Source organism: Sporosarcina sp. YIM B06819 (assembly GCF_033485175.1).
GTDB lineage: Bacteria > Bacillota > Bacilli > Bacillales_A > Planococcaceae > Sporosarcina.
In genome coordinates this window covers 1-84,439 of the sequence record NZ_JAWLIQ010000017.1, presented here as the reverse complement: position 1 = coordinate 84,439, position 84,439 = coordinate 1, and the positions used below count along the sequence as shown (strand labels likewise).

Sequence of the window (84,439 nt, the reverse complement as noted above, 5' to 3'; positions counted from 1 at the left end):
CTGAGGACTTAACAACATAACCAGCTTACCTCGCAACGTTTCCGATGGACTAGACAACACTTTCAGCGAACTAAGCAACGTTCTGAGGACTTAACAACGTAACCAGCTTACCTCGCAACGTTTCCGATGAACTTAACAACACTCGCCCCGAACTAAGCAACGCCAAAAGGACTTAACAACGTAACCAGCCTACCTAGCAACGTTTCCGATGAACTAGACAACACTCGCCCCAAACTAAGCAACGCGCAGAGGGCCTAACAACATAATTTGCGCTCAAAGAAAAAACCGCCTCAAAATTCGAGGCGGTTTTCGAGTGGCTTGTGGTTAGTGGTTGTTACGATTGTTGTTCTTGTTGAGATTTTCATCGATGATCACTTCATTTGGTGTAGTCGTATTGCCATCATTAATAATTTCTCCGTTTGGCGTAGTCGTGTTGCCTTCAATGATTACTCCATTGGGTGTAGTATTATTGTCTTTAATGACGCCGTTACGCACACCGTTCCCGTTCATATCTCGATTGTTATCGAGACCATCCATATTTGGTCCTGTCTGCCCATTATTAACTTTAGGCGTCAAGTCCCTCGTACGGTCCTCCACTTTTTCCATTGGCGTTTCGTTGTTCTTCGGTACTGTACCGTTGTTTGCACAAGCAGTCAGCACAAATCCCGACATCAACACGAGTGGTATCGCTTTTTTGAACATGAAATGATTTCCTCCTCTCCACAAGCCTTTTACCATACAAATCAGTATGATACTTTATAGCTTGACCAGAAAAGGAGTAACTATCCCTTTTTCTTTCTTACATTTCTAAATGATTTTTAAGCAACGTTTCAACGTATACAGCTTCAGCTTTACAATCATACTCATAATGCGTATTCAGCTGTTCCTGCATCATTTGAATTGCCACAATCTGTTCTTCGGACGGTGGTTCACCGAGGACGCGTGCGATGACTTCATTGATACGTTTTGCGAGGTCCTCATGAAAATCTGGATCGAGTTTCATGTCATCTGGAATTTTGGAATACCAAAGTGCTTTTGTCGTAATGTATTCACGCCAGCTGGCAATAAAATCATCGATGCTAAATTTTTCTTCAGACCATTCAATATCACTCATATATTGTTCAAAAGTCTGTGTGATGGACCTCGTAATGCTACTTTTTAAATTTGGAGAAAGATCTTTAAACATACTGACTTGTACCCTCCTACTTCGAAGTGCTTTGCCATTTTTTGCAATGACACTATACTGACATTGTAACTAAGTTCCAATGCGTTCGCAAACTTAATCTACTTTGGAAACGGCTGGTCCTAGTGCCAATGTAATCTCTGCTTCGCAAGCAATTTCTCCGTCAACCGTTGCCATTGCTTTTGCTTTGACGATAGTCCCCCGAAGTCTTGTAATTTCCACTTCAAGGCGCAATGTATCACCCGGTGTCACTTGGCGTTTAAAACGACAATTATCGATACCTGCGAAAAAGCCTAGTCGCCCTTTATTTTCTTCTTTTTGCAGTAGTGCGACTGCGCCGACTTGTGCAAGCGCTTCAACGATTAACACACCTGGCATTACTGGATAGCCCGGAAAATGCCCGTTAAAGAATTCTTCGTTGATTGTTACATTTTTTATTCCGACTGCACGTTTTCCTTCTTCAACCTCAAGAATACGGTCTACCATGAGAAATGGATAACGGTGTGGCAAGATTGCTTGGATTTGCTCTGTTGTTAGCATGGTCATCCCCCTGATGTTTTATTTATGTATCAAACGAAAAAGTCAATTCGACTCTTTCCCACTAATGATGTCGATAATGTGGGTCCATGTCTCTTTTTTGAGAACATCGGTAGGCTCCCCATCACCAATATAGCCATAGCCAATGATAGCCCCGAGTATAGCCGCCCCCACGAGTAACAGTAGGACGAGTATTACACGAAGCCAGATGGGCAGGAGGCGAATTTGTACCCACAACTGTTTCGGCGGTGTAGCTTGTCCAATTTCGGTGCTCCGCTTGCTATGTTCGCTGCGTGAAGACCGTGTTCGGGTGGTCGTTTTTACTGACTCATCCTCTTGTCGCTTCAAACTACTTCGTTTTTCATCTGTCATATCCCTAGTACTCCCTACCGAAATCTCATCGAATGCCGTTAATCAGACCTAACATCTGGTCTGCCATTGTAACTGAGCGCGCGTTGAATTGATAAGAGCGCTGAACAGTGATGAGATCCGTCATTTCTTTCTCATAGTTAACGTTAGATGCTTCAAGCATACCGCCTTCTAAACTCACTTGGTTTCTTGTGGCACCACGCAGATCAGTCATCACTTCTTGCTGTGTGACACCAAGGTCCGCTAAGTTTGCAGGCAGTCCAAAGTTTGTACCGGATAGACGTTGTAGCAAATTAGGACGTTGCGCCACTGTAATGCCTAATTCTACTCTCTCCACCGTTCCATTAGCATGTGTCAATGCTAGCATTCCACCCGCATCAACTGTGAAATTTGTAACATCATCTGCAAATGTAATTGGTAATCCTTCGCTGTTGGCAACGGGATAGCCTTCACTATTGACGAGCATACCTTGACCATTTGCCACAGGTGAAATGTAGAAATTTCCTTGTCGCGTATACACAGTCTGTTCTCCGCCATCACTTGGCATCAAAATCGTAAAGTATTGTTTGGGTTCTGTCAGTGCAAAATCAAGTTGACGATCTGTCGTTTGCAATGAACCCACTTTCCAATTCATTTGCGCTTGTCCAAGAACAGCTCCGGAGCCATAACGAATTCCAAGCGGTGATTGGCGCGGTGCTGTATCCGCCTTGTCATTATTGAATTGCTGATAGAGCAATTCATGGAATTTCGCATTGCTCGATTTGTAGCCATGGGTAGCTGAATTCGCAAGGTTGTTCCCAATTATGTCTAGTTGCTGTTGCAATTGATTTAATGTATTGGTAGCTGTTGACATTGTGCGTAGCATGCATTTCGGCTCCCTTCAAATCATTTATGATTAGATCAAACACGCCGAGGCATGTTTGCGTCCAGATTCTGCACAATCAAGTTAAATGCGCCCGATTTCAGTAACTGCTTTTTCCATGCTTCGGTCATAGGCTTGAAGGATTTTTTGATTGGCCTCAAATGCACGATACGCCGTCATCATATCCGTCATCGTTTGTGCAGCATCAACGTTCGAACCTTCCAGATACCCCTGTTGCATCGAATACGTCACGCCTGCAACTGCATTGGCATTCTGAAGGTTTTCGCCGCCTTCTGTCTTAAACATCCCGTTTCCTTGTTTTAGAAGCGCATCAGGACGTTGTGCGAATGAAATACCAAGTGTCGCCACAGCATTTTCCCCGTTCATGATAACGCCCTCTTGTGTAATCTCAATATCATCATTTTGTAAGGCAATTCGCTGCCCATTATTATCGAGTACATAATACCCCTGCGGATTCGTCAAATAGCCACTTGGATCAAGCGTAAAATTACCATTTTTCGTGTAATGTTCGCCACCATTGGCATCTTCAAGTCTGAAAAAGATTGCGCCTTGTGTGCCTGTTTCATTATCCACTGGTAGGAGGCCGTCAATGAGCGCCACGTCCGTCGTAAGCTCAGTTTCACGTAATTGACCTTGCGCAAACAATGGTAGCGTCTCCTGCATGTAAACACCTGTTGAAACTGCCCCAACTGGCGATAGACCTTTCAATTGAAAACCGTCTTTCGTAGGAATACGTGTCGTGTTAATGCTTGACATGTACATTTCCGGAAATGACCGTATCGATGACTGTTCCGCCTTGAAGCCTGGCGTATTGGCATTTGCAAGGTTGTTCGCTAACATTTCAGTTCTGCGCTGTTGTGCAATCATCCCAGAGCCTACTGTATAAAATCCACGGAACATGTTCCCGCCTCCTGTTTCAATAATTCACGGTTGGAATCTATTAACGACTAGCGATTTTGTCGATATTGTCCAATAAAATACCTGTCCCAATTGCGACACAATTCAATGGGTTCTCTGAAATAAATACCGGTACTTTTAGCTCTTCAGCAAGGAGTTGGTCAATGCCATGTAACAAAGCACCGCCGCCTGTTAAGAAGACGCCACGATCGATAATGTCGGCGGACAATTCAGGTGGTGTTTTTTCCAACACTGTTTTTGCTGCATGAACAATCATATAGATCGATTCTTTTAGTGCTTCACCGATTTCATCGGAATGCACCGTAATCGTACGCGGAAGGCCTGTCACCATGTCGCGCCCTCTTATATCCATTTGTTCTTTGCGGCCACCTAGGAACACCGTACCGACATTGAATTTGATATTTTCCGAAGTGCGTTCCCCAATAAGCAAATTATAATGTCGTTTAATATATTGTGTAATATCATTATCAAATGTATCCCCTGCCACTTTAATGGACTGCGAGGTTACGATGTCTCCCATCGATAAGACAGCGACATCTGTTGTACCACCGCCAATATCAATTACCATGTTGCCGCTTGGTTGGAAAATATCCATTCCTGCGCCAATTGCCGCCACTTTCGGCTCTTCTTCAAGGTATATCTTCTTGCCGCCTGATTTCTCGGCTGCTTGTCGGATGGCTTTCTGTTCAACACTCGTAATGTTTGTCGGACAGCAGATAAGAATCCGCGGTTTCGATAAAAATCCTTTAACGTCCAATTTATTAATAAAGTGACTGAGCATAGCTTCCGTCACATCAAAATCTGCGATAACACCATCTTTTAATGGTCTAATAGCCACAATATTACCTGGCGTCCTGCCGACCATTTGTTTTGCTTCTTCACCAACCGCTAGCACTTTGTTCGTGTGCTTATCAATGGCTACTACTGACGGTTCGTTAAGAACAATCCCTTTTCCTTTTACATGAATCAAGACGTTGGCTGTACCGAGGTCGATCCCAATATCTTTCGCAAACATTGTTTCTGTTTCCCCTTCCACCTGGATCATCGAATATTACCGTATATGTATACTCTCCTAACTAAATATTTTACCATAGTTCTACAATAATGAATATACTTTAGAACCATTCAGGACATAATAAAAGGCGGATCGCAATTTACGTTGCGAAACCGCCCGGCGTTGCTAACTGCTTCCAATCTTCTTAACTTCATTCATCCATTTGACTCTTGTCGCTTCGCCACCTCGTAAATGTCTGACAGACTTATGATAGGCAAGTATTTTTGCGACTTCTTCCGCCAATGCCACATCGACATTCGGTAAACGTTCCGTCAGATCTTTATGGACCGTGCTTTTCGAATAGCCCGTCGCTTTTGCTAGCGCCCGTACAGTAAGTCCTGTCTCCAGCAACATTTTTCCGAGGCGCACGCATCGCCTCCGTATTTGCTCGTGCACGCCCTCTTCCTTTCCTGTCGGCTCTGAATCTTCCTTTATTCTATGCGGTCATTTGGTGGGATATGCGTGTGGGCAAGGGGGAGAACTCTCTTGCGTGCAAGAACAACAGCGCAAGGCACACGAAGTCTAAACGCAACAAAAAAGTGCCAGCTGCTGACACAATTCACAAACCATGAATTGGATCAGTAACTGGCATTGAATGGCTAAGTGCGCCTTGTTAGAATGCAAGTTTAGAACGTGGATTGATGGCTACACCATTTTCCTGTACTTCAAAAAGTAGGTGGATACCTGCTGTTGAATTCCATCCGTTTTCTGAAGCTGTGGCGAGTGCTTGTCCTTGGCTTACTTCGTCACCTTGTTTAACTTGAATTCCTGTGACGGAACGATAGATTGTTGTTAATCCATCTGCGTGGGACAGGGTAATTTCATCACCCTTGAATGGGTCCGTCACGACCGATTCTACTTTACCGCTTAGTGCCGCTACAACTTCAAAGGGCTCACCTTGCACAGAAATCGACACGCCAGTATTTGCCACATATGTCTGATTGAAAACGAGCAACGCATTTTCACGAGATGCTTCGTCCCTCTCTGTGTCATAATAATCCTGCACGATGACTACATCATCTAAGACTTCTTCAGCAAATGGATACTTGAGCGTTTCCTTTACTGCGTTCGTCTGCACGATTGGCGGATCCTTTACATCATTGTTTGCAACGTCTGTCAGCCCCGGGGAATCTTCCGTCATGAATGCATTATAACCCCAGATCATGCCGACGAAGACGATTGCGATACCCGAATAGACTACTGGCCAAAACCAACTTTTTGCCTTTGCACTTTTGTTCTTCTGAGAAGGGGCTTTCGGTTTTTCTTCTCGCATTGTCATCACCTCACTCGCTATTATTTGCAAGTGAAGGAGTTTTTAAACATTCGGAATCAAGTAAAGTAAATTTTTTTATTTCTGTTCCTGTGTAGTAGTGTAAAAGAATGTCCTCAGCCGTCCATCCTTTCTGGGCAAATGCCTCTGCCCCATACTGGCTCATACCAACACCATGACCATAACCGGTTGTTGTTACATGAACAATCTGATTGGTGACATCAAATGCGATATCAAAGTCTGTTGATGCGAGTCCTAACAAATCACGCATTTCCCGGCCACTCGCTTCGAATCCCGAAGTCACAGCCTTCTGAACACGCCCTGTAGGGTTTCTAACGAGCTGTAATGATTTGAATTGCTCGGCATCCCATTCGCTGCCTATCAAGTTATTCCATTCCGCAAGCGCCATTGTTGATTTCCGTTCGACTGTTGCTGCTACGTCCTCCTCCCCAGGACTGTCAACGCTTTGTAAATAAGGGATATCACTACCGCTAAAGTTTTGCGCTGTTTCAGTCTTACCATTCGATGTGGAAAAAAACATGGCCGATATCATTTTATTTTCGTACATAAGGGTATCACCCGCGGTCGCTTTCACTGCTGTACGTACTTTCTTTTCATTGCGTTTGAATTCTTTCTTCCATCGCTCTTTACGCTGCGCTTCACTGGCATATACTTGGGCAGAAACATCTGCAGCAATGGGCCTGTTGCCATTATCCGTCGTCCGGAGCGCATAGGTACGAGCGGCAATGGCCTGCGCTTTCAACGCTTCCTCCTGAAATGTAATTGGCATTTCAGCCGCGACCACTCCAACAACGTACTCTTCCAGTGGAATCGGCTTGTCCATACCCGCAACCGTAATCATTACTGGGCAAAGTTCGACCTTTGTTTCCTCCACCTTGCTACTCATGTCCGGCGTCTGTTTCAAGAAAACGGGAATAAAAAACAATAGTAGGATGAATAAAGCAGCTAGTAGTTTGTCCATGGTTGAGTATATGAAGTCCGTTTGGATTTATGCCTCTATTTTTTGAAACAACAAAAAAGCTGTAGATAGTGCTCCACAGCCTTTTTGTAATGATAAATTAGACGAGTTGTGCTGATTTTTCAGTTTGCGTTTCTGGTGAAACTCGGACGATGTCTGCTCCAAGTGCTGCAAGCTTACCGTGGAAGTTTACATATCCGCGGTCGAGATGCGATAGTTCCGTTACGCGTGTAACGCCTTCTGCCATAAGACCTGCCAGAATAAGCGCAGCTGCTGCGCGAAGATCTGTCGCTGCTACTTCAGCACCTTGCAGTTTAGACGGTCCTGAGATAATAACTGATCTACCTTCAATTTTAACTAATCCGTTCATGCGACGAAATTCTTCTACATGCATGAAGCGATTTTCAAAAACCGTTTCAGTTAGGACACCTGTACCTGACGCTGTCAGCATAAGTGCCATCATTTGTGACTGCATATCCGTTGGGAAGCCTGGATGCGGCATCGTCTTCAAATCAACTGATTTCAAAGGCAAATGCGCTGTCACACGAACTCCCTCATCCAACTCAGTAATGACAACGCCCATTTCGCCTAATTTTGAAATTAGCGCAGCATTGTGTTCAGGAACAGCATTGTCAATAATGACATCGCCACCTGTAATTGCTGCTGCCACCATAAATGTACCCGTTTCAATACGGTCGGGTATAATATGATGCGTTGTACCATATAACTTCACTACACCTTCAATTCGAATCGAGTCCGTACCAGCTCCAACAACTTTTCCACCCATTTCATTGATGAAGTTCGCAAGGTCTACAATTTCAGGTTCTTTTGCAGCGTTTTCAATAATCGTTGTCCCTTTTGCTAATGCTGCCGCCGTTATAATATTTTCAGTTGCGCCAACACTTGGGAAGTCAAGGTAGATTTTTGCGCCTTTTAAGCCGCCTACCGCTTTGGCTTCAACATGTCCATGGCCAAATGAAATTTCTGCCCCCATTGCCTCGAAGCCTTTTAAATGCTGGTCGATTGGACGAGATCCAATTGCACAACCACCAGGAAGTGCGACTCTTGCATAACCGTTACGTGCTAAAAGCGGTCCCATCACAAGGATGGATGCACGCATTTTTCGTACATATTCAAACTGTGCTTCTGCAGAAAGTGTACCTGTCGAATCGATAATCACTTCGTCGTTCTCAGGGAAATGCTCCACTTTTGCATTCAAGCTTTTCAGTACTTCATTGATCGTTCCAACGTCTGAAAGATTTGGCACATCCCGTATAACGTTTGTACCTTCTGATGCAAGCAATGCAGCAGCTAGTATTGGTAATACTGCATTTTTTGCGCCTTCTACCCGGACATTCCCTCTCAGTACACGTCCACCGTTGATAATAATTTTATCCAAAATAAGTCCCTCCGACTCCTGTGTTGTAGCCAAACATATTATAGACTTCTATCTAAAACTTGCTTATCATAAATTCAACATAAAAACATATCTAATTCTACATTGCCTCAGCTTAATAAACAAGCTGCGTCCGGGCTATTTCTGAATGCCCTGCTAAGTAGTCTATACTATGTACACTTTTTACGTTTTGTGTCATAAAACTAAGGGTCAACTTCATGCCATCGCCCCATATATGGCGGCATAGTAAACACATTTTTATCATATCCGCGGCGATAGCATGTATCGTAATTACCCTTTATCCGAAAAGTTCGATTTTTTATTACAAATTAAAAATTAACTAAATATAAATGGAAGCCTTCCTGACCAATAGGATATCTCCAAAAAGAAATTTGATACGGCCGAACCGACTGCAATACTCAATAAAATAAATAATAATTGGGCTTGCATCACTCGATTTTTCTTGATAATTTTTTCTGGCATAATCGCTTGTAGCGCATAAAAGGAAATACCTATGAAGAAAATATGCGACACGATTGCAAGTAAAGGCTGGAATGCCATCATACTAGTCATATGTAAACCTCCGTAGACGCGATGAAAAGACGGACAGAAGAAAACTTTTCCCCTTGTCCGCCATCATCAACTACTCATTTTTTTCTTGTTTCGTACACGTTGATACGATTGATGGCACGCTTCAATTCAAGTTCCGCCAATTTGTAGTTACTTTCATCTTTTTCAGCACGCAATGTGTCTTCCGCCCGTTTTGCTGCTGCTTGCGCACGAGCAAGGTCAATCGTAGAAGCCATTTCTGCACTTTGTGCTAAAACAGTGACAACATCTGGACGGACTTCAAGAAAGCCGCCGTGTACAGCAACATGTTCCGTCACGCCATCCTTTATCAGGCGAAGTGCACCAATTTTAAGAGGCGCTACCATCGCAACGTGGCCGGGAAGAATCCCAATTTCGCCTGCTTCGGTGACTGCGACGATTGTATTCGCATCGGCTTCACAAACAGGGCCATCGGGAGTGACGATATTGACTTTAATTGTCTTCATTTTTTCCCCTCCTGGTAGCTTAATCAAATTCGCCTTGGCGAATTTGGCGCAGATTGTTATCAAGACCTGCTCGATAACAATCTGTCGCATCCGCCGGAGGCTTTAATTTAGCAGGAAATCTGCTGAATTAAATTAAACCTCAACGCCCATTTGTTTCGCTTTTTCGATAACTTCTTCAATGCGTCCAACAAGTCGGAATGCATCTTCTGGAAGGTGGTCGTAGCGGCCTTCAAGGATTTCGCTGAAGCCTTTAACTGTCTCAGCTACAGGTACGTATGAACCTTTTTGTCCTGTGAATTGCTCTGCTACGTGGAAGTTCTGCGACAAGAAGAATTGGATACGACGCGCGCGTCCTACAACCAATTTATCTTCTTCGCCAAGCTCATCCATACCAAGGATTGCAATGATATCCTGAAGTTCACGGTAACGCTGAAGCGTTTGTTGTACTTGACGTGCAACTTCGTAATGCTCTTCGCCAATGATGCTTGGGCTAAGTGCGCGTGAAGATGAAGCAAGTGGGTCAACCGCAGGGTAAATACCCATTTCAGAAAGTTTACGCTCAAGGTTCGTCGTTGCATCAAGGTGAGCAAACGTCGTTGCTGGAGCTGGATCCGTATAGTCATCCGCAGGAACGTAGATTGCTTGAATAGATGTAACAGAACCGACGTTTGTCGATGTGATACGCTCTTGAAGCTGACCCATTTCCGTTGCAAGTGTCGGTTGGTAACCAACCGCTGATGGCATACGGCCTAGTAATGCAGATACTTCAGATCCCGCTTGAGTAAAGCGGAAGATGTTATCGATGAACAGAAGAACGTCCGCGCCTTTTTCGTCACGGAAATATTCTGCCATTGTCAAACCTGTTAATGCAACACGCATACGCGCGCCAGGTGGCTCGTTCATTTGACCGAATACCATTGCCGTTTTGTTGATAACGCCAGAATCTGTCATTTCGTAGAACAAGTCATTTCCTTCACGTGTACGCTCTCCAACACCAGCGAATACCGAAATACCACCGTGTTCTTGTGCAATGTTATTGATCAATTCTTGGATTAGAACTGTTTTACCTACACCCGCACCACCGAAGAGGCCGATTTTACCACCTTTGATGTATGGAGCAAGTAAGTCAACAACTTTAATACCCGTTTCTAGAATTTCAACTTCCGTTGAAAGGTTTTCAAATACTGGAGCTGAACGGTGAATTGGGTCACGACGATCCGCTGCTGGAATTTCCTCACCAAGGTCAATAATTTCTCCTAGTACGTTAAATACGCGTCCTAGTGTAACGTCACCTACTGGCACTGAAATTGCAGAACCCATATCATCTACTACTGAACCACGTTGTAGACCATCTGTTGATGACATTGCAATTGTACGTACAGTATCGTCCCCAAGGTGAAGCGCGACTTCAAGTGTCAACGTTTCAGGCTCAGTGTTTGGACGAGTAATCTGGACCTTCAATGCGTTATAGATCGATGGAAGTTGACCGTTTTCGAACTTAACGTCAACAACCGGACCCATTACTTGAAGTACATGTCCTTTATTCATACTTTTCCCTCCTGTCTTACTGTTGCCGTGCAATTTCTTCCTTTATTCGAGAGCTGCGACGCCGCCGACGATTTCTGTAATTTGTTGAGTAATCGCGGCTTGTCGAGCACGGTTGAATGAAAGTGTTAAAGAATCTATTAAATCAGCTGCATTATCAGATGCAGTTTTCATCGCTGTCATACTAGAAGCATGTTCACTTGCTTTACCATCAATCAATGCACCGAAAATGAGGCTTTCCGCATATTGCGGAAGAAGTACTTCAAGAATTGCTTCGCCTGAAGGCTCAAACTCATATGAAGTAGTCGTTGCCGGTGTCGATATGATGTCAGTGAGCGGAAGCAATTTCTTTTCCGTCACTTCATTTGAGATGGCGGAGATGAAGTGGTTGTAATACAAGTACACTTCATCGTACGCGCCTTCTGTGAACATGCCAACAGCACGCTTAGCGACGTCTTTTATTTCATCGAATGAAGGATGATCACTAATTCCCTCGACGCTTTCGACAATATTGAAATCAAGACGTTGGAAAAATTCAAGACCTTTCCGTCCGATTGCAACAATCATCACTTCGTCTTTCGACGCGTGACGTGTTTCGATTGCGCGTTTAACCGTACGCAGGATGTTGGCATTATAACCTCCAACGAGCCCGCGGTCCGATGTAATGACGATATAACCCGTCTTTTTAACCGGACGTGTTACGAGCATTGGATGACCAGAGTCTTTTGTTCCCGCAGCAATTGCCCCTACAACTTCCTGAATTTTTTCCATGTACGGAACAAACGCTGTTGCGTTGCTTTCGGCACGGGCCAATTTGGAAGCAGAGACCATTTGCATCGCTTTGGTAATTTGACTTGTTTTCTTCGTCGACTTAATACGGTTTTCTATATCGCGTAATGATGCCACTGACATTTCACCACCTTATCGTTTTTTAGATCAAGAATCGTTTTGGCGTTGTTGTCAAAACCGTTTCCTTACTTATTCTGCTGCAACAAAGATTTTCTTGAACGCAGTAATTGCTGCTACCATTACGTCGTCCGCTGGAAGATCTTTTGTTTTGCGAATATGATCAAATACCTCAGTGTGGTTCGTTTCAAGCCAGCTTAGAATCTCACTTTCGAAACGTAAGATATCTTTTACTGCGATGTTATCTAAGTGTCCACGCGTTAACGCGTAAAGCACAACAACTTGTTGTTCCACTTTGAATGGTTTGTTCAAATCTTGCTTCAAGATTTCAACAGTACGCACTCCGCGGTCTAGTTTCGCTTGTGTTGCAGCGTCAAGGTTAGAACCGAATTGAGAGAACGCTTCAAGTTCACGGAATGCTGCAAGGTCAAGACGCAGTGTTCCCGCAACTTTTTTCATTGCTTTAATTTGTGCTGAACCACCTACACGGGATACGGAAAGACCAGGGTTAATGGCTGGACGTACACCTGAGAAGAATAGGTCAGACTGAAGGAAAATTTGACCATCCGTAATCGAAATTACGTTTGTTGGAATATAAGCGGAGATATCCCCTGCTTGTGTTTCAACGAATGGCAATGCTGTAATAGAACCTGCGCCAAGTGTATCATTCAACTTCGCTGCACGCTCAAGTAGGCGGGAGTGAAGATAGAAGACATCACCAGGATAAGCTTCACGGCCCGGAGGACGGCGAAGTAACAAAGAAAGTTCGCGGTATGCCGCTGCTTGTTTAGAAAGGTCATCATAAACAATCAGAACGTGCTTACCTTCGAACATGAATTCCTCAGCCATTGTTATTCCCGCATAAGGTGCAAGGAATAGTAGTGGAGATGGTTGTGAAGCAGAAGCCGTTACGACGATTGTATAATCAAGTGCACCGTTTTTACGTAATGTTTCAACAACACCACGAACTGTAGATTCTTTTTGACCGATTGCTACATAGATACAAATCATATCTTGGTCAGCTTGGTTAAGAATTGTATCGATGGCAACAGTTGTTTTACCTGTTTGACGGTCACCGATGATCAATTCACGCTGTCCACGACCGATTGGAACAAGTGCATCAATCGCTTTAATGCCTGTTTGCAGTGGCTCATGAACGGATTTACGCGCCATTACGCCTTGTGCAGGACTTTCAATTGGACGTGATTTTGTCGTTGCAATCGGACCTAGTCCATCAACTGGTTGCCCTAGTGGATTGACAACGCGTCCAATCATTTCTTTACCGACTGGTACTTCCATAATACGACCTGTACGACGTACTTCATCGCCTTCTTTGATGTCTGTGTATGGGCCAAGGATAACGATACCTACGTTATTCGCTTCCAAGTTTTGCGCCATACCTAAAACACCAGTAGAGAACTCAAGAAGTTCTCCGGCCATGACGTTGTCGAGGCCATGAGCTAGTGCGATACCGTCACCGATTTTGATAACTGTACCTACTTCGCTCACTTTCAATTCAGACTGATAATTTTCAATCTGCTGTTTTATGAGAACGCTGATTTCTTCAGCTTTGATGCTCATGCATGTCACCCCTCAAATTTCAGTTTTATGATCCGATAAGATCCCGTTTCAGACGCTCAAGCTTCGCGCTTACGCTGCTGTCGTAAATCTGGTTACCAATTTGGAGACGGATGCCCCCAAGTAGTGTTGGATCGATGATGTTATTCAGTTTCAAGGACTGTTTGCCGACTTTCTGTGCAAACGCATTAGAAATAGATTGGCTTTGTTCATCCGAAAGCGGTTGTGTTGAAAACACTGTCGCTTCAGCGATACTTGCTGAATCATTTGCAAATGTGTTGAACTCATCGACAAAGTGAATCACTTCGTTGATGCGTTTCCCGTCAAGCAGGACGTACAGTGCATTCAAAGTGAACTGATTCGCTCCCTTGAATAAGTCCGCAAGCAGTTCTTTCTTTTTTGCCAATGGCAATTTAGGAGACTCAAGCAATTGCCCAAGTCCTTCATTCTCTTGGAAAACCTTTTTCAATTCTTGAAGTTCTTCTTGAATTGTAGTTGTTTGTCCATTTTGTTGTGCAAGTTCAAACAATGCAAGTGCATAGCGTTTTGCTGCAACCGATTTGCTCATCGGCCCTCGCCTGCCTTCGCAATCGTCTCTTCAATCAATGCGCGGTTATCTTCTTCGGAAATTTCTTTCCCAAGAACTTTAGACGCTGCAAGGATGGAAAGGGATACGAATTCTTCGCGGACTGCCGCAACGGCTTTGTCCTTTTCTGTCGCAATTTCAAGCACTGCTGCTTCTTTCATGCGGTTCGCTTCAGCACGAGCCGTGTTGATCAATTCATCACGGTGTGATTCAGCTTGTTTCTGAGCATTTTCAACAATCGATTGTGCATTATCACGCGCTTCTTTCAACAACTCGCGTTGTTCTTCAAGAAGTTTATGTGATTCTAAACGACTTTTTTCAGCTGCCTCGATTTCGTTTGAAATCATTTGAGCTCGTTGATCCATGATGCCCATAAGTGGTCCCCATGCAAACTTCTTCAGAAGTAACATAAGTATCGTGAAAAATGAAACCGTGACGATAATATCGCCTAGGTTTAAGTTCTTATTTAATTGTGCCAATCCACTAGTAGCTCCACTATCTGCTGCTAATAAGGCGAAGGTATCCAAAAACACGATTGTTTCACTCCCTTCAAGAGCTTATATCTCTTTAAATATGGATATTTTGTTTATCTGCATAAAGGTTATCTACATAAAGGAATGGCGAAGGACTACATAGTACGTTCTTCGCCATTAGATTCAATTCTCGCAGAGAAATGAATGTCATTACTGTCATTACTCTGTATCGTACTACTTATTTGTTCATTACGATGAACGCGATAACTGCTGCGAAAATCGGAACAACTTCAACAAGTGCAACCCCAACGAACATGTTTGTTTGAAGAATACCGCGTGCTTCTGGTTGACGTGCGATTCCTTCTTGTGTGCGTGATACAACTAGACCTGCTCCTAGACCTGCTCCTAGTGCTCCTAAACCGATTGCGATTGCTGCTGCTAATAGACCAACTGAACCTACCATTATTGTTTCCTCCTAATATTCCTGTTTTTTTTGTTTTGTCGTCCGGTTATCCGGACATTATATGCTTAGTGATCTGTTGACACTTTGTGTGACATATAGACCATCGACAACATAACGAAGATAAATGACTGGATCCCCCCGACGAAAATCGAGAAGCCCATCCAAGCAAGAGATGGTACGACCGCTCCAAATAACCCGAGCATACCTGATGTTGCAAGTCCAGCCAGGAGTCCTAGAAGAACTTCACCAGCATAGATGTTACCATAAAGACGCAGACCGAGTGTCAGCGTGTTTGCAAATTCCTCGACGACTTTAAGCGGTGCAAGGAAAGGGAGTGGCTTAAGGTAGCCTTTTCCGTATTCTTTCAGACCTGTCATCTTAATTCCGTAATAGTGTGTGAGAACAATGACCATACTAGCGAGTGTCAATGTAACTACAGGGTCAGCAGTTGGTGATTTCCACCAAAGGTCCCCTTTCCAGATAACCGCCAATGGAAGTCCTAATACGTTCGCTACAAAGAGGAACATGATAAGGGTGATTCCCAACACATGGAATCGTCCACCCGTTTTCCAGTCCATATTACTTTTAATAATCCCTTTGACGAAGTCCATGACCCATTCAAAGAAATTTTGCATTCCTGTCGGTTTTATCTGCAAGCTACGTGTAGCGAAAAACGCGATTAGGAAAACAATCAGACATGTGATGAATAGCATTAAGACGTTTGATAGGTTGAATGTCATTTCGAATGCTGTTCCTTTGAAAGCCGTGACTAACGGATTTCCATGTTCCATTTTTCGTTCACCTCCCTTTTGCATCCAGAATTAAGTCAAGTTTTTTCGTGTCGCTCCACATTCCCGAAAAAGCTTATTGATGTCTTACGTGGTATATGATCCTCTCCGTTAGTAGGAGAATGTAAGGTATCGCAAAACCGATAACCGTACCGATCAGGTCGAAATGTTCTGGCACCGCGGTTGCAATAGCAGCTGCGGCGACACCAGATGCGAAACGCAACGCAGTCCCAAGCGATAAACTGTGCTTACCTTCCACAAACTTCTGGTCAGCCTTCTCCATTTTACGGACAAGAATCCAAAAATTATACAATCCAAACAGAGATCCTAGTATTAAACCTGCGAAAACTGTCTTAAAATCAGTAAATCCCCAACCTAAAACGAACAATGCTAGACAAAAAAAGAGAGCCTTCTTTTGCTTTTTATAAATTTCTTGCAAGGTTTGCATGGTAGGTTATTCTCCTGACTCATATTTTGGGATTGTACGGTGCATTGCAACTACGTTTAAGTGCAGTTACAGTCTGAACACATGGAAATGCGAGGGGGGTTCTCATTTCACAGTCTAGCTAAATACGAGCAAAGACTTCGAAAAGGTTAGAACCTATAAGTTGTGCGATTAGCGTCGAATGGTAGGGGATTCGGCAACGAATGCAATGAACCTAATGCACTATGACAATTAGGAGCATCCCTACATTTTCAGCGTAACAAGATAGGATTGATAGCAATATCTTAACATTGACAGATCTAGCACTGTTTTAATTGTATAAAATACCCCTATCATTATTACCCTTTGTAAGCATACAATAGGCGAAAATTGATGTCAATTGATTCCCGTGAAATTCTTCACAAAGTGTTCGTTTTGTCAAACAATCGACAAATTTGACCTGTTAGTGTAATTCGTTCGCCTTTTTTGGAGGGTAATTAGGGAGTTCCCTGATAGTTTGGTTGCTTTCACTGACAGTCCCCCCGCTTCTCATAAAAAAAGACGACCAAGGTTTCTTGGCCGCCTGAATGTTTATGCTTCAATAGATGTTAAATACTCTTTCAGTGCTTTGACGATTCGTTCAGAAGCATGTCCGTCACCGTATGGATTTGATGCTTTTGCCATTTTGCTGTATTCCGCCTCATCAGTAAGTAGCGTATCTGTCAACGCGAAGATGGTATCTTCATCCGTGCCAGCTAATTTCAATGTACCGGCTTCGATTCCTTCTGGACGTTCAGTCGTATCGCGAAGGACAATGACTGGCTTCCCTAATGATGGTGCTTCTTCTTGGATGCCGCCTGAATCGGTCAAAATAATATGTGAGCGTGCTGCAAAGTTGTGGAAATCAACCACTTCAAGTGGCTCTATCAAATGAACGCGGTTATTACCGCCTAACAGCTCGTCTGCTACTTCGCGGACCGCTGGGTTCATATGAACAGGATAGATTACTTGAATATCATCGTATTTTGTCAACAGGCGATTAATAGCCCGGAACATGTTGCGCATCGGTTCACCCAAGTTTTCACGGCGATGTGCCGTCAATAAGATGAGCCTGTCCGTCCCGATTTTGTCAAGGACAGGATGCGAATAGTGTTCACGTACAGTTGTCTGAAGTGCATCAATCGCTGTATTGCCCGTTACATAAATGCGATCTTGCGGTTTCCCTTCATCCACTAAATTGCGTGCTGACTTTTCTGTTGGCGAAAAATGAAGATCTGCGATGACGCCTGTTAGCTGTCGGTTCATTTCTTCCGGATAGGGGGAGTATTTATCCCATGTACGGAGCCCTGCTTCGACATGTCCAACTGCAATTCGATTGTAGAAAGCAGCTAAGCTACCGATGAAAGTCGTCGATGTATCTCCGTGGACGAGCACAATATCCGGCTTGGCTTCTTTCATAATTCGGTCAAGCCCTTCCAGTCCACGTGTCGCTACATCTACAAGTGTTTGTCGATCTTTCATGATATTCAAATCATAATCAGGTGTGATGCCGAACGTTTCCAGCACTTGGTCAAGCATTTCGCGATGTTGAGCCGTCACTGTCACAATCGGTTCAATATCATCCGAATGCTTTTGCAGTTCCAGTACAAGCGGTGCCATCTTGATAGCTTCTGGTCGCGTGCCGAAAATCGTCATCACTTTCCATCTCTTCTTCAAAACATTCACGCCTTCCCTATCATTTTGTGCCAAATAATCGGTCGCCTGCATCGCCAAGTCCTGGTACGATGTAGCCTTTTTCATCGAGTTTTTCATCTAGCGCAGCGATGTAAACATCCACATCTGGGTGTGCTTCAGTCATTGCTTTCACGCCTTCTGGAGCAGCAATGAGGCACATGAATTTAATGTTTTTTGCACCGCGACTCTTTAATGAATCAACCGCTGCAATTGCAGAACCCCCTGTCGCCAGCATCGGATCGACGAGAATGAAATCACGTACTGATACATCAGAAGGTAGTTTTACATAATATTCGACTGGCTGTAATGTTTCAGGATCACGGTACAATCCGATATGTCCGACTTTCGCTGCTGGAATCAAGTTAAGGATTCCATCTACCATTCCAATACCCGCACGTAAAATAGGTACGATACCTAGTTTCTTTCCTGCAAGTACATTCGATTTCGCCTTACAAACTGGCGTCTCGACCTCAACTTCTTGAAGAGGCAGTTCACGTGTAATTTCATAAGCCATAAGTGTTGCCACTTCATCGACGAGTTCACGAAATTCCTTCGTTCCTGTGTTACTATCACGTATGTACGTCAATTTGTGTTGGATAAGTGGGTGATCAAAAACATGTACTTTTGGCATGTATATTCGCTCCTTTTCAAAATGTCCTGTTCATTATAACAGAAGTGAACGGATTCAAGCACACCTAACACCCAACTATTCATTAACTTCCTTTTCACTGAGTAATCGGTCAACTTCAGATAAAGGCATTGGCTTATAATAGTAAAATCCTTGCCCTACTTTACAACCAAGCGTTCGTAGCATTTCCCCTTGCCACTCCTCTTCAATTCCCTCAGCGACTGTCGATAGCTTTAAATTTTCAGCCAGTTGGATAATCGTCGTTACCACCCCAAGCGTAGCGGGTTCACCTATCGCATTAATGAAACTGCGGTCAATCTTCAGCTCACTTAAAGGCAATTTCGGTAAATAGCTCAGTGAAGAAAAACCTACGCCAAAATCGTCTACGGATATTTCAAATCCAGCCCCGTTCAGCTTATCAAAAATTTCTTTCGCTTTTTCCAGGTCGAACAACCCAATGCTTTCTGTCAATTCGAGCGTAATATATTCCGGAGAAAGATCATATTTTTGGGTGTATTCTTTAAGCATTTCGACAAAGGTCGGAGTAAAAAAATGCTGGGCAGAAATGTTAACAGCTACCGGATACATCACTTCTCCAGATTGTTGTCTTGTCCTTTGCCATTCCATTACTTTTGACAATATACAGGTTTCCAGTTCAATAATTTTTCCTGTACTTTCAGCTGCTGGAATGAACAGATCCGGCGGTACCTGGCCGAGGATAGGGGAGAACCAACGGGCTAGCGCTTCGAAAGAAATGATGCTACCATCTTTCAAATCAACCTGCGGCTGAAGAAAGACTTCCATCTCATCGGCCAACAGCGCCTTTGATAATTCATTGAAAATCCTCATCTCTTCCATCGTTTCCTTATACTGCAAATCTTTATAAAATGAAATGATATTACCCGGTTTATTTTTCGCATCCGATAGCGCTCTATCCGCATGTCGTATTAAGTCTTCGCCACTACAATTATCTCCTGATATTGCAACCCCAATTTTCAGCGTAATAAACATTTCCTGTCCCGAAATAATAAAGGGTTTTTTAACGAGATTTTTTAGTTCGATAATAAAGTATTCCTCACCTTCAAGTAAAGGAACATTTGTGAAAATAAGTGCCGCACTAGCAAAACGACCTACAAAGTTGGGTTTCCCTTTTCCTACCCGCTCAATACGCCGGCTGAGCTGAATGAATAATTCATCGGCGGCTTCTCTGCCATACAGGTCAACAATTTTGGCAAATTCACCCGGCTCCAGAATGGCAACAAAATGCTTTCCTTCGTCCTCGATATTCTTTTTCAATTTGTTCAAAAAGGCATGTCGATTCGGCAGTCCCGTTTCTGGATCTGTAAAGGCAAGTCTATAATACTCAGCCTGCTGACTATAATGGATCTTTGTCATTTGAATAATCGGGATTACGTTTTCCAAAAATCTTCTTTGCGTCTCTGTCTGCTTTGTAGATTTCTTGTTGAACAGCGTAACGAGTCCACTGATAGCACCTTCGCCGTCCACTATCGGAAGAGACCAATGCGATTGAAAATCACTAAAAAGACAGGCTTCTTGCTTTTCCCGTATGACCAATTCGTTTAATAAGGGGGGACTTTTTGATAAACTTGCTAATAGCTCATCCATCAACTGCGGCGGCACTGCATCTGCTGCTCCAATATGCCAGTCTTCTTTTTTTCCCTTGAATAGGATGGAGCATACTGTACCTTGCCAAAAGAAGGATTTGATGACATTCGCTATTTTTTGAAAAAGAATTCCCGCTTCTTCTCCCGCATTAATCCCTACAAAAATATCCTCCTGTAATTCAAGCAAAATGTTATCTTTTTTCCGTTCCGTCACGTCAAGGCTGAATACTATCGTGAATAAATTAGCACCTCGCTCATCGATGATCGGTTGGATAACTAGTTCGTTCCAAAATGGCGTTCCATCTTTTTTGTAGTTGAGCACTTCTGCATTCGCGGACATCCCATCCAATATATCCTGATCAATTTTTTGTATTAACGCCATATCCGTATCTTCACCATGAATAAATTCCAAGTCACTACCCATAATCTCTGAACTACTATAGCCCGTCATTTCCATGAAAAATTCATTGGCAAAAACGACTTGATTACCACAGTTATTGGGATCCTTTACGACAAAGCCCGTCCGAAATCGACTACCAAACCTTTTTAGCCAATTCAAAATGATTATTTTCTCGTTATCAGCTTTTCGAAGATTGCTCATGAATATCCTCTCCCTATAACTGAAACTTTTTAGGCCACTAAAGAAGGAGCTAATTCAATCCTACCTTGTAGGTCCCAGTCTCCGACGGATGTTACGAAAAAATAAGCCGCCATCATTAGATAGCGGCTTATTCTATTACATTACTTATGCGTAGAGTGGAAACTTGTCTGTCAGTGCTGTAACACGTTGACGCGCTTCTTGTTTGACAGCTTCATCTTCGTGGTTTTTAAGAAGTTTTGCAATGATTGATGCAACTTCTATCATTTCTTCTTCCTTAAAACCTCTAGTTGTTGCTGCTGGCGTACCGATACGAATACCTGATGTGACAAATGGGCTCTCTGTATCGTACGGAATTGTGTTTTTATTGACCGTAATACCAACTTCGTCCAGTACATGTTCAGCAATTTTACCCGTGATGCCAAGTGAACGTAGGTTCAATAGCACTAGGTGGTTGTCAGTACCGCCAGAAACGATATCGACACCTTCTGCTACAAGTGCTTCACCAAATGCTTTGGCATTCTTTTTCACTTGTTGAATATATGTCTTGAATTCTGGTTTTAAAGCTTCGCCAAACGCTACTGCTTTCGCAGCGATTACGTGCATCAATGGACCACCTTGTACACCTGGGAAAATCGATTTGTCGAGTTTACGTCCGAATTCTTCAGCGAATTCTTCGTTCACAAGAATCAATCCACCGCGTGGTCCGCGCAATGTCTTATGTGTTGTAGATGTAACAAAGTGTGCGTGTGGCACCGGGTTTGGATGTTCGCCCACTGCGACAAGTCCTGCGATATGCGCCATATCTACGAATAGATACGCTCCAACTTCATCTGCAATTTCACGGAATTTAGCAAAATCAATTTCGCGTGGATATGCACTTGCACCTGCAACAATCATTTTCGGCTTATGCTCAAGCGCTTTTTGACGAACATCTTCATAATCGATGCGCTCGTCTTCTTTGCCAACACCATAATCGACAAAGTTGTATAATTCGCCAGAGAAGTTGACTGGGCTACCATGTGTCAAGTGGCCACCATGGGAAAGATTCATGCCTAGAACTGTGTCGCCTGGTTTAAGGACTGCGAAGTAGACAGCCATATTCGCTTGTGCACCAGAGTGCGGCTGAACGTTTGCATATGCTGCACCGAAAATTTCTTTCAGGCGGTCGCGTGCAATATTTTCAACGACATCAACATGTTCACAGCCGCCGTAGTAACGCTTGCCCGGATAGCCTTCTGCATATTTGTTCGTCAAATACGATCCTTGTGCTTCCATAACTGCTTCCGTTACAAAGTTTTCAGATGCAATCAGTTCGATATTAGCATTTTGGCGCTTTTTCTCCGCCATTATCGCTTCAAATACTGCTTCGTCTTCACGTTTTACATTCGTCAAATCCATTTTGTCATTCCCCTTCTTCATCTAATTTATCAATTACGCCTTGGCGTAATTGCGTCTGGAGACTATATCCTCATTCAGTGGGTGTTTGAACATTCACTGAATGAGAATATATTGCACGCTCTCCACCAATAAGTTTCGGTCGTGTTGTAGCAACTGTAACGATCGCCTCTCCGATTTTTTTGATGGATGTTCGGAGTGGGACAGCGACAGGCTTCAAATGCATGCCAATCAATGTTTGTCCAATATCAATTCCCGCATTTGCACGAATGGCTTCTACGATGACCGGCCTGTCCATTTGATGATAGGCATAGGTAGACATGGAGCCACCTGCATGTTGCGCCGGTATGACTGATACGGGGTCAAGATTGAATTTCTCAGCTGCCTGGTACTCGATCGTCAGCGCCCGATTAATATGTTCGCATCCCTGAAAAGCAAGGAACAGCTTGTATTTCTCTGCAAAATCTTTTAAAGGCCCGTACAGCGCCTCTCCGATTTCGAGTGCACCTGATGTCCCGATTCTACTACCAGCAATTTCCGAAGTCGAACAACCAATAACGAATAGTGTGCCAGCAACAGGACGGTCCTGTTCGGCCATTTCCGCTAGTAGCTGTTCAAGTTGAAGCCTCCATAAATTCAAAGCATCCACTGTTTTCCACCCGCCTTCTTATCGGCATTATTGGTCATTTTCCAGTTCCATCAATTTCCCAATTCGGCGTTCGTGACGCCCACCTTCAAATGAAGTGTTCAGCCACGTTGCGACAATTTCTCTCGCATGACCCGCACCGATTACACGCTCACCCATTGCCAGGACATTTGTATCGTTATGTTCCCTTGTTGCTTTTGCACTGAAAACATCATGAACAAGCGCACAGCGGATGCCCTTTACCTTGTTTGCAGCGATAGACATGCCAATCCCTGTTCCGCAAATCAATATACCACGGTCAAAGTTCCCCGAAGCTACTCCATTGGCAACAGGTGCCGCAAAGTCTGGATAATCGACAGATTCGTCCGAGTTTGGTCCAAAGTCAACAAATTCTACGCCTAGTTCAGCTAACAGGTTGATAATTTCATGACGTAGATTGTTTCCACCATGATCTGAAGAAATAGCGATCTTCACTTGCTTCCCTCTTTTCATAATTTACTCACAACTCATTCTACCATTTTTCCGCAAAAAAAACACAGCCCGACTTTAACTTTATTCCGCAACCGGATGAAAAAAGTTAAAAAACAGGGCTGTGAATTGGTTATTTCGTTAAATCAAATTGTCGAATCACTTCATAAAGTTGCTCGGATTGCTTCTTCAGTTCACTCGCCATTGCATCTGCTTGCTCAATGGATCGCACTTGCTCTTCAGTGGCCGCTCCAACCTCCTGCGCCCCGGCCGAGGTCTCTTCAGCAATCGCCGCCACTTCTTGCGATTGATGTGCAGTCATTTCAATATTGGTTAACTGATGTTCGACAAGCTTCGTGATTTCAACGACAGCTTCAGCCATCCCATTCACTTTGGATGCCATCGCTTCGACATTTTCACTCGTCTCATTCGCAAGGTTTGCTTCCTTCGCAGCTGACTCGACCTGTTGTTCCATATCTTTTACAACTTTCGTCACGTCCGTCTGAATGGTCCCGACAAGATTCGATATTCCTTGAACAGCTCTAGCACTTTCATCAGCCAATACACGAACTTCTTCCGCAACGATTGCAAAACCTTTGCCATGCTCGCCCGCGCGTGCCGCCTCAATTGATGCATTAAGGGCTAACAAATTTGTTTGCGCCGCGATATTGCCGACTAGCTGAACGATTTCTCCTATTTTTAGTGCATTTTGATCGAGTTGTCTAATCGTACCGAGTGATAGTTCACTTTGCATCGACATATTACGGATACCATCGACCAATATACGGAAAACTTCTGTCGTCCGCGCAAGTTCCTCCAACATCTCTTTTGAACGAGTCGATGAATCTTCCGCACGACTACTCACTTCAACAGCTAGGGCTCGAACATCTTCTATCGCTTCAGCAGTCTCTTGGATTGCCACTGCTGATGCCTCTGCACCAACGGAAATTTCGACGATGGTCGATGCAACTGCATCTGCTTGTTTTGCAGCCACACCTGTTTCATTGGATAAGTTATCCACTGTACTCGCCGTTTTTTCAAAGTTCGTTTCAATTTGCCCTACAATTGTGCGCAGATTGAGGACCATTTGCTGGAAGGCTTCTGCGACAGAACGAATTTCATCTGATGAATTAGGGAGCTCAATGTCTGTCCCAATTTCCCCTTTGGCAACTCTAATGGCTGCTACCTCAAGGTTTTGTAGATGTTTTGTTAAAATCGTACTGAAAGCAAATGCCAGAACACCTGACCAAAATACGCCTGCTGCATAGGTTAGCACTGCAAACCAGAATACGTTAAAGTTCGGGAAAAATTGCGGTTGTATTACATTTATAAAAATTCCGCTCGTTGTATACGTGACCATCGCTAAGACTGTTACGAATAAAACAATTTTTTTACGTAAGCCAAATTTCTTCTGTCCAATTTCTCTCATGCTTGTCCCTCCATCAATTTCCGCTCTAACTTATCCAAAATTTGCGACAACTCATCGAATGTCTGTCGGTACGTTGCAAGATCGCCTCCGAATGGGTCCTGCACATCCCCACCCGATCCAAACTCCACAAAACCTTTTAATGTAAATGTTTTCTCTTCCACGGCTGGATATCGATAGAGAAGCTCCATCTTATGTGCTTCCGTCATCGTCAACACCACATCCGCCCATTCTAAGCCTTCGATTGAAACAGCACTTGACCACGGGGTATGGGGCATATCCGCTTCCTCAATAAGTATTTTCGCGTTTAGTGAAATCGGAATCCCATCTTGGGCATGTATACCCGCCGAGCGAACTGTCAAATCTCCTAGTTCCTTATCGCGCAGAATCGCTTCCGCCATTGGACTTCTGCACGTATTTCCTGTGCAAATCAAATAAATGTTCATCATTCCCACCTACTCTCTATAAGAATAACCGAGTTTTGTGAATAAAGAAATAGATACTTTTAACGAAAGCATGACATTACACCCATAACCAATAGAGCAAATCCTGCAAATCGCCTTATTTTTTTTCCACCACTCAGGCCCATTCGCCCCTTAAATATTAGAGCTGTATAAGAAAGGAAAAACGTTAATATCCCTGATGCAAGGATAAAAAGGGTTTTATCCAACTGAAGCATACCAAATGAGACACTTACCGAAAAGGAATCGATACTTACCGCAAACGCAATTAAAGAGGGATGTAATTGTTTCCCCGTAGAACCCGGCTCATCATCTTGCAACAGCATATGTATGCCAATCAAAGCAAGTAAAGCACCTGATAGTAGACTACTCCAGCCTGCAAAAAAATGTGCCGAAAGCTCCCCGGTCATAAATCCGAGAAAAGGGAATACCATATTAAGAAAAGATGTCCAAAGCGCCAGTTTAAACTTGCCATTCCTCACCTGTAGGAAAGCAAAGACGACTACGACGTCAATACTTGTAATGCAAGCTGCAATTAATTCTACCAAACTAAAACCTCCCCAAATGCCGCATCTGTCCATCTTATGCGGCTTCTGGGAAGGTCATTCATATTCGGTTCGGGATTCTATTTAATCCATATAGCGTTTGCCGTCGGCAGCTTTTGTTAGCCGATTCATCACGGCAGCACCGACTCCAGTCAAATCTGTTTCAACTGCTAGAATGATATCCGCCTTTGTTAAATCGCATTGGCGTATCGCTCGATATAAATGCGTGGCCATTGCATCATTGTTATTTCTTGGACCAACTGCAAAATACCAGTCGGCCTCCGGAATATCTAACTCATTCGGTCCAATGATCGCCACTCGCTTGCCTTCATTATGAAGCGTCTCGACCGCTTCACGAATCGTTGTCGCATCAGGCGCAATAACAAAAAGGGGTGCTTCCGGTGCATAATGCATATATTTCATGCCTGGTGAGCGAGGTGCTTGTTCTCCCGGACTCTTACTGCCAGCATATACCGGGCCAATGATAGCTTCGATCATCTCTTGCGTTGTACCACCTGGTCGTAAAATTGTCGGTGGGCTCGTGGTCATATCGAGTACTGTTGACTCAACTCCAATACCCGTCTGTCCCCCATCTAAAATGAGCGGAATGAGCCCTTTAAGATCTTCGTAAACATGATCCGCTTCAGTAGGGCTCGGTTTTCCGCTACGGTTGGCACTCGGTGCAGCAAGCGGTCCACCCAACGCTCGAAGAAGTTCAAGCGCGACAGGATGATCCGGCATACGAATGCCGACCGTTTCAACTCCAGGCGTCACTTTCGATGCAATGACACCGGGAATTTTATCGAAAACAAGCGTAAGAGGTCCTGGCCAATAGGCGGTTATCAATTTTTCTGCATCCTTTGTAATGCCTGTCGCATAATTGGCGACATCCTGCTTGTTACCAATATGAACGATAAGCGGATTGTCGGACGGTCTCCCTTTTGCTTTAAAAATTTCCTGAACGGCTTGTTCATCTGTCGCAAGTGCCCCGAGGCCATAGACCGTCTCCGTCGGAAAGGCAACAACACCGCCACTTTTCAATATATCCACAGCATGTTTATATTTTTCTATGTTATCCATACTTTTATCCACCGAGATTAGTATTGTTTCCACAGTTTAAACCTCCTTTATCCACAATTTTTAGAAGTTACCCACAGTGAATGTTGGTAACTTTAAGAAAATAGCCCCTTTATCCACTCCCAGATGAAAAAAGTTACTTTTTCTTCCTCTTTTTCTTGTTTATCTGGAAAGCAGATTTTCGGGAACAGTGCACACCACCAGTTATCCCCACGCCCGCTGCCGATTGTTAATATATAGGCATCGTAGGTGGCTTGGGGGTGAATCACTAGCCCCGAGCGTTTTGCCGGGAATAGTGCTTCTTTACGTTCTAGTGAAATGGTTTGTCCATTCGCCAACGAGTTAGCTGTTTCAAGAATTTCACTTTCAAGTGCAGCTAAGTTATCCGCAAGTTCTTCTTTTGATAGAGACGAAGTTACCGCCTCGTTAATAAGCGGCTCAATTTGTTGTTGGATGTCCATTTTCATTTGCTGATCCACAGGCGCATTGGAATGAGCGAGCATTCGGAAGCGGATGGCATCATCTTCCGCCGGCCCCGCTGTGAATAACGTCATAATTGATTGAATAATGATTAACACAATGATGAACTCGATGTAAGGCATCACCTTATCGAATATAGTTGTCTTTCTTATAATCTCGTAGTCTGTTAGCATGTCTATCCCCTCCTACACCGCATTATTACCGGTTAGGAGGTTGTTTATTCACAAGTCTTACAAAATATTATTCTATCTTTACCATTAATGTCTTGCACTGTTTCCACATACGCAGTTGGAAATGCATCTTGGAATAACTTATGCACAGCCGGACCTTGCAGATAACCGATTTCAACAGCAATGAGGAATGGGTTGTTCATAAGTGGCGGCAAGTCTTCGGCAAGTTTACGATAGAAATAAAGTCCTTCTTCTTTTGCGAATAAAGCACTGTGTGGCTCATGGTCCAAGACGGTGCCCGACATCATTTCTGCTTCCGCGTGTGCGATATAGGGAGGATTCGATAAAACAATATCCCATTTTCTTTGCGCGATAGGCGCAGTCATATCGCCTTGTCGGAAATCGATGTCAGCATCATTCATCACAGCATTATGCCTAGCAATCTCCAACGCACCTTCACTAATATCTGTCGCGGTAACGTGGGATTCTGGCCATTCTTTTTTGAATGACACTGCAATTGCCCCACTACCCGTACCAATATCTGCAACTGCAATCGATTTGTTCGGGAACATTTTCCGACCACGTTCTAGCGCTCCGTAAACGAGTTCTTCCGTTTCTGGACGGGGGATCAGGACGTTGTCATCCACTTTAAACGTATAGCCATAAAAACTTTCTTCGCCAATAACGTATTGGACAGGCTTTCCTTCGAGCAGCTCGGTAGCTTTAGCCCAAAAATCTTGGTGCTGCTTCTCAGTTAGCGGTTCTCGGACATCCGAAAACAAAGTGGCTCTGGACTTTTTTGTGATAAATTCCATCAGCATTTGTGCTGTATGCGGTTCCAGCCCCTTTTTTTCTAATAAAGAAGAAGCCCGTTGGAGAGCTTCATAGATTTTTTCAGTCATGGCGATCCAAACTTTCAAGGCGATAAGCCTGTTCTTCCATAATAAGCGCATCGATGACATCATCAAGCTTGCCTTCGATGATTTGGTCTAATTTCTGGATTGTCAAACCAATGCGATGATCCGTCACCCGGTTTTGCGAAAAATTATACGTACGAATCCGCTCAGAACGATCACCTGTCCCGACTGCTGATTTTCGGCTCGCAGCATATTCTGCTTGCGCTTCTTGTTGTGCTGCATCATAGACACGGGCTTTTAATACTTTCATCGCTTTTTCACGGTTTTTAATTTGTGATTTTTCATCTTGCATGGATACGGTGATTCCCGTCGGTAGGTGCGTAATACGAACAGCAGAGTCTGTCGTGTTAACATGCTGACCACCTGCACCACCGGAACGGTACGTATCGATTTTCAAATCTTCTCGGAGAATTTCAATATCGACATCTTCAGCTTCCGGTAAGACTGCGACTGTCGCAGTTGATGTATGCGTTCTACCGCCTGACTCAGTTTCCGGGACTCGCTGAACTCGGTGCGCGCCATTTTCAAATTTGAGTTTTGAATATGCACCGTTGCCGTTTATCGTGAAAATAATTTCTTTAAAACCACCGAGTTCCGTTGGGGATGAATCGATTACTTCCGTTCTCCAGTGGTTCATTTCCGCATAACGGCTATACATGCGGAATAGACTCCCGGCAAATAAGGCGGCTTCGTCGCCACCGGCTGCCCCACGGATTTCCATGATGACGTTTTTATTGTCGTTCGGATCTTTTGGCACAAGTAATATTTTCAGTCGCCCCTCAAATGACTCAATCTTCTCATCGAGCTCAGCCACTTCCATTTTCACAAGTTCTTTCATGTCATCATCGAGCGGGTCATTTAGCATTTCTTTCGCATTTTTATGTTCGGCTATTGCGTTTTTGTACTCACGGTAGGTTTCAACCGTTTCTTGCAAGCCAGATTGCTCTTTCGAATAATCACGAAGTTTCGTGATGTCACTTACTACCGCAGGATCACTGAGTAATTCAGTTAAATGATCGTAGCGATTTTCTACTGCTTGAAGCCTTTCAAACATTGCGTGCACCTCATTTTCAGGACTGTTTTGTACGTTCATTGTACGGGAAACCGTAGGGTAAATACAGTTATTTCTCTAGGATTGGGATTCTTGCTGATTTAGATGAAGTTCGCAACGTTTAGGCGGAACTTGACAACACTTCGCCAGAACTATGCAACGCACTAGCGGAACTTGACAACGTTCTGATCGAACTTAGCAACATACATGAAAGTTCGCAACGTTTGCGAGGAACTAAACAACGCTTTGGCGGAACTATGCAACGCACTGGCGGAACTTGACAACGTTCTGATCGAACTTAGCTACGTACATGAAAGTTCGCAACGTTTACAAGGAACTAAACAACACTTCGGCGGAACTATGCAACGCTCTGGCGGAACTTGACAACGTTCTGATCGAACTTAGCAACGTACATGAAAGTTCGCAACGTTTACAAGGAACTAAACGACGCTTCGGCGGAACTATGCAACGCTCTGGCGGAACTTGACAACGTTCTGATCGAACTTAGCAACGTACACGAAAGTTCGCAACGTTTGCGAGGAACTAAACAACGCTTCGCCAGAACTATGCAACGCTCTGGCGGAACTTGACAACGTTTTGATCGAACTTAGCAACATACATGAAAGTTCGCAACGTTTGCGAGGAACTAAACAACGCTTTGGCGGAACTATGCAACGCTCTGGCGGAACTTGACAACGTTCTGATCAAACTTAGCAACGTACACGAAAGTTCGCAACGTTTGCGAGGAACTAAACAACGCTTCGGCAGAACTATGCAACGCTTTGGCGGAACTTGACAACGTTCTGATCGAACTTAGCAACATACATGAAAGTTCGCAACGTTTGCGAGGAACTAAACGACGCTTCGGCAGAACTATGCAACGCTTTGGCGGAACTTGACAACGTTCTAATCGAACTTAGCAACGTACATGAAAGTTCGCAACGTTTGCGAGGAACTAAACGACGCTTCGGCAGAACTATGCAACGCTCAGATGAAACTAAACAACTTTCTGGCCGAACTTAACAACGCCCCATTCCCACAAATAAAACCCGTCCACATTCCACGGACGGGTATCGAATGATTATCCTTTTACTTCTACCATAACTGAAACACCCTTTGGTACTTCGTGATGCTTGCGGCATCTTGGTTCGTACGCTTCGGCGGCACCTACCAGAATGATCGGGTCGTCATAGCCAGCAGGTGTACCGTTAATGAGCCGCTGCGTTCTGCTGGAAGGTGAGCCGCATACTGTGCAGACGGCTTGCAGTTTTGTCACGTGTTCGGCGATGGCCATCAGGCGCGGCATAGGGCCAAATGGTTCGCCACGAAAGTCTTGGTCTAGGCCAGCAACAATGACACGGAATCCACGATTTGCCAACTCCATTACTGTGTCTACGATATGATCATCGAAAAATTGAGCTTCATCAATGGCTATAACATCATATTCTTCTGTAATGAATTCTTCAATCTGTGATGACCTTGCAATCGGAATCGCAATTACCGTTGTTCCATCATGGCTAACAACAGCTTCTTCACTATATCGGTCGTCTATTTCCGGCTTAAATACTGCTATTTTCTGTTTGGCAAACTGCGTCCGTCTAATACGGCGAATCAATTCCTCCGATTTCCCCGAAAACATGCTACCGCAAATTACTTCAATCCATCCACCTTGCATCGTTACATACATATGTAGTCTCCTTTCGATACTTCTTTATATGGTCATTTACCAATTACGCCTTGGCGTAATTGCGTTCGAATTTTTTCGAGCTTGGAGCCAACAGGGGGGAAGGATTGAACTACATCCTTCCTTGTTGCGAATCGAACAGCAAAGGGTTCGATTTTCCGCACTTCTGTATTCTTTGCAGAAATTAAGGCACTTTTAGGACGTCGCATGCTTAGACTGCCTTCTTAAGCTTCCTTAAAAATCCGTGACATCCGCCGGAGGCATTTATCTTCATTCAGCAGGGGTCTTCTGCTGAATAAAGATAAATAGTTGTTGGAAGGTTTATCATACCCGAAAACATCTTCAATTTAACGTCTGTTTTTTCTTAGCTAACTATGCTATACAGCCCATTTTCCCGACTTTTCGACAATAGAAATACCCGCCCGATGCAAATGCACCTGACGGGTATTGTGAAGAGCTTACTCTTCGTCGCGACCTTCTTCTTTGAGGCCATATTTTTTGTTGAAGCGATCGACACGGCCGTCCGCTGCAGCAAATTTCTGACGTCCAGTGTAGAATGGGTGGCATTCCGAACAAACTTCCACTCGGATGTCCCCTTTTACAGAACCTGTATTGAATGTATTGCCACATGAACAAGTTACAACTGAAACTTCATAAGCTGGATGAATTCCTGTTTTCATTACGCTCTCTCCTTTGCCCTGAACCATCTGGTACAGAGTTATAATATAAGACTGATGCCTTACACGGTCCGTATGTGTCAACCGCATATGCAACAGATAGTATCTAACATACCTGAATTATTATAGCAAATTCTTTTTTCAAGCGCAACATTTATCTGCAACCAGATAAAACCTCTTGTTACAACAAGCCCTTACCGTTGCGTTGGGCTTTCATTTCTTCATTTAGCTTATCGAAAAATTCTTCGTTCGTTTTTGTCAAACGCAGCTTCTTTAAGAAACGTTCTGAAAAATCATGTGCATCGGAAAATGTTTTGCGGATTGCCCACAGTTTTTCAAGCTGAGCGGCAGGAATGAGTAACTCCTCTTTCCGTGTCCCTGATCGGCGAATATCGAGCGCTGGGAATATCCGGCGTTCCGCCAGATGACGGTCAAGGTGAAGTTCCATGTTGCCCGTCCCTTTAAACTCTTCGTAGATGACTTCGTCCATGCGAGAACCTGTGTCGATTAAAGCTGTCGCAAGAATCGTCAAACTACCGCCTTCTTCAAGATTACGTGCCGCACCAAAAAATCGTTTTGGACGATGGAATGCAGCCGGGTCAATCCCGCCAGACAATGTACGTCCACTTGTCGGGATCACAAGGTTATAAGCACGCGCAAGTCGAGTGATGGAGTCCATCAAGATAATAACATCCCGTTTATGCTCCACCAGTCGCATCGCTCTTTCTAATACTAGTTCCGCCACTTTGACATGGTTTTCCGGTAATTCATCGAACGTCGAACTGACCACATCTGCTTTAACAGATCGTTCAATATCCGTCACTTCTTCCGGCCTTTCATCAATTAAAAGGACTATCAGTTCTGCATCCGGATGATTCATCGTTATGGAATTGGCAATTTCCTTCAACAGTAATGTTTTACCTGCTTTTGGCGGAGCAGCAATGAGCCCACGCTGACCAAAACCAACTGGTGAGATAAGATCCATAATACGTGTCGATAGCTTCATAGGATCTGCTTCAAGCTTGATATGACGGTCTGGATAGAGCGGTGTAAGTGCTGGGAAATGCACGCGTTCACGCGCCACTTCTGGATCTTCGCCGTTGACGGCCTCTACTTGTAGCAGACCATAATAGCGCTCAGACTCTTTTGGAGGTCTAACTTTCCCCGACACTTTATCGCCATTTCGCAAATCAAATCGACGAATTTGCGAAGCGGATATATAAATATCTTCTGAACTCGGAGAGTAGTTGATAGGACGAAGGAAGCCGTAGCCTTCCGATTGGATAATTTCGAGTACACCTTCCATGAAGAAGAAGCCTTCCTGCTCGGCTCTTGATTTCAGGATTGCAAAGATGAGTTCTTTTTTCGTTAGTTTTGCATAATAAGCAATTTTGTACTGTTTAGCGAGGGCATATAATTCTTTTAACGTCATATTCTCCAACGTTGAGATTGTTAACATTGTCATCTTTCGGCACCACTCTTTACGTTAATGGGTATTTTTTTTGAGGCAAAGGGAAGATGCCCGGCGCACGGCCGGGCGATGAGGTCTAATCAATTACACCTTATGGTATTTTTACTGATTCAAGTCAGTCTTGCATAACGAGCAGAGGTTTTTTCTCCATGCTATGTCGACCTTCAACAAATCGAATTGTACCCGATTTCGAACGCATGACAAGTGAGTGTGTCTCACAATAGCCACCTTTAAACTGCACGCCACGGAGAAGTTCTCCGTCTGTCACGCCAGTTGCAGCGAAGATTGCGTCGTCTCCTTTGACAAGGTCATCCATGTACAAAATTTGAGAAACATCGATACCCATCTTTTCACAACGCTCACGTTGTGCATCATCTTCAGGTATGAGTCGACCTTGAATTTCACCACCAAGACATTTTAGTCCAGCTGCTGCAATCACGCCTTCTGGTGCACCACCAATACCAAACATAATGTCTACACCTGTCTCATCGAATGCTGTATTGATAGCAGCTGCGACATCGCCGTCTGTAATGAGCTTAATACGCGCACCTGCCGCACGAATTTCTTCAATAATTCCAGCATGGCGATCTCTGCTCAATACGGTGGCAACAATATCCCCAATGTCTTTGTTTTTTGCTTTCGCAACAGCATGAAGATTCTCTGTTACTGTCGCATCCAGACTGATTTTACCAACCGCTTCCGGACCAACTGCTATTTTATCCATGTACATATCCGGTGCATGAAGCAAATTGCCTTTATCTGCGATGGCGATAACTGCAAGCGCATTCCAGCCACCAGCTGCAACAATGTTTGTCCCTTCGAGCGGGTCAACAGCGACATCCACCTCTGGGCCTTGACCTGTTCCTAGTTCTTCACCAATATAAAGCATTGGTGCTTCGTCCATCTCACCTTCACCAATCACAACAACCCCTTGCATCGGAATTGTATCAAATACATTACGCATCGCTGTTGTTGCAGCATCGTCTGCCTCGTTTTTCAAACCGCGTCCCATCCAACGTGACGCCGATACCGCTGCCGCTTCCGTGACACGAACTAATTCCATTGATAAACTGCGTTCCATTGGTTGCGTCCCCCCGTTTTACGGTTATCCCGTAATTTTTAGCACTCTAAATGAGTATAACACAAATATCTATTGTGTTACCCTATTCATTCGCTAACGACGACTTCTTCCGGAATCGTTACTTTACGGATGTCAGCGCCAAGGCCCTGGAGTTTTTCAATCAGTGAACTGTATCCACGTTCGATATGTTGAATTTCTTGTACTTCCGTTACACCATCAGCAATGAGCCCCGCAATAACAAGTGCAGCACCCGCACGTAGATCTGATGCGCGTACCGTAGCTGCCTGCAACGGTGTCGGGCCAGCAAGGATAGCCGAGCGACCTTCAACCCGACCATCGGCATTCATCCTAAAAAGCTCGTCAATTTGCTTAAACCTAGCCGAGTACACGGTGTCTGTAATGATTGAAGAACCGACCGCTTGTGTCAATAACACGGAAAATGGTTGTTGCAAATCCGTTGGAAAGCCCGGATAGACAAGCGTTTTTACATCGACCGCCTGCAAATTCCTTGATTTAGGAATAAAAATCTGTTCCGCCCCTTCGACGACGTTGACACCCATTTCGCGGAGTTTCGCTGTCAATGCTTCGACATGGAATGGGATCACATTATCGATTGTAATTCCATCCCCCGCAACAGCCGCCATGATCATAAATGTCCCCGCTTCGATTCTGTCAGGGATAATCGTGTGCTTCGTGCCGTGAAGTTTGTCCACTCCATCAATTCGAATGACATTCGTCCCAGCACCTTTAATTTTGGCACCCATATTGGACAGTAATGTAGCGACATCAATAATTTCAGGCTCTTTCGCTGCATTTTCAATGGTTGTGCGTCCTTTTGCCAGTACTGCCGCAAGCATAATGTTAATGGTCGCGCCAACACTAACGACATCCAAATAGATTTTCGCACCACGAAGTTCCTCCGCACGCAAATAAATGGCACCATGTTCGTTTGTCACTTTCGCACCAAGCGCTTCGAAGCCTTTAATATGCTGATCAATCGGTCGTGGTCCTAAATGGCAACCGCCTGGCAAACCGATGACTGCATTTTTGAATCTTCCCAGCATTGCGCCCATCATATAGTATGACGCTCGTAGCTTCTTCACATTGCCATTTGGAAGTGGCATGGATATCATTTCTGTTGGATCTATCGTCATCGTTCCATCAGCAAACTCGACTTTTCCGCCAATATCTTCAAGTAGCGCTTGAAGCGTCATAACATCAGAAATTTCCGGCAGCCCCTCAATTGTTACAGGAGAATCAGCTAAAATGGAGGCAGGTATGAGTGCGACCGCACTATTTTTTGCCCCACTGACTTTGATGGTCCCTTGCAATGGTTTGCCGCCTGTAATTTTATAAACGTCCATATGACTCTCCTTCAGTATGTCACTTGTTCTTTCTAGCTTCCCAGTCTGCAAGGAATGCTTCAATTCCTTTATCTGTCAGCGGGTGATTAAATAACTGTTTCAATACATTATAAGGTGTAGTTGCAATATGCGCACCGTTTAGCGCAGCATCTGTAATATGCTGCGGGCTGCGAATGGAGGCAGCAATAATTTCTGTTTTCATGTTGTGGATTGTGAAAATATCTGCAATCGTAGAAATGACGGACATACCATCTTGTCCAATATCATCTAGTCTACCAAGAAACGGGGATACATAAGTAGCACCTGCACGAGCAGCAAGGAGTGCTTGATTTGCACTGAAGATTAGTGTCACATTTGTTTTGATGCCTTCTTGAGAGAATACTGAACAAGCTTTCAATCCCTCGGGTGTCATTGGCAATTTCACTGTAATATTCGGAGAGATTGCCGCAAGTTCACGTCCCTCTTGAATCATTCCTTCTGCATCAAGCGCGATAACTTCCGCACTAACTGATCCTGGTACAAGCGCACAAATTTCGCGCAATCGATCGTGGAAAGGTACATCTTCTTTTGCGACGAGTGATGGATTAGTTGTCACACCCGATACAATCCCCCAACTATGTGCTTCCTTAATTTCCTCGAAATTTGCTGTGTCAATGAAAAATTTCATCTGTATTGCCCCCTTTTATTTATCTTGTATAGCTGGTTTTTAATGGAAAAGGAGGAGAATGCATCATAATTGAATGCTTCTCCTCTTTTCTCTTACTCTATTATTAAGCTTTTTGTGAACTGCCAAATTCGCGCATTTTTGCGATAACTGATTTCTTGATAGCTTCGCGCATTGGTGTTAGGTATTTACGTGGATCGTAAACTTCAGCATCTGCTGCAAGTGCCGCGCGGACAGCTTTTGTACCTTCGATTTGGTTTTCTGTGTTCACGTTAATTTTTGCTGTTCCCAAAGAAATTGAACGTTGGATATCTTTTGTCGGGATTCCCGTTCCACCGTGTAGGACAAGTGGTAGATCCGATTGACCAGAGATTTCTTCCATTTCTTTAAAGCCAAGGTTCGGTTCGCCTTTATAAGGTCCGTGAACGGATCCAAGTGCAGGCGCTAGGCAATCAATACCTGTTTTTTCAACGAGTTCCTTACATTCTGCTGGATCCGCATAAATTACGCCTTCTGCAACGATGTCATCTTCTTGTCCACCCACGACACCTAGTTCCGCTTCCACAGAAACACCGCGCTCATGTGCATAGTCCACAACGCTTTTTGTAATTTCAATATTTTCGGCAAGTGATTTTGATGATGCATCAATCATGACAGATGTGAATCCTGCATCGATTGCTTCTTTACATTTTTCGAAGCTTGAACCATGGTCAAGATGAATAGCAACAGGTACAGTGATTTTAAGATCTTCAATAAGACCCTTTGTCATATTTACGACAGTCGAGAAACCACCGATATAACGTGCTGCCCCCTCAGAAACACCTAGAATAACTGGTGATTGCTCTTCTTGTGCAGCTTGTAAAATAGCATATGTGTATTCAAGGTTGTTCACGTTGAACTGACCAATTGCATATCCTTCTTTTTTACCTTTAATCATCATATCTTTCATTGATTCTAATGCCATATAAATTCCTCCTCCGAAAAATTGAACTGAATATTGCATATTAATTATATACCTTTATCATCATACCAAAAAAGGACAGTGTTTACCACTGTCCACTTTGTCAATTTTCAAAAAGTGCATTCACAGCATCACGAACTTCATAAATATCAAAAGGCTTTGTAAAATATTTTAATGCACCGATTTTCAGCGCATCATCCGTCATTTCAATTTCCCCATATGCGGTCATCATAATGACTGGAATTTCCGGCCAACCGCTTTTTATTCTTTTCAATACTTCTACGCCGTCAATTCCAGGCATTTTCATGTCTAGTAGAATACAGCCTGGCACTTCGTCTTTAACAGCTTGTAGTGCTTCCATTCCATTGGCTGCGAGGCGTGTCACAAATCCCTCCCGACGGAACACCTCGTCGAGTAGAAGACGGATCCCTGTTTGATCATCTACGATTAACAAACTTTTCAATACCTTCCCCTTCTTCCCTTAGTCCCTATATTGTATTCTAGTACTTATTTGACAAAATAATGGTTTCTCCTTCTTTTATTTGAAATCAATTACGCCAAGTCGTAATTGATTTCAAATTTCGACTCCCTGATAGCTCAAGTTCATGTCGTTTTGCTTTCTATGTCATCCCTTCTTATAATAGGAGGGAGGTGATTCGTATGAAAATATTGACGACACAAATTGGAGGACTTCTTCAACGCATTGCTGCTAACGGCGAAGAAACGATTGAAGAGACAGCCCGACTTCTTGCACAAGCGACGATTGGCGAAGGTCGCGTAATTATTGCGGGATTTGGTGAAATGGGGGCAGTGACTACAACTGCAATAACCGGTATGGAGCCATTTAAGGGAGCTGTTCGCTATGTAGAGGGAATGGACATCGTCTCGGCGGACCGTGTTTGGATATTGTCTCGTTCCGCTAAGGACGAGCGCGCACTAGATTTAGCACGATGGCTTGCCGAACGTTTCATTCCTTTCGCTGCGCTGAGTGCGGATAAGCCAGGTGAAGAGAATGCCCTCGAAGAATTGTCTTACACTTATGTATCGACGGGGCTGACGCGAGGGTTGTTGCCTGGCGATAACGGGGAACGGATTGTTCAGCCACATGCGATGGCTGCTTTGTTTGTTTATGAAGCGGTGAAACTTGCGTATGATGAAATGATTGAGGATGAGGATTAATGAAAAAAAAGCTACATTCAAGCAGAGTTTTGCTTGAATGTAGCTTTTCAAGTTATTTATTTCCCAGCAAGTGCCGCTTTGACGAAGTCGCGGATTAGTGGTTGCGGGCGTGTTGGGCGTGATGCAAATTCCGGGTGGAATGACACACCAATGAAGAACGGATGGTCTTCCAATTCGATGATTTCAACAAGTTCATCATTCGGGCTTATACCAGAAAGTGTCATACCTGCTGCTTCAAATTGCTCACGGTATTCATTATTAAATTCATAGCGATTACGGTGGCGTTCGTAAACCAACTCTTCGCCGTATGCAGCGCGTGCTTTTGTTCCTTCTTGTAATTTACATGGATAGACACCCAATCTGAAATAATCTTCCACGTTACCATTACTTTCAGCAGGACTTTCGATGATCTGATATTTTGTTTCTTTATCGAATTCCGCTGAATGAGCATTTTCTAATCCCATGACGTTACGTGCATATTCAACTGCTGCTAATTGCATACCAAGGCTTATCCCAAAGAACGGAACTTGGTTTGTACGCGCATATGTGATGGCTTCAATTTTACCATCAATGCCGCGTTCACCGAAACCGCCGGGTACAAGGATTCCGTCGACATCCCCAAGTAATTCCGACGCATTTTGTGCTGTCACTTCTTCAGAATTAACCCACTTAAAGTCAATATCTGCATCGAAGTCATAACCTGCATGGCGCAACGCTTCCACCGCAGAGAAATAAGCATCCTGTAATTCGACATATTTGCCGACAATTCCAATACGAACTGTTTTTGACAATGATTTCACCTTTTTGACGAGTGCTATGATTTCTGTCATATCAGGCTCTTTCGTCTCAAGTCCAAGGAAATCTACAACGATTTGGTCCATATTTTGCTCATGTAATCGAAGTGGCACTTCGTATAAAGTTTCTGCATCAAGTGCTTCGATGACTTCTTCTGGTTTAATATTACAGAACAAAGCAATCTTGTCCTTCATTTCTTGTGGCACTGGGTATTCACTGCGAACGACAATCATATTTGGTTGAATACCAAGGCTGCGAAGTTCCTTCACACTATGCTGTGTTGGCTTTGTTTTCATTTCACCAGCGGCATGTAAGTACGGAATAAGTGTGTTATGAATATACATAACATCATTTTTCCCAAGATCTGTTTTCATCTGACGAAGTGCTTCAAGATATGGAAGGGACTCAATATCGCCAACGCTACCACCAATTTCTGTAATCACGACGTCTGCGTTCGTCTCTTTTCCAGCGCGTTTGATGAGGCTTTTGATTTCATTCGTAATATGGGGGATAACTTGGACTGTCGCTCCGTTATATTCGCCGCGACGTTCTTTTTTCAGTACAGAGGAATAAACTTTCCCCATCGTAACGTTTGAATATTTATTCAATTTAATATCAATAAAACGTTCGTAGTGACCAAGGTCAAGATCCGTTTCTGCCCCATCTTCTGTGACAAATACTTCACCGTGCTGTAAAGGACTCATCATTCTAGGGTCAAGGTTAATGTATGGATCGAATTTTTGCATCGTTACTTGAAGTCCTCTACTTTTCAATAGCCGCCCAAGTGATGCTGCGTTGATTCCTTTCCCGAGTGATGATACAACCCCACCGGTTACAAAAATATATTTTGTCATGTCAAACTCCTCCGTCCGTTCTATTCATAAAAAGAAAAAATTAAAAAGCGCTCCGTCTGTGGATATTAATCTACAGGAGGAGCGCATATACACTGGTTCTTTGTGTCCTTTTTAAGGAGCCCAGTCAAATCTTATAGTTTTAGACGAATGAAGTCAAGTAATTATTCTTCGATTTCTTCCTCGTCTTCCTCGTCTTCCTCTTCTTCATCTTCTTCATCAAGTTCGATGTCTTCATCATCAGGGATGATTTCAAGGTCATCGTCAGGTTCAAGTAGATCGACTTCGATTTCGACGATTTCATCTTCCTCGTCTTCATCATCTTCGTCTTCATCGTCGATCAACTCGTCGAACTCTTCATCGAATAGCTCGTCCTCGTCATCCTCGTCATCTTCTTCGTCTTCATCATCGTCGTCCAGTGCTGCTTTTTTCTTTTTCTTCTTGCGGACTTTAACGACTGGAGCCGTTTCTTCTTCAATCTGATCGACTGGGTACCATTCACGAAGACCCCAACGGTTGTCATTGATGGCAAGGAATCTTCCATCGATGTTCATGTCCGTATAGAATTGCTGCAACTTTTCCTTCATCTTCTTTTCAGTCATCCCTGTGAGCTTACGGATTTCATCCATTAGCTGCTGAAGGGTAAGTGGTTCACGTGTTTCAGTCAAAATCGCATAAGCGATATTTATCATCGATTCTTCCGACAGTTGTTCCTTAGTCATTTCACGGATATTCAATAAACGCACGTCCTTTCTCTACACATCAATTAAGCCCCAGCGTAATTGCGTCCGGAGGCTTTGTGTTCATTCAGCGGGACTCCCGCTGAATGAACATAAACATACATACCATTATATACAATGAAAGCTGTATTATGCTACATTCTTTTACTCTTTCTTAAGCTTTGGAGTTCTTTTATGACAATCCAGCCTAAATAAAGGGCCGCCAAGAGGAAAGGAATGGCGCCTAAACCATCATCGTATAAAAAATATAGAAGGAGGACGAAAATTGTGAAAATGATGATGTGCTTTGATCGTTTCATAACAAGCCCCCCTTCTACTTCATTACTATACAGTATAGAAAAAGAAGGTAAACTATGTCACGTTTTTTGATTTATTTCAATTTATTTATAATCGGAAAAATCCACGGGAATTGGTGATCCCCGTGGATTGGTTCGTCTGTCGCATCTAGGCAGACGTCCTGAACTTTTGTTATCATCTAGCTTCAGCGCCTAGGGGCTTGCGCTTTTGTTTATTACATATTTCTGCGATACTGTCCGCCCACTTCATAGAGGGCGTTTGTAATTTGTCCGAGACTTGCTACTTTTACGGTTTCCATCAATTCGGCGAAAATATTACCGCCTGAAACAGCTACTGCCGTTAGTTTGTTCAAGGCTTCTGCTGTTTGACTAGCATGTGTAGCTTGGAAAGCTCGCAAGTTGGTAATTTGTGTTTCTTTTTCTTGTTGTGTTGCGCGTGCAAGTTCCATGTTATCAATATCATCCGCAGACGGTGGATTCGGATTCAAGTATGTGTTGACACCAATGATCGGCAGTTCCCCCGTATGTTTCAACATTTCGTAGTGCATAGACTCTTCTTGAATCTTTCCACGTTGGTACTGCGTTTCCATCGAACCAAGTACGCCTCCACGGTCATTCAAGCGGTCGAATTCTTGGAGAACGGATTCTTCGACAAGATCCGTCAGTTCTTCGATGATGAATGTCCCTTGAAGTGGGTTTTCATTTTTCGCAAGGCCAAGCTCTTTTGTAATGATCATCTGAATCGCCATTGCACGACGGACAGATTCCTCTGTTGGTGTTGTGATAGCTTCATCGTAAGCATTTGTATGGAGTGAGTTACAATTATCCTGTAATGCCATCAACGCCTGCAACGTTGTACGAATATCATTAAAATCAATTTCCTGCGCGTGCAAGCTGCGCCCCGATGTTTGTACATGATATTTTAACTTTTGACTACGTTCATTGGCCCCGTATTTATCGCGCATCGTTACTGCCCAAATGCGGCGAGCTACTCGCCCGATGACCGTATATTCCGGATCAAGGCCATTCGAGAAGAAGAACGACAAGTTCGGCGCAAAATCATCAATATGCATACCACGACTCAAATAATACTCAATATAAGTGAAGCCATTTGCTAGTGTAAAAGCAAGCTGGGAAATCGGATTCGCACCCGCTTCGGCGATATGATAACCCGAAATCGAAACGGAGTAGTAATTACGTACTTGTTGGTCGATGAAATACTGCTGAATATCCCCCATCATGCGCAAAGCAAATTCCGTTGAGAAAATGCAAGTATTTTGACCTTGATCTTCTTTCAAAATATCTGCTTGCACCGTACCTCGCACGACTTGTAGTGTCGCCTTGCGAAGTTCGGTAAATTCCTCCATTGTCAATGTGCGCCCTAGCTCTTCCTCCTTGATTCGAACTTGCTGATCAATCGCCGTGTTCATGAACATGGCAAGAATAATAGGGGCTGGACCATTAATCGTCATGGATACCGACGTGGATGGCGCGCATAAATCGAAGCCGTCATACAGCTTTTTCATATCTTCAAGCGTACAAATACTAACGCCTGACTCACCGACTTTGCCGTAAATATCTGGGCGCTCATCTGGATCTTCCCCGTACAAAGTAACGGAGTCGAATGCCGTCGATAAGCGCTTAGCATCGTCATCTTTCGACAAGTAATGGAAGCGTCGATTCGTCCGTTCCGGTGTACCCTCTCCTGCAAATTGACGTTTTGGATCTTCCCCTTCGCGTTTGAACGGAAAAACACCAGCCGTGTACGGATAGGAGCCAGGTACGTTTTCTTTATAAACCCACCGTAAAATCTCTCCATAATCCTTGAATTTCGGCAATGAAACTTTCGGGATTTTCAAGCCAGAAAGACTCGTAGTTGTTAATGCCGTACGCAGTTCTTTATCACGGATTTTCGTGATAAATTCATCACCCGCATAGGCCTCTTTTAATTGCTCCCAATTCGCCAGGATGCGTTTTGATTCGGCGGTCATTTCTTCACGTACGCCATCCACAAGAGATTGAAGGGATGCAGTTAGCACATCATTGGGTGCTTTTTCATTCACCGCTTCAATGGCACCTTCAAGCTGGAATAGACGACGGGCAAGATCGACCTGTTGTTCAGATTTTTTATGATAATCACGCACTGTGCTGGCAATTTCACGTAAATAATGGTGACGGTCATTTGGAATAATGACATTCTGTTTTTGTGTTTTAACGAATTGGCCATAGGACGTTTCCCAGTCCAATCCACATTTTTCATTCAACACGGTGACAAGCGCAGCGAATAAGGCGTTCGTTCCTTTGTCATTGAATTGGCTGGCGATTGTACCGTAGACAGGCATATCATCTACGTCTTTATCCCATAGGAGATGACTGCGTTGATACTGCTTTTTCACTTGGCGAAGCGCGTCTTCGGAGCCTTTTCTCTCGAATTTATTGATGACAATGAGGTCTGCGAAGTCAATCATGTCAATTTTCTCAAGTTGTGTGGGTGCGCCAAATTCGCTTGTCATGACGTACATCGATGCATCGGACACTTCTGTAATTTCCGCATCTCCTTGCCCAATGCCGCTTGTTTCAACAATAATTAAATCGAAGCCTGCTGTTTTAACAATATCGAGCACATCTTTGATGGCACCCGAAAGTTCAGTTCGTGAGCCACGTGTTGCGAGGCTACGCATGAACACACGGTTATTGAAAATCGCATTCATGCGAATACGGTCACCAAGCAAGGCTCCGCCCGTTTTCTGTTTCGTCGGATCAATTGACAGGATTGCCACTTTCTTATCAGGTAGTTCTCGTAAAAAACGTCTAATTAACTCATCCGTCAGCGAGCTTTTCCCCGCGCCACCCGTACCTGTAATTCCAAGGACAGGTGTGTTTTTAGAAAGTGTACGAGCTTTTGCAATGAATGCATTGGCTGTGGCATCATTTTGGTCATACATTTCTTCGGCATACGTAATAAGATTGGCGAGCACTTCTGGATTCTCCGTCGTTACTGTGTCAAGTTGGTCCAGCTCATGGTCCACTTGCGTCAGAAAATCGCATTCCTCCAGCATACGGTTAATCATACCTTGAAGCCCCATCTTGCGGCCGTCTTCAGGCGAGAAAATCCAGGCAATGCCATGATCATGCAGGTCTTTAATTTCCTTCGGAATAATTACTCCGCCGCCTCCGCCGTAAATACGAATATGCGGCGCGCCTTTTTGTTGTAGCAGATCATACATATATTTAAAATATTCAACGTGGCCGCCTTGGTAGGAAGAAATCGCGATACCTTGCACGTCTTCCTGAATGGCAGCATTCACGACTTCTTCGACAGAACGATTATGCCCCAAATGAATTACTTCTGCGCCACTTGATTGCAAAATACGACGCATTATATTGATAGATGCGTCATGGCCGTCAAACAGACTGGATGCCGTGACGAACCGGATATGATGTTTTGGTTTGTAGATATCAACTGTAGCCATAGAAAAACACCCCTTTTTTTGGGTGCCAGTCACTCACACAATTCATGAACTTCGAATTGTGTGAGTGACTGGCACCTGTTCAATCCCTTTGAAAAGCTGATCCGTCTGGATACGAATGTAGTCTTCGATTGTATGATTGTTATGCAATGCCCACCTGCGGAATGCCCACATTTGCCCTTGCACGACAATATGATGTGCTGCTATACCGATATCCGCTTGTGCTATGCGCAAATCCCCTGATTCCGCACAGGTTTGTAGCAGATTTTCAAAAAGCGCAACCATTTCCATTTCTTTTTTAAGTACATATGTCAAAGCATCTTTGGGCAATGATTTTGATTCTTGATACATGACGAGAAATTCATCGGACATATCATCAATCAAATGGAAGTATTGATGAATAGCGACTCGTAGTCCGTCAATTGTGCCTTCTTGAGTCGGCAGGTTGGATAGCCGATTGTGTACTTCATTATAAATACTGTCACAAACGAGGTAGAGTACATCTTCCTTCGTTCGGATGTATTCGTAGAGCGTGCCTATACTAAAGCCCGCTGCCTTGGCAATTTCACGGGTTGTTGCACGATGAAATCCTTTTTCCTTAAACAATTTCACCGCGCCTTGAATCATTTGCTCACGCCGTTTTTCGATGAGGTTTTCATCTTTGACAGATGATTTTACTGTACGCTTCGTTTCCATAGCTGTTGCCCCCGATCATTTTGTTAGCATACGGGAGATGACGAGACGTTGAATTTCCTGCGTCCCTTCGTAAATTTGCGTAATTTTTGCATCGCGCATGAAGCGCTCCACTGGATAGTCCTTTGTATAGCCGTAGCCGCCGAATACTTGGACTGCATCCGTTGTCACTTTCATCGCTGTATCTCCAGCCATTAGTTTCGCCATTGCGGATTCTTTGCCATATGGTAAATTGTTTGATTCCAACCAAGCCGCTTGGTACGTCAGCAATCTTGAAGCTTCTGTTGCTGTTGCCATATCCGCCAGCTTGAAGCCAATGCCTTGATTGGCAGCGATTGGTTTACCGAATTGGACACGCTCTTTCGCGTAGTCAACCGATGCATCGAGTGCGCCTTGTGCGATGCCGACTGCTTGTGCAGCGATGCCGTTACGACCACCGTCAAGTGTTTTCATGGCGATGATGAAACCATCTCCTTCTTCACCAAGCAAGTTTTCTTTTGGCACGCGGCAATTGTCGAACATGATTTCAGTCGTTGGTGATGAACGAATGCCTAGTTTCTTTTCCTTTTTCCCAACCGAGAAGCCTGGGAAATCTTTTTCAATGATGAATGCGCTTGTGCCTTTATGTTTTGATTCTGGATCAGTGACTGCAAAAACAATGTAGATGTCGGCAATTCCACCGTTTGTGATGAAGATTTTTGAACCATTCAAGACGTAATCATCGCCGTCAAGTTTTGCGGATGTGCGCATGCCACCTGCATCTGAACCAGAACTTGGCTCTGTTAAGCCGTACGCACCGATTTTTGTGCCTTCTGCCATTGGACGAAGGTATTTCTGTTTTTGTTCTTCTGTTCCGTATTTGAATACCGGCCAGCCCGCTAATGATGTATGGGCTGACAGTGTGACGCCTGTTGATGCGCAGACGCGTGAAAGTTCTTCGACTGCGATGACGTAGGCAAGATAGTCACTGCCAATGCCGCCGTACTCTTCTGGCCAAGGGATACCTGTGAGACCGAGTTCCGCCATCTTTTTGAAGATGTCCATGTCAAAACGTTCTTCTTCATCGCGCTCTGCTGCGGTTGGCGCGACTTCGTTTTCGGCAAAGTCACGGACCATTTTACGGATCATTTCATGTTCTTCGGATAGTTTGAAATTCATGTTCGTTCCCCCTTTTTTTATATCGGAATAAAAATTCTAACTAACAACGCTCGGCGCTAGGGGATGCCTTCCGCGATACCCCTGTAAGGCGCCTTCGCTGGAAATTAAATAAAATCATTAGTTCAATTTATATAATTAATTTATTTCATCAAATGTTTACTAATAACAATACGTTGGATCTCGCTTGTTCCTTCGTAAATTTCGGTTACTTTGGCGTCACGGAAGTAACGCTCTACGGGGTAATCTTCGGTGTAGCCGTAGCCGCCAAATACTTGAACGGCTTCAATGGAACCATCGACTGCTGCTTTCGATGCAAATAGCTTAGCCATGGATGCTTCTTTTCCGCAAGGCAGTCCCTCCGCACGAAGCTGTGCTGCACGGTACACGAGCAATTTGGCTGCCTCGACCGCTGTTGCCATGTCTGCTAGCTTGAATCCTACACCTTGCTGCGCTGCAATCGGCTTGCCAAATTGCACACGGTCTTTCGCATAGCCTGTTGCCGCTTCTAGTGCTGCTTCTGCGATACCCAGTGCTTGTGCCGCAATCCCGATGCGTCCAACGTCCAGATTGGCCATCGCAATTTTGAAGCCTTCTCCTTCTCCACCAAGACGGTTGTTGGCGGGAACTGCCATATTATCAAAAGATAGTTCGACTGTCCGAGAGCCGTGAAGCCCCATTTTCCGCTCATCTTTCCCGATGATTAAGCCCGGCGTATCTTTATCAACAATAAACGCGGAAATGCCGTACGTCCCTTGCGTAGGTTCCGTAGATGCGAAAACAATATAAACATCCGCTTCCCCACCATTTGTAATGAACATTTTAGAACCGTTTAGCACATAATGATCGTCCTTTTTCACAGCTCGCGTTTTCAGTGATCCGGCATCAGAACCAGAGGATGCTTCTGTCAGACAGAATGCACCGAGATATTCACCGCTTGCCAATTTCGGTAAATAGCGATCTTTTTGTTCTTCATTGCCGAAATACATAATCGGATTCGTGCCGACTGACGTATGAACGGATAGAATAACACCAACAACTGCACTCACTTTTGACAGCTCATGAATCGCGCTAATATACGACACAAAATCCATGCCAGAACCGCCGTACTTTTCTGGAACCGTAATGCCCATCAAACCAAGCTGACCCATCTTTTTCAAAATATCACGTGGAAATTCGCCCGCTTCCATTCGTGGAATAAACGGCTCAATTTCTGTCTTCGCAAAGTTCCGTACCATGTCACGCATCATCTGCTGTTCTTCGGTGAATGTTAAATTCATATCGTCCTAAGCTCCTTTAGTCGTAAACTAAGATCAATTACACCTCGGCGTAATTGTGTCCGGATTTTTTTTCGAGTTCACTCGAAAAATTCCCCTAAAATCCGTGACATCCGCCGGAGGCTTTATCTTTATTCAGCAGGGGTTTGAATCCCCGCTGAATAAAGATAAAAACCACGGCCTGATTTTTTCCCTAACCAGCCTGCTTTAACATATTTTCTAAGCAAAGGACACGGACGATATTTCGAATCGCCAAATCCTTCGTGTAATGTTTCCATAATGTACAGACATGTATCGAGTCCAATGAAATCTGCGAGTTGTAGAGGCCCCATTGGATGATTCATACCAAGTTTCATAACATCGTCAATCGCTTCTATGGATGCAACACCTTCGTACAGTGTGTAAATCGCTTCGTTGATCATCGGCATAAGTACGCGATTGGCGACGAATCCTGGGAAGTCATTTACTTCGACTGGCGTTTTTGACAATTTCACCGTCATATCCTCGACCGCTTTGTATACTTCATCAGTCGTTGCAAGACCACGGATAATTTCGACAAGCTTCATAACCGGTACTGGATTCATGAAATGCATACCGATGACTTTTTCAGGCCGACTAGTTGCCGCTGCGATTTCCGTAATAGGTAGAGATGATGTATTGGATGCCAAAATGGCATGTGCTGGTGCAATTTCATCGAGTTTAGCGAAAATCGATTTTTTAATATCCATATTTTCAACAGCTGCCTCAATAACGATGTCGACGTCAGAGGCATCTTGTAGGTCGAGTGACTTTGTGATGCGACCGAGAACAGCAGATTTTTCGTCTTCTGTCATGCGACCTTTTTCAACGTTACGAGAAAGATTTTTCGTAATGACTGCAATTCCTTTAGCAAAGGACTCTTCCTTGATATCGTTCAACTTTACGTCGAAGCCTGCCTGTGCACATACTTGGGCGATACCCCCACCCATTTGTCCCGCTCCGATGACCATTACTTTTTTGATATTCATACTGTTGATTCCTCCCTGTTTGATGCGGTGCAAGCCGCCGCCCCAATTCGCGGTAGAACGCGAATGGTGTCGGTGACTGGACACCGGACAGCGGGTTTTTCTTGGGTATTTTTACGGTGTCAGTTACTGGCACCAGATACTTCGATCATAATGGCGTCGCCTTGGCCTCCACCTGAACAAATAGATGCAATGCCTATACCGCCTCCCCGTCTTTTCAATTCATAGGCCAATGTCAATATGATGCGTGCTCCACTGGCGCCGATCGGATGTCCAAGTGCAACTGCCCCGCCATTCACATTTACTTTTTCCGGATCAAGACCTGCAATTTGTGCACTTGCGAGCGCAACTGCTGCAAACGCCTCGTTTATTTCAAAAAGATCGATGTCTTCTAATGTCTTACCTGTCTTTTTCAACAGCTCATTAATGACGAGCCCTGGTGTTTGTGGGAAGTTTTGTGGTTCAATCGCCACTTCTGCATGGCCGATAATGGTCGCTAATATCGTTTTGCCTTCTTGTTGTGCACGCTGTTCATTCATCAAAATAAGTGCACATGCTCCATCATTAACGCCAGGCGCATTGCCTGCTGTGATGGTGCCATCTTTGCCGAATGCCGGACGCAGTTTTGCTAATGATTCCAATGACGTATCGCGGCGTGGTGCTTCGTCCGTATCGACTGTCACGGGATCACCTTTGCGCTGCGGAATGTCGACGGCAATAATTTCTTCCGCGAACAAGCCGTTATCGATAGCGTGAAGTGCCCGTTCGTGACTGCGTAGGGCCCATTCGTCCTGTGCTTGGCGTGTCAATGACAGCTCTTCCGCTGTCGAGTTGCCGTATGTGCCCATATGAACGCGGTCCGGTGAGAATGAACAAGACAGTCCATCATAGATCATGCCGTCGACGAGTTGCGTGTCACCCATTTTCAAGCCAAAACGACCTTTTGGTAAATAGTACGGTGTATTGGACATCGACTCCATACCGCCTGCCACAATGACTTCTTCATCGCCAAGACGGATAAGCTGATCGCCTAGCGTGACGCTACGCATGCCGGATGCACAGACTTTGTTTATGGTCTCCGTTTTTACAGACCATGGGAGGCCTGCTTTCGTTGCCGCTTGTCTGGATGGAATTTGTCCTTGCGCTGCCTGCAATACCGTTCCAATAATGACTTCATCGACATCAACTTCTTTGACGCCTGCTCGCTTTAACGCTTCTTTAATCGCAAGGCCACCAAGATCGCTTGCCGTTAAAGACTGTAATGCGCCGCCTAACTTTGCAAAAGGAGTTCGTGCTCCGTCTAATATGACTGTTCTGGTCATCGTATCGCCTCCGGATATTTTTTGTTAGCGCTTTCATTTTATGTTTATACAAGTGACTGAACGCTCGCTCGATAAGTTTACAAAAAGAGAGGGAGTGCGTACACTCCCATTTCTTCAATTCTACGATAATACTGATAGTTCTGCAATGTTTTATTGTAAAACCGTTTCCTCTTGCGGCTCTTCGATTGATTGTGCATCTTCTCCGAAAATAGAACGTTCGAGTAGTTCCGCAATGTCATATGTGCCGACTTTATCTTCGACTTCGACTGCCTTCGTTCCATCCGATAACATCGTTAAGCAGTATGGACAACCGGATGAGATAATGCCAGGGCTGACTTCAAGCGCCTGCTCCGTACGTGCGACGTTGATGCGATGACCTGTGTCTTCTTCCATCCACATGAGGCCCCCACCTGCACCACAACACATACCTTCTTCACGATTACGTTTCATTTCCACAAGATTTACACCCGGAATCGCCTTGAGAATTTCTCGCGGCGGATCGTAGACATCATTGTAGCGACCTAGATAACATGAATCATGGAACGTAATTGTTTCGTTAATCGCATGTTGAGGTTTCAATTTCCCTTGGACAACAAGCTCGTAAAGCAATTCTGTGTGATGAATGACTTCAGCCTTAAAGCCAAAGTCAGGATATTCATTTTTAAAGATATTATATGCATGTGGGTCAATGGTGACGAGTTTTGTCACGCCAGCTTTTTCAAATTCTTCAATATTGGCAGTCGCTAATTCTTGGAATAAAAACTCATTGCCTAGTCGGCGTGGTGTGTCTCCAGAATTCTTCTCTTTATTGCCCAAAATAGCGAATTTGACGCCAGCTTCGTTCATGAGATGGACAAATGCCAACGCAATTTTTTGCGAACGGTTATCGAAAGCACCCATTGAGCCGACCCAGAACAGATACTCAAATTCCTCGCCAGCCTTATTCAATTCCTTCACTGTCGGAATATGAAGATCCTGACGTGCTTCACGCCATTTTTCTTTCTCTTTACGGTTAAGGCCCCATGGATTTCCTTGGCGTTCGATATTTGTCATCGCACGCTGTGCATCCGGGTCCATTTTCCCTTCCGTCATAACAAGATAACGGCGAAGGTCGATGATTTTGTCGACGTGTTCGTTCATCACCGGACATTGGTCTTCACAGTTTCGGCATGTTGTGCAAGCCCAAATTTCTTCTTCTGTAATGATATCGCCAATTAGAGATGGGCTGTAAATATCATCCATCATAGCGCCTTGAAGCCCAGCCGCCAATGCAATTTGATTACCTTTTGTGTTGCTAAATGCGAAAGTCGGTACCCATGGCTTTTGCTTCGTCACAAGCGCACCATGATTCGTTAAGTTATCACGTAGTTTCGTAATCAAATCCATTGGGGACAGCATTTTTCCTGTTCCAGATGCTGGACACATATTCGTACAGCGTCCGCATTCAACACAAGCGTATAGGTCAATCATTTGTAGCTGAGTGAAATCAGTAATTTTACCTACTCCGAGAGCTGGCATATCGTCTTCATTTTCCTCATCTTCAAGTGCTTCAAAGTCAATTTTTTTTAGTCTACCTGCGTTATCCAAACGATGGAAGTAAACGTTTGCAGGTCCTGCGATTAAGTGCGCGTGCTTGGATTGCGGCACGTAAACAAGGAACGTTAGTAGGATTAAGAGATGGATCCACCAGCCGATGTAAAAAACAGCAGCTGCCGCTGTTGTTGGCATGAAGCCAAAAACTGTCGCAATGGATGATGCAACTGGCTCTGACCATGACGCTTCGTGACCATGCCAAATCATACCCATACCGTTTGCAAGCAACGTTGACAACATAAGACCACCGATGAAAATAAGAACGAGTCCTGATTTCCAGCCGCGCTTCAAACGAACTAACTTTTCGATATAACGACGGTGGAATGCCCAGACAACCGCCACAAGAATCATCAATGCAACGAGTTCTTGGAAAAATGTAAAGGCAGGATAAAGTGGTCCTAATGGTAAATGCGATCCCGGTTTTAACCCTTTCCAAATAAGGTCGATTGCGCCTAATTGAACGAGTAAAAAACCATAGAAGAACATCACGTGAATGACGCCACTTTTCTTATCCTTCATTAACTTTTTCTGTCCAAAAACATACACCCAGATTTTCTGAAGACGTTCTTTAACATTGTTATCAAACTCTTCTGTTCTTCCGAGTTTGATAAACTGAATCCGTGTTTTGATTAAGTATGTGAACAACGCCAAACCGTATGCCGTCACTGCAAGAAACAAAATCCAGTTGGCAATTAACAATGGGCTCATTTGTCCTTTCCCCTTCCTTGTTGGGTAAATAGTAATGATAGTGTAGTGGAAATTAAATTTTCTGTCGATACTTTATTTACTAGTTTAAAATATGAATGAGCATTCAGTCAACATAAACTTTCAAATATTTTGAGATATTGAGTGAATTATTGCGGGAACTGGGTTACCTATTCTGTTAACTGTGTGACGTTGACGTGGAACTGGACTACCTTCTTCGGAAACTGGGCGACTCTAGGGAAACTGAACTACCTATTCCGCTAACTCGACGACGTATCCGCGAAACTGGGCGACCTTCTTCGGAAACTGGACGACCCTGGGGAAACTGAACTACCTATTCCGCTAACTCGACGACGTTGACGCGGAACTGGGCGACCTTCTTCGGAAACTGGGCGACCCTAGGGAAACTGAACTACCTATTCCGCTAACTCGACGACGAATCCGCGAAACTGGACGACCCTGGGGGAACTGAGCGACCTATTCCGCTAACTCGACGACGTTGCCGCGGAACTGGGCGACCTTCTTCGGAAACTGGGCGACCCTAAGGAAACTAAACTACCTATTCCGCTAACTCGACGACGTATCCGCTAATCTCAACGACCTTCTTCGGAAACTGGGCGACCCTGGTCACTCTCTCTATTAAATTCAAAAAAACCTGCAGTGACGATGCAGGTTTTCAACTAATTATTTGTATTTTATTCAGCGAAGCTCCAAAAAATGCTTCGGCTTCACTAATTTTACTTGCGGTAATCGCCACGAGGACGACTGTTGCTGGGCCACCAGATTTTGTTGAATTTAGCACAGTCTCGACTTGCGCCACCTCATTACCTGTCATCTGACGGACTTCTTGCAAAATCCCACTTGAGCCGACTGGCCAGATTTGTTGGACAATGCCGCTAGCCAATGCCTCTTTTAGTAGCCGAAGCGAAGCAACTTCTTCTTTGCGTTCTAGCACTTCATGGCCAACAAGCGGGGTGCCGTATGTAAACCAAGTCGTTTCTTCACCAAGCGCCCGCTGTTTTTTCTCACCAATCATCGTCACTGCCATTGCGGACTGCACTAGTTCCATATTTGTTTCCGTGCTACCGCTAATCGCAGGAACTACAATTCCCGCCTCTCTGAATAAATCCGTCACACCCGCCACATATTTGTCCCAGCTCGCACTACCGCTAAAATTGTGGATCACAATAGTGACAGGCTCCGCATGACTCGCCCATTGTTCAAGCAAGGCGACACGTGCGGCGAAATAGGCCGTCACACGGTCCGGGACAGCAACCCTATCACCCGGTTTTTCACCGATGCCGCCTGAATTGTCGGTTGTGACAATATAACCATTGCCAATGTGAATCGCATTTCTCATCGTAATGCTCCCATGCTTTCCTTCACAACATGCTTAAGTGCCGGCAAAACGACAGCCGCCACAACAGCGTTCAGTACAGTCGCAACAACAATCGATGGTAAAATCCCAATGAAAAATGCCGGTGACACTAGGAAATAAAATGGCAATGGTGCAAGCAAGCCATTGGCGATGACAAAGAATAACCACTTTATTACATTGCGCCCCGTTTGATGTATGCGCGCAAAAATAAAGATAATCACAAACATTTCAAGTGCGATAATCACATGAAATGGCCCTAATGGGAATCCTGCGTACATGGCAGAGGCTGTATGACCTAGCACGGAGGCAATGCCAGAAAATACGGGCGGCAGAAAGGCGGCCGATACAAGAGCTGGTACCGTGTCTAGCGCCAGCGAACCAACAGCCGATGGAATTTTGATCAAACCGCCAACCGCACACATCGCCACGAATAATGCTGTTAATGTCATCCTTCTCAGTTGCATTTTTAGTTCTCCTTCTTCTTATCCGTCCTGAACACTTTTGCACTGCGGACATATTCATTATCCGGTACGTTGACCCGTGCATTGGCAATACGTGCTGCGACGAAAAGATAGTCGGAGAGCCTATTCAAATAGCGTTGAACAACTGGTGACACATCTTCTTCTGCCTTCATTAGTGTCACAGTTTGACGTTCCGCGCGTCTTGCAACTGTCCGTGCAATATGGAGTGTTGCCGCTGCTGGTGATCCGCCCGGTAAAATGAAGCGCTCAAGCTCTGGTGCTTCCTCCATCAACTTGTCGATGCGCTGTTCCAATACTTCAATCGGCTCATCGGCTAATTTATAGTGGCGCTCTTTCATGACATTTGCAAGGTCACCGCCACCGTCGAATAATTCGTTTTGAATGGCCTCCAAGTCTTGCAGCATATCTGCAAAAATAGTCGCATCCAACTCCGTCATTGCCTTTCCGACAAATGAATTCAATTCGTCCATCGTCCCATAGGCTTCCACTCGCAAACTATCCTTGTCAACACGACCTCCTATTAAACTTGTTTTTCCTTTGTCTCCTGTACGTGTATAAATTTTCATAATACTTCTCCCCTTTTCTATCAATTACGCCTTGGCGTAATTGCGTCCAAATTTTGAATTGCATTTATGCAATTCACTCCTCTTAAAATTTGTGACATCCGCCGGAGGCTTAACTTGAATCAGTAGGGTGTTTGTCCTACTGATTCAAGTTAAAGTTTGTGCAAGGCCATACCAAATCCGTGTCACTTCATCTGCCTCCGCCATTAACTGCTGATAGAGTCGGCCGCAAGTATCGCGAAGCTGTCGTTGTTGTGCGTTTATCGGTACAATTCCCCGCCCGATGTCTGTCAAAACGACAATCACATCACGACCGTCAATCGCTGCCAACACCTGGTCAATCGCCTCTACTTCCGACAACTTCGTCTCTGCAAGCCACTTTTCAATGCCTGCAACAACCATTACCTGACACGTATCCGAATGCTTCGGCAAAACACCTTCAAACCACTCGGCTTCCCGCCCTGCCAACATCGTCCTCACGTAGTCTCGTTTGCCGTTATAGGCACCGCCAATAATGATATGCACGAATTTCCCTCCTTAAACGCTTGTTCACTTGCCCATTCCAGTCGATAGCCCTTTCCATGCGGAATCGACCATGACCAAAATCCTTTATCTACTGGTGAAAACTTCGTCAATAGTAAACGAATCGGCCCACCATGCGTCACAATCACCGCACCATTCGGAACCTGTTTCAAAGCCGATAGTACCCGCTGTTCTAGTGCCACCAAACTTTCACCACCACGCGGTGCATAGCTATACGGATCATCAATCCAGCGCCGATAGTCTATATCCTTTTCAAGGTCGGCATAGGTTTTCCCTTCAAAATCTCCAAAATGACATTCACGCCAATTCGGATCTGCTTCATATGCCACCTCCGGATAATAAAGAGCCGCTGTCTGCTTTGCACGCAGTAGGTCACTTCCGACAACAACTTGCGCGGGTACCAGACACCTAGCGCCCGTCTCTAGAATCGGTTCATCTGTCCAACCAATATACTTGCGCTGTTCATTACCAGCGGTTGGCAGATGACGAATTACATGAAGCACAAAACGGTCATCCATAATAACGCCTCCGTTCCTTCGATGAAAGCCCCACATAAGTCACCGCTGACGCCGCCAAAATGTTTGAGTGACCAGCTACGAAACACGACAAGTACAACTGCCAGTACAGCCAACAAACCTACTGGAAAAAGCAAACTATTCATTAATAAACCGACAGCCACTAATACCATTACACTAGCAGCCAATGAACAACCTACGACCACATTACCAGCCATCTTATCTTTAAAGAAATGAGCAATTCCTTTGTCTTTTGCAAGAGGAACCGTTGTGAAATAAACATTCAAGGCCGCTCGCGCTAAAAAAGGAATAACGATAAATAATGCTAGATGTCCCGTACCGCGTAATAAAATTTCATGGAACAAGGCGATTTTCACAACAATTAGCAACACCAATGCCATTGTCCCAAATGCGCCCAGACGGGGATCATCTAATATTTCTAATCGCTTAGCGCGGTCTCGATAAGAAAAGAATGCATCTCCTGTATCCGCCCAGCCATCCACATGCAATCCGCCAGTTAAAACAATTCCCGCCAACAACACGAACACCGCGGTAAGAAGGGGACTAGCATGTACAACATCCAACATGACAACTGATACTGCATACATCGCCAACCCCATTACTGCTCCGACAAATGGCAGCGCCACATACATCGCCGTCACTTCTTTGCGACCAAGAGGCAGCTCTTTCTTTACCGGGATGGCTGTGAAAAATTGCAGTGCCAACAAAATACCGTTCATGTTATCCCCTCTCCGACAGGATGTCTTGCAATAACGGCCAATTAAGATTTTCTTTGACATGCGCCGCCCACTCGTCGTAGATATCAACGCCACGCGGTGCAGACATGACCGGGCGATCCGCGTCTTCCTCTTCAATACCATGATTAGCCTTGTAGGGAATAACACCAGCAACCGGGATTCCTGTATACGTTTCAATAAATTCAATGCCTTCTTGGAATAAAGAGACATCACCATGAAATTTATTGATAATAATGGCTTTCACACGCGCACGGTGCGCGGGTGGTAGCAATTGCAGTGTACCGACAATTGATGCAATAGCACCCCCACGGTCAATATCAGCCACTAATACGGCAGGCACATCTGCGATTTCAGCCACGCGCATATTGACAATTTCTCGATCATTGAGATTCACTTCCGCCGGGCTTCCAGCACCTTCAATAATGACCGTATCATAGCTTTCCGCCAGTTTGTTAAGTGACGTCTGAATCGCTTCGATTCCCCGATTGAAAAATTGATCCCGGTAGGTCATCCCTGCAATGGGACCGAATTTCTCACCGAAAAAGAGGACTTCCGATTTCATGCCTGCCATCGGTTTTAGCAAAATTGGATTCATATAAATCGATGGCACCGTCCTAGCCGCCAATGCTTGGATGAATTGCGCACGGCTCATTTCTTCACCGTTGTCCGTTGTCGCAGAAAAGCCGGACATATTTTGCGATTTAAATGGCGTGACTCGCACACCTTCGTCGGCTAAAATACGGCACAGCGCTGTACAAATCATCGTTTTGCCCGAATCTGATGCAGTCCCTAACACTATAAGTCCATTCATGACAGTAGCCCCCTCACCCATTTTTCCAATACGTCGCTACCCCATAATCCATTTCAATTGCCGTATCAGCCATCGCCACAAGTTGCTGGTGAATCCGCCCAATCCATTGCCGATAACAATTCGTTTCTTCATAAGTTGACGGTAGCTCGTCCAGCACTTCATTGGACACAATCGTTAGATGCTCGGCTGTCATAAGCAGTGTATCGATGGTTGCGTACAACTTCTGTACTTTTTGTTCCATACAGCCCACTTGACTAAGGCATGGTGTCTCCGTTTCCCAACCTTCGTATAGTTCATTCGCTAACCAAGTAGTTAAACAATCCCATAAGACATAATCACCTTGTTGAATGGCGGGCAATACTTCTTCCAGCTTGATCGGCTGCTCCAGCGTCGTCCATTTTTGAGGAGCACGGTCTTGCCGATGGCGCTCTATGCGTGCCAACATTTCCGAATCCGTCGCCTTACCCGAAGCGATATAAACCAGTCGTCTACCATTTCGTCTCGCTTCATCCACGAGCCATCGTTCCGCATTAGCACTTTTCCCACTGCGAACCCCACCACTTATGAACGTTAGTTTTCCGAGAACCATCGCCTCATCTCCTCTGTCAGCACAGCCATTTCCGCCTCATTTTTCATGCCAATTCTAAACCACTTGCCATCCATGCCACGAAAATTTTCTGAGTGCCGAAGCACGATGCCTCGTGCCAATAAATCCCGATATAGCTCGTTGGCGGCATCTTGCCCTACTTTAAATGACAGGAAGTTCGTCACGGAATCCGTCACTATACAGTTATTTGCTTTCAGAAATGCCGTTAACTGTTCACGTTGCTGATTGCTATACTGAATTGCCTGTTGTCGGAATGATTCTTCCGCTAAACAAACCGCCCCAATCCGCGCCGCTATGCCATTGACATTCCAATGCGGCGCCAGCCCTTTTATTCCCGCAATTACAGTCGGACTTGCAACGACATAGCCAAGTCGAATCCCCGGAATCGCGTACATTTTTGTCATCGAGCGCACAACAATGACATGCGGATGTTCTGTTATTGCCGGGATGAATGACAGCGTTTCATCAACAAAATCGATAAAAGCCTCATCCAACACAATGTCACAACCCACTTCGGCACCGTAAAGGATGATGTCATGTAAAACATCACGTTCCGGTATCACGCCCGTTGGATTGTTTGGCGTGCATAGATAGAGAACGGCAGCTGATGACATCGCTTGTTTGACTTCACGCAAAGGCAGCTTGAATCCATCCGTTTCAACTGCCACAACGCGGACAATCTCAACTTGTTTGGCTGTCAGTGTTGCTTCGTACTCTGAAAACGTCGGATGGACAACAATTGCGCGCTTCCCTCGGTAGCGTTCCGCGACAAGTGCCAGCAATTCTGCAGCCCCATTTCCTACAAATACAGACGATTTGGCAACTTCATGAAAGTTAGCGACCTCGGCCAAAAAAGGTTCGCCCGCTGGATCTGGATACGCCCCGATGTCCGCCAATAACTCCGGCCACATCTCACGAACGGCTTGTGGAGGACCTGCCGGGTTAACGTTTTCGCTAAAATCCAATACACGCGCTGGCAAGTCAATGCCTACTGTCGCATAGACATGATGCGGATTGGCACCGTGTTCAGGCAATTGCATAGAAAAACACTCCAATCACAGTAAAAATGAGCCAGAAAACAAAGGCGACGATATGCATTTGTTTAATGGTCAATTTAATATGTGCTGCTGTCAGTGGAACAGTACCCGGACCAATTTCTGGTCGCTCAGATACTTTGCCACGATATGTACTTTTACCGCCTACTGTCACGCCTAGTTGCCAAGCTGTCGCCGCTTCTAAAAAGCCACTATTCGGACTCGGATGTCGCCGTGCATCTCGGTTCCAACCCGCAAAACGTTTCATCAAGCCCAACTTGCCTTCGTTGGGTGAATAAAAAATAATAAGAAAGCCTGTAATGCGTGCGGGGATGAAATTCAATACGTCATCCGCACGTGCAGAAAACTTGCCAAACTGTTCATAGCGCTCATCTTTGTAGCCAATCATTGAATCGAGTGTATTGACCGTTTTGTACAGCCATAAGCCCGGTGCGCCGAGTAAAAATGCCCAGAATAATGGCGACGTAATGCCATCCGCTGTATTTTCAGACACGGTTTCAATCGCCCCTCGTGCAATGTCACTTTCCTTTAATTTGTCAGTATCGCGACCGACAATCCACGATAACTTTGTGCGCGCCTCTGGTAAATCCTTCGCAACAAGCGGCTCGTACACGCTTAGTGCCGCATCGCGTAAACTCTTTTGTGCCAGGCCAATTGCAATGAGAATACCTTCCACAATAATACCGGCAAATAGATGGATTTGATAAGCGAATGTGACCATGGTGAAGACAATTGCGAAGACAATCCCCACTGTGATAAAGAGCGTAAGTGCCCCTTTCCCTGTGCGGGAACGTCCTTTATTCAATAAAAACGTCAGTTTTGAAATAAACGTACCAATCCAGCGAACAGGATGCGTCCAGGTGGGTGGATCCCCGACGATACGGTCCAATAAAAAACCGATCGCAATGGCGATGAAGTGTGCAGGAATCACGTGGATGTCCACCCTTTCGCTTTTTTATAGGCATGGATCGCACGGATTGTGCAATCATAGACGCCATGGCCAATCAATTTGCCCAGCGGCGTAATCGGTCCTGCGTAAGGCAGAAATTCACCTTGTTGTGTTGCAGCAACAAGCAGGCTGTCTGTTGACGTCCCCGTTGCAATTGTACCCGTTAGTGGATCTTGTATCGTTTCCACTTGCAGCGCTTTTGTTTTCGCTTCAGTTGCTGTAATCATCGCTTGAATAAAGGCCTCGTCCGATAATGTACCGTTGACAATGATCCATGTATTGATGGTACCAATGCGTGGTGCCCGGTCACGATGGAGCGCTTGCGACACATCGACCGCATTACCAACTCCAGCCGTCACGGCGATTAACACCGTGCCAAAATCCCCTTGATAGCATTCTACTTCGGCATGTTCCGTTGTCACTGCCGTCATCATGCCGACCGTGTCTGTTCCATGAAAACCTTGTTGTTCCAAATAGGCTGCCATTTCGGCTTTGACATCATCACTATCGTAATCGGCATCCACATGGCGGTTGACAAATGCACGGTACCATCCCGTTCCTGCATTATGGACAGCAGACGACATCGTTTTTAGCGGACCCGCTGTACGCAAAGCCACATAGTCCGATGACACTGTAAAATCTTCGAGTGTCACTGTAAACGGTTGGATTTCTCCTGTTGTGTCGGGAAGAAGTGTAATTTGTGGCTTCGGCAACTCTGGATGCACTTGCGTCTTAACCCGCGCCTGATAGACAGTTTCAACCATTTGTTCCTTCACGACGTCTTGTGGTGCCCCAATGGCAGCAATTTGCCCTTGATCCATCAACAGCAAGCGGTCACAATACAACGACGCTAAGTTAATATCATGGAATACCGACACAACAGTCAGCCCTTTATCGACCGCCTGCTTGCGAATCGTATCCAATAATTGTTGCTGATGAGCGATGTCGAGATGATTCGTCGGCTCATCTAACAATAAAACCGGTGCTTCCTGGGCGAGTGCTTGCGCCACGAAAACACGTTGCTGTTCCCCACCTGATAACAATTCAATCGGTGTATCTTTGTAGCGCGTGATGGCTGTGTGCTGCATCGCTTCATTGACAGCACGTTCATCATCCTTGGACCAAGAAGAAAAAAGCCCAGACTGGTGCGGATACCTGCCGAGCGATACGGTTTCATGGACGGAATGCGAAAAGGCATGGGCATGGAGCTGTGGTAACACGGCTACCTTGCGAGCAAATTCCTTTTGTGAATAATCGGTAGCCTGCTTCCCGTCAATGACGACAGAACCTTCCTGTTTCGAAAGAATGCCTGAAATAAGCTTCAGCAGCGTTGATTTCCCACTACCATTCGGGCCTAAAATGCCCAACACTTCGCCTTTCTTAACCGCAAATGTGACAGCCTTTACGACAGCTTTCTTGCCGTAGCCACCTGTTAAATTTTCAACTTGTAGCATGTCACATGGCCCCTTTCCTGCGTTGTTTATAGAAAATAAATGCAAATACCGGCGCGCCGATAAATGCCGTAATGACACCAACTGGTAATTCTGTTGGCGAAATAATCGTCCGTGCAATCAAATCGCAAATAATGAGTAACGATGCACCGTTCAAAAACGATAATGTCAATAAATGACGGTGATCTGCCCCCCAAAGGAGACGTGTCATATGCGGCACAACAAGTCCTACAAAGCCAATTGTACCAGACACCGCAACTGCGGCCCCTGTCAGAATGGAGCCCCCAATTAATATCATAAACTTTCGGCGTCTAACATTGACTCCTAAATGATGCGCACGTTCTTCGCCAAACAACATGGCATTTAATTCGCGGCGACATAGCCATAGCATTATGGAACCAACAATGACAAATGGTAATATCATCGTGACGTAATTCCAACCGCGCATGGATACGCTACCAAGCAACCAGCCGATAATTTGACGCAGTTCTTCCCCTGTCAGCGCAATCATGAGCGACAACACTGAACCTAAAAATGAACCAAAGATAATCCCAGTTAAAATAATCGTTTCCATCTTCATGGAATGGTCGACAAGGCGAGCGAAGCCCAATACAAGGAACATCGTCAGTGCCGCCCCAACCATACTAAAAACGGGTAGCGTATACATGCCAAAAACCGGAATGGAAATACCGAAAAAAAGCGTCATCACAGCGCCGACAGAGGCGCCGGATGACACTCCGAGGGTGTAGGGATCAGCAAGCGGATTTTTGAGTAGCCCTTGAAAAGCAGCTCCCGCAATCGCCAACGACGCACCGACAAGTCCTGCCAATACGACTCGCGGCATACGAATCTTCCAGAGAATATTCGTAGCAGTCGCATCCGCTGCTGTATTCCATAACGTACTGATCGGTATATTCACAGAGCCGATCGATACACCGAGCCAAATCGCCACAAGGAGCGTGGCGATGGATACGATGTAGGCAACGCTAGATTTATTCACCAAAAGCCTCTGGATAGATGGCTTTTGCTACTTCTTCCAAGCCTTCTGCAAGACGTGGGCCTGTGCGGCTTGTCTTGTTTTCATCTACTTGAACAACTGCTTCGTTTTTAATAGCCGTAATGGAATCAAATCCATTGCGTTTGTAAACATCTTCGACAGCTGTATCGATATAGCTATACATCACAATGATGACTTCAGGATTGCGGTTAACGATTTCTTCTGGATCCATCATGAACCAACCTTCTTGGTCAGCAGCAATGTTTTCTGCGCCTACCATCTCGAGAATCTGATTCATAAACGTGTTGTTACCTGGCGTGTAAATTTCCGGAGCTGGTGATGTTTCAACGAACACTGTTTTTTTGTTTTCTACTGACGCTACTTTAGTAGTTACTTCTACAACTTTTGCTTTCATGTCCGCAACGATTTTTTCAGCTTCTGCTGATTTACCTGTTGCTTGTCCAATCGTTTTAATCGATGTATATGTTTCTTCGAAGTCCAGGGCATTTTTCACAACGAAGACTGGTAGTCCTGCATCACGAAGTTGTTGTAGACCTTCTGCACCTGTGCTAAGTCCCGACTCATGCGCAAAGACAATTTCTGGATTCATAGCAACAATTTTTTCAACGTCAAATTGCATGCCACCGATTTTCTCTTTTTCAAGTGCTTCTGCTGGATAATTATCATAATCGTTGACGCCGATAATTTCAGTCGCCAATCCGAGGGCAAATAGAATTTCCGTATTGCTTGGTGTCATAGAAACAATTGTTGCAGGCGCTTTTTCGAGTGTAATTTCATTACCGACTGCATCTGTTAGTGTTACTGGAAATGCCTCTTCAATAACGTCGTCTTGTGCGACCTCGTCTTGTGGTGTTCCATCTACTTTTGGCTGATCTTCTGTTGTAGTTGTTCCACATGCTGCAAGTAACAACACCGCCAGCACAGACATCAACCATAATTTCCACATCTTTTTCATTTTGCTTTCCTCCTGTTTGTTCCAAATAAAAATCCCCCGTAAAAATACGGAGGAATGTTTAGTAAAAATACGGACGCATAGACGGACCGATTTTCACCAAACCTATCCTCGTAGGCTATCGGGTGATTCATAAAGGCAGGTCTCCTGACTCGTGTTCGCAACATGCGGACACTTACAGTGGCGGGACCGTGTCGGATTTGAACCGACTTCCCTTTTAACCTCGTCTCTGATGACGAGGCACCTTTATGTTTGGCTATGTAATTTTGTACAACTTTTAGTATACTACAAATTTTGGTGGTGTCGAGGGGGGGGGTTGGTACTACTATCAATGAACCTAGTGTGGGGAGGGCATTTTAACACCACTGTATGTGCCAGCTGCTGCCCCAATTCGCGGAAGGACGCGAATGGTGTCAGTAACTGGACACTAGGTGTGGTGTGGGTATTTTCCTTTTTCGAACTTGGTGTGTCGTAGGTATTTTTGAACACACTAGAAAAAAGTACAGAAATACGGCAAATCGAACCCTTCGCAGCTCAATTGGCAACGAATCCATGACCAACATCCTGTTGGCCTAATTGTGGCTATACCTGGCACCACTCTCTACATGTGAATGTGTTCTTTTCCTACACTTCCTTGCAAAATAGTGATTCCCCTTGCCTGATTAACTCCCGTGTTCTTATTGCAATTGGACCATGTGATACCTTATATCTATATTTCGTTACCCAAATTACATGATACTTGATACTTGATATCAAAAACCGCATGACTACTTTTTCTGTATCCGTCCATACTTTTCACCTCACCCCAAGTATGGACATCGAAGGAGAAGGCTAAAAGTGTATACCGTCTAAAGACGGTGGAGTTAGACCACGCATTCGGAAATTAAAAGCAAAAAAAGTTCCAATTCTTCAAGAATTGCTCACCATAGCCTACGAAGCGGAGTATGTGCGATTTAATTTTGTTTTAGTAACGTATAAGATTCCATTTTTCTTTTCTACAACAACTTTGTAAACGTCAGCAGGTTTTTTCGTATAATCTTCATTAAAACCACCTACATATATATAGCTTATCCCAGGTTTATTTGCATAAAATAAATGACTTGTTTCCTCTACTACTGGTGCGAATGAGCTTGGGTGGATTAATGAATCAACATCACTTTCATTTTTTATAATACCTGCATAAATATATTTAGTGTTGAAATCCTCAGCATAAAATTGTACGCGAGAAAGTTCTAAAAATGCCTCTAGACGTTTTATAAAAACAGCAAAATTTCCTCTCGTTACATTATCAGAAATCCCAAAGGTATCTTGGGTTTTCCCAGTCGTGATTCCAGCTGCATAGAGTGTTTTGATATAGTATTCGTGTTCTTCTGTTTTTACATCTTTAAATGGATTCGCAAAATCAGTATTTACACCGTAATATAACTCAAATGCTTGTGTAAAAATTTTAGCTAATTGTGCACGCGTTAAAGGCTTATTAGGATTAAAATTTTTAGCATCCGAATCAAATACACCTATATTTGCCAAGTATGTAATATACTCATAGTTCGGATTTGATTTTGTTACATCGTTATATCCCACATCCCAAAGGTTTTTTTTATCATATTTCAGAAAACTCGCAATAATTTTAGCTACTTGAGAACGAGTCACAGGATCATTCGGTTTAAATGTCCCATCTTTATAACCTGAAACGATTTGACGGTCCACAAGTGATTGAATTGCTTCAGCCTGTTCCGTTCCAGGCTTCACATCTTTAAATGTTGTAGCTTCTGCATCAATTAATGGGGTAAATGATGCTGTTGCTACAATACTAACAAGTGCCGCTGTAAATAGCTTAGTTTTTTTCATAACTTACTCCTCCTAATCAATTATATTACATATATGATGGATGTTGAAGAACAAAATATATGTTCTGTTATTAAGAATATCATGATATAATATATATAGATATCAAATTTTTTAGAAATCATTCAATGTAGTTAAAAAAAACGACTGCTACCCCATGTGAATATATCAACCTGTGCGGAAAGTTTCACTTCTAGCAATACTTCCTTTTCTTTGCAAAAAGTTATATATACTGTAATACTGTATATTTTTAGTTTATTTTTAAATATTATTAATCAATTTGAGGTGTTTATGTGAAAGGGAAACGTATTATTTCAGTATTAAGCGTTACAGGAGCATTACTATTAGCGGGGTGTGGCAGTACTCCCGAAGAAGATACAGCATCACATGAAGAAGAATCTACAGAAACAGTAGCGAGTCAACAGACAGATGAAGAACTGAACGCGTTCTTAACAGCAACTTTTTTAGGAGATTGGTATCCCAATGTTGGTCTAACAACTGGTGATGACATAAAATCCTATATCGCGTATCGATTAAAATTAGAAGAAGTAGATGAAAATAATCGAGTTCTTGGAACGGTTCAATCTTTCGTATATGATGAGAGCACAAATACTGAGAAATCAATTACTTTTTATTGGGACGCTGAAAAGGAAGTATTAGTCCCTGAAAATAACGAAGACATTGAATCTTTTAGCGTGGAAATCCAAAATGAAGGTTTACTAGATGAATATCATCGTGGCTTTCTTGCTTTCCCTAATTCTAATAGGCTGCTAGCAATGGCAGATTATACGGATTTAGAAGATGCCCTTGAAAACCGAATGGGAATTACACAACAAACGTTTAAAAATGAGCGTAGAGATTCAGGTGAAATAACCACTAATGCTGAAACCGAAGATTCCGCTGTTCCAGATTTTGTATTTGGTTCTTGGAAAGGTTTCATCCCTTCGAGCATGAACCGATATGCAGACAATATGCGGTTTGAATTAACGTTTAAATCTGTAAACGGTTCAAAAGTAGAAGGAACATATACAGAAATTGAAAACGGTGTACCAATTGACTATAACTTTAAGGGTACCTATAACCCAGAAACTTCTGTAATACTAATTGATTCCGGTAAACCAATGAAAATGCCGTTCGCCGTTGATTCACCAACACTAAGTTATTTAATAAATGATCTTGGTGAAATAGCGTTCTCTAAAAATTAATAAGTGAAAAAACGACGGATGCCCCTTTGTTCAATAAGTTTTTATATGTATAAATAAAGCAAGTTTGTTTCAAAATAAGACTACTACTTAAAGTACTCGCCTTCGTATATGGAGTGCTAGGGCAAAAAGGGATTGTACATTGAGTGAGTCCACTGAAAAAATTATTGTTTTTAGATTTTGAAAGTGAGTTTAAATTAAAAAAGACGCTATTTTGTTCAAAACTGAACAAAATAGCGTCTTTTCCCTTCGTATTCCTTACTCTGATTCCCTCATTAGCGTTCTAATCCGTTTGAGATTGACCGCAAATATAGCCATCGCCCCTTGTATCTGCATGCCAAACAGACCCGCGGATGTGGCCACATCGTACCCGTGTCTATTTTTCAATTCACTATTCTTTGCTTCAATTTTATAGCATGATTTCGCTTTTTCTTTAAACTCACCACTGTTTTGAAACGCTTCTTGATCCTTGTGCTCATTCGATTTAATTGTCACAGAATAGGTTTTACTTTTGATCAATTTTTTGTCCAGTGCGATTTCAACTATCTTTTGAATTAGCAAATCTAATAAGCCCACATCCTGAAGACGGAGTCTGCGGAATTTCGTTAAGGAACTAGGATCAATCACCAAGTCTTCTGGTGCCATTTCAAGAAAATATTTAAACGACATATCGTATTTAGATCGTTCTACGACATCAATATCTGATAGGTCAAAGATAGATTTAAGCAATAAATAGTTGAACATAAGAATCGGTGACACTGCATTGCGACCGTTATCGAGACAATATTTATTCTTTAATTCATCGTATACAAAAGAGAAATCGACAAGGTCATTGATTTGATGCAGCTAATTATCTTTTGGCGCAACCATATCGTAAATCGCCATGAATGGACTGTGATTTAACGATTCTTGATTTGAAATCATCGGGACACCGCCTAAAATTAGTCTCTACATTATACAACAATAAAACGAGCTATCCCCCGATTTTATCGTGGAATAGCTCGTTTCCGTTGTCTTCATTTTTTTAGTGACTTCGTAAAATACGTAAGTAGATCTAGCGAAGGCGCCTTACAGCGGTAGCCGGAGCCATAAGACTGGCAGCGGTTTTCTGCCTGGCTTATGGCGGGAGGCATCCGCAAGCGCCGAAGCGTGTTAAGAGCCACTCACTAGTTTAAGTTACCATAGGAAGGACTTTTTCAGCGGCCTCAACATTATTTAGAGGTTTCTTTCTAGGCAATCGATGGCCAACATACTGAATTACACCTAGCACAAAGCCCTTGAATACATCTATCAATAGTTTGTATTCGCGGATTATTACCAGACTTAAGGGGTGGCTATACCTGGCATCACTCTCTTGTTACATTTTTTCCGGTGCAGAAACGCCAATCAATTTCAATGCATTGGCGATTGTCGTGCGTGTTGCTGTAATGAGTGCGAGTCGTGCTTCTGACAAGTCGCGATTGTCTGGGTCTAATACTTTTTCTGCGTTGTAGAAGCTGTGGAATGAAGCTGCCAGCTCTTGGATATACGTTGCAACACGATGCGGTATACGCAATCTCGCCGCGTCGCTAATGACTTTCGGGAAGTCACCAATTTTCTTCAGCAGTTCCAATTCTTTTTCGGCTTGCAATAAAGAAACGTTATCCACAGACGCAGATAGTCCTGTTTCGTCAGCTTGTCGTAAAATCGAAGAGATTCGTGCATGCGCATATTGTGCGTAGTACACTGGGTTTTCATTGGACTGTGAAATAGCCAAGTCAAGGTCGAAGTCCATTTGTGAGTCGCCTGAACGCATAGCGAAGAAGTAACGAACTGCATCCAGACCAACGTCTTCTACAAGCTCACGCAAGGTAACAGCTTTCCCTGTACGTTTACTCATTTTGAATTTTTCACCGTCTTTATACAACTGAACCATTTGTGCCACGTTTACTTCCAACGTGTCACGGCCATAGCCAAGTGCTTCAATCGCTGCCTTCATTCGCGGAATATAGCCGTGGTGATCCGCTCCCCAAATGTTAATAAGCTTGTCAAAGCCGCGGAATAATTTGTCCTCATGATAAGCAATATCCGGTGTTAAATAAGTGTACGTGCCGTCGTTTTTAATGAGCACGCGGTCTTTGTCATCTCCGAATGTCGTTGAACGGAACCAAGTTGCGCCATCTTCTTCAAAAACGTGACCGTTTGCACGCAATTTGTCGAGTGCCACATCAATTTTACCGTTTTCATATAGTGAAGTTTCCGAGAACCATACATCGAATGATACGCGGAAATCAGCAAGGTCTTTCTTTAATTTTGCCAATTCAAAATCAAGTCCGTGTTTGCGGAAATAGTCATAGCGTTCTTGTTCAGAAACATTGACGAATTTATCGCCAAATTCTTTCGCAAGTTCTTCCCCGATTCCGATAATATCTTTCCCATGGTAGCCATCTTCCGGCATTTCTTTATCTAAACCAAGCGCTTGGAAATAACGTGCTTCGATTGAATACGCAAGGTTATTGATTTGATTACCCGCATCGTTAATATAATATTCACGTGCAACATCGTAGCCTGCAAAATCTAGGACATTACAAAGAGAATCGCCAAGTGATGCACCACGCGCATGGCCTAGATGAAGATCGCCAGTTGGGTTAGCTGATACAAATTCGACTTGAATTTTTTCATTGGCACCAGAAGTAGAACGGCCATAATTTTCGCCTTGCTCAAGAACTGTCTTGACGACATCTCCTAAGTAGTCTGTTTTCAATTTAATATTCATGAATCCAGGGCCCGCAACGTCAATCGATTCGATCGATGTTCCAGATGTATCTAAATGCTCAAGAATTGCTTCTGCAATAGCACGAGGTGGCTTTTTCGCCAATTTTGTCAGCTGCATCGCAATGTTCGTTGCGTAATCTCCGTTGTCTTTACTTTTTGGTGTTTCCAGCATAATATCTGGTATTAATGTCTCTTCTACAAGTTCCGCCGCAATAACCGCCGCGCGTAATGCCGATTTTACCTCTTGTTGAATTTGTTCTACTGCGTTCATATTTTTCCCTCCGTATATGTAATGGTCAATTCGTATAGGCCAAGTAAAGATCCTTCTGCATGTAGCTCGTAAGCGACACGGAATCGTTGCGCTTGTTGCCGAAAATCAAGGTCAGTCGTTTTAACGAGCAAGTTAAATGATGCCGGACCGCTACCATAAGTCCCCAACCGTTCGCCATCCTGGATGAAGGGCAAACGCATCTTCACCGCACCACTACGCAATATCAGCGCATCCTCTGCCCCCATTTTGACAGTCGTCTGAACGGATTGACCATTTTGTTGTTCTTCATATTTTAAATAATAGTTACCTTTTTTTTCAATGAGCTGCCCCGTTAGGCTTAACTCATGAATCTCCTGATCTTGTCCGGGATGCCGGATTGACGAATGGAGCTGGATATCCACGTTGCACACTCTATCCTGCGTTTCCATACGTTCACCGTCCTTTTCCATTATGTACATCTTTTTATTATATCCTTTTCACACTCTATATTTCAATCTATCCGTATGATTCATGTTTTTACGTTCACTTCGTTTAATCTCTTTCCGCGCGTCACATACTACATGCAACGACATGGAAGGGGCGGGATTGTGTGCGACGGGTAGTATATTTAAAAAAAGTAAAGAGACGCAAGACTTTCAAACGGCTACTGCTGCTCTCCGTTACTGCATTGACAGCAGTAGTGACCGTTTTTTTATTGCTTCGACTATACGCTCAAGTAACGGGAGCCCCTTCTTTAAGTGTGCCAAAAGCTTCTGTTTTTCTTGATAAAAGCGGTAAGCAGATTGGCGATCGCTACACAGCTGAACGACGCTATTGGGTCGATCTTGATGACATGTCTCCCTTTCTAATCGATGCGGTCATTGCAACAGAAGATAAGAATTTTTATAGCCATAATGGCTTTGATTATCGACGGATTGCGGGGGCGCTATTAAAAGATGCCAAGGCTGGGCGCAAGGTAGAGGGAGCGAGTACCATTACCATGCAATATGCTAAAAATTTATATTTGACGTTTGAAAAGACATGGAAAAGAAAATTCGACGAAGCGCTATACGCCTATCGGATGGAAATATTTTACGATAAAGATGTCATTTTAGAAGGGTATATGAATACCGTTTACTTTGGACATGGCATGTACGGTGTCGAGGCAGCTAGTAAATTTTATTTCGGAAAACCTGCGAAAGACTTGACGTTAGAAGAGTCTGCCGTCATCGTAGCCATCGCCAAAGGTCCTTCGATTTATTCACCTATTGAAAATCCCGAAAAATCGCAGGAGCGGAAGTCTCTGGTCCTTTCGCTTATGGAAGCTCAAGGATACATTACCGCGCGACAAGAAGAACGCGCAAATCTTGAACAAATCACGTTAAAGACGCGCGAATGGGCGGATTCGAAACGCATCGCCCCTTATTTTTTAGATGAAGTATGGCGGGAGGCTGAAAAAGTGCTCACCGCAAAAGGACGCTCCCCAGCAGAAGGTGGCTGGACTATTCGTACCACATTGGATCCCCATCATCAGCAAACCGCTGAAGAAGTGATTGCCAAGTGGATGCCAGACAGTGATTTGCAAGTTGGCTTTATGTCTATCGAACCAGGGACCGGCTATATCACGTCACTTGTTGGCGGGGTTGATTACACAGAAAGCCCATTCAACCGAGCAACGCAAGCAAAACGTCAACCCGGTTCAGCCATGAAACCTGTTCTATACGCAGCTGCACTTGAAGAGGGCTTCAATCCACTCACTTTTTTATCGACGGAAAAGACAATTTTCACTTATGATGAAGGGCGTTCGACGTATGAACCGAGCAACGTGAATGGTAAATTTGCCGGACATCCCATTTCACTTGCACAAGCACTCGCCATTTCTGATAATATTTTTGCCGTCAAAACGCTCGAAGAAATTGGCTATAAAAAGTTTAGTAAAATGGCAGAAAGACTGGGCGTTGACGTCACATTTCCTGAATCGCCTGCTGTTGCACTTGGCACGTCGGACGTCACCTTGTCCGATATGACAAATGCCTATAATCGAATTGCTTCAGGCGGCACCGAAATTAAACCGATGACGATTTTATCGATTGCAGATTCTGAGGGGAAAACCGTGTACGAGCATCCTAAACAAAGCAAGAGACATGTGATTTCCGAACAAGATGCATCCGTTTTGACTCATTTGATGACGGGTATGTTCGATCCGGTATTCAATGACTATACTTCTTCCACTGGACTATCCATGCGACCAAAACAGACGCGACCTTATGCGGCAAAGTCTGGAACAACGATTTCCGATCAATATCTGATTGGCTTCACCCCCTCGCTAACGGCGGGAATTTGGACTGGATTCGACGTCGGCAGGCAATTATCCGATACAACGGATAAAGCCGCTTCCAAAAAAATATGGATTGAATTTATGGAAACCGTACACCGTGGCAAGCCACCCGAACCTTTCATCCCACCGCAAGGAGTGACCGGCGTCACCATTGATGTGGAAACAGGCGGCATCGCGGTCAATGAATGCGAAAAGCAACGGCTTGTTTATGTAAAAGAGAAAGATATGCCGCAGAAATTGTGCACGGATAAGACTTTGAGGGAGCAACGATCCTCAGGCAAGGATGATGGCAAGAAACTTGAGTTATTTCCGTTTTCGTTTTTTGAGTGAGTTAGGGGTTATGCGCGCGGGAGACTCGCTTTTGCGCGGCTAGCAAGTCCACTCTTTATCCACAATCAAAAAAGCTTTCCTCTCTTGAATAAATTCAAGAGAAGAAAGCTTTTTTACCGTCCAGGGCACCCTCCCTGTCGAATGATGTATCGCGCTTGGGTTTGTTTGATACAAAACTCGGTTGGAAATGCACAATTTCGGTTGTCCTAGCTTACAAGCACAAGCTATATTTTCAGTGTACTTCCTTTCCAGCCGACATTCAACCTCTGAATGAGAACTATGTGGAAACTGTCACAAATTGTTCATAATCTAAATAATTACACGCTAAGATCCGCATGTAATTGCGCTTCACTGCGATCCCACATGTCTTTGTTATGACCTGAAAGAAATTCAGCAAGAATTTGTTTTGATTTATCATCCATATTATCAACCATAATATGACGCTTCATTGATTTATCCATACGATTAACATGATCAGCGAGCACTTTATAGCCACGGCGTTTTTCACGGTTCACGACCATTTCACAAGCTGTGACACCTGCATAGTAAGGTCCGTCTTCTTTAAAATCAATCGTCACCCAGACGAGCCAGTACGGTTTACCACCCTCTGAGTCCTCACGATTCAGTGTAAACTTGATGCCACGCTCTGTATCACTTCTCGCGTGCATTGCACCAATTTCAATTTTTGCAAGCCCTTCTTCAACGTCAATAATGACAGGTGACACGTTTTCTAATGACAATGATCCAATTCCGAATCCTTTATGTCCATCTGTCGGATCATCTTTTATAATTGTAAAACCCATTTTCTGTTTCGGTTTTTCTTCATTTGTCATTCGCTTAAACCCCCAACTCTGATAATATATACACTATACCGAATATATGCAGAAAGGGGGAACTGGAATGCCTTATGTAACTGTAAAGATGTTGGAAGGTCGCACAGAAGAACAGAAACGTGCACTCTGTGCAAAAGTAACAGAAGCAGTCGCTGAAACAACGGGCGCACCTGCTGAAAATGTTGTGGTGTTCATCGAGGAAATGCCGAAAAGTCATTATGCTGTCGCTGGCAAACTCTTTAGTGATCAATAACTCATCAATTACGCCTTGGCGTAATTGCGTCCAAATTTTGAATTGCGCTTGAGGTCTACAGGATGTAGGTCATGCAGTCGTTGCGACAGGACGTCGCGAACCTAGACTGCCCTCTTAACTCCCTTCAAAATTTGTGACATCCGCCGGAGGCTTCATTTGAATCAGCGGGGTTTTCGCTGATTCAAATGAAGGCTGTTCCATTCGAACCAAGAATGGGACAGCCTTTTCTTATTGAACAGAACAGCGCTGCAATTCGGCGATGAAGTCGAATGCATCTGTCATTTCCTGTTCAGTGAAATTTAGTTTATTTTTCACGATATGCACTTTCGCAATCTGCTCGTCCTTATCGAGATGATCGAAATAGAGCAGTGTCGATACGAGCTCCAGGAATCTAGAACTTTTTCCATTCATCTTATCCACACAAACTGCAAGCGTTTCGTGCGGATGTTGAGCGGTTTCAAGAAAGCTCGTCCCTTCATCCGTCGCTGTGTAGCTATATTGAACATACGAACCCTTGTCCACGCACTGTTCCGCGAGAAATCCCATCGCGCATAGTTCTTCTATGCGCAACGTCAATTCCTCCGAATAAGGGCCGTACATATGTAACTCATACTTTTCCGCAAAAGGGAAATCCATCTTTTTCGCGATATAAATCATCTTTTGCATCTTTTTTCTGCCCTTCACTTCATTCGCGATGGAAATGAACTGCACAATCTTGGCATGCTCCTGCAACAAGAGAGCCACTCCTTTCTTAAATTCCTAATATCCGTAAAATTTGTCCGTATAATGGATTTTGCTCTTTCCCTTCATTCAACAAATCTTCTGGGAAATAGATTTTGTGGTCTGTTCGTCTTTTGCCTGAAATCGCATCCACGATATCCGATGACCGTGATAACTCACTCAATTCACCGTTTGGCATTTGCAAGTAGATCGGTAGGCGCTCATTTTCTTCGCCCGGCCGATAAAAATCATACGGTAAATCTGACGATGAATCTGCCACCAAATAATAAGCAGGGTCAATACCTGCCTGCTTAAACAATTGTTCCAGTTCACCAATTTTCCGATATTCTGTCGCCGGATCAAACTCTGCGTATTGGAACAGCCTTCTGTTAATAAACCGATAGCATAAATCCGATAAAATCGCGTCGTCTTCCTTCATCCAAACTTGGAAATAGGTCAATAAAATACTCTCATCAAGTGCTATATAATCCTCCAACTCAAATGTCCTATTAAAAAATGAGCGGAAATGGGTAGGTTCTTGTTTAAAAATATATCCACTATCATGTAAATGCTTCGCTCGATGTAAAATCTTCGTCAAAATGACTTCAGCACTGCGTGAAACGGGGTGAAAATACACTTGCCAGTACATCTGATAACGGCTCATGATGTAATCTTCCACCGCGTGCATACCACTATACTTAATGACTGCTTGTTCTTCTGCCGGTCGCATGACACGTAGGATTCGCTCCATGTCGAAATGACCGTATGATACCCCTGTAAAATAGGCATCACGCTGCAAATAATCCATTCGGTCGGCGTCAATCTGACTCGATATAAGGCTGACCACAAGCTTATCTGGGTATGTTTTCCCGATGACATCAGCAACCTTTTGTGGAAAATCAGGTGCCACACGACATAATACTGCATTTACTTCCGTGTCACCAAGCAAAATGGCTTGCGTAAATTGTTCGTGATCAAGATTGAATACTTTTTCAAACGCATGTGAAAACGGGCCATGCCCTAAATCATGCAGCAATGCCGCGCACAGCGTCACGAGTCGTTCTTCATTGTTCCATTCGGGTCTATGACTAAAACCGTCGTCAATGATGCGACGCACGATTTCATAGACACCTAGCGAATGATGGAAGCGGCTATGCTCCGCCCCATGAAATACCAGATAGGTTGTGCCAAGCTGCCTAATTCGGCGTAGGCGCTGAAACTCGCTTGTGCCAATCACATCCCAAATTACTTTGTCGCGCACATGGATATAGCGGTGCACCGGGTCTTTGAAAACTTTTTCCTCGACCAGTTTCTCATCTTTGTAAGCCATCGTGCACCTCCAATCAATTACGCCTCGGCGTAACGTGAATCATTGTTTCAAGTATAGTCAATTCCCTACTTGGTTGGAAGATGGAAAAAGAATCATTTATTAAATCAATCGCGCCTCCATTTATGGAAATGGGAGTCTTCTGCCTAATTTAGATAAAAAAAGATAGAATGCTTTTTTCCTTATGAATAAAATAGTGAAACCATGTCCACACTGACCGTAAGAAAGAGACTACTAACATATGTCGGGAGGCACGGAGATGGTGAAAGTTAGACAGGATGCTTGGATTGAAGAAAATGATATTTTATTGGCAGAGACGGTATTGCGGCATGTTCGAGAGGGGAGCACGCAGTTAAGCGCCTTTGAAGAAGTCGGCGATGCTCTTAATCGTACAGCAGCGGCTTGTGGATTTAGGTGGAACGCAGTTGTTAGACAGGACTATGAGAAAGAGCTCACTGACGCGAAAAAAGAACGTAAGCAGGCAATTCGTGTCCTTGGTAAGGACTTTAAGCGACGCGGACAGCAATTATATTCCCCTTCCCAAGGGAGCGAAGAAAATCAAAAGACAGCCGTTCCATTATCAGCGCTATCACTTGATACAGTCATTGCTTATCTCGTTCGCATGCATCATACAGGAGTAGGGGATAACGAATCTCTACGCTGGAAGCAGACCGCTAAAATTGCGAATGAAAAATCAGAGAAACTCGAAAAAGAAATCGAAAAACTCCAGCAAGAAAATAAAACACTGCGCGCGGATTACGAGCAATTCGTCCAAATCATGAATCGCGCGCGTCGTCTTGTGACACTTGAAGACGATACGGATCGCACTGCGCCCGTCTTCAAGATGGAACAAAATGGTAATCTAGTGAGTAAAGAACCGCCAATCAACCATTGATTGGCGGTTTTTTCTTGTGTTGGCTAGCTCTAGGAACGTTGCTTAGTTCTCGCAATACGTTGTTTAGTTGCTCGATTTCGTTGCTTATCTCCGCAAACGTTGCACACTTTCACGAAAACGTTGCTTAGTTCGGCCGGAACGTTGCTTATTTCTATAAACTCTATCATAAAATAGCCGATTTTCATTCACTTGCCAACATCTTTTTATTCCGCTCGAAAACTCGGTTTAAATAGAACGTGTATAATTCCATTTCTTCCGGCTTAAAGCTACCCATGACCACTTCGTCTGCGAGCTCACGCAACAACAGCTGAATGCGAATCACGACATCATTGACCGTCAGTGGCATCTCTAACAATTCTACGAGGGATGCCATCACTTCTGGTTTAATGGCTGGATAACTGAACTTCGTCTCTTCGCCTTGCAGTCCAATATTGTACAAATCGCGAATCAACTTAGCCCGTTCTGCCCCACTTCCTTCAACACATAAATAGATCTGGACGGCGATACCTTGGCGTAATCTACGCTGCGAAATGCCGGCAAATTTGCGGCCATCGATGCTAAGATCATACGAACCGGGACAGTAAGATCCGACAATTTCATAAGCTTCGATACGGTCGCCCGCTTCTGGAAACAATCTACGAATAAATGCCAGCATCACTTCGTAGCCTGCTGGAATATCGATGGCCCCATCATGTTCCGATAGCACAATTGATATATTCAACACACCTTTGTCCAGCACAACCGCGAGACCGCCAGAGTTACGGACGATTGCGTTATAACCAGTTTCCTCAAGCATTGGAATCGCTTCAGCGATATGCGGAAGACGATGATCCTGAATGCCAAGGACCACAGTTTGGTCATGCACCCATGTGCGCACGGTTGGACTGCTCATTTGCTGTCCGACGAGATGACAGAGCGTATCGTCCGCGGCGAAAGACTCTAGCGCAGAACGACTACGTGCCGTCATGGATTCATCCACAAAGCGCCACTCAGGGATTTGTAACAATGATTCATAGTGTGACATTTAAAATTCTCCTACTTATAGACTTTGCGCCGCTGTTATAAGGGCAAGTTTGTAAACATCATCTGCTGAACAACCACGGGATAAGTCGTTGACTGGTGCGTTCAACCCTTGCAAAATCGGTCCGATCGCTTCGTAGCCGCCTAGACGTTCTGTTAATTTATAGCCGATATTCCCCGCCTCAAGCGATGGGAAGACGAAGACGTTGGCGTCCCCTTGGATAATTGAACCTGGTGCTTTTTTCGCAGCTATTTCTGGAACGTATGCTGCATCAAATTGAAATTCACCATCAAGTGTTAAATCTGGCGCAAGCTCTTGGGCAATCGCTACTGCTTCCGCGACTTTTTTTGTTTCTGGTGTAACAGCTGAGCCCTTCGTCGAAAAGCTCAACATCGCTACGCGCGGATCAATGCCAAATGACTTTGCCGTTTTCGCACTGGCCACTGCGATTTCTGCCAGTTCCTGCGCTGTCGGTGCAACCGTGATGGCACAATCCGCAAAGACCAGACGCTCCTCGCCCTTCATCATAATAAACGCACCGCTTGTCCTTGAAATACCCGGCTTCGTTTTAATAATTTGAAGTGCTGGACGCACCGTGTCTGCTGTCGAATGTACAGCCCCACTGACGAGTCCATCTGCACGCCCTGTAAAAACCAGCATCGTGCCGAAGTAATTGACGTCTTTCAATTGCTCGCGCGCTTGCTCCAATGAAGTCCTAGCCTTGCGACGCTCCACAAACTTTTCAGCAAGTTCTTCAAAATAAGAAGCCTTCTCCGGATCAATAATCGTTATTGCTGAAATATCGATTGCTGCTGCACTTGCCGCTTGTGTCACTGCGGTTTCATTGCCAAGTAAGATTGGTTTTATAAGTCCTTCAACCTGAAGGCGCGATGCCGCTTTTAGAACACGTGCGTCTGTTCCTTCGGGTAAGATAATCGTTTTTTCATTGCCACGTAAACGGTCTTGAATGCTAGTAAAAAGATTTGTCATCTCTCTCACCTTTCTTAGTTGTATTCTACACTTAGCATACACGACTTGAGGTGTCGATAACAGCAGGAAACTTCATGTCAAATTCGTGACAATGGCACATATAGGAGGCGTTTTCTCAACCGACTATGCTACACTCAATTGAGAAGTAAATTCACGATGAAGGGGTTTGAATTTATATGATAGAAGCAGCACAAACACTTGATGGCTGGTATGTTTTACACGATTTACGCTCTATGGATTGGGCGTCATGGAAGTTGGTTTCAAAAGATGAACGTCAAGCAGCAGTGGATGAATTTCTTGTCTATCTTGAAAAACTCCAAAAAGCGGATGATGCTAAAACAGGCGCGCATGCTTTTTATACAGTAATTGGTCAGAAAGCTGATTTCATGCTCATGACTTTGCGTCCGACGATGGATGAAATTCAAGAGCTTGAAACAGAATTCAACAAACTCGCAATTGCAGACTTTACAATTCCAGCATACTCCTATGTATCAGTTGTTGAATTGTCAAACTACCTTGCAGGTGAATCCACTGAGGATCCTTACCAAAACCCGTTCGTTCGCGGGCGACTGTATCCTGAACTGCAACGCAGCCAGTATATCTGTTTCTATCCAATGGATAAGAAGCGCGACGGCGACGTGAACTGGTACACACTTGATATGGACAAACGTAAAGAATTGATGCGTGATCACGGTTTAATCGGCCGTAGCTATGCAGGCAAAGTGAAACAGATCATTTCCGGTTCTGTCGGTTTCGACGACTACGAATGGGCGGTCACATTGTTCTCAGATGACGTTCTCCAGTTCAAAAAATTAATTTATGAAATGCGCTTTGATGAAGTAAGTGCTCGCTACGCTGAATTCGGCTCATTCTTCGTCGGCACGATTTTAGATGGCGATAAAAAAGCATCGTTTTTCAATTTGTAATTATTGTCGGGAAGCCGCGTTCAAGATGCGGCTTCTTTTTATTTTTCCAACCACATCAAAATATCTTTTTTCACATCATTGCCATTCCAGAAAACGAGTGCTGCTTCTTCGCCTATCGTGTTAACTAGATGCTCGACGTAGTCCGTCCCCAGTAAATAACCTAACCGGTTATGACCAAAATAATCCCCTCCGGATAGGCGGAACCACTCCTTCTCCTTTTCTATGTTCCAACCGGACAACACGTCTTCGAAAAATCGTCGCTTCACTTCGGTTTTATTCTCCTGATAGCATGTCACCCACGAATCTCCGCCTTCATCGTAAGTAAAATAGACCGATTCGTTCAGCCCTGGGACGATTTTTTTGGATAAATAGGTCGCGGCTCCTTCAGTGTAAAGTGTTGTCAGTCCATGCGTCCAATCGACAGTTGTCCAGTCCATCCCTTGCCTAGCGGCGAATGAAAAATGCGTAACATGGCCAATTTCGTGGGCAGTTATCACTTTTAGGTGTTCTACTTCAGGCGATAGTTTCTCTACCGCAAAGTAAATATCACCTTTAATTTCTCTCGTAACGAATGCATTGGACCCGTACGTACCAACAAGTAACGTATAGCGAATATTAAGATCATCATTGTAAGTCTTTATATACAGCTCATCGATTTCTTTAATAATTTTCGGTAGACGTTCCGACATGATATGGATGTCTCCCATTTTCGTTGGATATTTCTCAATCGCCGCCTGAAGACGCTCTTCTGTTTTCGGACAATGGTTCGGGAAATAGTAATTAAACACCTCTGTATTTTCATCAATATAGGCTTCCAAATCAAGTATGCTAAGGTCTTTTTTTGATTCGTACAAATCTATAAAGTGCGGAATAATATTGTGGATACGCAAGTGAACTCCCCCTTTGCCTAAGTTTACCTTATCCATTTCTATTTTTCAGTCATTTTCCTTACACTTACTTCATATGATTTCCCAAGGAGGTTGTTCCTTGGCGGTGATAAAATATAATGACGCTCAATTAGATATGCTTGCACGGCTAATGCGGGCGGAAGCGGAGGGCGATGGTCAATTAGGAATGCTTTTGGTTGGTAATGTTGGAGTAAACCGAGTACTTGCAGATTGTCTAGATTTTAAAGACATTCGTAATTTGGAAGAAATGGTATTCCAGCGTCCTGGCGGCTTTGAAGCCACGACAAAAAGTTATTTTTATCAACGGGCACGTGAGACGGATAGAAAACTTGCTAAGCGGGTTATTAACGGGGAACGCTTCAGCCCCGGCGAGCGGTCCTTATGGTTTTTCATGCCAACGGGCAATTGCCCAGCTCAATGGTATGGCCAATGGAATACTGGCAGGTTTAAGTCACATTGTTTCTTTTCGCCAACAGTGTCGGACTGCCCTACTGTCTAAAACTATCTATATTACAAACTGAGGGGATGAAGAAATGGTCCAATATTATTGGAATCCTACCTATCAAAATCAACATATCACACCGCCACCAGTCACAATTCCGAACGGCAGACCTCCAAGTCCTGGGGTGCCCATTGGAACTCCGCCCGGACTACCTTTGCGCGAGCAGTCATACATTGAAAACATTTTACGGTTGAATATCGGGCAACCCGGTGTCTTTAATTTCTCCTTTGAACATGCACTCGATTCTGGCAAGAATACGAAAGCCATCGTCGGAACAGTCGTAGCTGCCGGACGCGACCATGTAATTCTTAACGAAACAGCAACTGGTCATGAATTCCTGTTTCCTATGATTTATTTCGATTATGCAGAGTTCGAAGGAAAAATAAACTATTTTCCTCAAACTTAAATGAAAAATCTTCCGTATGCCTAGTAGGGCTCACGGAAGATTTCTTTGTTTTCCACTCAATTTTAGTTTGTATATTTAACAGCTGCAATAATTAACATTGTCCAACCAGCGATGAACGCAACGCCACCAATTGGCGTGATGGCACCGAGTATGCCAATTCCAGATAGACTCAATACGTATAAGCTACCCGAGAAAATAATAATTCCTGCAAGCAACAAATAACCTGCCCATGTTAACTGTGTTGATGCGCCAAATAGCGATGAGCTCATGAGGATTCCAACGGCAAGTAGCCCAATCGCATGAAACATTTGATACTGGACAGCGGTTTCCCATACAGCTAAATAATGTTCAGAAAGCTTTTCTTTTAGTGCGTGCGCACCGAATGCACCAAGCGCGACAGCAATCGCTGCGTTAACAGCACCTGCGATAATGAAAAATGGCATTGTTTTTTCCTACTTTCTGTTATGAATGAATCCATCAAAAATCAAACAACGAGCCGCCGTTTGCATCTTCTTCCACAAGCGGCTTTCCTTCTAATGAAGAAATAGACTGCACATCGGGGGCAACAAGCATTTTCGGAACAATCTTCTCTTCTTGCCTAGCACTACTATTCCCACCAAGTGCCACTTCACACAGCGACCTCACAGCCGACAACGCTTCACGCATGGCGCGCTCGTCATTCGTACGCTTTGCCAAACTCAGTTGACGTTCCATTTCCGAGATGATGCGGTCATATGAAATCACCGTCTCACATCCCCTTTCTTCTGTACAAATTTTAAACATTCCATGCCCGATGATCGCTTTACGACGACCGACGGCAATTCCCTCGTTTTGAACTCGTATGCTTTACACCCACGCGGACTTCTCTGATCCCATGTCACGAAAAAATGTTGGCATTGAAAACAATTCACAGCCATTTCGGTCACCTCTATTCATTTTCACTTTATCACGATAGACGTGCAAATTAAAGCACCTCGTCCGTCTTACTCCAATCAATCAGCCCTTCATCCCACGCCTCTAAAATCTCATTCGTCGCTGAATAGGGACGACTGCCGAAAAATCCACGACTTGCGCTAAGCGGACTAGGATGGACCGATTCAATTACCGCGTGACGCGATAAATCAATCAACTTTTTCTTGTCCTGTGCAGGACGTCCCCATAAAATGAACACAATCGGCTTATCGCGCTCCGATAACCTCCGAATGACCTCGTCCGTGAATGTCTCCCAGCCTTGTTTACGATGCGAATGGGCTTGTCCTTGTTGTACAGTTAGCACCGTGTTCAGCATGAGTACACCTTGCCGCGCCCACCCCGTCAACGTTCCACTTTCCGGAATCTCACAACCAATATCTGACGACAATTCCTTGAACATATTGCGCAAACTCGGCGGGATCTTCACACCCGGCTGCACGGAAAAACTCAAGCCATGCGCTTGTCCCGGTCCGTGATACGGATCTTGTCCTAAAATGACAACCTTCACTTCATTGAACGGTGTCCATTTAAAAGCCGTCCACAAATCATCCATCTGTGGATAAATCGTTTGCTCCACATATTCCTTTTCAAGAAATTTACACAGTTTTATATAATATGGTTTTGCAAATTCTTCTTGCAACACCGCATCCCAGTCATTACCTAAAATCACCTTATTCATCAGCCATCTCTTCTTTGAATTCAATTGTCACATCATACCCCGCGAATGAAAACATTTCCCGTAACGTCTTCTCGGCATTTTGTTGGGCCATCGTCAAGACACCTTGTCCAGCCGTCTCTTCCAATATCAGTTCTTTCGCTTCCGCGGCAAGTTCATAAGCCTCTTCGATATTCGCTTTTTCACGGAAAAGTCCTTCGTAGGAGTAGACTTCAACTTTATCAAAATAGATTTCAGCCCCTCCTAAAAAGGTTGCAGGTGGTAATGTCAGTTTCGCCGTTTTATTGTCCTCATCGATGACGACATCTTTTTCCGTTACATTGGACATGTCAACGCCCGCCTTCACCGATCCAGGAATAACGACCAGTAACTGGCGCTTCGTGCCTGGCAAGTTAAGCCCGATGCTTTGTCCAAACAACTTATTGTCTTCACGCTCAATGATGACTTTCGTATAAGCCTCTGCTGTTGCGAGCTCGTTCAATTCTTGGATTTGCTCTAAAAACGCACCCTTTTGCTCTATATATGTGCTCCCTTGTTTAAGAACGAAAAATGTAATAAACGGCAGAGCCGCAATAAGCAGTATAATCAGCAATGCAATGACTAGAAATGATTTCCGCCATACTGAAAAGAATAGTTTCCCAGCTCGCCAAAAGCCAAATGGACGGTCCCTTACTTCATCTACTGTCACTGCTGATTCCTTTTTGGCAGCTTGTAATTCTTTCAACAACTGCTCCATATCATCCGATTTCTTTCCCTTTTTCATATCATCCCTCATTTCCTCTTTATTCGACACTATCTACTACGTTTAGATTATAGGAAAGTTGCAGTTCAAACAACTAGAAAGGCATGGTAGGATTATACAAGGGAGCTAGCTACTGTTATCAAAAACATTGAAGATTATATAAAAATATAGTAAAAGATCTATTAGCTTCGAAGTTTTTTAACGGTTATCTGCGAGTTAAATAGGGTAAAGGTTGTTAAAGAAGTTGAAACTGCGATTGGAAGGGAAAAAAGTAAAGGGGATGCTTGTTTTGAAAAAAGCATATAAAACGGAAGTACTCCTCACCGCTGCCCAACAACAAAAAGTCAACCAAACTATCGGCGTTTGTCGATACGTCTACAATTTGTATCTTCACACCGCACAAGAACATTATCAAAAAACAAAGAAGCACCTATCCGGTTACGATTTTTCAAAATGGCTGAACAATGTCCATACGAAGGAAACCGATCAATGGATTAAAGATGTCTCGAGTAAAGCTGTGAAACAAGCCATTATGAATGGCGATAAGGCTTTTCGGAACTTTTTTAAAGGATTGGCTCAATTTCCACGGTTCAAAAAGAAGAGATATCAAGATGTAAAAGCCTATTTTCCGAAAAATAATGCGACTGATTTGACAGTTGAACGTCATCGCATTAAAGTGCCAACGATTGGTTGGGTTTGTTTGAAGGAATTGGGTTATATCCCAACGAATACAGCCGTCATAAATTGTACGGTATCACAAAAAGCGGGTCTATATTTTGTTTCTGTGTTATGTGAGGTTGAAGAAGTGAAAGAAGCACATGTGCCCGAGCATGACGGAATTGGCATTGATTTAG

The 84,439-nt window shown here is 44.1% G+C and carries 90 protein-coding genes and 1 riboswitch; of the genes, 9 read left to right on the top strand and 81 right to left on the bottom strand.

Annotated elements, in window-relative coordinates:
• Nucleotides 1-324: 324 nt before the first annotated feature.
• The 42 genes from R2B72_RS12950 to R2B72_RS12745 form a co-directional block, all read right to left on the bottom strand.
• Nucleotides 325-702 carry a hypothetical protein gene (locus tag R2B72_RS12950; protein WP_318617028.1) on the bottom strand — a complete coding sequence of 126 codons (378 nt, stop codon included), beginning with the start codon at nt 700-702 and terminating at the stop codon, nt 325-327.
• Between the two features lie 97 nt (nt 703-799).
• Nucleotides 800-1,186 carry a hypothetical protein gene (locus R2B72_RS12945; RefSeq protein ID WP_318617027.1) on the bottom strand — a complete coding sequence of 129 codons (387 nt, stop codon included), beginning with the start codon at nt 1,184-1,186 and terminating at the stop codon, nt 800-802.
• Between the two features lie 93 nt (nt 1,187-1,279).
• Complete coding sequence (gene fabZ / locus R2B72_RS12940; protein WP_318617026.1) at nt 1,280-1,723, bottom strand: 3-hydroxyacyl-ACP dehydratase FabZ; 444 nt, start codon at nt 1,721-1,723, stop codon at nt 1,280-1,282.
• 42 nt (nt 1,724-1,765) lie between these two features.
• Nucleotides 1,766-2,092 carry a DNA-directed RNA polymerase subunit beta gene (locus R2B72_RS12935; RefSeq protein ID WP_318617025.1) on the bottom strand — a complete coding sequence of 109 codons (327 nt, stop codon included), beginning with the start codon at nt 2,090-2,092 and terminating at the stop codon, nt 1,766-1,768.
• Nucleotides 2,093-2,117: 25 nt separating this feature from the next.
• Nucleotides 2,118-2,954 carry a flagellar hook-basal body protein gene (locus tag R2B72_RS12930; protein ID WP_318617024.1) on the bottom strand — a complete coding sequence of 279 codons (837 nt, stop codon included), beginning with the start codon at nt 2,952-2,954 and terminating at the stop codon, nt 2,118-2,120.
• Nucleotides 2,955-3,035: 81 nt separating this feature from the next.
• Nucleotides 3,036-3,872, bottom strand: coding sequence for a flagellar hook-basal body protein (locus R2B72_RS12925; RefSeq protein ID WP_318617023.1), 837 nt, complete (start codon nt 3,870-3,872; stop codon nt 3,036-3,038).
• A gap of 40 nt (nt 3,873-3,912) precedes the next feature.
• Nucleotides 3,913-4,905, bottom strand: a complete 993-nt coding sequence (locus R2B72_RS12920) for a rod shape-determining protein (RefSeq protein ID WP_318617022.1) — start codon at nt 4,903-4,905, stop codon at nt 3,913-3,915.
• A gap of 165 nt (nt 4,906-5,070) precedes the next feature.
• Nucleotides 5,071-5,340, bottom strand: a complete 270-nt coding sequence (locus tag R2B72_RS12915) for a sporulation transcriptional regulator SpoIIID (protein ID WP_318617021.1) — start codon at nt 5,338-5,340, stop codon at nt 5,071-5,073.
• A gap of 217 nt (nt 5,341-5,557) precedes the next feature.
• Nucleotides 5,558-6,217, bottom strand: coding sequence for a M23 family metallopeptidase (locus tag R2B72_RS12910; RefSeq protein ID WP_318617020.1), 660 nt, complete (start codon nt 6,215-6,217; stop codon nt 5,558-5,560).
• Nucleotides 6,218-6,227: 10 nt separating this feature from the next.
• Nucleotides 6,228-7,109 (bottom strand): stage II sporulation protein D, encoded by an 882-nt coding sequence (gene spoIID, locus R2B72_RS12905; RefSeq protein ID WP_318617019.1) that lies wholly within the window; start codon nt 7,107-7,109, stop codon nt 6,228-6,230.
• 184 nt (nt 7,110-7,293) lie between these two features.
• A complete protein-coding gene (murA, locus tag R2B72_RS12900; protein ID WP_318617017.1) occupies nt 7,294-8,592 on the bottom strand; it encodes a UDP-N-acetylglucosamine 1-carboxyvinyltransferase in 1,299 nt (432 codons plus the stop codon).
• 333 nt (nt 8,593-8,925) lie between these two features.
• The gene (locus R2B72_RS12895) at nt 8,926-9,162 is read right to left on the bottom strand and encodes a DUF1146 family protein (protein ID WP_318617016.1); all 237 of its coding nucleotides are present in this window, start codon (nt 9,160-9,162) and stop codon (nt 8,926-8,928) included.
• A gap of 74 nt (nt 9,163-9,236) precedes the next feature.
• Nucleotides 9,237-9,644, bottom strand: coding sequence for a F0F1 ATP synthase subunit epsilon (locus R2B72_RS12890; protein WP_318617015.1), 408 nt, complete (start codon nt 9,642-9,644; stop codon nt 9,237-9,239).
• Between the two features lie 132 nt (nt 9,645-9,776).
• Nucleotides 9,777-11,192, bottom strand: a complete 1,416-nt coding sequence (gene atpD / locus R2B72_RS12885; protein WP_318617014.1) for a F0F1 ATP synthase subunit beta — start codon at nt 11,190-11,192, stop codon at nt 9,777-9,779.
• Between the two features lie 42 nt (nt 11,193-11,234).
• A complete protein-coding gene (gene atpG, locus R2B72_RS12880) occupies nt 11,235-12,101 on the bottom strand; it encodes an ATP synthase F1 subunit gamma (protein ID WP_412177845.1) in 867 nt (288 codons plus the stop codon).
• Nucleotides 12,102-12,167: 66 nt separating this feature from the next.
• On the bottom strand, nt 12,168-13,676 hold the full coding sequence (atpA, locus tag R2B72_RS12875) for a F0F1 ATP synthase subunit alpha (protein ID WP_318617012.1): 1,509 nt from the start codon (nt 13,674-13,676) through the stop codon (nt 12,168-12,170).
• A gap of 25 nt (nt 13,677-13,701) precedes the next feature.
• Nucleotides 13,702-14,241 (bottom strand): F0F1 ATP synthase subunit delta, encoded by a 540-nt coding sequence (locus R2B72_RS12870; protein ID WP_318617011.1) that lies wholly within the window; start codon nt 14,239-14,241, stop codon nt 13,702-13,704.
• Nucleotides 14,238-14,792: a F0F1 ATP synthase subunit B gene (gene atpF, locus R2B72_RS12865; protein ID WP_412177844.1), complete on the bottom strand. Its 555-nt coding sequence runs from the start codon at nt 14,790-14,792 to the stop codon at nt 14,238-14,240. Before atpF ends, R2B72_RS12870 begins: the two co-directional genes overlap by 4 nt.
• Before the next feature lie 178 nt (nt 14,793-14,970).
• Nucleotides 14,971-15,195, bottom strand: coding sequence for a F0F1 ATP synthase subunit C (gene atpE, locus R2B72_RS12860; protein ID WP_203248455.1), 225 nt, complete (start codon nt 15,193-15,195; stop codon nt 14,971-14,973).
• 65 nt (nt 15,196-15,260) lie between these two features.
• Nucleotides 15,261-15,986, bottom strand: coding sequence for a F0F1 ATP synthase subunit A (gene atpB / locus R2B72_RS12855; protein WP_318617010.1), 726 nt, complete (start codon nt 15,984-15,986; stop codon nt 15,261-15,263).
• Between the two features lie 73 nt (nt 15,987-16,059).
• Nucleotides 16,060-16,431 (bottom strand): ATP synthase subunit I, encoded by a 372-nt coding sequence (locus tag R2B72_RS12850; RefSeq protein WP_318617009.1) that lies wholly within the window; start codon nt 16,429-16,431, stop codon nt 16,060-16,062.
• A gap of 567 nt (nt 16,432-16,998) precedes the next feature.
• Nucleotides 16,999-18,123 (bottom strand): non-hydrolyzing UDP-N-acetylglucosamine 2-epimerase, encoded by a 1,125-nt coding sequence (gene wecB, locus R2B72_RS12845; protein WP_318617029.1) that lies wholly within the window; start codon nt 18,121-18,123, stop codon nt 16,999-17,001.
• Between the two features lie 19 nt (nt 18,124-18,142).
• Nucleotides 18,143-18,772 carry a uracil phosphoribosyltransferase gene (gene upp / locus R2B72_RS12840; RefSeq protein WP_318617007.1) on the bottom strand — a complete coding sequence of 210 codons (630 nt, stop codon included), beginning with the start codon at nt 18,770-18,772 and terminating at the stop codon, nt 18,143-18,145.
• 75 nt (nt 18,773-18,847) lie between these two features.
• The gene (locus R2B72_RS12835; protein ID WP_318617006.1) at nt 18,848-20,995 is read right to left on the bottom strand and encodes an EAL domain-containing protein; all 2,148 of its coding nucleotides are present in this window, start codon (nt 20,993-20,995) and stop codon (nt 18,848-18,850) included.
• A gap of 144 nt (nt 20,996-21,139) precedes the next feature.
• A complete protein-coding gene (glyA, locus tag R2B72_RS12830) occupies nt 21,140-22,393 on the bottom strand; it encodes a serine hydroxymethyltransferase (RefSeq protein ID WP_318617005.1) in 1,254 nt (417 codons plus the stop codon).
• Between the two features lie 70 nt (nt 22,394-22,463).
• Entirely contained in the window at nt 22,464-23,039 is a 576-nt protein-coding gene (locus tag R2B72_RS12825; protein WP_318617004.1) for a TIGR01440 family protein, read from the bottom strand.
• A gap of 27 nt (nt 23,040-23,066) precedes the next feature.
• Nucleotides 23,067-23,510 carry a ribose 5-phosphate isomerase B gene (gene rpiB, locus R2B72_RS12820; RefSeq protein ID WP_318617003.1) on the bottom strand — a complete coding sequence of 148 codons (444 nt, stop codon included), beginning with the start codon at nt 23,508-23,510 and terminating at the stop codon, nt 23,067-23,069.
• Between the two features lie 127 nt (nt 23,511-23,637).
• Nucleotides 23,638-24,933, bottom strand: a complete 1,296-nt coding sequence (locus R2B72_RS12815) for a methyl-accepting chemotaxis protein (protein WP_318617002.1) — start codon at nt 24,931-24,933, stop codon at nt 23,638-23,640.
• A complete protein-coding gene (locus R2B72_RS12810; protein WP_318617001.1) occupies nt 24,930-25,379 on the bottom strand; it encodes a low molecular weight protein arginine phosphatase in 450 nt (149 codons plus the stop codon). The genes R2B72_RS12815 and R2B72_RS12810 overlap by 4 nt, the downstream gene beginning before the upstream one ends.
• A gap of 56 nt (nt 25,380-25,435) precedes the next feature.
• Nucleotides 25,436-25,939, bottom strand: a complete 504-nt coding sequence (locus R2B72_RS12805) for a manganese efflux pump (RefSeq protein ID WP_318617000.1) — start codon at nt 25,937-25,939, stop codon at nt 25,436-25,438.
• 81 nt (nt 25,940-26,020) lie between these two features.
• On the bottom strand, nt 26,021-27,049 hold the full coding sequence (locus tag R2B72_RS12800; RefSeq protein ID WP_318616999.1) for an L-threonylcarbamoyladenylate synthase: 1,029 nt from the start codon (nt 27,047-27,049) through the stop codon (nt 26,021-26,023).
• A 59-nt stretch (nt 27,050-27,108) separates the two neighbouring features.
• Entirely contained in the window at nt 27,109-27,666 is a 558-nt protein-coding gene (locus R2B72_RS12795) for a stage II sporulation protein R (protein WP_318616998.1), read from the bottom strand.
• A 44-nt stretch (nt 27,667-27,710) separates the two neighbouring features.
• Nucleotides 27,711-28,628, bottom strand: coding sequence for a peptide chain release factor N(5)-glutamine methyltransferase (gene prmC / locus R2B72_RS12790; RefSeq protein WP_318616996.1), 918 nt, complete (start codon nt 28,626-28,628; stop codon nt 27,711-27,713).
• Nucleotides 28,558-29,634, bottom strand: coding sequence for a peptide chain release factor 1 (gene prfA / locus R2B72_RS12785; RefSeq protein WP_318616994.1), 1,077 nt, complete (start codon nt 29,632-29,634; stop codon nt 28,558-28,560). The genes prmC and prfA overlap by 71 nt, the downstream gene beginning before the upstream one ends.
• A gap of 1,078 nt (nt 29,635-30,712) precedes the next feature.
• On the bottom strand, nt 30,713-31,318 hold the full coding sequence (locus R2B72_RS12780; protein ID WP_318616993.1) for a thymidine kinase: 606 nt from the start codon (nt 31,316-31,318) through the stop codon (nt 30,713-30,715).
• A 455-nt stretch (nt 31,319-31,773) separates the two neighbouring features.
• Nucleotides 31,774-31,995 carry a 50S ribosomal protein L31 gene (gene rpmE / locus R2B72_RS12775; RefSeq protein ID WP_318616991.1) on the bottom strand — a complete coding sequence of 74 codons (222 nt, stop codon included), beginning with the start codon at nt 31,993-31,995 and terminating at the stop codon, nt 31,774-31,776.
• A gap of 178 nt (nt 31,996-32,173) precedes the next feature.
• A complete protein-coding gene (gene rho, locus R2B72_RS12770; RefSeq protein WP_318616989.1) occupies nt 32,174-33,457 on the bottom strand; it encodes a transcription termination factor Rho in 1,284 nt (427 codons plus the stop codon).
• Between the two features lie 121 nt (nt 33,458-33,578).
• Nucleotides 33,579-34,544, bottom strand: a complete 966-nt coding sequence (gene glpX / locus R2B72_RS12765) for a class II fructose-bisphosphatase (protein WP_318616988.1) — start codon at nt 34,542-34,544, stop codon at nt 33,579-33,581.
• 86 nt (nt 34,545-34,630) lie between these two features.
• Entirely contained in the window at nt 34,631-35,908 is a 1,278-nt protein-coding gene (locus R2B72_RS12760; RefSeq protein ID WP_318616987.1) for a UDP-N-acetylglucosamine 1-carboxyvinyltransferase, read from the bottom strand.
• Nucleotides 35,909-35,927: 19 nt separating this feature from the next.
• Nucleotides 35,928-36,575, bottom strand: a complete 648-nt coding sequence (gene fsa / locus R2B72_RS12755) for a fructose-6-phosphate aldolase (RefSeq protein ID WP_318616986.1) — start codon at nt 36,573-36,575, stop codon at nt 35,928-35,930.
• A 103-nt stretch (nt 36,576-36,678) separates the two neighbouring features.
• Nucleotides 36,679-37,536: a class II fructose-bisphosphate aldolase gene (locus R2B72_RS12750; RefSeq protein WP_318616984.1), complete on the bottom strand. Its 858-nt coding sequence runs from the start codon at nt 37,534-37,536 to the stop codon at nt 36,679-36,681.
• Between the two features lie 100 nt (nt 37,537-37,636).
• Nucleotides 37,637-37,996, bottom strand: a complete 360-nt coding sequence (locus R2B72_RS12745; RefSeq protein ID WP_318616982.1) for a response regulator — start codon at nt 37,994-37,996, stop codon at nt 37,637-37,639.
• A 197-nt stretch (nt 37,997-38,193) separates the two neighbouring features.
• On the opposite strand from R2B72_RS12745, the gene R2B72_RS12740 reads away from it, so the two are divergent.
• Nucleotides 38,194-38,712, top strand: a complete 519-nt coding sequence (locus R2B72_RS12740) for a DUF2529 family protein (protein WP_318616981.1) — start codon at nt 38,194-38,196, stop codon at nt 38,710-38,712.
• Nucleotides 38,713-38,768: 56 nt separating this feature from the next.
• Here the strand turns inward: R2B72_RS12740 and R2B72_RS12735 are convergent, their stop codons facing one another.
• The 25 genes from R2B72_RS12735 to R2B72_RS12615 form a co-directional block, all read right to left on the bottom strand.
• Nucleotides 38,769-40,361, bottom strand: coding sequence for a CTP synthase (locus R2B72_RS12735; protein ID WP_318616980.1), 1,593 nt, complete (start codon nt 40,359-40,361; stop codon nt 38,769-38,771).
• A 161-nt stretch (nt 40,362-40,522) separates the two neighbouring features.
• Nucleotides 40,523-41,104: a DNA-directed RNA polymerase subunit delta gene (gene rpoE / locus R2B72_RS12730; RefSeq protein ID WP_412177843.1), complete on the bottom strand. Its 582-nt coding sequence runs from the start codon at nt 41,102-41,104 to the stop codon at nt 40,523-40,525.
• Nucleotides 41,105-41,232: 128 nt separating this feature from the next.
• On the bottom strand, nt 41,233-41,397 hold the full coding sequence (locus R2B72_RS12725) for a hypothetical protein (RefSeq protein ID WP_318616978.1): 165 nt from the start codon (nt 41,395-41,397) through the stop codon (nt 41,233-41,235).
• A 212-nt stretch (nt 41,398-41,609) separates the two neighbouring features.
• Nucleotides 41,610-44,867 carry a fused isobutyryl-CoA mutase/GTPase IcmF gene (icmF, locus tag R2B72_RS12720; RefSeq protein ID WP_318616977.1) on the bottom strand — a complete coding sequence of 1,086 codons (3,258 nt, stop codon included), beginning with the start codon at nt 44,865-44,867 and terminating at the stop codon, nt 41,610-41,612.
• A 42-nt stretch (nt 44,868-44,909) separates the two neighbouring features.
• Nucleotides 44,910-45,560 carry a TetR/AcrR family transcriptional regulator gene (locus R2B72_RS12715; protein WP_318616976.1) on the bottom strand — a complete coding sequence of 217 codons (651 nt, stop codon included), beginning with the start codon at nt 45,558-45,560 and terminating at the stop codon, nt 44,910-44,912.
• Between the two features lie 15 nt (nt 45,561-45,575).
• Nucleotides 45,576-46,715: an acyl-CoA dehydrogenase gene (locus tag R2B72_RS12710; protein ID WP_318616975.1), complete on the bottom strand. Its 1,140-nt coding sequence runs from the start codon at nt 46,713-46,715 to the stop codon at nt 45,576-45,578.
• A gap of 140 nt (nt 46,716-46,855) precedes the next feature.
• On the bottom strand, nt 46,856-47,992 hold the full coding sequence (locus R2B72_RS12705) for an acyl-CoA dehydrogenase (RefSeq protein ID WP_318616974.1): 1,137 nt from the start codon (nt 47,990-47,992) through the stop codon (nt 46,856-46,858).
• A 128-nt stretch (nt 47,993-48,120) separates the two neighbouring features.
• The gene (locus R2B72_RS12700; RefSeq protein ID WP_318616973.1) at nt 48,121-48,996 is read right to left on the bottom strand and encodes a 3-hydroxybutyryl-CoA dehydrogenase; all 876 of its coding nucleotides are present in this window, start codon (nt 48,994-48,996) and stop codon (nt 48,121-48,123) included.
• 119 nt (nt 48,997-49,115) lie between these two features.
• Nucleotides 49,116-50,315, bottom strand: coding sequence for an acetyl-CoA C-acetyltransferase (locus tag R2B72_RS12695; RefSeq protein WP_318616972.1), 1,200 nt, complete (start codon nt 50,313-50,315; stop codon nt 49,116-49,118).
• A 150-nt stretch (nt 50,316-50,465) separates the two neighbouring features.
• Nucleotides 50,466-52,616 carry a heterodisulfide reductase-related iron-sulfur binding cluster gene (locus R2B72_RS12690; RefSeq protein WP_318616971.1) on the bottom strand — a complete coding sequence of 717 codons (2,151 nt, stop codon included), beginning with the start codon at nt 52,614-52,616 and terminating at the stop codon, nt 50,466-50,468.
• Nucleotides 52,617-53,289: 673 nt separating this feature from the next.
• Nucleotides 53,290-53,973: an alpha-ribazole-5-phosphate synthase gene (locus tag R2B72_RS12685; RefSeq protein WP_318616970.1), complete on the bottom strand. Its 684-nt coding sequence runs from the start codon at nt 53,971-53,973 to the stop codon at nt 53,290-53,292.
• Entirely contained in the window at nt 53,970-54,455 is a 486-nt protein-coding gene (locus tag R2B72_RS12680; protein ID WP_318616969.1) for an ECF transporter S component, read from the bottom strand. Before R2B72_RS12680 ends, R2B72_RS12685 begins: the two co-directional genes overlap by 4 nt.
• Nucleotides 54,456-54,457: 2 nt before the next feature.
• Nucleotides 54,458-55,039 (bottom strand): cob(I)yrinic acid a,c-diamide adenosyltransferase, encoded by a 582-nt coding sequence (locus R2B72_RS12675; protein ID WP_318616968.1) that lies wholly within the window; start codon nt 55,037-55,039, stop codon nt 54,458-54,460.
• A gap of 144 nt (nt 55,040-55,183) precedes the next feature.
• Entirely contained in the window at nt 55,184-55,561 is a 378-nt protein-coding gene (locus tag R2B72_RS12670) for a bifunctional adenosylcobinamide kinase/adenosylcobinamide-phosphate guanylyltransferase (protein WP_318616967.1), read from the bottom strand.
• Nucleotides 55,513-56,097 (bottom strand): histidine phosphatase family protein, encoded by a 585-nt coding sequence (locus R2B72_RS12665; protein WP_318616966.1) that lies wholly within the window; start codon nt 56,095-56,097, stop codon nt 55,513-55,515. Before R2B72_RS12665 ends, R2B72_RS12670 begins: the two co-directional genes overlap by 49 nt.
• Nucleotides 56,070-56,834, bottom strand: coding sequence for an adenosylcobinamide-GDP ribazoletransferase (gene cobS / locus R2B72_RS12660; RefSeq protein WP_318616965.1), 765 nt, complete (start codon nt 56,832-56,834; stop codon nt 56,070-56,072). The genes R2B72_RS12665 and cobS overlap by 28 nt, the downstream gene beginning before the upstream one ends.
• A gap of 1 nt (nt 56,835) precedes the next feature.
• Nucleotides 56,836-57,663, bottom strand: a complete 828-nt coding sequence (locus R2B72_RS12655; protein ID WP_318616964.1) for a cobyric acid synthase — start codon at nt 57,661-57,663, stop codon at nt 56,836-56,838.
• Between the two features lie 13 nt (nt 57,664-57,676).
• Nucleotides 57,677-58,252 carry a bifunctional adenosylcobinamide kinase/adenosylcobinamide-phosphate guanylyltransferase gene (locus tag R2B72_RS12650; protein WP_318616963.1) on the bottom strand — a complete coding sequence of 192 codons (576 nt, stop codon included), beginning with the start codon at nt 58,250-58,252 and terminating at the stop codon, nt 57,677-57,679.
• Entirely contained in the window at nt 58,234-59,310 is a 1,077-nt protein-coding gene (locus R2B72_RS12645; protein ID WP_318616962.1) for a pyridoxal phosphate-dependent aminotransferase, read from the bottom strand. The genes R2B72_RS12650 and R2B72_RS12645 overlap by 19 nt, the downstream gene beginning before the upstream one ends.
• Nucleotides 59,297-60,253, bottom strand: a complete 957-nt coding sequence (gene cbiB, locus R2B72_RS12640) for an adenosylcobinamide-phosphate synthase CbiB (RefSeq protein ID WP_412177848.1) — start codon at nt 60,251-60,253, stop codon at nt 59,297-59,299. The genes R2B72_RS12645 and cbiB overlap by 14 nt, the downstream gene beginning before the upstream one ends.
• A complete protein-coding gene (locus tag R2B72_RS12635; protein ID WP_318616960.1) occupies nt 60,253-61,728 on the bottom strand; it encodes an adenosylcobinamide amidohydrolase in 1,476 nt (491 codons plus the stop codon). The genes cbiB and R2B72_RS12635 overlap by 1 nt, the downstream gene beginning before the upstream one ends.
• A 1-nt stretch (nt 61,729) precedes the next feature.
• A complete protein-coding gene (locus tag R2B72_RS12630; protein WP_318616959.1) occupies nt 61,730-62,725 on the bottom strand; it encodes an iron ABC transporter permease in 996 nt (331 codons plus the stop codon).
• Nucleotides 62,718-63,698 carry an ABC transporter substrate-binding protein gene (locus R2B72_RS12625; RefSeq protein ID WP_318616957.1) on the bottom strand — a complete coding sequence of 327 codons (981 nt, stop codon included), beginning with the start codon at nt 63,696-63,698 and terminating at the stop codon, nt 62,718-62,720. The genes R2B72_RS12630 and R2B72_RS12625 overlap by 8 nt, the downstream gene beginning before the upstream one ends.
• A gap of 116 nt (nt 63,699-63,814) precedes the next feature.
• Nucleotides 63,815-63,958: riboswitch (cobalamin riboswitch) on the bottom strand.
• A 361-nt stretch (nt 63,959-64,319) separates the two neighbouring features.
• Nucleotides 64,320-64,460, bottom strand: coding sequence for a transposase (locus R2B72_RS12620; protein WP_412177842.1), 141 nt, complete (start codon nt 64,458-64,460; stop codon nt 64,320-64,322).
• 165 nt (nt 64,461-64,625) lie between these two features.
• The gene (locus tag R2B72_RS12615; protein ID WP_318616956.1) at nt 64,626-65,543 is read right to left on the bottom strand and encodes an S-layer homology domain-containing protein; all 918 of its coding nucleotides are present in this window, start codon (nt 65,541-65,543) and stop codon (nt 64,626-64,628) included.
• A 290-nt stretch (nt 65,544-65,833) separates the two neighbouring features.
• Here R2B72_RS12615 and R2B72_RS12610 point away from each other — a divergent pair, with 290 nt between their 5' ends.
• Nucleotides 65,834-66,745: a hypothetical protein gene (locus R2B72_RS12610; protein WP_318616955.1), complete on the top strand. Its 912-nt coding sequence runs from the start codon at nt 65,834-65,836 to the stop codon at nt 66,743-66,745.
• Between the two features lie 255 nt (nt 66,746-67,000).
• On the opposite strand, the gene R2B72_RS18670 is transcribed toward R2B72_RS12610, so the two are convergent.
• From R2B72_RS18670 to R2B72_RS12595, 3 genes are all read right to left on the bottom strand, one after another.
• Nucleotides 67,001-67,588, bottom strand: coding sequence for a transposase (locus R2B72_RS18670; protein WP_412177847.1), 588 nt, complete (start codon nt 67,586-67,588; stop codon nt 67,001-67,003).
• Between the two features lie 511 nt (nt 67,589-68,099).
• Nucleotides 68,100-69,767 (bottom strand): arginine--tRNA ligase, encoded by a 1,668-nt coding sequence (gene argS, locus R2B72_RS12600; protein ID WP_318616954.1) that lies wholly within the window; start codon nt 69,765-69,767, stop codon nt 68,100-68,102.
• Nucleotides 69,764-70,216 (bottom strand): DUF1934 domain-containing protein, encoded by a 453-nt coding sequence (locus R2B72_RS12595; RefSeq protein ID WP_318616953.1) that lies wholly within the window; start codon nt 70,214-70,216, stop codon nt 69,764-69,766. The genes argS and R2B72_RS12595 overlap by 4 nt, the downstream gene beginning before the upstream one ends.
• 140 nt (nt 70,217-70,356) lie before the next feature.
• Here R2B72_RS12595 and R2B72_RS12590 point away from each other — a divergent pair, with 140 nt between their 5' ends.
• The gene (locus tag R2B72_RS12590) at nt 70,357-72,414 is read left to right on the top strand and encodes a PBP1A family penicillin-binding protein (RefSeq protein WP_318616952.1); all 2,058 of its coding nucleotides are present in this window, start codon (nt 70,357-70,359) and stop codon (nt 72,412-72,414) included.
• Nucleotides 72,415-72,731: 317 nt separating this feature from the next.
• Here R2B72_RS12590 and R2B72_RS12585 read toward each other — a convergent pair whose 3' ends face one another.
• Complete coding sequence (locus tag R2B72_RS12585) at nt 72,732-73,247, bottom strand: YwhD family protein (RefSeq protein ID WP_318616951.1); 516 nt, start codon at nt 73,245-73,247, stop codon at nt 72,732-72,734.
• Between the two features lie 67 nt (nt 73,248-73,314).
• On the opposite strand from R2B72_RS12585, the gene R2B72_RS12580 reads away from it, so the two are divergent.
• Nucleotides 73,315-73,500, top strand: coding sequence for a 2-hydroxymuconate tautomerase (locus R2B72_RS12580; protein WP_318616949.1), 186 nt, complete (start codon nt 73,315-73,317; stop codon nt 73,498-73,500).
• A 228-nt stretch (nt 73,501-73,728) separates the two neighbouring features.
• Here the strand turns inward: R2B72_RS12580 and R2B72_RS12575 are convergent, their stop codons facing one another.
• On the bottom strand, nt 73,729-74,235 hold the full coding sequence (locus R2B72_RS12575) for a YwgA family protein (protein ID WP_318616948.1): 507 nt from the start codon (nt 74,233-74,235) through the stop codon (nt 73,729-73,731).
• A 16-nt stretch (nt 74,236-74,251) separates the two neighbouring features.
• On the bottom strand, nt 74,252-75,550 hold the full coding sequence (locus R2B72_RS12570; protein WP_318616947.1) for an HD domain-containing protein: 1,299 nt from the start codon (nt 75,548-75,550) through the stop codon (nt 74,252-74,254).
• A 256-nt stretch (nt 75,551-75,806) separates the two neighbouring features.
• On the opposite strand from R2B72_RS12570, the gene R2B72_RS12565 reads away from it, so the two are divergent.
• Entirely contained in the window at nt 75,807-76,442 is a 636-nt protein-coding gene (locus R2B72_RS12565) for an RsfA family transcriptional regulator (RefSeq protein WP_318616946.1), read from the top strand.
• Nucleotides 76,443-76,623: 181 nt separating this feature from the next.
• On the opposite strand, the gene R2B72_RS12560 is transcribed toward R2B72_RS12565, so the two are convergent.
• Together R2B72_RS12560 and pta are read right to left on the bottom strand one after the other, a co-directional pair.
• On the bottom strand, nt 76,624-77,466 hold the full coding sequence (locus tag R2B72_RS12560) for a lipoate--protein ligase family protein (protein ID WP_318616945.1): 843 nt from the start codon (nt 77,464-77,466) through the stop codon (nt 76,624-76,626).
• Nucleotides 77,467-77,481: 15 nt separating this feature from the next.
• Entirely contained in the window at nt 77,482-78,453 is a 972-nt protein-coding gene (gene pta, locus R2B72_RS12555; RefSeq protein WP_318616944.1) for a phosphate acetyltransferase, read from the bottom strand.
• Between the two features lie 176 nt (nt 78,454-78,629).
• Here pta and hemQ point away from each other — a divergent pair, with 176 nt between their 5' ends.
• Entirely contained in the window at nt 78,630-79,379 is a 750-nt protein-coding gene (hemQ, locus tag R2B72_RS12550; RefSeq protein ID WP_318616942.1) for a hydrogen peroxide-dependent heme synthase, read from the top strand.
• Nucleotides 79,380-79,417: 38 nt separating this feature from the next.
• Here the strand turns inward: hemQ and R2B72_RS12545 are convergent, their stop codons facing one another.
• Nucleotides 79,418-80,305: an aminopeptidase gene (locus R2B72_RS12545; RefSeq protein ID WP_318616941.1), complete on the bottom strand. Its 888-nt coding sequence runs from the start codon at nt 80,303-80,305 to the stop codon at nt 79,418-79,420.
• Nucleotides 80,306-80,342: 37 nt separating this feature from the next.
• Here R2B72_RS12545 and R2B72_RS12540 point away from each other — a divergent pair, with 37 nt between their 5' ends.
• Together R2B72_RS12540 and R2B72_RS12535 are read left to right on the top strand one after the other, a co-directional pair.
• Entirely contained in the window at nt 80,343-80,786 is a 444-nt protein-coding gene (locus tag R2B72_RS12540; protein WP_412177846.1) for a cell wall hydrolase, read from the top strand.
• Between the two features lie 34 nt (nt 80,787-80,820).
• Nucleotides 80,821-81,195, top strand: coding sequence for a spore coat protein GerQ (locus tag R2B72_RS12535; protein ID WP_318616939.1), 375 nt, complete (start codon nt 80,821-80,823; stop codon nt 81,193-81,195).
• A gap of 62 nt (nt 81,196-81,257) precedes the next feature.
• On the opposite strand, the gene R2B72_RS12530 is transcribed toward R2B72_RS12535, so the two are convergent.
• From R2B72_RS12530 to R2B72_RS12510, 5 genes are read right to left on the bottom strand one after another with little or no spacing between them, the layout of a single operon-like run.
• Nucleotides 81,258-81,638: a DUF423 domain-containing protein gene (locus R2B72_RS12530; RefSeq protein WP_318616938.1), complete on the bottom strand. Its 381-nt coding sequence runs from the start codon at nt 81,636-81,638 to the stop codon at nt 81,258-81,260.
• Nucleotides 81,639-81,672: 34 nt separating this feature from the next.
• Nucleotides 81,673-81,939 (bottom strand): YwdI family protein, encoded by a 267-nt coding sequence (locus tag R2B72_RS12525; protein ID WP_318616936.1) that lies wholly within the window; start codon nt 81,937-81,939, stop codon nt 81,673-81,675.
• Complete coding sequence (locus R2B72_RS12520) at nt 81,936-82,112, bottom strand: uracil-DNA glycosylase (protein WP_318616935.1); 177 nt, start codon at nt 82,110-82,112, stop codon at nt 81,936-81,938. The genes R2B72_RS12525 and R2B72_RS12520 overlap by 4 nt, the downstream gene beginning before the upstream one ends.
• A 47-nt stretch (nt 82,113-82,159) precedes the next feature.
• On the bottom strand, nt 82,160-82,846 hold the full coding sequence (locus R2B72_RS12515) for a uracil-DNA glycosylase (protein WP_318616934.1): 687 nt from the start codon (nt 82,844-82,846) through the stop codon (nt 82,160-82,162).
• Nucleotides 82,839-83,606 (bottom strand): DUF4230 domain-containing protein, encoded by a 768-nt coding sequence (locus R2B72_RS12510; RefSeq protein WP_318616933.1) that lies wholly within the window; start codon nt 83,604-83,606, stop codon nt 82,839-82,841. The genes R2B72_RS12515 and R2B72_RS12510 overlap by 8 nt, the downstream gene beginning before the upstream one ends.
• Before the next feature lie 268 nt (nt 83,607-83,874).
• Here R2B72_RS12510 and R2B72_RS12505 point away from each other — a divergent pair.
• Nucleotides 83,875-84,439: transposase (locus R2B72_RS12505; protein WP_318616931.1), on the top strand; the 565-nt coding region annotated here is incomplete at its 3' end.

What these genes read in the sequence shown, in the direction of transcription:
- R2B72_RS12870 (WP_318617011.1), bottom strand. Translation starts at nt 14,241, where the DNA reads ATGAGCAAATCGGTTGCAGCAAAACGCTATGCACTTGCATTGTTTGAA.
- icmF (WP_318616977.1), bottom strand. Translation starts at nt 44,867, where the DNA reads ATGGCTACAGTTGATATCTACAAACCAAAACATCATATCCGGTTCGTC.
- R2B72_RS12510 (WP_318616933.1), bottom strand. Translation starts at nt 83,606, where the DNA reads ATGAAAAAGGGAAAGAAATCGGATGATATGGAGCAGTTGTTGAAAGAA.
- R2B72_RS12665 (WP_318616966.1), bottom strand. Translation starts at nt 56,097, where the DNA reads ATGGATGACCGTTTTGTGCTTCATGTAATTCGTCATCTGCCAACCGCT.
- R2B72_RS12835 (WP_318617006.1), bottom strand. Translation starts at nt 20,995, where the DNA reads ATGAGCAATCTTCGAAAAGCTGATAACGAGAAAATAATCATTTTGAAT.
- atpB (WP_318617010.1), bottom strand. Translation starts at nt 15,986, where the DNA reads ATGGAACATGGAAATCCGTTAGTCACGGCTTTCAAAGGAACAGCATTC.
- R2B72_RS12625 (WP_318616957.1), bottom strand. Translation starts at nt 63,698, where the DNA reads ATGAAAAAGATGTGGAAATTATGGTTGATGTCTGTGCTGGCGGTGTTG.
- prmC (WP_318616996.1), bottom strand. Translation starts at nt 28,628, where the DNA reads ATGATGTCATCGATGCGCTTATTATGGAAGAACAGGCTTATCGCCTTG.
- R2B72_RS12740 (WP_318616981.1), top strand. Translation starts at nt 38,194, where the DNA reads ATGAAAATATTGACGACACAAATTGGAGGACTTCTTCAACGCATTGCT.
- pta (WP_318616944.1), bottom strand. Translation starts at nt 78,453, where the DNA reads ATGACAAATCTTTTTACTAGCATTCAAGACCGTTTACGTGGCAATGAA.
- R2B72_RS12780 (WP_318616993.1), bottom strand. Translation starts at nt 31,318, where the DNA reads ATGTATGTAACGATGCAAGGTGGATGGATTGAAGTAATTTGCGGTAGC.
- glpX (WP_318616988.1), bottom strand. Translation starts at nt 34,544, where the DNA reads ATGGAACGCAGTTTATCAATGGAATTAGTTCGTGTCACGGAAGCGGCA.
- R2B72_RS12535 (WP_318616939.1), top strand. Translation starts at nt 80,821, where the DNA reads ATGGTCCAATATTATTGGAATCCTACCTATCAAAATCAACATATCACA.
- R2B72_RS12635 (WP_318616960.1), bottom strand. Translation starts at nt 61,728, where the DNA reads ATGCTACAAGTTGAAAATTTAACAGGTGGCTACGGCAAGAAAGCTGTC.
- R2B72_RS12565 (WP_318616946.1), top strand. Translation starts at nt 75,807, where the DNA reads ATGGTGAAAGTTAGACAGGATGCTTGGATTGAAGAAAATGATATTTTA.
- R2B72_RS12585 (WP_318616951.1), bottom strand. Translation starts at nt 73,247, where the DNA reads ATGACAAATGAAGAAAAACCGAAACAGAAAATGGGTTTTACAATTATA.
- R2B72_RS12890 (WP_318617015.1), bottom strand. Translation starts at nt 9,644, where the DNA reads ATGAAGACAATTAAAGTCAATATCGTCACTCCCGATGGCCCTGTTTGT.
- atpG (WP_412177845.1), bottom strand. Translation starts at nt 12,101, where the DNA reads ATGTCAGTGGCATCATTACGCGATATAGAAAACCGTATTAAGTCGACG.
- atpE (WP_203248455.1), bottom strand. Translation starts at nt 15,195, where the DNA reads ATGGTAGGTTCAGTTGGTCTATTAGCAGCAGCAATCGCAATCGGTTTA.
- R2B72_RS12615 (WP_318616956.1), bottom strand. Translation starts at nt 65,543, where the DNA reads ATGAAAAAAACTAAGCTATTTACAGCGGCACTTGTTAGTATTGTAGCA.
- rpmE (WP_318616991.1), bottom strand. Translation starts at nt 31,995, where the DNA reads ATGAAAACAGGAATTCATCCAGCTTATGAAGTTTCAGTTGTAACTTGT.
- atpD (WP_318617014.1), bottom strand. Translation starts at nt 11,192, where the DNA reads ATGAATAAAGGACATGTACTTCAAGTAATGGGTCCGGTTGTTGACGTT.
- R2B72_RS12810 (WP_318617001.1), bottom strand. Translation starts at nt 25,379, where the DNA reads ATGATGAACATTTATTTGATTTGCACAGGAAATACGTGCAGAAGTCCA.
- upp (WP_318617007.1), bottom strand. Translation starts at nt 18,772, where the DNA reads ATGCCAAAAGTACATGTTTTTGATCACCCACTTATCCAACACAAATTG.
- R2B72_RS12935 (WP_318617025.1), bottom strand. Translation starts at nt 2,092, where the DNA reads ATGACAGATGAAAAACGAAGTAGTTTGAAGCGACAAGAGGATGAGTCA.
- R2B72_RS12910 (WP_318617020.1), bottom strand. Translation starts at nt 6,217, where the DNA reads ATGCGAGAAGAAAAACCGAAAGCCCCTTCTCAGAAGAACAAAAGTGCA.
- R2B72_RS12655 (WP_318616964.1), bottom strand. Translation starts at nt 57,663, where the DNA reads ATGAATGGACTTATAGTGTTAGGGACTGCATCAGATTCGGGCAAAACG.
- R2B72_RS12690 (WP_318616971.1), bottom strand. Translation starts at nt 52,616, where the DNA reads ATGAGCCCATTGTTAATTGCCAACTGGATTTTGTTTCTTGCAGTGACG.
- R2B72_RS12760 (WP_318616987.1), bottom strand. Translation starts at nt 35,908, where the DNA reads ATGGACGTTTATAAAATTACAGGCGGCAAACCATTGCAAGGGACCATC.
- R2B72_RS12920 (WP_318617022.1), bottom strand. Translation starts at nt 4,905, where the DNA reads ATGTTTGCGAAAGATATTGGGATCGACCTCGGTACAGCCAACGTCTTG.
- R2B72_RS12515 (WP_318616934.1), bottom strand. Translation starts at nt 82,846, where the DNA reads ATGAATAAGGTGATTTTAGGTAATGACTGGGATGCGGTGTTGCAAGAA.
- R2B72_RS12560 (WP_318616945.1), bottom strand. Translation starts at nt 77,466, where the DNA reads ATGTCACACTATGAATCATTGTTACAAATCCCTGAGTGGCGCTTTGTG.
- R2B72_RS12540 (WP_412177846.1), top strand. Translation starts at nt 80,343, where the DNA reads ATGATTTCCCAAGGAGGTTGTTCCTTGGCGGTGATAAAATATAATGAC.
- hemQ (WP_318616942.1), top strand. Translation starts at nt 78,630, where the DNA reads ATGATAGAAGCAGCACAAACACTTGATGGCTGGTATGTTTTACACGAT.
- R2B72_RS12675 (WP_318616968.1), bottom strand. Translation starts at nt 55,039, where the DNA reads ATGAAAATTTATACACGTACAGGAGACAAAGGAAAAACAAGTTTAATA.
- R2B72_RS12520 (WP_318616935.1), bottom strand. Translation starts at nt 82,112, where the DNA reads ATGGCTGTGAATTGTTTTCAATGCCAACATTTTTTCGTGACATGGGAT.
- R2B72_RS12650 (WP_318616963.1), bottom strand. Translation starts at nt 58,252, where the DNA reads ATGGTTCTCGGAAAACTAACGTTCATAAGTGGTGGGGTTCGCAGTGGG.
- R2B72_RS12700 (WP_318616973.1), bottom strand. Translation starts at nt 48,996, where the DNA reads ATGAATATCAAAAAAGTAATGGTCATCGGAGCGGGACAAATGGGTGGG.
- cobS (WP_318616965.1), bottom strand. Translation starts at nt 56,834, where the DNA reads ATGAACGGTATTTTGTTGGCACTGCAATTTTTCACAGCCATCCCGGTA.
- R2B72_RS12710 (WP_318616975.1), bottom strand. Translation starts at nt 46,715, where the DNA reads ATGAATTTCAAACTATCCGAAGAACATGAAATGATCCGTAAAATGGTC.
- R2B72_RS12595 (WP_318616953.1), bottom strand. Translation starts at nt 70,216, where the DNA reads ATGGAAAAGGACGGTGAACGTATGGAAACGCAGGATAGAGTGTGCAAC.
- rho (WP_318616989.1), bottom strand. Translation starts at nt 33,457, where the DNA reads ATGACAATGTTAACAATCTCAACGTTGGAGAATATGACGTTAAAAGAA.
- R2B72_RS12895 (WP_318617016.1), bottom strand. Translation starts at nt 9,162, where the DNA reads ATGACTAGTATGATGGCATTCCAGCCTTTACTTGCAATCGTGTCGCAT.
- R2B72_RS12645 (WP_318616962.1), bottom strand. Translation starts at nt 59,310, where the DNA reads ATGCAATTGCCTGAACACGGTGCCAATCCGCATCATGTCTATGCGACA.
- prfA (WP_318616994.1), bottom strand. Translation starts at nt 29,634, where the DNA reads ATGTTTGAAAGGCTTCAAGCAGTAGAAAATCGCTACGATCATTTAACT.
- R2B72_RS12930 (WP_318617024.1), bottom strand. Translation starts at nt 2,954, where the DNA reads ATGCTACGCACAATGTCAACAGCTACCAATACATTAAATCAATTGCAA.
- R2B72_RS12950 (WP_318617028.1), bottom strand. Translation starts at nt 702, where the DNA reads ATGTTCAAAAAAGCGATACCACTCGTGTTGATGTCGGGATTTGTGCTG.
- R2B72_RS12680 (WP_318616969.1), bottom strand. Translation starts at nt 54,455, where the DNA reads ATGCAACTGAGAAGGATGACATTAACAGCATTATTCGTGGCGATGTGT.
- R2B72_RS12620 (WP_412177842.1), bottom strand. Translation starts at nt 64,460, where the DNA reads ATGCGGTTTTTGATATCAAGTATCAAGTATCATGTAATTTGGGTAACG.
- R2B72_RS12815 (WP_318617002.1), bottom strand. Translation starts at nt 24,933, where the DNA reads ATGAGAGAAATTGGACAGAAGAAATTTGGCTTACGTAAAAAAATTGTT.
- R2B72_RS12925 (WP_318617023.1), bottom strand. Translation starts at nt 3,872, where the DNA reads ATGTTCCGTGGATTTTATACAGTAGGCTCTGGGATGATTGCACAACAG.
- R2B72_RS12685 (WP_318616970.1), bottom strand. Translation starts at nt 53,973, where the DNA reads ATGAGAAATGCGATTCACATTGGCAATGGTTATATTGTCACAACCGAC.
- R2B72_RS12750 (WP_318616984.1), bottom strand. Translation starts at nt 37,536, where the DNA reads ATGGCATTAGAATCAATGAAAGATATGATGATTAAAGGTAAAAAAGAA.
- R2B72_RS12570 (WP_318616947.1), bottom strand. Translation starts at nt 75,550, where the DNA reads ATGGCTTACAAAGATGAGAAACTGGTCGAGGAAAAAGTTTTCAAAGAC.
- R2B72_RS12795 (WP_318616998.1), bottom strand. Translation starts at nt 27,666, where the DNA reads ATGCTAACAGACTACGAGATTATAAGAAAGACAACTATATTCGATAAG.
- R2B72_RS12530 (WP_318616938.1), bottom strand. Translation starts at nt 81,638, where the DNA reads ATGCCATTTTTCATTATCGCAGGTGCTGTTAACGCAGCGATTGCTGTC.
- R2B72_RS12735 (WP_318616980.1), bottom strand. Translation starts at nt 40,361, where the DNA reads ATGACAAAATATATTTTTGTAACCGGTGGGGTTGTATCATCACTCGGG.
- argS (WP_318616954.1), bottom strand. Translation starts at nt 69,767, where the DNA reads ATGAACGCAGTAGAACAAATTCAACAAGAGGTAAAATCGGCATTACGC.
- R2B72_RS12545 (WP_318616941.1), bottom strand. Translation starts at nt 80,305, where the DNA reads ATGGATAAGGTAAACTTAGGCAAAGGGGGAGTTCACTTGCGTATCCAC.
- R2B72_RS12945 (WP_318617027.1), bottom strand. Translation starts at nt 1,186, where the DNA reads ATGTTTAAAGATCTTTCTCCAAATTTAAAAAGTAGCATTACGAGGTCC.
- atpA (WP_318617012.1), bottom strand. Translation starts at nt 13,676, where the DNA reads ATGAGCATCAAAGCTGAAGAAATCAGCGTTCTCATAAAACAGCAGATT.
- R2B72_RS12705 (WP_318616974.1), bottom strand. Translation starts at nt 47,992, where the DNA reads ATGAATTTAACATTCACCGAAGAACAGCAGATGATGCGTGACATGGTA.
- R2B72_RS12715 (WP_318616976.1), bottom strand. Translation starts at nt 45,560, where the DNA reads ATGGAAACGAAGCGTACAGTAAAATCATCTGTCAAAGATGAAAACCTC.
- glyA (WP_318617005.1), bottom strand. Translation starts at nt 22,393, where the DNA reads ATGGATTTGACGAATGTAAAACGTGAAGACGAAGCAGTATTTGAAGCG.
- R2B72_RS12850 (WP_318617009.1), bottom strand. Translation starts at nt 16,431, where the DNA reads ATGCAAACCTTGCAAGAAATTTATAAAAAGCAAAAGAAGGCTCTCTTT.
- R2B72_RS12695 (WP_318616972.1), bottom strand. Translation starts at nt 50,315, where the DNA reads ATGACCAGAACAGTCATATTAGACGGAGCACGAACTCCTTTTGCAAAG.
- R2B72_RS12580 (WP_318616949.1), top strand. Translation starts at nt 73,315, where the DNA reads ATGCCTTATGTAACTGTAAAGATGTTGGAAGGTCGCACAGAAGAACAG.
- fsa (WP_318616986.1), bottom strand. Translation starts at nt 36,575, where the DNA reads ATGAAATTTTTCATTGACACAGCAAATTTCGAGGAAATTAAGGAAGCA.
- R2B72_RS12725 (WP_318616978.1), bottom strand. Translation starts at nt 41,397, where the DNA reads ATGAAACGATCAAAGCACATCATCATTTTCACAATTTTCGTCCTCCTT.
- fabZ (WP_318617026.1), bottom strand. Translation starts at nt 1,723, where the DNA reads ATGCTAACAACAGAGCAAATCCAAGCAATCTTGCCACACCGTTATCCA.